At 46.9% G+C, this 115343-nt stretch carries 114 protein-coding genes and 1 riboswitch (2 of these 115 running past the window's edge); of the genes, 48 read left to right on the forward strand and 66 right to left on the reverse strand.

Features of this window, described 5'->3' with window-relative positions; genetic code table 11:
• A protein-coding gene (gene asnA, locus IL_RS03530; RefSeq protein WP_011233945.1) for an aspartate--ammonia ligase crosses the window boundary here: on the reverse strand, positions 1-287 show its 5' portion. 694 nt of this gene lie to the left of the window's left edge; the window shows 287 of its 981 coding nt (coding positions 1-287); the start codon lies at positions 285-287; its stop codon lies beyond the left edge, outside the window.
• A gap of 150 nt (positions 288-437) precedes the next feature.
• On the opposite strand from asnA, the gene asnC reads away from it, so the two are divergent.
• The 9 genes from asnC to IL_RS03575 all read left to right on the forward strand — a co-directional run bounded on the left by asnC (position 438) and on the right by IL_RS03575 (position 12587).
• On the forward strand, positions 438-908 hold the full coding sequence (asnC, locus tag IL_RS03535; protein ID WP_011233946.1) for a transcriptional regulator AsnC: 471 nt from the start codon (positions 438-440) through the stop codon (positions 906-908).
• Positions 909-1090: 182 nt separating this feature from the next.
• Positions 1091-3709, forward strand: a complete 2619-nt coding sequence (locus tag IL_RS03540; RefSeq protein WP_011233947.1) for a M14 metallopeptidase family protein — start codon at positions 1091-1093, stop codon at positions 3707-3709.
• A gap of 135 nt (positions 3710-3844) precedes the next feature.
• The gene (locus IL_RS13595; RefSeq protein ID WP_016341288.1) at positions 3845-4018 is read left to right on the forward strand and encodes a DUF1328 domain-containing protein; all 174 of its coding nucleotides are present in this window, start codon (positions 3845-3847) and stop codon (positions 4016-4018) included.
• 122 nt (positions 4019-4140) lie between these two features.
• The gene (locus IL_RS03550) at positions 4141-5820 is read left to right on the forward strand and encodes a carbon starvation CstA family protein (RefSeq protein WP_011233949.1); all 1680 of its coding nucleotides are present in this window, start codon (positions 4141-4143) and stop codon (positions 5818-5820) included.
• Between the two features lie 20 nt (positions 5821-5840).
• Positions 5841-6113, forward strand: a complete 273-nt coding sequence (locus IL_RS03555; protein WP_011233950.1) for a cory-CC-star protein — start codon at positions 5841-5843, stop codon at positions 6111-6113.
• Positions 6114-6148: 35 nt separating this feature from the next.
• Positions 6149-7159, forward strand: coding sequence for an ArsA family ATPase (locus IL_RS03560; RefSeq protein WP_011233951.1), 1011 nt, complete (start codon positions 6149-6151; stop codon positions 7157-7159).
• 73 nt (positions 7160-7232) lie between these two features.
• Positions 7233-8249 carry a zinc-binding alcohol dehydrogenase family protein gene (locus tag IL_RS03565; RefSeq protein ID WP_011233952.1) on the forward strand — a complete coding sequence of 339 codons (1017 nt, stop codon included), beginning with the start codon at positions 7233-7235 and terminating at the stop codon, positions 8247-8249.
• A 69-nt stretch (positions 8250-8318) separates the two neighbouring features.
• A complete protein-coding gene (locus tag IL_RS03570) occupies positions 8319-9473 on the forward strand; it encodes an efflux RND transporter periplasmic adaptor subunit (RefSeq protein WP_011233953.1) in 1155 nt (384 codons plus the stop codon).
• 12 nt (positions 9474-9485) lie between these two features.
• On the forward strand, positions 9486-12587 hold the full coding sequence (locus IL_RS03575; RefSeq protein ID WP_011233954.1) for an efflux RND transporter permease subunit: 3102 nt from the start codon (positions 9486-9488) through the stop codon (positions 12585-12587).
• A gap of 64 nt (positions 12588-12651) precedes the next feature.
• Here IL_RS03575 and IL_RS03580 read toward each other — a convergent pair whose 3' ends face one another.
• From IL_RS03580 to IL_RS03600, 5 genes are all read right to left on the reverse strand, one after another.
• The gene (locus tag IL_RS03580) at positions 12652-13695 is read right to left on the reverse strand and encodes a bifunctional glycosyltransferase family 2/GtrA family protein (protein WP_011233955.1); all 1044 of its coding nucleotides are present in this window, start codon (positions 13693-13695) and stop codon (positions 12652-12654) included.
• 21 nt (positions 13696-13716) lie between these two features.
• On the reverse strand, positions 13717-14085 hold the full coding sequence (locus tag IL_RS03585) for a hypothetical protein (RefSeq protein ID WP_011233956.1): 369 nt from the start codon (positions 14083-14085) through the stop codon (positions 13717-13719).
• A 75-nt stretch (positions 14086-14160) separates the two neighbouring features.
• Positions 14161-15834 (reverse strand): M28 family metallopeptidase, encoded by a 1674-nt coding sequence (locus IL_RS03590; RefSeq protein WP_011233957.1) that lies wholly within the window; start codon positions 15832-15834, stop codon positions 14161-14163.
• A 29-nt stretch (positions 15835-15863) separates the two neighbouring features.
• On the reverse strand, positions 15864-16370 hold the full coding sequence (locus IL_RS03595; RefSeq protein WP_011233958.1) for a DUF192 domain-containing protein: 507 nt from the start codon (positions 16368-16370) through the stop codon (positions 15864-15866).
• Between the two features lie 68 nt (positions 16371-16438).
• Positions 16439-17845 carry a protein adenylyltransferase SelO gene (locus IL_RS03600; RefSeq protein ID WP_011233959.1) on the reverse strand — a complete coding sequence of 469 codons (1407 nt, stop codon included), beginning with the start codon at positions 17843-17845 and terminating at the stop codon, positions 16439-16441.
• Between the two features lie 106 nt (positions 17846-17951).
• On the opposite strand from IL_RS03600, the gene IL_RS03605 reads away from it, so the two are divergent.
• Positions 17952-18848, forward strand: a complete 897-nt coding sequence (locus tag IL_RS03605) for a gluconeogenesis factor YvcK family protein (RefSeq protein ID WP_011233960.1) — start codon at positions 17952-17954, stop codon at positions 18846-18848.
• Here the strand turns inward: IL_RS03605 and dcd are convergent.
• Together dcd and apbC are read right to left on the reverse strand one after the other, a co-directional pair.
• Positions 18845-19432, reverse strand: coding sequence for a dCTP deaminase (gene dcd, locus IL_RS03610; protein WP_011233961.1), 588 nt, complete (start codon positions 19430-19432; stop codon positions 18845-18847). The two genes, IL_RS03605 and dcd, sit on opposite strands and share 4 nt — an antisense overlap.
• Before the next feature lie 45 nt (positions 19433-19477).
• Positions 19478-20464 carry an iron-sulfur cluster carrier protein ApbC gene (gene apbC / locus IL_RS03615; protein WP_231378626.1) on the reverse strand — a complete coding sequence of 329 codons (987 nt, stop codon included), beginning with the start codon at positions 20462-20464 and terminating at the stop codon, positions 19478-19480.
• A gap of 105 nt (positions 20465-20569) precedes the next feature.
• Here apbC and metG point away from each other — a divergent pair, with 105 nt between their 5' ends.
• A complete protein-coding gene (gene metG, locus IL_RS03620) occupies positions 20570-22603 on the forward strand; it encodes a methionine--tRNA ligase (RefSeq protein WP_011233963.1) in 2034 nt (677 codons plus the stop codon).
• A gap of 12 nt (positions 22604-22615) precedes the next feature.
• On the opposite strand, the gene IL_RS03625 is transcribed toward metG, so the two are convergent.
• A complete protein-coding gene (locus IL_RS03625) occupies positions 22616-22918 on the reverse strand; it encodes a PilZ domain-containing protein (RefSeq protein WP_011233964.1) in 303 nt (100 codons plus the stop codon).
• Between the two features lie 98 nt (positions 22919-23016).
• Here IL_RS03625 and hspQ point away from each other — a divergent pair, with 98 nt between their 5' ends.
• On the forward strand, positions 23017-23328 hold the full coding sequence (hspQ, locus tag IL_RS03630; protein WP_011233965.1) for a heat shock protein HspQ: 312 nt from the start codon (positions 23017-23019) through the stop codon (positions 23326-23328).
• A 61-nt stretch (positions 23329-23389) separates the two neighbouring features.
• Entirely contained in the window at positions 23390-23758 is a 369-nt protein-coding gene (locus tag IL_RS03635) for a histidine triad nucleotide-binding protein (protein WP_011233966.1), read from the forward strand.
• A 5-nt stretch (positions 23759-23763) separates the two neighbouring features.
• Here the strand turns inward: IL_RS03635 and IL_RS03640 are convergent, their stop codons facing one another.
• Together IL_RS03640 and ggt (IL_RS03645) are read right to left on the reverse strand one after the other, a co-directional pair.
• Positions 23764-24204: a hypothetical protein gene (locus IL_RS03640; RefSeq protein WP_011233967.1), complete on the reverse strand. Its 441-nt coding sequence runs from the start codon at positions 24202-24204 to the stop codon at positions 23764-23766.
• A gap of 6 nt (positions 24205-24210) precedes the next feature.
• Positions 24211-25950 (reverse strand): gamma-glutamyltransferase, encoded by a 1740-nt coding sequence (gene ggt, locus IL_RS03645; protein WP_011233968.1) that lies wholly within the window; start codon positions 25948-25950, stop codon positions 24211-24213.
• A 77-nt stretch (positions 25951-26027) separates the two neighbouring features.
• Here ggt (IL_RS03645) and rrtA point away from each other — a divergent pair, with 77 nt between their 5' ends.
• On the forward strand, positions 26028-26597 hold the full coding sequence (rrtA, locus tag IL_RS03650; RefSeq protein WP_011233969.1) for a rhombosortase: 570 nt from the start codon (positions 26028-26030) through the stop codon (positions 26595-26597).
• A gap of 8 nt (positions 26598-26605) precedes the next feature.
• Here rrtA and IL_RS03655 read toward each other — a convergent pair whose 3' ends face one another.
• The 14 genes from IL_RS03655 to pspA all read right to left on the reverse strand — a co-directional run bounded on the left by IL_RS03655 (position 26606) and on the right by pspA (position 41100).
• Complete coding sequence (locus IL_RS03655) at positions 26606-29089, reverse strand: S9 family peptidase (protein WP_011233970.1); 2484 nt, start codon at positions 29087-29089, stop codon at positions 26606-26608.
• Positions 29090-29119: 30 nt separating this feature from the next.
• Positions 29120-29758 carry a maleylacetoacetate isomerase gene (maiA, locus tag IL_RS03660; RefSeq protein ID WP_011233971.1) on the reverse strand — a complete coding sequence of 213 codons (639 nt, stop codon included), beginning with the start codon at positions 29756-29758 and terminating at the stop codon, positions 29120-29122.
• Positions 29758-30783, reverse strand: a complete 1026-nt coding sequence (locus IL_RS03665; protein WP_011233972.1) for a fumarylacetoacetate hydrolase family protein — start codon at positions 30781-30783, stop codon at positions 29758-29760. The genes maiA and IL_RS03665 overlap by 1 nt, the downstream gene beginning before the upstream one ends.
• Before the next feature lie 6 nt (positions 30784-30789).
• Positions 30790-31920, reverse strand: a complete 1131-nt coding sequence (locus IL_RS03670; RefSeq protein WP_011233973.1) for a homogentisate 1,2-dioxygenase — start codon at positions 31918-31920, stop codon at positions 30790-30792.
• Positions 31913-32986, reverse strand: a complete 1074-nt coding sequence (hppD, locus tag IL_RS03675) for a 4-hydroxyphenylpyruvate dioxygenase (RefSeq protein ID WP_011233974.1) — start codon at positions 32984-32986, stop codon at positions 31913-31915. Before hppD ends, IL_RS03670 begins: the two co-directional genes overlap by 8 nt.
• 190 nt (positions 32987-33176) lie before the next feature.
• Positions 33177-34757, reverse strand: coding sequence for a transcriptional regulator TyrR (gene tyrR / locus IL_RS03680; protein ID WP_011233975.1), 1581 nt, complete (start codon positions 34755-34757; stop codon positions 33177-33179).
• A gap of 115 nt (positions 34758-34872) precedes the next feature.
• A complete protein-coding gene (locus IL_RS03685; protein ID WP_011233976.1) occupies positions 34873-35214 on the reverse strand; it encodes a 4a-hydroxytetrahydrobiopterin dehydratase in 342 nt (113 codons plus the stop codon).
• 19 nt (positions 35215-35233) lie between these two features.
• Positions 35234-36028 (reverse strand): phenylalanine 4-monooxygenase, encoded by a 795-nt coding sequence (gene phhA, locus IL_RS03690; RefSeq protein ID WP_011233977.1) that lies wholly within the window; start codon positions 36026-36028, stop codon positions 35234-35236.
• Positions 36029-36097: 69 nt separating this feature from the next.
• Positions 36098-37324, reverse strand: a complete 1227-nt coding sequence (locus tag IL_RS03695; protein ID WP_011233978.1) for a trans-sulfuration enzyme family protein — start codon at positions 37322-37324, stop codon at positions 36098-36100.
• 107 nt (positions 37325-37431) lie between these two features.
• Positions 37432-38421 carry a YcjF family protein gene (locus tag IL_RS03700; protein ID WP_011233979.1) on the reverse strand — a complete coding sequence of 330 codons (990 nt, stop codon included), beginning with the start codon at positions 38419-38421 and terminating at the stop codon, positions 37432-37434.
• Complete coding sequence (locus IL_RS03705; RefSeq protein ID WP_011233980.1) at positions 38418-39791, reverse strand: YcjX family protein; 1374 nt, start codon at positions 39789-39791, stop codon at positions 38418-38420. The genes IL_RS03700 and IL_RS03705 overlap by 4 nt, the downstream gene beginning before the upstream one ends.
• Complete coding sequence (pspC, locus tag IL_RS03710; RefSeq protein WP_011233981.1) at positions 39788-40171, reverse strand: envelope stress response membrane protein PspC; 384 nt, start codon at positions 40169-40171, stop codon at positions 39788-39790. The genes IL_RS03705 and pspC overlap by 4 nt, the downstream gene beginning before the upstream one ends.
• Entirely contained in the window at positions 40168-40410 is a 243-nt protein-coding gene (pspB, locus tag IL_RS03715; protein ID WP_011233982.1) for an envelope stress response membrane protein PspB, read from the reverse strand. Before pspB ends, pspC begins: the two co-directional genes overlap by 4 nt.
• Positions 40411-40425: 15 nt before the next feature.
• Complete coding sequence (gene pspA, locus IL_RS03720) at positions 40426-41100, reverse strand: phage shock protein PspA (RefSeq protein ID WP_011233983.1); 675 nt, start codon at positions 41098-41100, stop codon at positions 40426-40428.
• 190 nt (positions 41101-41290) lie between these two features.
• Between pspA and pspF the strand changes: the two genes are divergently transcribed.
• The 8 genes from pspF (at position 41291) to ggt (IL_RS03760) (ending at position 51062) form a co-directional block, all read left to right on the forward strand.
• Positions 41291-42367, forward strand: a complete 1077-nt coding sequence (gene pspF / locus IL_RS03725) for a phage shock protein operon transcriptional activator (RefSeq protein ID WP_011233984.1) — start codon at positions 41291-41293, stop codon at positions 42365-42367.
• The gene (locus tag IL_RS03730) at positions 42360-43985 is read left to right on the forward strand and encodes an ABC transporter substrate-binding protein (protein ID WP_011233985.1); all 1626 of its coding nucleotides are present in this window, start codon (positions 42360-42362) and stop codon (positions 43983-43985) included. The genes pspF and IL_RS03730 overlap by 8 nt, the downstream gene beginning before the upstream one ends.
• The gene (locus IL_RS03735; protein ID WP_011233986.1) at positions 43982-45010 is read left to right on the forward strand and encodes an ABC transporter permease; all 1029 of its coding nucleotides are present in this window, start codon (positions 43982-43984) and stop codon (positions 45008-45010) included. Before IL_RS03730 ends, IL_RS03735 begins: the two co-directional genes overlap by 4 nt.
• The gene (locus tag IL_RS03740) at positions 44997-45890 is read left to right on the forward strand and encodes an ABC transporter permease subunit (protein WP_041291754.1); all 894 of its coding nucleotides are present in this window, start codon (positions 44997-44999) and stop codon (positions 45888-45890) included. The genes IL_RS03735 and IL_RS03740 overlap by 14 nt, the downstream gene beginning before the upstream one ends.
• Positions 45890-46882, forward strand: coding sequence for a peptide ABC transporter ATP-binding protein (locus IL_RS03745; RefSeq protein WP_011233988.1), 993 nt, complete (start codon positions 45890-45892; stop codon positions 46880-46882). Before IL_RS03740 ends, IL_RS03745 begins: the two co-directional genes overlap by 1 nt.
• Complete coding sequence (locus tag IL_RS03750) at positions 46879-47691, forward strand: peptide ABC transporter ATP-binding protein (RefSeq protein WP_011233989.1); 813 nt, start codon at positions 46879-46881, stop codon at positions 47689-47691. The genes IL_RS03745 and IL_RS03750 overlap by 4 nt, the downstream gene beginning before the upstream one ends.
• Before the next feature lie 23 nt (positions 47692-47714).
• Positions 47715-49247, forward strand: a complete 1533-nt coding sequence (putP, locus tag IL_RS03755; RefSeq protein ID WP_011233990.1) for a sodium/proline symporter PutP — start codon at positions 47715-47717, stop codon at positions 49245-49247.
• Positions 49248-49352: 105 nt separating this feature from the next.
• Positions 49353-51062: a gamma-glutamyltransferase gene (gene ggt, locus IL_RS03760; RefSeq protein ID WP_011233991.1), complete on the forward strand. Its 1710-nt coding sequence runs from the start codon at positions 49353-49355 to the stop codon at positions 51060-51062.
• A 67-nt stretch (positions 51063-51129) separates the two neighbouring features.
• Here the strand turns inward: ggt (IL_RS03760) and rssA are convergent, their stop codons facing one another.
• Positions 51130-52107, reverse strand: a complete 978-nt coding sequence (rssA, locus tag IL_RS03765) for a patatin-like phospholipase RssA (protein WP_011233992.1) — start codon at positions 52105-52107, stop codon at positions 51130-51132.
• Between the two features lie 80 nt (positions 52108-52187).
• On the opposite strand from rssA, the gene IL_RS03770 reads away from it, so the two are divergent.
• Positions 52188-53510 carry an anti-phage deoxyguanosine triphosphatase gene (locus IL_RS03770; protein WP_011233993.1) on the forward strand — a complete coding sequence of 441 codons (1323 nt, stop codon included), beginning with the start codon at positions 52188-52190 and terminating at the stop codon, positions 53508-53510.
• Between the two features lie 62 nt (positions 53511-53572).
• Here IL_RS03770 and recA read toward each other — a convergent pair whose 3' ends face one another.
• Positions 53573-54691, reverse strand: a complete 1119-nt coding sequence (gene recA / locus IL_RS03775) for a recombinase RecA (protein ID WP_011233994.1) — start codon at positions 54689-54691, stop codon at positions 53573-53575.
• Positions 54692-54790: 99 nt separating this feature from the next.
• Entirely contained in the window at positions 54791-55297 is a 507-nt protein-coding gene (locus IL_RS03780) for a CinA family protein (RefSeq protein ID WP_011233995.1), read from the reverse strand.
• A gap of 30 nt (positions 55298-55327) precedes the next feature.
• Here IL_RS03780 and mutS point away from each other — a divergent pair, with 30 nt between their 5' ends.
• Positions 55328-57943: a DNA mismatch repair protein MutS gene (gene mutS, locus IL_RS03785; protein ID WP_041291755.1), complete on the forward strand. Its 2616-nt coding sequence runs from the start codon at positions 55328-55330 to the stop codon at positions 57941-57943.
• A gap of 39 nt (positions 57944-57982) precedes the next feature.
• Here the strand turns inward: mutS and rpoS are convergent, their stop codons facing one another.
• From rpoS to ftsB, 9 genes are all read right to left on the reverse strand, one after another.
• Complete coding sequence (gene rpoS, locus IL_RS03790; protein ID WP_011233997.1) at positions 57983-58951, reverse strand: RNA polymerase sigma factor RpoS; 969 nt, start codon at positions 58949-58951, stop codon at positions 57983-57985.
• Between the two features lie 78 nt (positions 58952-59029).
• On the reverse strand, positions 59030-59947 hold the full coding sequence (locus tag IL_RS03795; protein ID WP_011233998.1) for a peptidoglycan DD-metalloendopeptidase family protein: 918 nt from the start codon (positions 59945-59947) through the stop codon (positions 59030-59032).
• Complete coding sequence (locus IL_RS03800; RefSeq protein ID WP_011233999.1) at positions 59948-60532, reverse strand: YqaA family protein; 585 nt, start codon at positions 60530-60532, stop codon at positions 59948-59950.
• Positions 60529-61170 carry a protein-L-isoaspartate(D-aspartate) O-methyltransferase gene (locus IL_RS03805; protein ID WP_011234000.1) on the reverse strand — a complete coding sequence of 214 codons (642 nt, stop codon included), beginning with the start codon at positions 61168-61170 and terminating at the stop codon, positions 60529-60531. The genes IL_RS03800 and IL_RS03805 overlap by 4 nt, the downstream gene beginning before the upstream one ends.
• Positions 61170-61922 carry a 5'/3'-nucleotidase SurE gene (gene surE / locus IL_RS03810; RefSeq protein WP_011234001.1) on the reverse strand — a complete coding sequence of 251 codons (753 nt, stop codon included), beginning with the start codon at positions 61920-61922 and terminating at the stop codon, positions 61170-61172. Before surE ends, IL_RS03805 begins: the two co-directional genes overlap by 1 nt.
• Positions 61919-62971, reverse strand: a complete 1053-nt coding sequence (gene truD, locus IL_RS03815; protein WP_011234002.1) for a tRNA pseudouridine(13) synthase TruD — start codon at positions 62969-62971, stop codon at positions 61919-61921. Before truD ends, surE begins: the two co-directional genes overlap by 4 nt.
• On the reverse strand, positions 62971-63450 hold the full coding sequence (ispF, locus tag IL_RS03820) for a 2-C-methyl-D-erythritol 2,4-cyclodiphosphate synthase (protein ID WP_011234003.1): 480 nt from the start codon (positions 63448-63450) through the stop codon (positions 62971-62973). The genes truD and ispF overlap by 1 nt, the downstream gene beginning before the upstream one ends.
• A gap of 14 nt (positions 63451-63464) precedes the next feature.
• The gene (ispD, locus tag IL_RS03825; RefSeq protein ID WP_011234004.1) at positions 63465-64226 is read right to left on the reverse strand and encodes a 2-C-methyl-D-erythritol 4-phosphate cytidylyltransferase; all 762 of its coding nucleotides are present in this window, start codon (positions 64224-64226) and stop codon (positions 63465-63467) included.
• Positions 64227-64244: 18 nt separating this feature from the next.
• Positions 64245-64526 carry a cell division protein FtsB gene (gene ftsB / locus IL_RS03830; RefSeq protein WP_011234005.1) on the reverse strand — a complete coding sequence of 94 codons (282 nt, stop codon included), beginning with the start codon at positions 64524-64526 and terminating at the stop codon, positions 64245-64247.
• Between the two features lie 92 nt (positions 64527-64618).
• On the opposite strand from ftsB, the gene IL_RS03835 reads away from it, so the two are divergent.
• On the forward strand, positions 64619-65341 hold the full coding sequence (locus IL_RS03835) for a sulfite exporter TauE/SafE family protein (RefSeq protein WP_011234006.1): 723 nt from the start codon (positions 64619-64621) through the stop codon (positions 65339-65341).
• A gap of 40 nt (positions 65342-65381) precedes the next feature.
• A complete protein-coding gene (locus tag IL_RS03840) occupies positions 65382-67871 on the forward strand; it encodes a bifunctional diguanylate cyclase/phosphodiesterase (protein ID WP_011234007.1) in 2490 nt (829 codons plus the stop codon).
• 1 nt (position 67872) lies between these two features.
• Here the strand turns inward: IL_RS03840 and IL_RS03845 are convergent, their stop codons facing one another.
• A complete protein-coding gene (locus IL_RS03845) occupies positions 67873-68139 on the reverse strand; it encodes a DksA/TraR family C4-type zinc finger protein (RefSeq protein ID WP_011234008.1) in 267 nt (88 codons plus the stop codon).
• Positions 68140-68246: 107 nt separating this feature from the next.
• On the opposite strand from IL_RS03845, the gene IL_RS03850 reads away from it, so the two are divergent.
• Complete coding sequence (locus IL_RS03850; RefSeq protein WP_011234009.1) at positions 68247-68549, forward strand: DUF2007 domain-containing protein; 303 nt, start codon at positions 68247-68249, stop codon at positions 68547-68549.
• 31 nt (positions 68550-68580) lie between these two features.
• Positions 68581-69003: an MAPEG family protein gene (locus tag IL_RS03855; protein ID WP_011234010.1), complete on the forward strand. Its 423-nt coding sequence runs from the start codon at positions 68581-68583 to the stop codon at positions 69001-69003.
• A 26-nt stretch (positions 69004-69029) separates the two neighbouring features.
• Here IL_RS03855 and IL_RS03860 read toward each other — a convergent pair whose 3' ends face one another.
• The gene (locus tag IL_RS03860) at positions 69030-69686 is read right to left on the reverse strand and encodes a Fe2+-dependent dioxygenase (protein WP_011234011.1); all 657 of its coding nucleotides are present in this window, start codon (positions 69684-69686) and stop codon (positions 69030-69032) included.
• Between the two features lie 88 nt (positions 69687-69774).
• On the opposite strand from IL_RS03860, the gene IL_RS03865 reads away from it, so the two are divergent.
• From IL_RS03865 to thiH, 11 genes are all read left to right on the forward strand, one after another.
• The gene (locus tag IL_RS03865; protein WP_011234012.1) at positions 69775-70569 is read left to right on the forward strand and encodes a hypothetical protein; all 795 of its coding nucleotides are present in this window, start codon (positions 69775-69777) and stop codon (positions 70567-70569) included.
• 135 nt (positions 70570-70704) lie between these two features.
• Complete coding sequence (locus IL_RS03870; protein ID WP_011234013.1) at positions 70705-71097, forward strand: c-type cytochrome; 393 nt, start codon at positions 70705-70707, stop codon at positions 71095-71097.
• A 33-nt stretch (positions 71098-71130) separates the two neighbouring features.
• Positions 71131-72282, forward strand: a complete 1152-nt coding sequence (locus IL_RS03875) for a multicopper oxidase domain-containing protein (protein ID WP_011234014.1) — start codon at positions 71131-71133, stop codon at positions 72280-72282.
• Between the two features lie 10 nt (positions 72283-72292).
• On the forward strand, positions 72293-73045 hold the full coding sequence (locus IL_RS03880) for a formylglycine-generating enzyme family protein (protein ID WP_011234015.1): 753 nt from the start codon (positions 72293-72295) through the stop codon (positions 73043-73045).
• Entirely contained in the window at positions 73038-73682 is a 645-nt protein-coding gene (locus IL_RS03885) for an SCO family protein (protein ID WP_011234016.1), read from the forward strand. Before IL_RS03880 ends, IL_RS03885 begins: the two co-directional genes overlap by 8 nt.
• Before the next feature lie 40 nt (positions 73683-73722).
• Positions 73723-73841, forward strand: a riboswitch (TPP riboswitch).
• 83 nt (positions 73842-73924) lie between these two features.
• Complete coding sequence (thiC, locus tag IL_RS03890; RefSeq protein ID WP_011234017.1) at positions 73925-75631, forward strand: phosphomethylpyrimidine synthase ThiC; 1707 nt, start codon at positions 73925-73927, stop codon at positions 75629-75631.
• Complete coding sequence (thiE, locus tag IL_RS03895; protein ID WP_231378627.1) at positions 75628-77145, forward strand: thiamine phosphate synthase; 1518 nt, start codon at positions 75628-75630, stop codon at positions 77143-77145. Before thiC ends, thiE begins: the two co-directional genes overlap by 4 nt.
• The gene (locus tag IL_RS03900; protein ID WP_011234019.1) at positions 77135-77893 is read left to right on the forward strand and encodes a HesA/MoeB/ThiF family protein; all 759 of its coding nucleotides are present in this window, start codon (positions 77135-77137) and stop codon (positions 77891-77893) included. The genes thiE and IL_RS03900 overlap by 11 nt, the downstream gene beginning before the upstream one ends.
• Entirely contained in the window at positions 77877-78077 is a 201-nt protein-coding gene (thiS, locus tag IL_RS03905; RefSeq protein WP_011234020.1) for a sulfur carrier protein ThiS, read from the forward strand. The genes IL_RS03900 and thiS overlap by 17 nt, the downstream gene beginning before the upstream one ends.
• A 3-nt stretch (positions 78078-78080) precedes the next feature.
• Positions 78081-78851, forward strand: a complete 771-nt coding sequence (locus IL_RS03910; protein WP_011234021.1) for a thiazole synthase — start codon at positions 78081-78083, stop codon at positions 78849-78851.
• Positions 78848-79990: a 2-iminoacetate synthase ThiH gene (gene thiH, locus IL_RS03915; protein WP_011234022.1), complete on the forward strand. Its 1143-nt coding sequence runs from the start codon at positions 78848-78850 to the stop codon at positions 79988-79990. The genes IL_RS03910 and thiH overlap by 4 nt, the downstream gene beginning before the upstream one ends.
• Here the strand turns inward: thiH and IL_RS03920 are convergent.
• From IL_RS03920 to IL_RS03930, 3 genes are read right to left on the reverse strand one after another with little or no spacing between them, the layout of a single operon-like run.
• Entirely contained in the window at positions 79941-80618 is a 678-nt protein-coding gene (locus tag IL_RS03920; protein ID WP_011234023.1) for a hypothetical protein, read from the reverse strand. The genes thiH and IL_RS03920 overlap by 50 nt on opposite strands.
• The gene (eno, locus tag IL_RS03925) at positions 80572-81864 is read right to left on the reverse strand and encodes a phosphopyruvate hydratase (protein WP_011234024.1); all 1293 of its coding nucleotides are present in this window, start codon (positions 81862-81864) and stop codon (positions 80572-80574) included. Before eno ends, IL_RS03920 begins: the two co-directional genes overlap by 47 nt.
• A gap of 39 nt (positions 81865-81903) precedes the next feature.
• A complete protein-coding gene (locus tag IL_RS03930; RefSeq protein WP_011234025.1) occupies positions 81904-83541 on the reverse strand; it encodes a CTP synthase in 1638 nt (545 codons plus the stop codon).
• A 159-nt stretch (positions 83542-83700) separates the two neighbouring features.
• On the opposite strand from IL_RS03930, the gene IL_RS03935 reads away from it, so the two are divergent.
• Positions 83701-84336 carry a cation transporter gene (locus IL_RS03935; RefSeq protein ID WP_011234026.1) on the forward strand — a complete coding sequence of 212 codons (636 nt, stop codon included), beginning with the start codon at positions 83701-83703 and terminating at the stop codon, positions 84334-84336.
• Positions 84337-84359: 23 nt separating this feature from the next.
• On the opposite strand, the gene IL_RS03940 is transcribed toward IL_RS03935, so the two are convergent.
• From IL_RS03940 to IL_RS04015, 15 genes are all read right to left on the reverse strand, one after another.
• Positions 84360-84821, reverse strand: a complete 462-nt coding sequence (locus tag IL_RS03940) for an RDD family protein (protein WP_011234027.1) — start codon at positions 84819-84821, stop codon at positions 84360-84362.
• Positions 84822-84858: 37 nt separating this feature from the next.
• Positions 84859-85095, reverse strand: coding sequence for a hypothetical protein (locus IL_RS03945; protein ID WP_011234028.1), 237 nt, complete (start codon positions 85093-85095; stop codon positions 84859-84861).
• A 137-nt stretch (positions 85096-85232) separates the two neighbouring features.
• The gene (locus IL_RS03950; protein ID WP_011234029.1) at positions 85233-88364 is read right to left on the reverse strand and encodes an efflux RND transporter permease subunit; all 3132 of its coding nucleotides are present in this window, start codon (positions 88362-88364) and stop codon (positions 85233-85235) included.
• Positions 88365-88374: 10 nt separating this feature from the next.
• A complete protein-coding gene (locus IL_RS03955; RefSeq protein WP_011234030.1) occupies positions 88375-89280 on the reverse strand; it encodes an efflux RND transporter periplasmic adaptor subunit in 906 nt (301 codons plus the stop codon).
• Positions 89277-90524 carry a TolC family protein gene (locus IL_RS03960; RefSeq protein ID WP_011234031.1) on the reverse strand — a complete coding sequence of 416 codons (1248 nt, stop codon included), beginning with the start codon at positions 90522-90524 and terminating at the stop codon, positions 89277-89279. The genes IL_RS03955 and IL_RS03960 overlap by 4 nt, the downstream gene beginning before the upstream one ends.
• Positions 90525-90573: 49 nt before the next feature.
• A complete protein-coding gene (locus tag IL_RS03965; RefSeq protein ID WP_011234032.1) occupies positions 90574-90825 on the reverse strand; it encodes a hypothetical protein in 252 nt (83 codons plus the stop codon).
• A 142-nt stretch (positions 90826-90967) separates the two neighbouring features.
• Entirely contained in the window at positions 90968-92938 is a 1971-nt protein-coding gene (locus IL_RS03970; protein WP_011234033.1) for a hypothetical protein, read from the reverse strand.
• Positions 92939-92975: 37 nt separating this feature from the next.
• Positions 92976-93686, reverse strand: a complete 711-nt coding sequence (locus IL_RS03975; protein WP_011234034.1) for a hypothetical protein — start codon at positions 93684-93686, stop codon at positions 92976-92978.
• 196 nt (positions 93687-93882) lie between these two features.
• Complete coding sequence (locus tag IL_RS03980) at positions 93883-94275, reverse strand: SecDF P1 head subdomain-containing protein (RefSeq protein WP_011234035.1); 393 nt, start codon at positions 94273-94275, stop codon at positions 93883-93885.
• A gap of 47 nt (positions 94276-94322) precedes the next feature.
• Positions 94323-94967 carry a class I SAM-dependent methyltransferase gene (locus IL_RS03985; RefSeq protein ID WP_011234036.1) on the reverse strand — a complete coding sequence of 215 codons (645 nt, stop codon included), beginning with the start codon at positions 94965-94967 and terminating at the stop codon, positions 94323-94325.
• Positions 94968-95001: 34 nt separating this feature from the next.
• Positions 95002-95622: an HAD-IB family hydrolase gene (locus tag IL_RS03990; RefSeq protein ID WP_011234037.1), complete on the reverse strand. Its 621-nt coding sequence runs from the start codon at positions 95620-95622 to the stop codon at positions 95002-95004.
• Between the two features lie 206 nt (positions 95623-95828).
• Positions 95829-96329, reverse strand: a complete 501-nt coding sequence (locus IL_RS04000; protein WP_011234038.1) for an arsinothricin resistance N-acetyltransferase ArsN1 family B — start codon at positions 96327-96329, stop codon at positions 95829-95831.
• Between the two features lie 66 nt (positions 96330-96395).
• Complete coding sequence (locus tag IL_RS04005; protein ID WP_016341293.1) at positions 96396-96848, reverse strand: energy transducer TonB; 453 nt, start codon at positions 96846-96848, stop codon at positions 96396-96398.
• Positions 96849-97007: 159 nt separating this feature from the next.
• Entirely contained in the window at positions 97008-97373 is a 366-nt protein-coding gene (locus IL_RS04010; protein WP_011234039.1) for a cupin domain-containing protein, read from the reverse strand.
• An 80-nt stretch (positions 97374-97453) separates the two neighbouring features.
• The gene (locus IL_RS04015) at positions 97454-98482 is read right to left on the reverse strand and encodes a hypothetical protein (RefSeq protein WP_011234040.1); all 1029 of its coding nucleotides are present in this window, start codon (positions 98480-98482) and stop codon (positions 97454-97456) included.
• Between the two features lie 91 nt (positions 98483-98573).
• On the opposite strand from IL_RS04015, the gene IL_RS04020 reads away from it, so the two are divergent.
• The 3 genes from IL_RS04020 to IL_RS04030 all read left to right on the forward strand — a co-directional run bounded on the left by IL_RS04020 (position 98574) and on the right by IL_RS04030 (position 102388).
• Positions 98574-100904: a glucose/quinate/shikimate family membrane-bound PQQ-dependent dehydrogenase gene (locus tag IL_RS04020; protein WP_011234041.1), complete on the forward strand. Its 2331-nt coding sequence runs from the start codon at positions 98574-98576 to the stop codon at positions 100902-100904.
• Positions 100905-101028: 124 nt separating this feature from the next.
• The gene (locus IL_RS04025; protein ID WP_011234042.1) at positions 101029-101517 is read left to right on the forward strand and encodes a hypothetical protein; all 489 of its coding nucleotides are present in this window, start codon (positions 101029-101031) and stop codon (positions 101515-101517) included.
• A gap of 91 nt (positions 101518-101608) precedes the next feature.
• Positions 101609-102388 carry an acetoin reductase gene (locus IL_RS04030; RefSeq protein ID WP_011234043.1) on the forward strand — a complete coding sequence of 260 codons (780 nt, stop codon included), beginning with the start codon at positions 101609-101611 and terminating at the stop codon, positions 102386-102388.
• A 58-nt stretch (positions 102389-102446) separates the two neighbouring features.
• Here the strand turns inward: IL_RS04030 and IL_RS13820 are convergent, their stop codons facing one another.
• Positions 102447-102791 (reverse strand): DUF3179 domain-containing (seleno)protein, encoded by a 345-nt coding sequence (locus tag IL_RS13820; RefSeq protein ID WP_196803385.1) that lies wholly within the window; start codon positions 102789-102791, stop codon positions 102447-102449.
• Between the two features lie 22 nt (positions 102792-102813).
• Positions 102814-103614, reverse strand: a complete 801-nt coding sequence (locus IL_RS13825) for a DUF3179 domain-containing (seleno)protein (RefSeq protein ID WP_011234045.1) — start codon at positions 103612-103614, stop codon at positions 102814-102816.
• Between the two features lie 168 nt (positions 103615-103782).
• Here IL_RS13825 and IL_RS04040 point away from each other — a divergent pair, with 168 nt between their 5' ends.
• Positions 103783-105954: a TonB-dependent siderophore receptor gene (locus IL_RS04040; protein WP_011234046.1), complete on the forward strand. Its 2172-nt coding sequence runs from the start codon at positions 103783-103785 to the stop codon at positions 105952-105954.
• Between the two features lie 190 nt (positions 105955-106144).
• Positions 106145-107293 (forward strand): L-threonine dehydrogenase, encoded by a 1149-nt coding sequence (gene yiaY, locus IL_RS04045; RefSeq protein ID WP_011234047.1) that lies wholly within the window; start codon positions 106145-106147, stop codon positions 107291-107293.
• 88 nt (positions 107294-107381) lie between these two features.
• Here the strand turns inward: yiaY and IL_RS04050 are convergent, their stop codons facing one another.
• On the reverse strand, positions 107382-107828 hold the full coding sequence (locus IL_RS04050) for a hypothetical protein (protein WP_011234048.1): 447 nt from the start codon (positions 107826-107828) through the stop codon (positions 107382-107384).
• A 96-nt stretch (positions 107829-107924) separates the two neighbouring features.
• Between IL_RS04050 and IL_RS04055 the strand changes: the two genes are divergently transcribed.
• Together IL_RS04055 and IL_RS04060 are read left to right on the forward strand one after the other, a co-directional pair.
• Positions 107925-108533 (forward strand): superoxide dismutase, encoded by a 609-nt coding sequence (locus IL_RS04055; RefSeq protein ID WP_011234049.1) that lies wholly within the window; start codon positions 107925-107927, stop codon positions 108531-108533.
• The gene (locus tag IL_RS04060) at positions 108530-109423 is read left to right on the forward strand and encodes a ZIP family metal transporter (RefSeq protein ID WP_011234050.1); all 894 of its coding nucleotides are present in this window, start codon (positions 108530-108532) and stop codon (positions 109421-109423) included. The genes IL_RS04055 and IL_RS04060 overlap by 4 nt, the downstream gene beginning before the upstream one ends.
• A gap of 510 nt (positions 109424-109933) precedes the next feature.
• Here IL_RS04060 and IL_RS04065 read toward each other — a convergent pair.
• The 3 genes from IL_RS04065 to IL_RS04080 all read right to left on the reverse strand — a co-directional run bounded on the left by IL_RS04065 (position 109934) and on the right by IL_RS04080 (position 111644).
• On the reverse strand, positions 109934-110170 hold the full coding sequence (locus IL_RS04065) for a hypothetical protein (RefSeq protein WP_016341294.1): 237 nt from the start codon (positions 110168-110170) through the stop codon (positions 109934-109936).
• A 288-nt stretch (positions 110171-110458) separates the two neighbouring features.
• Complete coding sequence (locus tag IL_RS04075) at positions 110459-111061, reverse strand: hypothetical protein (protein ID WP_016341296.1); 603 nt, start codon at positions 111059-111061, stop codon at positions 110459-110461.
• 187 nt (positions 111062-111248) lie between these two features.
• The gene (locus tag IL_RS04080) at positions 111249-111644 is read right to left on the reverse strand and encodes a helix-turn-helix domain-containing protein (protein WP_011234052.1); all 396 of its coding nucleotides are present in this window, start codon (positions 111642-111644) and stop codon (positions 111249-111251) included.
• 79 nt (positions 111645-111723) lie between these two features.
• On the opposite strand from IL_RS04080, the gene IL_RS04085 reads away from it, so the two are divergent.
• On the forward strand, positions 111724-112215 hold the full coding sequence (locus IL_RS04085; RefSeq protein WP_011234053.1) for a DUF2938 domain-containing protein: 492 nt from the start codon (positions 111724-111726) through the stop codon (positions 112213-112215).
• Between the two features lie 49 nt (positions 112216-112264).
• Here IL_RS04085 and mazG read toward each other — a convergent pair whose 3' ends face one another.
• The 3 genes in view from mazG to rlmD are tightly spaced (at most 31 nt apart) and all read right to left on the reverse strand, a layout consistent with a single transcriptional unit that may run on beyond the window.
• A complete protein-coding gene (mazG, locus tag IL_RS04090) occupies positions 112265-113029 on the reverse strand; it encodes a nucleoside triphosphate pyrophosphohydrolase (protein ID WP_041291773.1) in 765 nt (254 codons plus the stop codon).
• Between the two features lie 31 nt (positions 113030-113060).
• Positions 113061-115250, reverse strand: a complete 2190-nt coding sequence (relA, locus tag IL_RS04095) for a GTP diphosphokinase (RefSeq protein WP_011234055.1) — start codon at positions 115248-115250, stop codon at positions 113061-113063.
• 3 nt (positions 115251-115253) lie between these two features.
• Positions 115254-115343: the 3' portion of a 23S rRNA (uracil(1939)-C(5))-methyltransferase RlmD gene (rlmD, locus tag IL_RS04100; RefSeq protein ID WP_011234056.1), read on the reverse strand. 1263 nt of this gene lie beyond the right edge of the window; the window shows 90 of its 1353 coding nt (coding positions 1264-1353); its start codon lies off the right edge, out of view — the gene reads right to left on this strand; its stop codon occupies positions 115254-115256.

Raw genomic sequence — 115343 nt, forward strand, 5'->3', positions numbered from 1 at the left:
ATTTGGGTAACTATGCCCTCGCCTGCACCAAAGCCGTAACGCCCCAGGGTATAGCGCTTCCATTTCGCCAGAGAGTGAACCACCTCGTAGTCTTTGTCGGGCACGGCTTTTACTTTAACTGCAACCGCCTTTTCCCAGCCCGACAAATCGTCCTGAACACCACTGCCCAACTCACTTAGTAGTGGCGACTGCACTTCAATAAGCCCAAGCTGAAGCTGTAACTGCTGAGTAAAGCCGGCTTTTACGAATTGAATTTTCTGTTGCTGTAACATGTATTGTGACTTCATAAATACTCCGAATCGTTAATAAAAGAATATAAACACAATTCAATTAATACCTTTTAGAACTATTTATTCAATAATGTTTAACAAAAATAGCTTTACTTATTATTTTCCGTTAATTTATACCTAACTTAATTAACGAAGCTTTAATAAAACATGAAAAAATTACCTGAAAATTATCAAATCGATGATCTGGACCGTTCCATACTAAGAACTCTGATGGAAGACGCACGTATTCCTTACGCTGAGCTGGCCAAACGCTATAAGGTGAGTCCGGCCACTATTCACGTACGGGTTGAAAAAATGAAGCGTGCCGGGATTATTGAGGGTACGCGTTTACAGGTTAACGCCAAACGCTTAGGCTACGATGTCTGTTGTTTCATTGGCATTACGCTGAAAAGCGCGGGTGACTACCCGGCCGCAATTGAAAAACTGGAAAAGCTCGAAGAAGTTATTGAGGCTTACTACACTACCGGTCAGTACAACGTCTTTATTAAAATTATGACACCGTCAATAAACGAGCTACAACACACGCTAATCAATCGAATTCAGGCTATTGATGAAATACAATCGACGGAAACGCTCATTTCATTACAGCAGCCAATTAACCGGGACATACAGCCATGACAGCGCAGAACTGCATAAACAGTGGATAGAAGGCTTACTGGTTGACTACTACGACCCCATGTACGACTACCAAATGAAAAAGCGATAAGCATCGCTAAAAATCTGCGACCCGCCGAAAACAACAGTCAATGCGTTAAGCTTTTGTTATGGTATTGGCATAATTACACCAAGGGGATCTATCTATGTTGAAACGAATGTTAAGCCGTGTCACCGCGGCTGCATTGGTCATCGTTGCCCTGCCTTCTATGGCAGCAACAAAAGACCTTTCTTACTATCTGCCACAGGATGTCAGTTACAACCCGGAAATTACCAAACCCAAAGATGTGCTTGGTTATCAGGTTGGTGAATGGCATGCCCGCCCCGAACAAATTGTAAAGTATATGGAAGTTCTGGCCGAAGAGTCAGATCGCATCACGCTGGAAGTGACCGGTCGCACACATGAGCAGCGTCCTTTGTTACTTCTTACCGTCACCTCAGAAGACAACCACCGCAATATTGATGACGTTCGTGAGCGTCATTTGGCCGCAGCTGATCCAAACCGTGATGCCGACCCGGACAATACGCCGGTCGTCATGTACATGGGCTACAGTATTCACGGGGACGAATCGAGCGGCAGTAATGCAGCAATACTGTTTGCTTATTACCTTGCCGCGGCAGAAGGTGAAGCTGTGGATGAGCTTTTGAGCGATTCAGTTATTCTGCTTGATCCGGCGTTTAACCCTGATGGACTAGCTCGCTTTGCACAATGGGCAAACCAGCACCGCAGTCAAAATCTGGTTGCCGATCCACAGCATCGTGAGCACGTGCAACCTTTTATTCGTGGCCGGGTCAACCATTACTGGTTCGATATGAACCGCGACTGGCTGTTACTGCAACACCCTGAATCGCGCGCGCGTATCGCTAACTTTCAGAAATGGAAGCCAAACGTACTGACCGATTACCACGAAATGGGAACCAACAGCACGTATTTCTTCCAGCCGGGTATTCCGTCTCGTAAAAACCCATTAACGCCAGATGAAAACGTGCGCTTAACCGAAATTCTTGCGGCAGAACACGCTGACTCGCTGGATGATATTGGCAGCCTGTATTACACCGAAGAGTCATTTGATGACTTCTATTATGGCAAAGGCTCTACCTACCCTGACATTCAGGGCGCCGTAGGTATTTTATTTGAACAAGCCTCCAGCCGAGGACACTTGCAGGACTCGGTTAATGGTGAGGTCAGCTTTCCGTTCACTATTCGTAACCAGTTTGTCGCCTCACTAAGTACCATTTACGGCACACACAAAAACAAAAGTCGTTTTATTGAGTTTCAGGAGCGTGCTTACGACGAAGGCATGGAGGCCGCACAAAAAGCCAAGTTTGAAGGTTATCTAATTGGTGACTCAAGCGATCCGTCGCGTGTAGAAGGTCTACTGGAAATCTTTAAACAGCACGGTATTAAAGCTTATCGTGTAGAAAAAGATATTGAACAGAACGGCACTCAGTTTAAAGCCGGAAGCAGTTATTATATCCCTCTGGCTCAGGCTCAGTACGGTTTAATTCAGGGAATATTCAGTACGCGTAAGAACTTCCCGAACAATACCTTCTACGATGTTTCAGGCTGGACTCTGCCATTAGCCTTTAACGTGCCATTTGAGACTCATCGTGGTCGTATTCAAATTGCGGATAATGCCTGGGATGCGCCAAAACGCAAGACGTCGGCTCTCACTGATGCCTACGCTTACGCATTTAACTGGAACGATTACTTCGCTCCGGGTTTATTACAAGAGTTGCTGGAGCAGAACATTCACGTTCGTCAGACAACAAAACCCTTCACTGTAGAAGGTGAACAAGGCCGTCAGGAGTTTTCAGCCGGTTCTATTGTTGTACCTAAAGCCTATCAGGAACGGGAATGGCGCGATGTACAACGTCGTCTGGCTACCGCAGCAAAAGAAAAAGGTATTCAGGTAACCTCTATCGAGACCGGATTAACACCTGAAGGTGTTGACCTGGGTAGCCGCAATATTCAACCGGTAGAAAAGCCCAGCGTAATGATGCTGACCGGCGAAGGGGTTAACCTTTACGAAGCTGGGGAAACCTGGTACTACCTTGACCGCCACGTAGGTATTCCATTGTCGATGGTTGATACTGAACGTCTGCCCAGCGCTGACTTAACCCGTTATAGCCATATTATTATGGTAGACGGACATTACAGCAATTTAGATAAACAACTGCGTAAAAAAATCCAAAACTGGGTAAGCCACGGTGGAACAATAATTGGTCAGCGTGGTGGTGCTGAATGGTTAGCAGAAAACGGTCTTCTGCAAACTCGCTTTATTGATGATGCCGTCTTCCAGAGCGCTTTTACTAAAAAGCAGCTAAGTTACGAAGAGCGCGACGACTTCTACGCTGAACAGCGAATTGCCGGAGCGATATTCTCAATGGATGTCGATACTTCTCACCCACTATTCTTTGGATTCCCGCGTGACCAAATGCCAGTATTCAAGAATTCGGCTGCCGCCATGGAAGAACCCGAGTCGCCTTTCGTTTCAGTCGCTCGCTATTCGGAGCAGCCTTTAATGAGTGGTTACACTGATGAGCGCAATCGCGAAATACTAAAAGGTAAAACCAATATTGCCGCCCATCGTTTAGGCAACGGTCAGGTAATTGGTTTTGCCGACAACATTAATTTCCGCGCCTATTTTTGGGGGACATCCAAGTTACTCAGTAATGCTATTTATTTAGCTCCCCGTATTCAGGTTTACGCGAAAAAACTGGACGATAAAGCAGCAGCGGATGCCGCCGCTGAAGCCCATTAATTAATAAATTAATAGAGATAAAACCGCTAGGATTTTTTGTCTTAGCGGTTTTTTTACACTTGGATATATTGGTTGTTTTTCGAATAATGGTCTACCTTACTAATTGAATCTTCTAAATTAATCAGTGAGGTGTATATGTTACGTTGGGTTCTAATCTTTCTAGCCGTGGCTGTAGTTGCCGCTATTTTAGGTTTTGGCGGAATTGCCGGAACAGCTGCCGGAATAGCTAAAATTATCTTCTATATCTTTATTATCCTCTTTGCGATTTCTTTAGTCGTTCGCCTGCTTCAGGGGAATAAAAGGCTTTAAATGTTTTAGCCTTTGTTAGATATTAGACATTGGTCGTATGCCAACCGTTATTGAGTTTACGCTACAATAACGGTTGGCATTTTTCGTTATCTGTCTAACACTACAACAATGAGGCTCTTGCCATGAACGCAATCGTAATGATGGTTCTGGGTTTAGGCGCAATGTTTCTCGGTTATGTTTTTTACTCTAAATTTATTGCTGAGAAAATTTTTAAGCTTGATCCGAACTTCAGAACACCCGCTCACGAATTAGAAGACGGAGTCGACTTCGTCCCTACCAATAAATACGTTCTGTGGGGCCACCACTTTACTTCTGTAGCCGGTGCGGCACCTATTATTGGTCCTGCCATTGCGGTTATCTGGGGTTGGGTACCTGCTTTCTTATGGGTTATTTTCGGTACCATATTTTTTGCTGGCGTACACGACGCTGGCGCGATCTGGGCAAGTAACCGTAATAAAGCCAAATCTATTGGTAACTTGACTGGCGATGTTGTTGGCAAACGCTCTCAAACGCTGTTCATGATCGTTATCTTCCTTGTCTTACTAATGGTCAACGCGGTTTTCGCTACTGCTATTTCAGGTCTGTTGATTAAATTCTCCAGCTCAGTAGTGCCAGTTTGGGGTGCTATTTTTGTCGCACTTATTATCGGACAAATTATTTTCCGTAAATGGATGGGCTTAGGTGCAATATCCATTATCGGTGTACTGGCACTGTACGCACTTATCTGGGCAGGTCCCTCATTTCCAATAGAATTGCCAGAAACGGTAATGGGTATCAGTGACAACGCGCAATGGGTTCTTATCCTGTTTGGCTACGCCGCTATCGCTTCATTACTGCCTGTTTGGATGTTGCTTCAGCCACGTGACTACATCAACGGTCTGCAGCTCTTCATTGGTCTTATTTTGCTTTACGGTGCCACGTTATTACTGGCTCCGGAAATTTCAGCTCCGGCCTTCAATAGCAATACCCCAGAAGGCACCCCGTCAATGTTGCCGCTGTTATTCGTCACCATAGCCTGTGGGGCAATTTCGGGCTTCCACGGTCTGGTTGCATCGGGTACAACCTCGAAGCAACTTGATAAAGAAACCGACGCCCGTTTTGTCGGATACTTTGGTGCGGTTGGTGAAGGCTCATTGTCGCTGGCGACTATCATCGCCGCCACAGCCGGTTTTGCAACATTAGCCGACTGGGAAGCGGTCTACTCATCTTTCGGACAAGGCGGCGTATCAGCCTTTGTTGAAGGTGGCGCCAACATTATTAGTCAGGGGCTAGGCCTGGACATTGGCGTATCAGAAACCCTGCTGACGGTAATGGCTGTGCTTTTTGCCGGTACCACAATGGATACTGGATTACGTCTGCAACGCTATATTTTCCAGGAATGGGGAAACTTGTATAACATTAACTGGATGCAAAAAGCCTTTCCGGCAACGATGCTAGCTGTAGGAAGCTGCTTATTGTTAGCCTTCGGTGCTGGCGGCGCAGACGGTTCCGGCGGCTTAGTTATCTGGCCTCTGTTCGGTACCACAAACCAGTTATTAGCAGGGTTGACCTTGTTGGTTATTACGGTCATGTTGGTGCGCTTAGGCCGACCAATGTATTACACCTTAATACCGTTAATTTTCCTGTTGATAATGACAGTCTTCGCTCTTATTGTTCAGCTTAAAGATTTCTATAACAGCGGTGACTGGTTCTTAATGGGTCTGGATTTAGTGGTGCTGGTTGCCGCTATCTGGATTGCTCTTGAAGCTAGCGCAGGCTTAACTAAAATCCGTAAGGAACAAAAAGCCCAGAAGCAGCAATAAAAGTAACTGGAGTAAGTAGCATGAATATACAGTCAGTGCGCCGTTGGTTCAGCCGGGCAAGTGATTTGGCAAATGAGTTTTATAATGCGCCCTATCGCTCTGCTATTGCCCGGGCAAAGCGCGACGAAGACGATTTATTCATGCTACTGGTTTTTTCTGAAATGATGGGCGTGCCGAACCCGGCCGCCTATTATACTTTAGAGTTACAGCCATTAATGCTGGAACGTTTCCACGAATGGCATCAACGCATGGGGATGGAACACTCACCTCTTGATCACTTCCGTTGTTGCTAATTTTATAACCCGACCAAAAGCAGGGTTCATTTCTCATGTTGTTAAGCGATAAAAAAGTTTTATTAATTGGTGGCAAAGGCGGAGTTGGTAAAACAACCGTTTCTTCGGCTCTGGCAGTTCTTGCCGCCCGACAAGGCAAAAAAGTGCTGCTGGTTTCAACCGATCCGGCACACAGTCTAGCCGATGTATTCGATATGAAAATTGGCGATAAAAAAACTGTTATGCGCGAAAACTTAACCGCATTAGAAATTGATCCTGACCACGAAGTTAAGGCTCATATTGAACGCGTCAGTTCTCAAATGAAGCGTTTTACAAACCCCGATCTCTTTCCCGAAATTGAGCGCCAGATGCGTTTAACCCAGCAGTCTCCGGGAGCCCAGGAGGCTGCTTTGCTAGAGCGCATTTGCAACGTCATTGATGAAGCAGAGAAAGACTACGATTTGTTAATTTTTGACACAGCCCCGACCGGTCATACTTTGCGTTTACTGACATTACCCGAGGCTATGGCAGCCTGGACGCAGGGAATGCTGCGCTCGCAAAAGCGCTCTGAAGACTTTGATTCAGTCCTTGAGCATTTATCACCCAAAGCTGGTAAAGATATTAATAACCCAATGGCGGACCCTCAAGACAATGCCAGCGACGGTATGTCCGACCGCACTAAAGCAATTACAGAACAACTATTAACACGACAGAGGCTTTTTCAACGAACCCGACGCTTACTGCAGGATAGCAGTTACACATCCATTCTGTTTGTGCTAACACCAGAACGTCTCCCTATTCAGGAAACTGATCGGGCACTGCAGTCGTTAACCGCGGAGAAGTTACCCGTTGGTGGTGTTGTTATTAATAGAATATTGCCTGAACAGGCCGACGGCAGCTTTTTGGCCAAACGCAGGCTTCAGGAAAAAACTTACATAGAAGACATTCACAAACGTTTTAAAGCATGGCGAAATTACTCTCTTTATCTATTAGAAGAAGATGTCCAAGGTCTTGATGCATTAGAAGCCTTTGCAAATAATCTGGAGCAAGCAGGATTTTCTGCCTAACTGCCATTTTTTTGTCATCGCTTTCTCTAATAATACGTATACAGTGTGATTGTTGTTAATTAAGGAGAAGACTATGCGCGCTGTAGGATACAAAGAATCACTTCCGGCTGAAGATCCAAGTTCACTGCTGGATATTACTGTCGATGATCCGGTTCCCGGAGCCAACGATTTACTGGTTAAAGTTAAAGCCGTAGCTGTTAACCCGGTTGATACCAAAATCAGAATGCGCATGGCGCCTGAATCTGGCCACAAAATTATTGGCTGGGATGCAGTCGGGGAAGTTGTCTCTGCCGGAGATAAAGTAACAGGTTTTAAAACCGGAGACCGTGTTTGGTACGCGGGGGACTTGACCCGACCAGGTTGTAACGCGCAATTGCAAACCGTCGATTATCGCATTGTAGGCAAAGCACCGGAGAACCTCGATGACACTCAGGCAGCCGCCCTTCCACTGACCAGCATTACTGCCTGGGAAATTCTGTTTGATCGCTTACAGGTTGATAAACCTTCACCGCACAACAAAAGAACGTTATTAATCATTGGTGGAGCCGGTGGCGTTGGTTCGGTCTTAATTCAGCTTGCCGCGCAGCTAACCGATGTCACCGTTATCGCTACGGCCTCCCGCGCAGAGTCTCAACAATGGGTAAAAGCTCTGGGGGCTGACCACGTTATCAATCATTACGACGACTTAGCTGAGCAGATAGAGTCTGTTGGCGCCTCTCCGGTAACCGATGTGGCCTGTTTGACTCATAGCGAACAGTATTTCGCACAATGCATGAAATTAATGGCTCCTCAGGGTCGCTTTTGCCTTATAGATGATCCATCAGAAAGTATCGACATTACCCTGATGAAACAAAAAAGTATCAGCTTGCACTGGGAGTTTATGTTTACCCGTTCTATGTTTACTACAGCAGACATGATAAAGCAGCAGGAATTACTGAACCATATTGCGAAAATGGTCGAAAAAGGCCAAATTCGTTCGACTCTGGGTAAAAGCTTTGGCGAAATGAATGCGAATAATCTTCGGAAGGCGCATCAGGCATTAGAAAGTCAGAAAACCATCGGAAAAATAGCGCTAACTGTCGCTGAATAGTTTTACAAACATACATGAATGTATGTATAATTCCGGATTGATATAAATTAATAGGTCAGAGGTAATTTAATGAACACGCGTTTTAGGTTTGCCCCCATTTTTGCCGCGAGTCTTCTGTTAACGGGAGCACTAACCGCATGCAGCGACCAACAACAGCAGCAACAAGGCCAGCAGCAAGCAGCTCAGGTTGATGTGATTACCGTAACGCCTGAGTCAATCAGCCTTAGTACCGATTTACCTGGACGTACAGCTGCCTACCGAGTTGCTCAGGTGCGTCCACAAGTTAGTGGTGTATTGCTGAAACGGACTTTTGAAGAAGGAACTTTTGTAGAGAAAGGACAACAACTCTATCAAATTGATCCTGCCGTTTACGAAGCAGAATTAGCCAGCGCCAAAGCTGAAGTTGAAAGCGCCAAAGCTGTGCTGCGCAGCTCGGAACTTCGTTATAAACGCTTTCAGGAATTACTTGAAGAGAACGCTGTCAGTCAAGACGAATTTGATAGTGCAGAAGCCACTTTTTATCAAAACAAAGCGGCTGTTTCAGTCGCTGAAGCCCAGTTAAAAAATGCCCGTATTAATCTTGAATATACAAAAGTCAACGCCCCTATTAACGGTGTCATTGGCCGCTCTAATTTCACTGAAGGTGCATTATTAACGGCGTCGCAGACTGAGCCTTTGGTTACGATTAATCAACTGGATCCAATTTATGTTGATATCAACCAGTCCAGTAAGCAATTTATGGAATTACAGGCTGATATAAAATCTGGCCGTATTCAGGCGAACGAGAAAGGTAACGCACCCGTTCGTCTAAAATTAAATGGTCTGGATTACGATCAAAAAGGTGAGCTGCTTTTTTCTGAAGTCAGTGTCGATGAGGATACAGGAGCAATTCTATTACGTGCTGAATTCCCTAACCCGGATAAAACGTTGTATCCCGGCATGTTTGTGCGTGCTGAAGTGAGTGAAGGCACTATTAACTCAGCCATTAAAGTACCACAAACAGCCGTAACTCGAGACCCCAGAGGACGACCTTATGTCATGCTGGTAAATGATGACAAAAAAGTTGAACAACGGATGATAACGACAGAACGCGCTGTAGGCAGCAGTTGGTTAGTATCTGAAGGCCTTAAAGAAGGCGATACCGTTATCACTTCAGGTCTGCAAAAAATTCGTCCGGGCGCATCGGTGACTATCGATTCATCTAACTCTGAACAGCAGCAGTAAGGGAAGTCAGTAATGGCCAAGTTTTTTATAAATCGCCCGATATTTGCCTGGGTTATCGCGCTACTGACCATGATGGCCGGTGCTATCGCGATGCTGCAGCTACCTATAGCTCAGTATCCGACTATCGCTCCGCCTGCAGTCGAAATTCAGGTGAGTTACCCTGGCGCTAACGCCGAAACCGTTTCAAATACCGTAACCAAGGTTATTGAGCAGAATATGACAGGTATTGATAACCTGCTCTATTTCTCTTCTCAGAGTAACTTTGGTAACGGCACCGTTAGTCTGACTTTTGCTTCAGGAACGGATCCTGATATTGCTCAGGTGCAAGTTCAGAATAAGCTTTCTCAGGCAACCCCCCAGTTGCCTCAGGCAGTTCAGGCTCAGGGCATTACCGTTAGTAAAGCGAGTAGCTCATTCTTAATGGTAGCCGCGCTCGTGGCCTCAGACGACCGTTACTCTCAAACCGACTTAAGTGACTATATTGCGTCAAATATTCAGGATCCTATAGCCCGTACAACGGGGGTTGGTAACGTTCAACTCTTTGGCTCACCCTACTCTATGAGAATTTGGGTCGACCCGTCAGCGCTGGTTAACTACGGCATGACAATGGCTGACCTTAAAAGTGCTATTCAGGCACAAAATGCTCAGGTTGCTGCCGGTGAACTTGGTGGCACACCAGCCGTAGAGGGGCAACGTCTGAACGCAACCATTATTGCGCAAACTCGTATGTCTGATGTCTCTGAGTTTGAAAATATCACCTTAAAAGTGTTGTCTGATGGTTCTCAAGTCCGCCTTAAAGACGTTGCTGAGGTCGAAAAAGGCGCGGAAAACTATTCCATTCAGGCCAATTATAACGGTAAGCCGGCAACGGGTCTGGCAATTAACCTACAAACCGGCGCTAACGCTCTGGAAACAGCCGATGCGGTAAAAGCGCGAATGGCTGAACTGGAAGAGTTTTTCCCTGATGGAATGGAGTTGGTTACAGCGTACGATACGACTCCCTTTATCAAAATTTCAATTTCAGAAGTCGCGCAGGTTTTAATAGAGGCCATTATTCTGGTCTTCCTGCTGATGTTCGTTTTCCTGCAGAACCTACGCGCTACTTTAATACCCACCTTAGCAATACCGGTGGTTATTCTGGGAACCATGGGAGTCATGGCATTAGCCGGTTTCTCAATTAACACCCTGACCATGTTCGGTATGGTGTTGTCCATCGGCCTGTTGGTTGATGACGCCATCGTCGTTGTAGAGAACGTTGAGCGCTTAATGTCTGAAGAGGGCTTGTCACCCAAACAGGCAACGATTAAGTCGATGGGACAAATTACCGGGGCACTTGTTGCTATCGGTGTTGTTATGGCCGCGGTATTCGCACCTATGGCCTTCTTCCCGGGTTCCACCGGTGCCGTTTACCGACAGTTCTCACTGACCATCATTACCTCGATGGGTCTGTCTGTTCTGGTCGCTATCGTGTTCTCACCAGCATTGTGTGCCACCCTGCTGAAACCGGTTAAGCACGACAAAAGCAGTGGCTGGGGCCCGCTTGGTTGGTTCAACCGTACCTTAGAGAAATGGACCGATAAGTACACCAATACCATTCACTCAATTTTACGTCGTACCGTACGGTTTGGCGTACTTTACCTGGGTATTATTGGCATTCTGGTGTTCTTATTCATGAAATTGCCAGCGGCCTTCTTGCCCGACGAAGATCGCGGCGTATTCTTGACTCAGATGCAGTTACCGGTCGGTTCGACTATTGAGCAGTCGGTTAATACCATGGACAAAATAGAAAACTATTACCTTAACCAGGAAGATGCGGTTCAGTCAGTATTTTCTGTTGTTGGTTTCAGTTTCTCAGGACGAAGTCAGGCTAATGGTATCGCCTTCGTGCGTTTGAAAGACTGGAGCGAACGTGACGAAAGCCAGAGTGTTAATGCCGTTATAGGCAGAGCTTTTGGGTTCTTCGCTGGTATTAAAGAGGCGATGATATTTGCCTTTAACCTGCCACCTATTCCAGAACTTGGTGTTTCCAGTGGTTTCAACCTGTTCCTGCAGGATCGCGGTAACCTGGGTCATGCAGGTTTACTCGAAGCCCGTAACCAATTGCTGGGTATGGCAGGACAGAACGACAAGCTGGTACAGGTACGTCCAAATGGTCTTGAAGATGCGCCACAGTTGCGTATTGATATCGACTTTGAAAAAGCTCAGGCGCTGGGACTGACTATTACCAATATCAATGAAACCTTAAGCACAGCCTGGGGTTCATCCTACGTTAACGACTTTATCGATCGGGGCCGGGTTAAAAAGGTCTATCTGCAGGGCGAGACGGAATCGCGCATGTTGCCTGAAGATATCAACGAATGGTATGTCAAAAATAACCAGGGTGATATGGTGCCATTTAGCTCATTCTCGAGCTGGGAATGGACTTATGGTGCCCAGCGAGTTGAAAGCTACAACGGTGTTGCTGCAATGGAAATCCAGGGGCAGGCAGCTCCGGGAGTCAGTACCGGCGAAGCCATGATTGAAATGGAAAAGATGATTGCTAAGCTTCCTCCGGGTATTGGTTTCGAATGGACAGGTATTTCTTTACAAGAGCGTCAATCTGGTGATTTTGCGCCGATCCTTTATAGCGTATCGCTGATTGTCGTATTCCTGTTCCTGGCAGCCCTGTACGAAAGCTGGTCAATACCTTTCTCAGTCATGCTGGTTGTCCCTCTGGGTATTCTGGGTGCTGTCGTTGCTGTCATGCTTCGCGGTATCTCTAACGATGTTTACTTCCAGGTAGGTCTGCTGACAACCGTAGGGGTATCAGCAAGGAACGCCATACTGATTGTTGAGTTTGCGAAAGACTTACAGGCTCAGGGTAAAGAGCTACTGGATGCCACGCTGGAAGCCGTGCGCTTACGTCTGCGCCCTATCCTTATGACGTCCTTAGCCTTTATCTTTGGTGTTATGCCTCTGGCACTAAGCGATGGTGCAGGTGCTGCAAGCCGTAATGCCATCGGTACCAGTGTTATAGGCGGAATGATTGGCGGTACTGTACTGGCAATCTTCTTCGTACCATTATTCTTCTATGTTGTGCGGCGAATATTCCCGCCTAAACAATCGGAAGAATAACGAATAGCAGATACAAAAAACCCGGAGCTTAAACTCCGGGTTTTCTTTTTAAAACGGCAGCTTATCAAGTCGCTTTTTTAAAAACTAAGCGTTTTTGCCCACCGTAACTCAATAAAAATACTAGACCTTCAGCTAAAGGCTTACCAATAAAAGGTGTGACACCAAGATACCGGAAAGCCTCCGTAAGGCCGTAATTAGCAGCCACTAAAACAATCGCCAAACAACTGTACTTAGTTGCGTCCCAGGCGACATGAGCCCCCTGTTTGAATACCCATTGGCGATTCAAAGAAAAGTTGAACACCCCGGATATAATTCGCGCCAGAACAATAGACTCCAACACCTGGCCGGAGAAAAAGTAAGCTGTCGCAAAAATAGAGTAATCAAGGCCGGCAGACAGAATGCCAATACTCGCAAACTTTAAAAACTTTTGGTAAATTTTTATCGAGTCGATTACTGGTCGGTAATGACTTGTTTCATTACCCTCTTCATAAACCGTGGTTATTTCCTGAGAGTTTATGCGATAGCCGCAGCGCTTAGCCGAAAGCAGCATTTCCAACTCAAACTCATAACCTGAACTGTTAAAGTGAACTAACTGTTTAAGGAAACCTAACGGAATTCCACGTAGTCCGGTTTGGGTATCTTTAATATCCTGACCCGTTACCAGCCGAAAAATAACCCGGGTAAATTTATTACCGAGTCTGGAGCGGAAAGGAATGTCTTTTTCATCGAAAGTGCGGCTACCCAGCCATAGTTTATCCGGGTATCCTTTTAGGCAGGTGCAAATAGCGAGAATGTCTTTCGCCAAATGCTGACCGTCTGCGTCAGCAGTTACGGCACCGGAACAGCGTTCATCACTTTGCTTGATGATCCAGTTAAATGCCGTGCGCAACGCCGCGCCTTTTCCCTTATTTTGCTCATGCCTTAGAACATGAACACGATGACGATCAGCCAGTTGCTGAAAAACATCGGAGAGGCGACTACCGTCATCAACAACAATAATACCCAGATAGTGATTCCATTCTGGATCTCCAGTGGTAATACTATCAATAAGCTCCAGCAAGTGCTGGTCGGGATCCAGCGCCGGAATAACAATATAAGGTTTCTTCATTCCAGCACTGGGCCTTTGTTTCTATGTTTTTTTGTCCTGATCGTCTTTGACTTCGTACTCTCCATCAATAACCGAGCCACGGTCTTCCTTATTATTTTCATAATGTTCTTGTTGTTTTTGATACTGCCGTTGTTGCTCCTGATAATGCTGTTTCGCCTGCTTACGCATACGCCAAACCTGTTTAATAGCATGACGTTGACGCCACATAACCGGAATCATCAGCACAAATAAAACGGCGGCGATGACCATGCCAAAAGCCAATCCAAGGCCTATCAGAACCAATAACAAAAAAAGGCCCAGCAAACGGCTGAGCCAGTTACCGGAGGATGAACCTCCGGTACGCGAACCCTGGTTGAAACGGACATAAACTTTATCTCGTTTATGAGTCATAACTGCTCCTAAAAAATGACTACAAAGCTAAGACAACATAAGGCACAGACCGTTCCTACAAGGTTATCTTAACGTCTATTTACGCATATCTTCTGTTGCTTTACGTACCGCTTCAAATTCATTGCCCGGTGCCCATTGCGGCCAATCCCGTGAGTTTGCTAACTCATTGCCAATTGAATAAAAAACGGACATGTCCTGCTGTACACCACGTAAATCCCAGTTTTCATCAAATTCATCAGCCGGTTTATGATAAGCGTCGCGATTAAATATAGCACGCTGCTCTTCAGTCCACTCGCGGCCCTTTTCAAAGTGATCATTGCCACCTTCAGCGTAAAGCATCGGCACGCCTTTCTTCGCCAGGCTAAAATGATCCGAGCGGTAGAATGAACCCACTTCAGGAGTTGGCTCAGGTGCTACATAACGATCTTGGGCCTTTACGTAGCGTTTCAAGTAGTCTTCCATAGAAGAATTGCCATAACCAACGACAACCATGTCTTTCATCGGACCATAAACGTTCATAACGTCCATATTGATACCGCCAACAGCTTTGCCCAGCGGCAGCATTGGATGTGACGCGTACCAGCCAGAACCGAGCAGGCCACTCTCCTCTGCACCTACCGCAGCAAACACAATAGAGCGCTCTGGTTGTGGCCCTTTAGCAAACTGCTCAGCCATAGCCATTAATGCGGCCGTGCCGGAGGCATTATCCTGCGCACCATTATAGATAGGATCATCTTCACGCACCGGATCGGTTCCCAGATGGTCGTGGTGAGCCATATAAATAACGTGTTCTTCTGGATATTTAGAGCCCTCAATGTAACCAATCACGTTATTGGTATCTAAATATTCAAATTTGTTTTGCACCGTCAGTGAAGCTTCAATATTCAGCGGCTGAGGCTTAAACTCACCACTTAACGCCAGCTCCCGCATTTGTTCTAAATTCTTGCCTACAGTAGCAAAAAGCGCATTTGCACTCTCTTCGGTTATCCAACCTTCAATGGCTGAGCGATCCATATTCTTGTTTTCACGCTTTAAGTCAAAACGCACTGGAGAACCGCCAGCAACAACCCCCCAGCCATATCCGGCAGGTCCAGTCTCGTGTATCACAAAAGCGGCTTCAGCGCCCTGTCTGGCGGCTTCCTCAAATTTATAAGTCCAACGACCATAGTAAGTCATTGCATTGCCATTAAATAGCTCAGGATCACCTGTTGCGTAGCCCGGGTCATTTACTAGCATAACAACGGTTTTACCTTCAACATCCAGTCCTTCGTAGTCGTTCCAGTCGTATTCAGGAGCAACAATACCGTATCCGACAAAAACAACGTCGCTGTTCTCGACTTTAACTTCGTCAACCACTCGCGGTGTCCACGCCATCATTTCCGTACGGTACTTCATTGACTCTGGTGCTGACTCACCATCAAAGTTTAGAGAACTCACTTTATACGGCATCAATTTGACTAAGGGGACAGGTTGACGATAACTGTCATTTTCCTGGTCATACGGCTTTAAGCCCCACTCGCGGAAATTATTTTCAATAAAGCTAACCGTTTTTTCACCACCAGCTGATGCAGGTGCGCGCCCTTCAAACTCGTCAGAAGATAACGTTTTAAGATAATCCCGGTAATTGGGGTTAAAAGCTGAATCCTTTATATCGGCAACGGCTTTATCTGTTTCTTTGTTTGATTCGTTTGCCGGCCCGCAAGCAGCTAAGACACTTAAGCTCAGTGCTCCCAATATGACGTACTTCATGGTTTCTCCTTTTATATTACTTTTCATTATTACTCTTTACCGTATTTTTGCTCACAGCTCTCGCCCTCAGCTTTTCTTAATTGATCGCCCATGCGAATATCGTGCTCCGCAAAAAATCCGCCATTGACCTCAAGTACGCTCCAGTAATTTTTCCCCGGAGAATAGCTTCTGCATTGCGTTGGATCATCGCTGCCGCAAGGTCGCATCGTGAACGTTTTCACAATACGGCCTTGTCGATCAAGGTAAGCAATATCTAATGGAATTAATGTCTGGTACATCCAGAAACCACTGTAGCCGGGCCGCTCATTTCCATAACGGAACCACATTCCATTGTACTCACCCAGTGACTCACGCTGCATTAAACCCCGCGCTTGTTGCTGCTGATTATCCGCTAGCTCGACTGTCAAAGGTTGTTCAAGTTCGCCCAGACAGACTTCGGTTTTATCAAATTCTTGTGGTTCAGGAACATTCCATTGCTGCGCCAGACTGCAAAAAGGTAAGGCGCTGATTAATATAAAAAGCACTCGATAGTTCATTTGCTTGACCCTGTCATAATCAGTAACTCTGATTTTGTCCTATCCAGTGGGAGATCGCAATTCAAACCTCAACTTGAGCAGGACAGTTCAGAGACCTGCTCCTCAGCCGTTGGCGGCTTCGCCCAGGGGCTTTCGCGTAAACGTTCAGAAAAGGGGGTCATTAAAGCCTGCACATAGTCATGTAATAACGAGTCGTCACCGGTTTCTGCAGCCTCGATAACCCGCTGCGCATGGTGTGTCCTGACAATAACCCAGGGGTTAACTTGCTTCATCACGTCAATATCGCTCTCTCCGTTTACCACGTTATTGTATTCCTGCCACCAGCTGTCACCGCTTTGTGCCAGTAACCCTTTCGGCTCTTTCGCTTCAAGCGAGTCAATTAAGTCACGGAACGCCAATTGATAATCGGCCTGGTTCACTTCCAGCAGACTTAACCAGCCGCCAACTAACTGCATTCTCTCTTTGGCCGGCACTGACGACATCCCCAGACGCTTTGTCATTCGGTTTAAGTAAGCTTTTCGAAGTTCAGGTTCGTAGGTGTCCAGCGCCGCCCTTAGTTTATCTGCCTCAATTAAAGGACTAATTGCCTGAGCCAGTCGCTGTAAATTCCAGAGTCCAACTCCCGGTTGTTGCAAAAGCCCGTAACGCCCGCCCGCATCGGTATGATTAAAAATCTTTTCGGGCTGGTAATCATCCAGAAAGGCGTAGGGGCCAAAGTCGAACGTTTCACCCGCTAAACTCATATTGTCAGTATTCATTACACCATGAATAAAACCATAAGCCTGCCACGCAGCAATCATCTCAGCGGTACTTTTAACCACCTGCGAAAATTGTTCCTCGATATCCGCATCCGCTAAGTGTGGCCAGGTCACTTCTATGGTGTCCTGCCAGAGGTTGTGCATGGTATCTTCCAGTCCGCGGTGAAAACAGTGTTCAAAATGACCAAAACGGACATGCGTCGTCGCTGTGCGGGCCAGCATCGCGCCGGGTTCAACCCGCTCCCGTTGTATCTTCCCTTGTGTCGAGATTAAGGCCAAAGCACGCGTTGTCGGAATAGTTAGCGCGTGCAGCGCTTCGCTTGCCAGCAATTCCCGTATAGAAGAGCGCAACACCGCCCTGCCATCTGCGCCCCGGCTGTATGGAGTCGGTCCGGCGCCTTTTATATGGATATCCGTTATTTTATCTCCCACTACGGCCTGACCCAGCAGCAGGCCGCGACCATCGCCTAAATAAGGGTTAAAATGTCCGAACTGATGCCCTGCGTACTTTTGCGCAACCGGGTCACTTCCCGGGCAGTGCTCGAGCCCTCCCAGCCACTGAGACAATTCAGCCGGCGGCGTTTCTCCATTGGTTAATTCAGCCCATAAAGGGCTATTTAACCAACGTAAATTGACCTCGCCATCGGGCTTTATTGGCTGGCGAGTTGTAATTTCCGGGAACTTACGGGCAAAGCGGTTATCAAAAACTATTGGCATACATCCTCCTGCTAAATAGATTGTTACACAGTCAGCGAGGCTTGCATAACTCATAATAAATCAGCTAAGGTCGCAACGTTTGGCCATTGGCAGCAAAGGAAGCCACATGCAACTTCATTCTTTACGACGTATCACCGCAATAGGCGGTGGCCACGGTCTCGGTCGGGTACTGTCGACTCTGTCGTTTATGAAACATAAGTTAGTCGGTATTGTAGCAACCACAGATAACGGCGGCGCAACCGGTTTGTTACGTGAGTCACAACACTGCATTGCCTGGGGGGATATCCGCAACTGCCTGTCACAACTTGTTGAACAACCGCTAGCGGCCGAAGTACTGAATTATCGTTTTGATTGCACATCGTCACTGCATGGTCATAACTTCGGTAACCTGCTGCTTTATACACTGGACCAGCTCAGTGCCCGCCCGTTAGATGGTATACAGCTATTAAGTCGTTTGCTGAACGTCGATAATCGCATACTTCCTATGTCGGAATGCCCGACCGATCTCATTGCGACAACCAACGATGGCATTCAGTGTCATGGTGAAATACGCATTGATAAACTGCCGGTTATGCCACGCAAGCTCTCCTTATCCGGCAGCGTTACTGCAACCCCCGAAGCGATACGCCATATTCGAAGCAGTCAGTTAATCTTGCTGGGACCGGGAAGTTTCATGACCTCGGTTATGCCACCGTTACTCATTAATGGTGTCCGCGATGCCTTACGGACAACTCAGGCCAAAGTGGTGTTTATTGATAATCTGGTGGATGAAAACGGCCCTGCCGGGAAACTCAGCCTGGCTGAAAAAGTCGGCTTTATCGAGAAGCAATTGGGTAAGCAGGTTATCGACTTAGTTTTAAGCAACAAGCAAGAAAAAGACCTAAAATTACCGGTTATTGGCGGTTTGCAGAGTGATGAAGATGTCTACTACCGCCATAATACAAGCAATTTACTGGCTAAATTAGAAGAAGCCGCGAAACAACTCCTGGTGGAGAGTGCTTAGCCGCCGTCAGCTGAAATACGCGAAGCCACGGCGCTGTGCTGATCCCGATATTTAGCATCTTCACGCTTGTTGTAGGGCCTTGCACAAGGGCCACTGAGCTTCTCAAAACTAATAGCACCTATCTTCATACCCGCTCGTAATGCCAAAGGTAACTTACCGCTATTAAAGAACTCCAGAACAATTTGTCCTGACCAACCCGGGTCAATGCGGTGAGCCGTTACATGTACCATCAATCCTAAACGCGCTAATGACGAGCGACCGTCTAACCAACCCACCATATCGGCCGGCAAGGTAATAGACTCATGTGTTACCGCTAAAGCAAATTCGCCAGGGTGAATAAAAAAGGCCTGGTCATCTTTAAGCACAATTTCATCACTCATGACTTCCTGAATTGCCGCTTCAATAGCTTCGCGCGAGCCGCTAATATCTATAAAAGGTGCCGCATGATCCTGCAGCACACGAAAATCGTTGCCTAAATGAATATCTAGTGTAACGCCTGAGATATTATTGGCTTGGGGTGCAGGTTCGACACCTATAATTCCATCTTTCAAATGCTGTTCTATTTCAGTGTCGTTTAGGCGCATGGTTCATCGTTCTCCGTGTTGTCATTTAAGACCTTAAGGCCAGTACTATAACGAATTTTCTTGCTGATAATAGAGTTTTGCTGCAACTTGTTGCGCTGAATTTAAAATTAGCTGACTTAACGGGTGTTCCGGCTGTGCTAACAATAGTGGTGTATCGCCATCCAGACTCTCGCGCAGCTCACTGTTCAAAGGCCACTGTCCCAATAACGGTAAGTTGTGCTCAGTTGCCATAACCGCCCCCCCGTTTTTGCCAAAAACCGCATCTTCATGCCCACACGACGGACATTGGTAAAAACTCATGTTTTCCAATATGCCTATAAGCGGAATATTCAGCTTTTCAAACATAGCCACGCCTTTCTCCGCGTCTTTAAGTGCAACGGTTTGAGGTGTGGTTACTACCACCGCGCCAGTTACCGGTAATTTTTGTGCCATGGTCAACTGAATATCGCCAGTACCCGGCGGCATATCCACAATAAGATAATCAAGCGCTGGCCAGGCCGTGTCTTTGTAAAGCTGCTGCAGAGCGCCACTTGCCATAGGACCGCGCCAAATAGTCGCATCGTTGTCCTCAACCAGGTATCCCAGCGAATGTACATGCAATCCGTGGCGCTCTAAAGGCATCATTTTATTGTTCTTGGTCAGCTCCATCTCTGAGCCGCCACCGCCAAGCATGGTCGGAATTGATGGCCCGTAAATATCGGCATCCAGCAAGCCAACCTTGGCGCCTAGCTGTGATAAAGCTAGTGCCAGATTCACACTGACAGAGGATTTCCCCACTCCGCCTTTGCCTGAGGAGACAACAATGACATTACCCGTGGTAAGCGGTAATTCCGGCTGTGAGTTCTTCAATTTTTTGATCTGACAATTAAGCTGCCAGTCAAACTCGCCCAGTTCAGAATCCTCTTGTATGGCTTTCAGCAAGGACTCGCCAGCAACAAAAGGCAAATTCAATACCCGTTGCTTACCGGAGCCAGTTACCCAGTTATCGGGTATGCCATTAGGCAATAAGGGGTGAGTAAAATCTTTCATCATCAACCTCGGGGATCTGTGTATCAGCCAAGAGCTATGCTAACATGAGCGGCATAAAACTTTAGGGTTTACATTCGATTAATCAACAAAACGGAAGCAGATTTTCGCATGAGCCAATCCGCACGTAAAATACTGGTTACTAACGCACTGCCTTACGCAAACGGCCCTATCCATATCGGTCACATGTTGGGCTATATTCAGGCCGATATCTGGGTACGCTTTCAGAAGCTGCGCGGTAACGAATGCCACTTCGTCTGTGCTGACGATGCGCATGGCACACCGATTATGCTGAAAGCCCAGCAGCTTGGTATAACGCCTGAACAGATGATTGGCGACATGCAACGCTCGCATGAATCCGATTTTAGTGATTTTTTAGTCGGTTTTGACCACTACTACAGCACGCACAGTGACGAAAACCGTGAGTTGGCTGAGACTATCTACACGCGTCTTGATAAAGCCGGACATATTAAAACCAAAGTCATTGAACAGCTGTATGACCCGCAAAAAGAGATGTTCCTGCCCGATCGCTTCGTTAAAGGCGAGTGTCCGGATTGCGGCGCAGAAGACCAGTACGGCGACAACTGCGATGTTTGTGGTGCAACATACGCACCAACCGACCTGAAAAACCCCAAGTCGGTGGTTTCTGGCGCAGAACCCGAACTGCGTGAGTCTGAACATTACTTTTTCGACCTGCCGGCATTTGGTGACATGCTAAAAAGCTGGACGCGCTCTGGCTCATTGCAAAATGAAATGGCGAACAAGCTCAACGAATGGTTTGAACAAGGCTTGCAACGGTGGGACATTTCCCGCGACGCGCCCTACTTTGGCTTTAAAATTCCCGGCACCGAAAATAAATACTTCTACGTATGGCTGGATGCGCCTATAGGCTACATGAGCAGTTTTAAAAACTATTGCTCAACCACAGGCAAAGCAGACTGGGACACTTATTGGCAAGCTGACAGCGAAGCCGAGCTTTATCACTTTATTGGCAAGGACATTATCTACTTCCACAGCTTATTCTGGCCTGCCATGTTAAAAGGTGCCGATTTCCGTCAACCAACCAATGTCTGGGCACATGGTTTTATTACGGTTAACGGGACTAAAATGTCCAAATCGAAAGGGACATTCATTAAGGCTCGTACCTACCTTGAGCATCTTGACCCGGAATATCTGCGTTATTACTTTGCAGCCAAACTGACAAGCCGTATTGACGATTTAGACCTGAATCTGACCGACTTCGCACAACGGGTCAATTCAGACCTTGTTGGTAAGGTGATTAATATTGCCAGCCGCTGCGCCGGTTTTATTCAGAAAAAGTTCGATGGAAGACTTTCATCTAACGTAGCTGACTCAGCACTGTTAGAAGACTTTCAGCTGGCCGGTGACAACATCGCTGAGCTTTATGAAAAACGAGAGTTCTCACGTGCCATGCGCGACATTATGGCGTTGGCTGATCGTGCCAACCAGTACATTGCTGATAAAGAACCCTGGCAGTTAATTAAGCAGGAAGGCAGCGAGCAGGAAGTTCATGAAATTTGCTCGTTGGGTATCAATCTATTCCGAGTGTTAATGGTGTATTTAGCGCCAGTTGTACCAAAACTGACCGAAGAAGTGCAGAGCTTCTTAAACGACAACTTCACCTGGGACAGCCACAAAACGGCTTTAACAGACCACCCGATAGATAAATTCAAAGCGCTCATGCAGCGCGTTGAAATGGATGACGTAAACGCCATGATTGACGCATCAAAAGAAGAGCAAGCTTCACAAACTCCGGCTGTGGAAGCCAATGATGAATTGAAGAAAGAACCCATTGCCGATGAAATAAGTTTTGACGATTTTGCTAAAGTTGATTTACGCGTTGCCCGCATTGCAAATGCCGAGCACGTTGAAGGTGCAGATAAGTTATTGAAACTGACATTGGATCTTGGCGGTGAAACTCGTCAGGTATTTGCCGGCATAAAATCAGCTTATGATCCGGAAGCATTGAAAGGTCAATTAACCGTTATGGTTGCGAACTTGGCACCTCGAAAAATGCGCTTTGGTTTATCTGAAGGCATGGTGCTTGCAGCAGGCCCGGGTAAAGATGAAATCTACATTCTGAACCCGCACGATGGCGCCAAACCCGGTATGAGAATAATGTAATCAATCGGGCAACTAGTCCATTGATATAATACGACACCCCAGAATAAAGTCGCCGCTGTTGTCTTCCAGTCTCTGACTGCGAACAACTTCAGCGGTAACTTTCAACGGGGCTATGGAACCAGACGAGCCAATTTCCGCAAATAAGCTATCGCCAATTTCTGCGTTTTCAGGTAATTGCAAAGATAAACCAACCGCACTTAAATCAAGACAAATCCCCTGTAACTGCTGCTCTCCCTTTTCATTTTTAAGAGTAACCTTTACATCTGCATTGACTGCCATTCGCATGAAATTTCGATTTTCCGGGGATTCCAGCATGTTGTCCTCTTATTTGTATATTAAGTGTAAATCTTACTTAAGTTTTAGCACGCCTTAGCCGATAAAAAAACATTATCGGATAACATGGAACCGTCATCATGGTAGAAGCGAAGTTTTCAATTGGTCAACTTATCACACACAGCCTTTACGGTTACCGTGGCGTGATTATTGATGCTGACCCGTGCTTCACGCTATCTGACAGCTGGTACAATAAAATGGCAACCTCTAAACCGGCCAAAGATCAGCCGTGGTACCATATTTTAGTTAACAACTCGTCAATTCAGACTTATGTCAGTGAAAGCAGCTTAGAAGCCGACTTTTCAGAGCAGGCAATTCAACACCCAATGGTTGACCTTTTGTTTTCGGGAAAATCCGCCAGCCAATATAAGCTGTCCGAAAACCTCAACTGAATTTGCCGATGCCCAATGCTATAGTTACCATAGACTAAAATAGCGTAATAAGGGTAAGACAATGGCAGAAGAAACAATTTTCACAAAAATTATTAACCGTGATATCCCTGCGGACATTATCTACGAAGATGACAAAGCGCTTGCGTTTAAAGATATAAATCCACAAGCCCCGTTCCACTGTTTGATCATTCCCAAACAACCTATTGCGACAGCAAACGACATTAATGAAGACAACGCCGGTTTGGTTGGCCACTTGTATGTGGTTGCAGCTAAATTAGCAGCGGAACATAATTTTTCACAAGACGGTTACCGGTTAGTCATGAACTGTAATGAGTATGGTGGCCAGACGGTGTATCACATTCATCTACACATGCTGGCTGGAAAACAAATGGGCTGGCCACCTTATACTGATAAGAAAAAAGAAGCGTAAAGCAATTAAGGGCGATACCGAGTATCAAGAATTTTATCAACGACCCAGGCATCGTCCCTTTTAATCAGTACCACATCACGGCTGTCCTTCGCTCTCTCACCGTTGTGATAGCCGTCAAAAATGACCGTTACTCGTAAATCTTCCGAATTATTTAAGTAATCGGTAAAAGAGTTGGTTTCCACTTCAATTTCAACGGTTTCAAAATAGCGGCCAAGAACGTACCTCTGAACCGCACTAACCGCACCATAATGATCAATTAAGTCAGCCATACGCTCTGAAGACAGCTGTTTCGCCTGCTCTAAGTCTCCGTCTTTATAAATTGAGTCATAAAAACCCTGGATAACTTCTTCCGGCTGGGCTTGTGCATAATTTATCGGTTCGTCGTCTCCACACGCAGATAACGTCACTATAGTGAAAGCCACTACCAATAAGTTTATAATTTTCATCACCTGCTATTCTCCTTTTGCCACACCTTCGCGACGTGGGTCAGCACCGCCAATAAGAGTGCCGTCTGAATCAATGCTAACTCCGTGTAAGCCACTGTTTAAATCAATAACTTTAACGTCATGTCCGCGCTTCTCTAAATCTGCTTTGAGTTCACTTATGTCCCGACCTTTTTCCAGCGAGGTATAATCATTACGGTTAGTTACGTGACCAAGATTGATAGCTTGCTGGACGTTTAGGTTCCAGTCCAGCATGCCAACTAATGTCTGGCTGACATAATTAATAATTCGGCTGCCGCCGGGGGAACCTAACGCGTGTAAAACCTGTTCACCCTTCTCGTCCAGTACAATAATGGGATCCATTGAACTACGGGGGCGTTTCCCCGCCTCAACTCTGTTCGCATACTTTTCTTTACCATCGCCCGGCGCCAGAGAAAAGTCCGTTAATTGGTTGTTTAACAAGAAACCGCCGGCCATGACCGTTGAGCCGAAACCCATTTCAATACTGGTGGTCATAGACAATACATTGCCTTCGGCGTCGACTATTGAGACATGGCTGGTATTTGGCAGTTCATAAGCAATATCCTGCTCATACTCGGGCTGTAACTGAACTCCCGGTTTTGCCTTGCCCATGTCATTTTCGGTAATTTTATCTGCCCGGCTCGACAAGTAAGTTTTGTCCAGCATGGCTTCAACTGGCATCTCTACAAAGTCAGGATCCGCAATCCATTGGTTCCTGTCGGCATAAGCCATGCGTGACGCCTGAGTAAACAAATGAACGAATTGTTCTGAATTAGGTTCAAGCTCACCTAACTCAAAGTTTTCCAGCACGCCTAGTGTTTGCAGTGTTGTAATCCCCCCAGAACTTGGAGGTCCCATGCCACAGACCTGATATTGTCTATATGCGCTGCATACTGGTTCGCGCAGTTTGGCTTTGTATTGGCTTAAATCTTTAAGACTTAATGCGCCTGGCTCGATAGGGCTGTTTTGTACCGCATCCACAATCTTTGCTGCCAGCTCCCCCTGATAAAATGCATCAGCCCCCTGCTCAGCAATAAGACTTAAGCTCTTTGCATAGTCAGGGTTCTTGAGAATGGACTCCGCTTTCAATGGCTCTCCGTTAGGGAAAAAGTAGTCGCTGGCTTCAGGCATTTTTTTCACACCAGGGTTAATCTCCATCTCAACCAGCTTGGCCAGTCGCGGAGATACTTCAAAACCCTCTTTTGAAAGCTCAATAGTTTGACTAAAAAGTGACGACCAATCCGCTTTGCCCCAACGTTTATGAGCTAATTCCAGGCCGCGAATGACTCCCGGTGTCCCGACTGAACGGCCACCGACGACGGCGTCAATCCACTTAGGCGCATTACCTTCTTCATCCAGAAACAAAGACTCAGTAGCGTCCATAGGAGCAGTCTCACGCGCATCTATGCTGTACAGCTTGTTCTCTTCGTTATCCCAATACAGAATAAACGCACCGCCCCCCGGCCCCGATGACTGAGGTTCAACCAGCCCGAGCATAGCCTGTACAGCAATAGCGGCATCAACTGCAGAACCACCACGCTTTAAAACCTGATAGCCAGCGTCAACCGCGTGCGGGTTCGCTGCAGCCACCATAAAGTTATCGGCAGTTACCGCACTCTTCTCAACAAAGCCAGTTGCGGCTTCCGGTTCACGGGTTTCTTGTTCGGATGCAGGCGTACAGGCAGTTAATACGCTTGCAGCAATTATTGTCGGTAGCCAGAACTTCATAAGGCCTCATTCATATTGGGAGGAATTTCCCCTATCATACGAATCAGAAACCAATGACGCAACGAAAAGGAAAACGAATGGAGAGGTTTAATCAATACTGGGCAGGGCTTGCCCTTGTTCTGATTTTATCCATTTTTTTACAACTGATGCCTCAGTGGCACTCGTTACTGACTTTTAACTCAGAAACAGTTATGGCTGAAGGCTGGCCATTGATTAGCGCCCACTTTATTCATTTAGACTGGTGGCATGCGTTGTTTAACTTCATTGGGCTGGCGCTCATTGTTCTCATTTGGCGTGAATACTGGAGCACTCGGTGGCTAATAAACGCTCTGCTGATAAGCGGTGTTGCAACCTCTCTAATGCTCTGGATTATGCCGGTTAATTTAAGCTTTGTCGGTTTATCTGGTGTGTTACACGGACTGCTTGCTTATTGCTTAATTAAGGACATTCGTGCGGGTAAAAAATGGATGTGGCTTATTCTAATTGCACTTGTGGCAAAGGTCGTTGCCGAGTTACTTGGCTGGCAGCCGGATCACTTTGTTGGCGAGCATGTCAGCTACATTCACGCGGCAGGTTTAGTGAGCTCATTATTGCTTTATAAATTAGAACGGCGCCGCATTAGTGACGCCGTTCCCTTCGATAAGTAAAGTTCGCTTTACTTCAGGTTTTCTTCAAACAACTTAAAAATCCGACGGTATTCGTTCAGCCAACTTTCAGGCTGACGGAAACCGTGCGGTTCCACCGGATAAATTGCCGTTTCCCAGTCTTCTTTCTTCAGCTCAATTAAACGCTGCACAAGGCGAACACTGTCCTGAAAAAACACATTGTCATCAACCATCGGAGAGTTGATAAGCAGCGCATCTTCTAAACCTTCAGCAAAGTAGATAGGGGAACTGCGACGATACGCAATAGCATCGTCCTGCGGTAAATTCAGAATGTTTGAGGTATAGCTGGTGTTATAATGAGCCCAGTCAGTCACCGGACGCAAAGCAGAACCAGCCTCAAATAAACCTGGCTCTTTAAACAAAGCCATAAAAGTCAAAAAGCCACCATAAGAACCGCCATAGGTTCCTAACTTGTCGCCATCAACGTTCAAGTCATTTTCTAAGTAAGTAGCAACGTCGACCAGGTCTTCAACTTCCGGCGTTCCCATTTGACGATAAATAGCGGTACGCCAGTCGCGTCCGTAACCTTTTGAACCGCGATAGTCGAGGTCTGCAACCACATAGCCATTTTTATTCAGTAAGCTGTGGAACATGAACTCGCGGAAATAGCCTGACCAACCCATATGCGCGTTCTGCAAATAACCGGCACCGTGAATGAACACAACCGCAGGATATTCTTCGGCTCTGTGTTCATCAAAACCTTCAGGCTTATAGATGCGGGTATAAATAGGCTCATCAACATGAGAAGACTCAACCCCGACCAGTTCCGGCGCAGTCCAGTCAATACTCAGGAACTTTTCCGAAACCGTATGTGTCAGGCGCTTCGGTGTTTGAGATGAGTCTACAGCTTTATGATAAAGCTCAGGTGGCATTAACGGTGTTGAATGAGTCAGCAACAGCTCGTCACTTTCAGGGCTGAGCTCAAATGCGGTCATACCATCAAGGTCAGTCAAAGCTTCCGGTTCGCCGCTACCATCGGTTTTCACCCGGTACACTTCGTAGATACCAGGATGTTCAATGTTCGCCTGAAAATACAGATAGTCTCCGCTACGATTTAAGTCGGCAGACTCGACAACATAATGACCTTTAGTTAACTGGCGCGTACTGCCATCAATGCTCGTCGCATACAACTGTGAATAACCATCAGCCTCGGACATGAACCACAACTCACTGCTGTTTAACCAACCAAACTCGTTGTGAGTGTAATTGATCCATGCATCGTCGTGTAAGCGGTCTTGAGAAACCAGTTTTTTACCGGCAGTATCAACAGTAGCAAGCCAGCGATCTTTGTTATCCCAGGCTTCCAGCATCACCGCAACTTCAGTTCCTTCAGCGTTCCACTGAATAGCACCGTTATCCCAACCCCAGTCGGACATCAGAGTTATTGGGCGCGGCTTCTCTTCAGAGGTGTAGCTTTCGCCTTCTGCCTCAAGATTTTCGCGCTTCACTTCTGCCAAAACATCTTCATTCCAGCCTGGTAACGTGTTGTAGGTTAGCGTCGACTGGCTGCCGTCGCTTAAATTGAGTAAAACCAATTGGTGTTCAACAGGCTTGGCATCAGCAACACGGCGACGCACGTTCTCACTTTTTACGCGGCCGTCTTCACTGATGTAGTTTGGCATAATATCGCCTTCATCACGCCAGCTTTGCGGCTCAGTAATAGCCACCAGCAAAAAGTCGCCTTTTGGTGACAAACTGGCCGACACCAACTCTTTATTTTCAGGTAAGTAGAAAGGCTTAGGCGCTAAGGTTGAGTTTTGCGCATGTAAGTTGGAACGCTGAGCAAAACGTTCTTCCGATGCCTTACGCTCTTTTTGCACAAACTGAATTAACTCTTGTTCTTCACGAGCAAGGTAATCCTTCGGTTCTTCGTTTGCCTTAGGCTTTTCTTTAAAAGCTAATGAAGCAACCTGGCGGCTTAACCCCGAGTTCACATCAATAACAAAAAAGTTATTATCTTGTTGGTAGCTCAACTGCCCATTGGTCATAGGCTGTAGATTATGCTGGCGAGCATCGTCACGGGTTAATTGACGGAGACTGCCGTCATTAAAACGAACAAAAATATTGCCTTCAAAGGTATAAGCTAAAAAGCTGTCATCCGCTGCATGCACTTTTTCATCGGCAACGTACTGATGCAGGTTTTCTATAGCCACTTTCTGTGGTTCACCGGCACCATTTTCCAGCATCATTAAGTCACGAATGTCGCTGCCTTCGCGCTTTTGATAAAAAAGAATGTCCTCACCATCCATACTCCAGAAAGCCTGCTCCGGGAAACGTCCCATCCAGTCCGGATCAGCCATAATTTGTTCCATGGTGAGAGCGGCGGTTCCCTGCGCACTGGCAAGAGAGTTAGCTTGTAAGGTCGGGGTGTTTTTCTGCGTGTCAGCAGTATTCGTATTCTGAGGAGAGGTTGATGCGCAAGAGGCGACAAACAATGCCGCCCCAATGGCCATCACCAGACGTGACTTCACCATATTATTATTTTCCTTTTTAGGATCCCTGGATTACTGTGCATCCGCTTGATTTTCAGGCCGAGCCTGTTGCACTGCGTCAAGCGCCTGCAAACGTTCATGCACCGCCATTAAAGTTGGATATGCCGTTAAGTCCAAATTAAAGCGTTGTGCATTGTATACCTGAGGTATCAAACAGATATCAGCCAATGTTACCGAATTACCATAGCAATAATCACCTGCATACTCGGTAAGCCGCTGTTCAAATGCGGTAAAACTTCGTTCTACCCAGTTAGCTATCCAGGCTGAACGTTGTTCGTCACTGCAATTCAGCTCACCGGTTAAGTACTGTAGCACTCGTAAGTTTGTAACAGGTTGCAGTTCGCAGGCTAAATCATAAGCCAAGGCTCTGACTCTGGCTTTGTCAGCTGGAGCGGAGGGCAATAAAGGTTTCTTTGGATAGCACTCTTCCAGATACTCAATAATGGCTAAAGACTGATTTAACCTAACGTCACCATCTATAAAAGTAGGAACCAAGCGCGCAGGATTAAGCTTTCGATAAGCCTCACTGTGCTGTTGTCCGCCGTCTTTAACTAAATGCACCGGTTCGTACTCGTACGCCAGCCCTTTGAGGTTTAACGCAATACGAACCCGGTAACTGGCGCTTGAGCGCCAGTAGCCGTATAGTTTCATCACTTTTCAGGACCTTCGTATTGAACAACTTTTTGGTTAATGGTGCCGAATATTGACTGGCCACCATCATCTTTCATTTCCATTTTAATGGTGTCACCAAACTGCATAAACTGTGTCGCCGGCTTGCCATCACGAATGGTTTCAATCATACGCACTTCAGCGATACAGCTGTAACCAACACCACCTTCTTCAATAGAGGTTCCGTGGTCAGTTCCCTGCTTATTGGAAACTGTACCCGAGCCAATAATGGCACCGGCCCCTAAGTGACGAGTCTTCGCTGCATGAGCGACCAACTGGCCAAAGTCAAAGGTCATGTCTTCGCCGGCGTTAGGTTTACCAAAGGCTTTACCGTTGTACTCTGACAATAGTGGTAAATGTACCTTGTTAGCTTTCCATGCGTCGCCCAGTTCGTCTGGTGTTACTGCGACCGGCGAAAAAGCTGAGGATGGTTTACTCTGGAAAAAGCCAAAACCTTTGCCCAGCTCGCCCGGAATAAGTCCGCGTAACGAAACGTCATTAACCAACATCAATAATTTAATATGCTGCCCGGCGGTCTTAGCATCAACACCCATTGGTACATCATCGGTAATAATGGCAATTTCGCCTTCAAAATCGATGCCCCATTCAGTGCTGCCCATTTCAATATCATCGTAAGGTGCTAAGAAGTCATCAGAACCGCCCTGATACATTAAAGGATCTTCCCAGAAGCTCGGTGGCATCTCGGCACCGCGTGCACGACGTACTAATTCAACGTGGTTTACATAGGCGCTGCCATCGGCCCACTGATACGCACGAGGCAGAGGCGACTCACATAAAGCTTCATCGAACTGGATACTGCCATCCACGTCGCTGTCGTTAAGCTGCTGATAGATTTTTTCGAGCTTAGGTGCAATACCGTCCCAGTTGTCGAGCAACTCTTGCATGCAAGACGCAATAGCAGGAACCGCTACTGCTGCATTTAAATTCCTGCTGACAACCATTAACTGGCCGTCACGAGTACCATTTCTGTATGTGGCGAGTTTCATAAGTTGTTATTTCTCCTGCCAACTGTAGACGTAGTCCGGGTTTTCAACCGCTAAAGCCTCATCACTTGCTTGCAAGGCATCGCGGGTATCAAGCATAACCGCAACTTCGTCTGTGAATTTCTTTTTGTGCTCACGCCCGGCTTTAAATGCTTTCGGGTGTGGGCCATGAGTAAAGCCTGCCGGATGGAAGGTTACCATACCGCGGTCGATATTATCACGACTGAAAAAGTCACCTTCGTGATAGAACAGCACTTCGTCGTAATCATCATTATTATGGTAGAAAGGCACTTTTAATGCGCCCGGATCTGACTCGATAGGACGCGGCACAAAAGTACAGACCACGAAACGGTCAGCCACAAAAGTCGTGTGCGCCGACGGCGGCAAATGATAACGATGACTCATTAACGGCCGGATATCGCGCCAGTTCAAACGAACCGGAGCTAATTCTCCGTGCCAGCCTATCGCATCCAGTGGGTTATAAGGGTAAGTAATAACCGACACCTGCTGATGACGTTTTACATACACCTGCCACTGTTCTTCACTGTATTGTGCCTGAAATGCCTCATCGATATCCGGCGTATCCAGAACTGCCGGGTCAAAAATAGCATGATTACCCACCAGACCTTTCTCCGGCAGGCTATAAGAGCCATTAGTTGCCTCAATCATCAACAACTGCATGGTCTCATCAGGCTCAAGACGCCAGTTAGTAGAACGGGGAATTAAGAAGTAGTCCCCTTTCACCAGGTGAATATGCCCGTAGTCACAATGCAGATGACCACTACCTTCGTGCACAAAGAGCAAATCATCGCCGTCGGCATTACGCACTAAATAATCCATTTTGCTATGGCAATGCCATAAACGAAAACGGCAGTTATTATTGTGCAATAAGTCAGGCGTTAACCAGGGGTTTTCCGGAGCTATGGCTTCTAGCTTGTTAAAATCAAAAGCCCGTGGACGCAGAGGCCCACGCCACTCCGACCAACCGGTCGGAGCATGCTGATGGTGAAAATGCGTGGCCGGACCGAAAAAGCCACTACGACCAGCTTCACGTTCATAAATGGCTTGCTCCGGAAAATCAGCGTGGGCCTGTCGAGATGACTTGCCCACCTGTTTCGGAAAGCTGATCCATTTACGCATCGCTTAACACTCCCCGGCGGATCTGATCTTCTTCAATGCTTTCGAATAATGCTTTGAAGTTACCTTCGCCAAAACCTTCGTTGCCTTTACGCTGAATGATTTCAAAGAACACCGGACCAATGACGGTTTGAGTAAAGATTTGCAGTAAAATGCCATCTTTCATTGGCGCACCGTCAATTAGAATGCGCTGCTCGCGTAACGCTTCTAAATCTTCCTGATGCCCTTCAACGCGCTCATTCACTTTCTCGTAGTAAGTTTCCGGCGTATCCATGAAGTCCATGCCAATAGAACGCAGGTCTTTTACGGTTTTGTAGATATTGTCACTGGTTAAAGCAATGTGCTGAATACCTTCGCCTTTGTACTCTTTTAAGTACTCTTCAATTTGCGATTTGTCATCGTGAGATTCATTAATTGGAATACGGATCTTACCGCAAGGTGCTGTCATCGCTCGGCTTAACAGGCCTGTCAGTTTGCCTTCAATATCAAAGTAACGAATTTCACGGAAGTTACCAATGCGCTCATAGAAGCCAGCCCAGGTATCCATGTTGCCGCGGAATACGTTGTGCGTCAGGTGGTCAATTTCAAACAGACCAGCGGCGTGCCCGCTCATTTTCGCTTCCCAGTTTTCATAGAAGTCGAAATGCTGCTTATAAATTTCATGGTTTTCGTAGTTGTCGACAAAATACAACGCACTTTCGCCAATACCGAACACTGCCGGAACACCTTCAACAACGCCTTTATCAGCAGGGAATGCTTTAGCACCGTTATCAAGTGAATGCTTTAACGCATGCTCAGCGTCTTCCACACGCCATGCCATACCACAGACACTCGGACCATGGTCTTTCGCAAACTCTTCAGCCTGCCCACCCGGTTCAGCGTTAATAATGAAATTAATGTCGTTCTGCTTGTACAACCAGGCCTGCTTGCTCTTGTGCTTAGCCACTTCAGTGAAACCCAGTTTATCGAACAAATCTTTTAACGCATCAATGCCTTTCTCGTCCGGAGCGGTATACTCAACGAACTCAAAACCGTCTGTATTTAACGGATTAATCATTTTATCTGTCATGGTTACTTCCTCTTATTATTCGGTTGTTAACACCATGACTGTAGCGGTAGTTGTGGGGAAAAGGCGAATAAGAGGAGAAGATAGCAAATTGCTGAAGTTAAGGTTAAAACGTAAAGTTTAATGTACAGGCTGAACACTTGCTCTGGATCAAGGTACAGCCTGTTTAACTTGTAAAGCTTTTGTTACAAGACTACTTTTTTGTCTGTTCTGCTTTACGGGCGCGACCACTGCGTTGCTTACCAATGCCATAATCGCGTAATTTATTAGCCACTGCGGTATGGGAAAGCCCTAAACGTTTTGCCAGTTGCCTTGTACTGGGGAAACTCGGATACAAACGGCGTAGTACGTGGCTTTCAAAACGGCGAACTGCATCGTCCAGGCTCATATCGTCAATATCCAGTGCTAGCTGGTCATCTTCCTGATTCAACTCAGGCAAACGGATATCCGCGGGCTCCAGCGTATAACCTTCTATCATTGAAACCGAACGAAACATAGTGTTCTCCAGCTGGCGCACGTTGCCCGGCCACTGGTAACGCTTGAGCCGCTCTTTCGCCGCCCGGCTTAAACTTACCTGACTGCGCCCGAGCTTCTTACAAGCCTGAGTCACAAAATGCTCTGCCAACAATAAAATATCGCTTTTGCGTTCACGCAGCGGCGGAACATTCAGTGCCAGGACGTTTAGCCGATAATACAAGTCTTCGCGAAATTCGCCGTTTTCAACGAGTTCGTATAGGTTACCCTGGGCTGTGCAAATAACTCGCACGTCTACGCTCACTTCCTGCTCTTCGCCAATGCGGCGAAACACACCGTCTTCTAAAAAGCGTAGTAATTTTGCCTGCAGGCCAATAGACATTTCACTGACTGAGTCCAGTAATACTGTGCCCCCGGCAGATTGTTCCAGGACCCCGGTTTTACGAGTGCTCTGGCTACTTATGCTGCCTTCGCCATGACCAAACAGTTCGCTCTCAGCAACATTGTCCGGTAGTGCCGCACAATTTATGGCTAAAAAGGGTTTATCCTGACGCTGGCTGGCTAAATGACAGGCTTTTGCCAACAGCTCTTTACCAACACCCGTTTCACCTTCGATTAACAGCGGCGCGTCAAGCTCTGCCATACGCTGAGCATCTTTAATCACGCGCTTCATAGTGCTGTTATCGGTCAACAGACGTTCAAAGGCTTTCTCATTAGTCTGACTCTGCCAGGTTGCTGTTACGGGCTCTGACTTACAAGTCATTACCGCACCGGCAAACGCCGTACTGCCTTCTTCGTCGTTAACCCAGATAGGAAGTAATTGAGCGTAGTACTCTGAATTGCCTATGGTCACGGCCTCGTAAATAGGGTCACGGGGCTTTTTATCCAGCCAGCGTTGTAGCGAGATACCATGCACATACTGCATCAGCGGCTCACCTTTAAGGCTGTCTTCCTGACCCGCTAATAAACGTAAACCGGCGTCATTGATAATGTCGATATGACCTTTACTATCAATAGAAAGAACCGGATCCGGCAAGGTACTTAACAGCAAACTAAATTCATAATGCTCGCGTTCAAACGGCATGTAAGGAATGGTTTTTACGTCAATAATATTGGGAATGCGACGAATCTGAGGCATCAAATGCCGAAAATCATCGAAGGCTAATTCAGGAAAATTTAGGAAGATTTTTCCTTTAGGATCGACTTCAATGCCACGTAAATCAATTTCGTGGTCTCGCAAAATTTGCAGAACATCCTGACAGATACCCAGACGGTCATCACAAGTTATCTCAAGTCGCATAAACCCTACTGCATTGAACTAAATGTAAAGCAAATAATACACTATTGTTCCCGCTTAAAAAACAAAAACCCCGGCCAATAGACCGGGGTTCCATGCAGTTCATCGACAAAGCTGGCTAAGCGTCAACTACACTGTCGGTTTTTGCCGCCATAATAAAGTCATTTTTATGCAAACCGTTAATAGCGTGGGTCCACCAGGTAACCGTTACTTTGCCCCATTCAGTCACCAGCTCAGGGTGATGTTTTTCTTCCTCAGCAAGGTCACCTACTCGGTTAGTAAAAGCCAGCGCCTGCTTAAAGTTTTTAAACTTAAATTCGCGCTGCAACATCATAACGTTGTCGTTTGTTACCGGCGTCCAGTCAGGTATCTCACGCATCAGCTCTTTCAGCTCTTCATCGCTGACTTGTGGCGCGTCTGCATGACACGCTTCGCAACGTGCATTTTCCAAGTTTGACATTCTTTAATACTCCTTTGCCTTAAGCTGCATCTTTTGGTGGAAATTTTGGTTCAAACAACCCTAGCTCCATAGCTTCATGAACCAGCGACATGATATCCATATCGGATATCTTAAACAGCTCGTCCACACTCTCTATGGTGTAGTAGATAGGTTGAATAATATCAATTCGGTACGGTGTACGTAGCGCATCTAACGCTTTCAGTGGTTTGCGCTCTGGCGTATCGCTGTTAACGGCGTATTCCGTTTCAGCCGGAGACGATAAAATACCGCCACCATAAATTCGGATACCCTCTTCGGTTTTCAATAACCCGAACTCTACGGTAAACCAGTACAGGCGAGCCAGATAGACCCGTTCTTTGGGTGTGGCTGCATAACCCAATTTACCGTATTGGTGAGTAAAATGCGCAAACGCCGGGTTGGTTAATAGTGGGCAGTGTCCGAATATTTCGTGAAAAATATCAGGTTCCTGCAAGTAATCAAACTCTTCCCGTGTGCGAATAAAGGTTGCTACCGGAAACTGCTTGTTTGCCAGTAGGCGAAAAAACTCGTCAAATGGAATTAACGCTGGAACTGCTGCAACTTGCCAGCCTGTCTCTCTCTCCAGCACATTATTAATTTCATGCATTTGTGGCAAGCGATCCTTCGGCAAGTCGAGTAACTCCAGTCCCTTCATATACTCATCGCAAGCTTTACCCGGTATGCATTCCAACTGACGTTCGACCAAATCCTTCCAGACCTGATTTTCTTCGTCACTCCACTGAATAATACCGTTTTCATCCGGTTGCCTTGATACGTATTGACTTTGTTTACCCATAATTCAGCCTTGTTGCTTCCTCATTAATGTTTGATCGTTTTTGTTATTATTAGTTCATCTTTCGCAGAATTACGCGGACTTCTGCCACTGCACACGGCAGGCCTCCAGCGCCTGTTCAAGATCCGCAATAATATCGTCTGCTGCTTCTAAGCCTACCGCAATTCGGATCAATGTATCCGAAATCCCCGCCTTAAGACGAGCCTCCGGCGTATACGGGGAATGCGTCATTGACGCCGGGTGCTGAATGAGAGTTTCAGCATCGCCCAGACTCACTGCCAGAGCTATCATCCGCAATTGATTCAGAAAGTAACGTGCTTTCGCTTCATCGCCTTCCAGTTCAAAAGCAATAACCGCCCCGTTACGGCTCATCTGTTTACCCATTAAAGCTTGTGCCTCGTGGTCAGGAGCTCCGGGGTAGTAAATCTTTTTTATATCCTGCCGCGCGGCCAGAAAATCGTAAACCGCATCGGCGTTTTCACAGTGGCGCTGCATGCGCACATCCAGGGTTTTCAGACCACGCAGTATAAGCCAGGCGTCATGTGGACTGATGGTGGCGCCCATATCCTTTAAGGTTGTACTTTTAATGGTGTTAATATCGTCGTCACTGCCACAAATAATGCCGGCGACCACGTCACCATGACCATTGAGGAACTTAGTTGCACTGTGCACAACAATATCGGCACCATGTCGTTTGGGCTGCTGCATCAGTGGCGTCATAAAGGTATTATCCACCACCAGACGAATATCTGAGTCAGCAATTACCGCATGAACTTTTTCGATATCAACCACTTTCAGGTGCGGGTTAGCCGGGGTTTCCAGAAAAACTAAGCGGGTATTCTCACGCAGGGTTTCTTTCAACAGGCCTTCGTTGTTTAAATCAATAAAGTCAGCTTCGACGCCGAAGCGCTCAAACAACTCACTGAACAATGCAAAACTGCAACCGTAAATGGCATCTGATACCACAATATGATCACCGCTGCGCACAAAAGCCATAGTAGCAGCCGCAATAGCACCCATCCCGGTCGCTGCCGCAGCAGCAGCTTCATAACCTTCAAGCGACGCCATCCGGCGCTCCAGTTCTGCTGTTGTCGGGTTACCTAAACGGCTGTAAATATAGCCTTCTTCCTCGCCGGCAAAGCGGCGAGTGCCCTGCTCCGCAGAAGAAAACCGAAAAGTCGAGGTCTGATAAAGTGGCGCGGTTAACGCGCCATGAGGGTCATCATGCGCGGCTCCGGCATGAATTACCTGAGTCGCTGGCTGCCATTTATTATTATGTGGTTTTAAATCAGAAGACATGCGTTTTGGCTCGTTTGTCAGAAATTTGTTAACGAGCAACAGAGTGCAACGAGCTTACCTTAGTTGGCAATCTTTGCGCTGTGTCAAACCTATAAACAACTGTAACGCTAGTTTTCCACTTTCTGCTCAGATGTGGCTGTAGCCTTTGCCTGACGCGATTTATAAATAAAAGGTAAAACGCTCTTTAGCTGGCTTAGTAAGTCTTTTTGCAGTTTTAAATAGCCCGGCTTTTTAACCTTTTCGAACGGCATAGGTCGGCATAATTCAATCACTTGGTAGCCCAGTCTGGCGGTGAGCAAACCGGCTCCTAAACCTTGTCCGGCCCGGGTTGATAAACGCGTTAATAGTTCAGCGCTAACCCACTGAGCACCTAAATCAACCGCAACTTCGCTTAGCCCTGCGTAAACAATATTGGCAAACACCTGACGCCATAAGCGAACTCTGGCCCAATACCCCAGTTTTACGCCGTACAACTCGGCAATACGCGATATCATGCGCTGGTTACGCCACATAACGATAAGCATATCCAACAAGGCGAAGGGGCTCACTGCCACCATGGCGGCGGCTTCTGCCGACCAGCGACTTGTAATACGGGTAGCCTGCTGGTCTATACGGCTTAAGACATCCACTTCAAAACGTTCACGTTCTTCATCCACGGACCAATACGGTTGTTTGATTTGCTGCCAGCGGTGTTCTAAATCCGGATGCTGCAGAAGCTGCAACTGTTGCTCCGGTTTGGGATCGTCAGACTGTTTTTTCCAGCGCCGTTTCAACTTTTGCAGCAACCAGATTTCGCGCACCATAAAGCTCAATAATGCCAACGCTATAACGCCAAAACCAACCGCCCACAAACTGCCTAAAAATATGTTTTGTTGAAAACGCTCAATAACCATCAATACCGATTCAATAACGGCGGCAGTTAAAGCAACCACTAAACCCAGTGCCAGCCACTTACCCCAGCGACCAGGCTTGGCGTTCGCAGCTGCTTGTGCGGCTCCCGATTCATATCCGGCTTGTTCAGGAGTATTATCGATATCAGAAACTTCAACTGCCGGTTCATCCACCGAATAGTAAGTTAACTTGCGCGGATCACTCATTTGAGTTTATCTCCCAGAACGTATTCAAGTAGCTGATCCAGCCGGATATGCGGCAGAGGTGAATTCTGCGCAGTGAAGCCGGGATAAAACTGCGGATAAATATAGCCTTGTTGCCAGTCTGCAGCCGTTGGTATGGCTTTAGGTACCTCTGGTGCACCCACCCGCACAAACTCACGGCTCTCATTAATACCGTCCAGAACTGTCGTGCCGTTACTTAATTTCTTAATTTGACTGGTGGCAATACCCGCAACGCTAAATACCTGGTGCGGTATTTGATCAAACTGCAGCTCCTGACGCTGCTTCTGCGTCATAACACGCAGTAAATCCGTCAGTTTTTGATGGTCTTGCGGAGCAATGCTGTCGGCTTTTGTTGCAACCAGCGCAACTTTATCAATAACCGGCGACATCAACCGCTTAAGCAAACTGTTACTGCCATATGAAAAGCTCTTCATCAGTTCATTTATTGCCAACTGTAATTCAGCAAAATGATGCTCACCATTCTGCAACGCCTGCAGGACATCAACTAACACAACCTGCCGATTAAAGTGCTTAAAGTATTTTTGATAAAACGGAGTCACCACATGCTGCTGATAGTAACGGTATTTCTCCCGCAAGCGTTTCGCCCAGGCATCGGGTATTGGCTGTGACAACGGCCAGGGGAAAAACTCCAGCGCCGGAGCTCCCTCAAGCTCTCCAGGTAATACCATTCTTCCGGGTTGCAACAATAATAATTTTTGCTCCCGGCACTGGCGTAAAAAAGAGCGATACCCCGATGCCAGTTCACGTATCTGCTGCTCAGGTTTATCCTCTGACGCGGCGTTTGCAGCTGTCTGCACCTTAATCAACCAGCTCTCTGCCAGTTTATGTCGTAACTCAGCTTTCAGTAAGCGCTGCTGTTGCTGGCTCCACTCGTCATAGCTCAGTTTTAGTAGCGGCAAATCCAGCAGCCATTCGCCCGGATAGTCAATTAAATCCAGGGTTAACCGACGAGTGTCGAGCACTCGCCCGGCTAAGCCTCGATGCGGCTTATACTTTATTTCGACACGTATTTCACTCACATCGCGTGTCGACTGTGGCCACCGGGGCACATCTGTGGTTAAACAGTCTATTGCCCCTTCGTAGTCAAAACGCGAGACTTGCCAGTTACTACTGGTGTGCAAACGACAGCCATTAAGACGCTGTTGTTGCTTCACCTTAAAATAAGGCAATTGCTGCGTTTCATTCGCATATAATAGCTGCTCAAGTAAACCGGTGATTAACGCGGTTTTTCCCGCTCCGCTTAACCCCGTTACAGCCAGACGTATATGACGATCAAACCCGCGATGAATAACGTCGCGGGTTTGGTGTTGTAGCTTTTGAAAACGGCTCACAGACGATTAAATTCTCGTTGAAGATTATAGTGACTTGAGGTTACGTACTTTTCCATTGATTGCAACTGTTGCTCCAGTTCATCAAACTCTCGCTTTATATCGCGAAAAGCTTCACGCGGCGGTTCTCCGCCCTGCCAGACCTTAGTCTTTACATCAACATTATGACGCTCAGTATTCGGTAGCTTTTTATCCAGAATTAACCAACCGGCGATATAAAGTACAAAGAAAGAGCCGTTAGTAAAAATCACTCCAGTAACAAAGGCCACTCGTATTAGCCAGGGTTCCAGGTTCAGGTAATCTGCAATACCAGCACAAACACCTGCAATTTTTCCTCGCTCTGAGTCACGACGCAGTTCTCGTTTGGGTCTTCTCTCGCTCATTGTCTGTCCCTCCAGCCCGGAGCGTCAGCATCCAGAATACGTTCCAGTGTCTGTACACGCTCACGGATGCGTTTTGCCTGATTCGCCAGTAACGCTAAAGATTCCCTTTCTTCCTCGTTCAATCCCTGATTCATTTGTCGTTTACTGCGGTAATGAAGGATGATCCAGATAGGCGCGACTATAATGACAAACAAAATAATCGGCGCCATCAACATCCCTAGTATTGCTTCAATATCCATTTTTTTAAGCCTGTTTTAAGAGTCTTGTTTGGTTTTTGAGCTCATACGAGCACGCAATGCTTCCAGCTCGTCATTCACTTTACTCTCGTTTTCCAGCTCTGCAAATTCGTCACGTAATGTCCGTTTACCCATATCATAAGATTCAACCTGGGCTTCCAAATCATCGATTTTGGCTTCGTAGCGGTCAAACCGCTGCATTGCGTCATCTACTTTGCCACTATCGACCTGTTGCTTAACCTGCAAGCGACTGCTGGCCGCCTTCTGACGCATCAGAATCGCTTTTTGGCGAGACTTCGCATCGGCCAGTTTTTCCTGAAGTTGGCCAATTTCATCATTTAGCTTGTCCAGGTTTTCATTAACGCGATCCATTTCCTGCTGCAACGAGTCAACGCCCTGCTGTGCTTTTTGCTTTTCAATTAATGCCTGACGAGCTAAATCATCACGCTCTTTGGTTAACGCCAGCTCAGCTTTGTTTTCCCAGTCCTGAACTTCGTTTTCCATCCGTTGCTGCTGACGCTGAATGTCTTTCTTTTCAGCTAACAGGCGCGCTGACGTAGAGCGTACTTCAACTAACGTATCTTCCATCTCCTGAATAATCAGGCGTACCATTTTTTGCGGATCTTCGGCTTTATCCAATAAAGAATTGATATTGGAGTTCACGATATCGCTAAAACGTGAAAAAATACCCATAATAATGACCTCATACTGGTTTAATAAACAACTCGATGATTTATTATTCAAATATCAGGCCAACTTTTATTTATGCCATAACAACTTGTTTTATAAATACTTTTTATAGTTTATGTGAATTACACCCTTGCGGGAGTTCGTAAAATAAACTAATAATTAGCAAAAATAACTATAATATAAGGCATTCGACATGCGCCCTGAGCGAAAACCCGACAACCTCATCGGACAATCCAACAGCTTTTCCGATGTGCTGGAACAAGTGTCGCAGATTGCTCCTCTCGATAAGCCCGTATTAATTATTGGTGAACGTGGTACTGGTAAAGAGCTTATTGCGGCGCGTTGTCATTACCTGTCCAGACGCTGGCAACAGCAATACGTTACCCTCAACTGTGCCGCACTGAATGAAAACTTACTCGACAGTGAACTCTTTGGACATGAAGCTGGTGCTTTCACCGGAGCCGCAAAGAAGCACGAAGGTCGTTTTGAACGCGCTGACAGTGGTTCGCTATTTCTTGATGAATTAGCCAATACGTCTTTGCGAGTTCAGGAAAAGCTGCTGCGGGTTATTGAGTACGGAGAATTTGAGCGAGTGGGTGGCCGTCATTCAGTTAAAGTCGACACTCGCCTCATTGCCGCTACCAATGAAGACCTCCCATCACTTGCTGCCAAAGGCCAATTTCGTTCAGATTTGCTGGATCGCCTGGCATTTGATGTCATTACGCTGCCGCCATTACGCGAGCGCCGTGACGATATTATGTTACTTGCTGAGCACTTTGCTATTTCTATGGCACGCGAAATGGAACTGGAGTTATTCAGTGGTTTTTCCGAGAAAGCCCGTAAAACCTTGCTTGAATATCATTGGCCCGGTAATGTACGCGAGCTTAAAAACACAGTAGAGCGAAGCTTATATCGGCTGGGAAATGGGCATGTGCCTATTCACGATATTATTATTGACCCGTTTAACAGTCCGTTCCGGCCAAAAACTCCGGTTACCGAAAAAGCTGTACCGCAAGAGCCTGTAGCTAATGAACAAAGCAATGCTGAAAGTAATGAATTAATTGATATGCCGAAACTCAACGCCGAACAGCCAATAGACTTTAAGCAAAAGTCGCAAGAGTATGAAATTGATGTCTTGTCGCAAGCCTTGCGTTTATGTCAGTTTAACCAAAAGAAAACAGCTAATTTTCTTGGACTGACTTATCATCAGTTACGGGGTTACTTAAAAAAGTATCAGTTATTGGAAGGGGCTTCTGCAGCTAATGATTAAAGCGTACGCCAATGTAGCTGTTATAGCAGCAGCGTTTCTCTCAGGCTGCCAGTCCGATGAACCTGAGCCGGCTCCTCTGGCCAACGGTATTATTTATTGTTCGGAAGGCAACCCCGCTTCTTTTAATCCTCAGCTTGTTACCTCCGGCACCACCGTTGATGCCACCGCTGCTCAACTCTATGACAGGTTAATTGATTACGATGCTGAGCAACAAAAATTTGTACCGGCGCTTGCGAAGCGCTGGGAAACTTTGGATAACGGCACTCGTTATCGATTTCATTTGCGCGAAGGCGTAAAATTTCATACCACCAACTACTTTCAGCCTAGCCGCGAACTAACAGCTGAAGACGTTCAGTTCAGCTTTAACCGGTGGCTGGATGAAACCAGTCTTTATCATCAAGTTGGAGGGAGTTATCCGTTTTTCAGAGCCACAGGGCTGGACCAGTTAATAAATAAAGTTGTCAAAATTGATAAAATGACGGTCGATATTGTGCTGAATAATGCCGATAGTTCGTTTTTAGCGAACCTGGCAACAGACTTTGCCGTTATTTTATCCGCAGAGTACGCACAACAACTATTAATTGAAGAGCGACCCGGACAAATAGATGCTCTACCGATAGGAACCGGCCCCTACCGTTTCGAAAGTTATCGCAAAGACGTGTTAATACGTTACTCCCGACATCCTGGGTACTGGCGGGAAGGCCCCGGAATTGAACATTTGGTGTACTCTATTACCCCAAATGCAAACAAGCGTATGCTTAAGCTAGTTACCGGCGAATGTGACATCATTCCTTACCCGCTGGTGAGTGAATTACAAGCTCTCAACCGAGATCAGTTAATTGTCACTGATGAGGTAAGTCCAAATGTGTCTTTCTGGGCATTTAATACTGAGAAAAAACCTTTTGATGACCCTCTGGTTCGTCAGGCACTGAGCCACGCTATTAATCGCGAAGCGATTATTCAGACCATATACTACGGTAATGCTGAACTGGCACAGTCAATATTACCTCCAACGTCCTGGGCTTATGATGACCGCGGTATCCAGTATCAATATGACCCGGAAAAGGCTAAACGCTTATTAAAAGAAGCCGGTCATTCAAATTTAAATATAAATATCTGGGCTATGCCAGTACAGCGGGTTTACAACCCGAACGCTCGCAGAATGGCGGAACTAATGCAGTCAGACTTAGCCCAAATTGGTGTTTCCGCGAGCATTGTTTCTTATGAATGGAACACCTTTCGTCGCCGCCTTTCTCGTGGTGAACACGACACTGTTCTAATTGGCTGGTACGCCGACAATGCTGACCCTGATAACTTTTTCAGGCCATTGTTGAGCTGTGCTGCCGTAGCAACGGGAGGTAACCGGGCTAACTGGTGCCACCCTGGCTTTGACCAATTGCTTTACAGCGCCATTGCAACCACGGTACCAGAGGAGCGTAAAGCTCTGTATCAATCAGCTCAGCACTTACTGAATCAGCAACAACCTTTGCTGCCTATTGCCCATTCCAAACGCTTTCAGGCACAGCAGAAAAATATCAGCGGCGTAGAGCTTCCCCCTTATGGTGGTATTAACTTTCGCCTGGCCACTAAAGATACGGTGGAGGAAGAATCACAATGACCCGCTATCTTTTAGGCCGTTTAAGCGTTTTTATTATTGCTGTGTTTTTACTAACGCTGTTTAGCTTTAGCCTTAATTACTTGTTTCCAGGCGACCCAATAACCAATATGAGCGGCATCCGGTCGTTCCAGAGCAGTTACCCATTAATGGCTGAACTGCGTGGCGGCGACCAGAACCTGGCCATTCAATACCTAAGTTACTTGCAACACCTGTTCGCCGGAGACTGGGGATTATCTCTGAGTAATGGTACACCGGTATTTGCCGATGGTATTCAACACTTTATGGCGTCAATCGAACTTATCCTTATGGCTTTACTGGTTGCCGTTCTTTTTGGACTACCGTTGGGCGTATTTGCTGCCTCCCGCTTTCGGCAGCGTTCAGACCAAACCGTAATAAGTCTGGCGATGGTTGGGTACTCCATTCCGGTTTTCTGGTTAGCCCAGTTACTGATACTGCTGTTTGCCATAAAGCTAGGCTGGTTCCCCATTACCGGTCAGATAAACCCTTTATATGGCGTCGAACCAAAGACCGGTTCAATTCTCATCGATGTCTTTTTAAGCGACTCCGACTACAAAGCCGCGGCGCTTCAGGACGCTTTGAATCATATTGTTCTACCGGTAATCATACTGGCTATCATGCCAATGATGCTGTTACTTCGCTTAATGCGAAACGCTACTCAGGAAATGCTGCAAAAGCCTTTCGTAAAAGCCGCCCGAGCCCGTGGATTAAATGAGTTCCGAGTATTAGTAAAACACGCTATTCCAAATGCGGTGCAATCGGTGCTGCAACAAACCACTCTCATCTTCAGTTTACTGTTAACTAACAGTATTGTGGTTGAGTCCATTTTTAACTGGCCGGGAATGGGCAACTGGCTTATCCGTAGTATTTTTGAGCGTGACTACCCTATTATCCAGGCAGCTGTATTAATGTTTGCTTTCGTTATTTTGTTCTTTAACCTACTGGTCGAGCTTTACCATGGCTGGCGATTTCCGATAGTGAGGCACGAACAATATGCCACACGTTAATCTTTACCATCACGATGAAACCCCGTCGCCACTCAAGCTAGTATGGAAAAGCTTCCAGTCAAGGTTTCTCTCCATGGCTGCCTTATATGTTCTGCTGGCAATGATATTGGTTGTGTTGCTGTCCCCGTTGCTGACGCCCTTCAATACATCAACCCAGTTCTCTGACGCCATTGCGCTTCCCCCTTCATGGGTTGAAAGCGGTAATATGAATTATTTATTTGGCACCGACGATCTAGGTCGGGATATGTTATCGCGACTATTAATTGGCGGACTGTACAGTTTGGGCCTACCGATACTCATGGTCGCAGTATCCTCACTAATTGGCATGAGCATAGGGGCTCTTGCCGGTATTGACCGAACCATAAAATACCAAAGCTTGTCACGGCTCTTTGATACCTTGCTGTCTATTCCGTCTTTTTTAATGGCACTTATCATTATTGCGATTCTCGGTACTGGTTTTAACAACGTAGCCTTTGCCATAACACTTTCATTAATTCCGCAGTTTATCTTCGTTACCCGCAACGCGGTACACGAAGAGTGGCATAAGGACTACGTTACCGCCTCACGACTCAATGGTTGTTCCAAGGCCTACTTGCTTTACCGCGTTATATTACCTAATGTGACCCCCACATTGGTCATGCAGCTTACAGTATCCCTTTCCGTCGCTATTATGGATATTGCGGCTCTTAGCTTCCTTGGTCTGGGTATTCAGGCACCAACTCCTGAATGGGGTAGTATGCTGGCGCGCAGCCTGGACGAGGTTTACTTGTCTCCCTGGTCAATGGTGCTACCGGGCATAACGTTGTTTATTACCATTATGGCCATTAACATTGTCGGAGACAGCCTGCGCCGTGCATTAAAAGAAAGGGTTAACAGCTAATGCAGTTACTCGATATACGCAATCTGACAGTAGAGATGCAAACAGCGCACGGCATCGTTCGAGTATTGGATAAAGTCAATCTGCAGCTTACCGAGGGAGAAATTCACAGTATTGTGGGCGAATCCGGGTCGGGGAAAAGCTTGCTGGCAAAAGCCATTATGGGTTTTATCAACCCTAACTGGCAAGTTACCGCCGACAGACTTTGGTGGAACGGACAGGATTTACTGGCAATGACGCCAAAGCAGCGCCGGCAAATTACCGGCCGCGATATGGCTATGATTTTTCAGGACCCTAATGCCTACCTCGATCCTAACAGCACAGTAGAGCAACAAATTGTGGAAGCTATTCCACAAGGGGATGTTCGGGGTACATTCATGCGTCGCCGGGTTGATCGTAAAACCCGGGTCAAAAGACTGCTTCACCGAGTGGGCATTCGCGACCACGAATCTATAATGGAAAGCTACCCTTTTGAATTGTCTCAGGGCATAGCGCAAAAAGTGAGTATTGCTATAGCCATTGCTCACCGTCCCAGACTCCTTATTGCCGACGAACCCACCACCGCGATGGAACCTTCAACCCGTTTACAGATCCATCGTTTGCTGGCACGACTGGCGGTTAGCCAAAAAATGTCCGTGGTGCTAATTTCTCAGGATGTCGGCTCCATTTTGCCTGAGACCAAACGCTTAACCTTGCTTTATTGTGGGCAGCTAATGGAGACCGGTCCTGCTCAGGACATTTTGTCGGAACCGGCGCACCCTTATACCGACTCGATGCTTCGCATGTCATTGCAAACGCAACAGGAGTTGCCTCACAAAGCGCGTTTACCGACCCTGCCCGGCTCCATACCAACCTTGCGGCATATGCCAATTGGGTGTCGTCTGGGGCCCCGGTGCCCATACGCTCAAAAAACTTGCGTTAAAGCACCACGGGCCACTCACGACCGACAACGTGTGTATCATTGCCATTTCCCGCTACTGGATAGCAGCTCATGAGTCACTTACTGGAAGTTCGAAATCTCGGCAAAACGTACCGCTCCCGAAAAGGCTGGCCATGGACTCCTAAGTCGGTAGCGATAGAGCCTTTGTCTTTCACCCTTGAAGCTGGCGAAATACTGGCAGTAATGGGCGAGACCGGATCGGGAAAATCGACCCTGGCACAAATTATTGGTGGTGTAGACACCGCAACCAGTGGCGAAATTCTGCTTAATGGCCAGAAGCTTCATAGCAATAACTACCCTCAGCTATGTAACAACATTCGAATGATATTTCAGGACAGTGAAAACTCTCTGAATGCGCACCTCAACATAGGTAAACAGCTGGAAGAGCCTCTGTTATTTAATACCCAGTTAACAGCCGCCGAGCGCCAGGAACGGGTCAATTTAACCTTGCAACGCGTTGGTATGCTGCGGGAGCACTGGGAGTTTTATCCTCATATGCTGTCCAGTGGGCAAAAACAAAGAGTCTGTATTGCGCGGGCCATTATTCTGGAACCGCAGATTGTTGTCGCCGACGAAGCCCTGGTTGCACTTGACCCATCAATTAGAGCTCAAATCATTAATCTTATGCTCGATCTTCAGAAAGATATGGGTATTTCTTACATTTTAGTGACACATTCGCCGCAAATCGTGAAACACATTGCGGATAAGATCTTAATTTTATATCGTGGTAAAATGATCGCGTTTGATAAAACAGACATAGTACTAGAGGACACGCAGCAAACTTACGTTCAACAATTGCTGCACGAACATTTAAAACAGAACATTCAATATAACAGCGACAGAAGCGCTAAGATCGCTGACTAAAAACTAAAAAACGGGAGTTTAATGTGGAAACAGGTACTCTGATATCACTAGCGCTGTACTTTATTGTCATGCTAGGTATTGGGCTTTACGCCTATAAAAAGTCTACCGACTCAGTTTCAGGCTATATGCTTGGAGGACGAGGCTTAGGCCCTGCAGTTACGGCATTATCAGCAGGTGCATCCGATATGAGTGGTTGGATGTTGATGGGCTTACCCGGTGCAATTTACGTCTCTGGCGTATCGCAGTTGTGGATTGCAGTGGGTCTGGTCATTGGTGCATTCTTAAACTATGTCATAGTGGCGCCCCGCCTCAGAACCTACACCGAAGTTGCTAACGACTCAATTACGATACCAGGCTATTTCTCTAATCGTTTTAACGATAAAGGTCGACGTCTACGTATCTTTTCTTCAGTTGTTATTATCATCTTTTTCACCTTGTACACGTCTGCCAGCTTAGTTGCGGGAGGAAAGCTGTTCGACAGCTCCTTCGGCATGGACTACACCACAGGGCTCTGGGTAACGGCCGGTGTTGTCTGTGCTTACACCCTGTTCGGGGGCTTTTTGGCGGTGAGTATGACCGATTTTGTGCAAGGCTGTATTATGTTTGTCGCTTTGGTACTGGTGCCTATCGTGGCTTTTGTCGACCTCGGTGGATACAGCAGTGTAGTTGGACAGGTTAACGACATTGATACTAACTTCCTCGACTTTTTCTACAACGTAGACAAAGGCGAAGCGATTGGCTTTCTGGGTATCGTCTCACTGCTGGCATGGGGTCTTGGCTACTTTGGCCAACCACACATTATCGTACGCTTTATGGCAATACGTTCAGTTAGCGATGTCAAAGCTGCTCGTCGTATTGGCGTGTCGTGGATGGTGGTATCCATCATCGGCGCTATGGCAACCGGTTTTGTTGGTATCGCTTATGTGGCAACTCAGCCAATGGGAATAGCTGATGCTGAGACCATCTTTATTGAGTTCTCTCAGGTACTGTTCCACCCACTTATTGGTGGTTTCCTGCTTGCCGCTATTCTTGCCGCAATTATGAGTACAATTTCTTCTCAGTTACTGGTTAGTTCCAGTTCATTAACTGAGGACTTTTATAAAGCCTTCCTGCGTAAAGACGCAAGTGAAAGAGAGCTTGTAATGGTCGGTCGATTGTCAGTTTTAGTAGTGACCCTGGTCGCTATTTATCTAGCGTACGGTGAGACAGAAACGGTACTCGCTCTGGTATCTAAAGCCTGGGCAGGATTCGGGGCTGCCTTCGGTCCGGTCGTTATTCTCAGTCTATTTTGGAAGCGTATGAACCGTAACGGCGCACTAGCGGGCATGCTTACCGGAGCAATTACCGTTCTACTCTGGATTTTCAGTCCAATACTGTTCGGTATCGACCTTAGTGACGAAGTTGTCTATGAAATGGTGCCTGGCTTTATTCTGTCGACTCTGGCGATTATCATCTTCAGTAAGCTGACAGATGAACCGGCTCAGGAGCTTCAGGACAAGTTTGTTGAAATGGAGAGCGTCATTGACGGTTACTACCATGGTGACAAAAAAGGCTAAACTATTTACGACTTGTAACTGATAAAAAGACCAGCCCATCGTGGCTGGTCTTTTTTGTTTTAGAAGTCCGGCCTATAGTGGTAGAAAAACAAAAAGGTAACCACTATGGCTAAATTAAATATTATTGCATCCGCGGCGCTCGCATTTTCCTGCGCGGCAACAACCTTACCCAGTAATGCCAGTGACCGTATTACCGGACACCACTTTGCTACCCGCTCAGAAGCGATGGCACCAACGGCAATGGCCGCAACAAGTCAGCCATTAGCCACGCAAGTTGCATTAGATATTATGCAGGATGGCGGCAATGCAATAGATGCCGCTATTGCAGCTAATGCGGTATTAGGTCTGGTTGAGCCAACCGGAAACGGCATTGGTGGTGACCTCTACGCCATTGTCTGGGATGCTGAAACTAAGAAACTTCATGGTCTCAATGCCTCTGGCCGTTCCCCGCAAAGCTTAACGCTCGACTATTTTAAAGAAAACGGATACGAGTCAATTCCGGCTCGCGGTGTACTTCCCTTATCCGTACCTGGGGCGGTAGATGGCTGGTTTGAGTTGCACGACCGCTTCGGTGAGTTAAGCATGGAGAAAATATTGCAGCCAGCTATTAACTATGCTGAATCCGGTTTTCCGGTTACTGAAGTTATCGCTTATTACATGAAGCGTAACGCCGAAGTACTAAAAGATATCCCCGGCTTTGCCGACGTCTTTATGCGTGACGGCAATGTTCCGGAGAAAGGCGAACGTTTTAAAAACCCCGACCTTGCCAATACATACAAAATATTGGCAAATGAGGGTCGCGACAGCTTTTACAAAGGGAAGATAGCCCGTACTATCAGCGACTTTGTCGAAAAGCACGACGGTTTTCTCTCATATGATGATTTAGCGCAACATAGCTCTACCTGGGTTGATCCCGTATCCACTAACTATCGCGGCTACGACTTATGGGAATTACCACCCAATACACAGGGCATAGCAGCACTGCAGATTCTGAATATACTTGAGCAATTTGATATCAAAGCCATGGGTCACGATAGCCCCGAGTACATTCATCATTTTGTAGAGGCCAAAAAGCTGGCGTTTGAAGACCGTGCTAAATACTATTCGGATCCGGCGTTCAATGACGTACCGGTTCAGGGTCTTATCGACAAAGAGTACGGCAAAAAACGGGCGCAGCTAATTAACTCTGAACGCGCCGGACGCTCCTTTGAGCCGGGTAACCCGCCAACAGAGGGCGACACTATTTATCTGACCACTGCCGATAAAGATGGCAATATGGTGTCACTAATTCAAAGTAACTATCGCGGTATGGGTTCAGGCGTTACTCCAACCGGTTTAGGTTTCGTTCTGCAAAACCGGGGCGAGCTCTTTGCGTTAGACCCAAACCACCGTAACGTATTTGAACCAGGTAAACGCCCTTTCCACACCATTATCCCTGCTTTCGTCACTAAGGACGGTAAGCCGCTTATGAGCTACGGAGTTATGGGAGGAGCTACGCAGCCACAAATGCACGCACAAATTCTTATCAACCTCATTGATTTTGATATGAACTTGCAAGAAGCCGGTGACGCGCCGCGTATTCTGCATACAGGCTCAAGTCAGCCAACAGGATCGATAATGGAAGATGGTGGCGTTGTTAGTCTGGAAAATGGTTTCTCAAAAAACACTCGCCGTGAATTAATAAAAATGGGGCACACACTACAGGAAGCCCTGGGACCCTACGGTGGCTATCAGGCTATCTGGAAAGACCATGAACAAGATGTCTATATTGGTGCTTCTGAAAGCCGTAAGGATGGGCACGCCGCTGGTTATTAAGAATAATAGCCGTCTCGTCTCAGCGCAGGCGAGACGGCTTTATCTTTTCAACTCAGAGAAAATCTGACTAACCTCTGCGCTCACGATAAAGTTCAATTTCTTCCATAATCAAGTCACGCATTCTGGTGGTTGTATCGTAACCCAGATCAATGGCTTCCTGACCCCGATAAAACTCCATAATACCGATATGGCCAAGCTTAGGCTGCACTAAAATATCCGGCGGATCACCCGCCATACGGGCCTTAGTAATACGCTCCTGCATAATGTCTATGGAGCTTGCCATAACACTGAACATCCCCGGCGCTTTTTCACCATTATTTCTAAAGCGTTCTTTAAAACTGTCCAGATACTCTTTACTGCCTGACCAAAGGCTGTCAAAAAAGCCGTTATCATCCTCTCCGTGCTCTTCCATATCAGCTTTTTCTTTTTCAACCTGCTCGGTTTCCGTCTGAGGTGGGATGCTTCGCCCTCTGCGTTTCAACGCTTTTGAATTTAATTGCGAATTAAGATGCACAGCAATAACAATATCTGCCCCCAAAGCTCGGCACAACGACACCGGCACTGGGTTCACCAAGCCTCCGTCTATTAGCCAGCGTCCGTCAAGAGACTTCGGTGACAACACGCCCGGCATGGCACAAGATGCTCTGGAAACATCATAAAGGTCGCCCTTACGTAACCAAATTTCGCGACCGCTGTATAAATCGGTCGCAACGGCACCATAAGTAACAGGCAAATCTTCTATATTGCGTTGACCAAATTCTTCCCGCGCGCGGTTAAAGACTTTTTCTCCACCAATAATGCCGCCATGGTTAAAACCAAAATCCAGCAAATTAAACACTTCCCAACGGTTCATGCCCTGAACCCATTGCTCTACTTCGGCCAATCGTCCGGACGCATAGCCGGCTCCTACTAACGAGCCAATTGATGTACCGGCCACCATATTGATGCGCACGCCCATCTCTTCCAATGCCTTAATGACACCAATGTGCGCCCATCCTCTTGCCGCTCCAGAGCCCAGAGCTAAAGCGACTTTCACTTCAGACATGTGCTGTTTCCTACTTTTCTTAATAATGTATCTATCGTACTATGATTACTCATTCGTCAACAACATCACTGAGCAGTTAGATGATTTGGACAGAACGTCAGTCAGGTACATCAGAACAGCGCCCTAACGATACCCGCACAAACTTTCAACGGGACAAAGCCCGAATTCTTCACAGTGCGGCATTCAGACGGCTGCAGGCAAAAACTCAGGTTATGTATGTTGGTATGCACGACTTCCCCCGTACACGATTGACCCATTCGCTGGAAGCCAGTCAAATTGGTGCCAGCCTGGTAGTTCATTTAAGTAACCGGCATCCGGCACTGGCTGAGCAACTGGAGCTGTCAGAGCCTTTGCTCGAGTCTTTATGTCTGGCTCACGACATAGGCCATCCGCCATTTGGCCACGGTGGCGAAATTGCTCTTAATTATATGATGCGCAATAACGGCGGGTTTGAAGGTAACGGCCAAACATTTCGTATTGTCACCCAGCTTGAAGCTTACACGCCTGAGCATGGCATGAGCTTAACCAGAAGAACTCTGCTGGGGCTGTTAAAGTACCCGGTATTAGCGAGCGCAATCCGAAGGCAAGAACTTCCCCCTGAGGTAACAAACTTTCGTCATTTGCCCACCCGCGAATGGCTACCACCAAAAGCCTTGTATGACGACGACTCAGAGCAGCTAGACTGGGTACTTCAGCCGCTAAGCACTAACGATAAGAAAAATTTTCAGGCATTAGTGCACGAAGCGACACAAAGTACCCACGGAAAAAGCGCCCTTAAAAGTATTGATGCGTCCATTATGGAAGCCGCAGACGATATCGCATACGGCGTTCACGATCTTGAGGACGCCATTGTTGTCGGCCTGATCCAGCGGCATCACTGGGAAGAACACATGTTCTTCGATTTACAGCAGCTTGAAGCAGAGCTTTCCGACTTTAACGCCCGAAAGTTAACCGAAGATCTTTTTTCTGGCAGCCATCACCTCCGCAAGCAGGCAATAGGAGGGTTAGTTAACCGACTGCTTACCTCAGCAAGACTGAACTCTACTGAATACAATTTTGACTGCCCTTTGCTGCAATATGAAGTTCAGTTAGGAGCTGCCGAAAAAATTCTGCTGAACTCGTTAAAGCAATTTATTTTTAAATGGGTGATTCGAAAGCCTGAAATGCAGGCACAGGAGTTTAAAGGCCAACAGATTGTTATGGAACTGTTTGAGGTTTTAGCCGTAGAGCCGGAACGTTTATTGCCTGAAAATACCCGTTTGCGTTATCTGCAACAGCAACAAAAAGGAGGGAATGCTCTGCGCGTAATTTCTGATTACCTTTCCGGCATGACTGACGGGTATGCCGCTAAACTTTATCAGGAGCTGTTCTCAGTCAGCTCACCCAAAAGTGCGTTTCAGTAATTTTTACTTATAAAAAAACCGGAGCAATAAGCTCCGGCTTGTTATTCCGAAAAACAAATCAGTTATGACAAACTGATATCATCTTTCTCATTACCTTTCTTTTCTGTTTTCTTATCTGCTTTAGCTTCGCTTTTCGCGTCTTCTTTCGCAGCAGCGCGCTCAGCTTCACGAATTTCTTTTGTTCTCTTTTCTGGTTTTGACAACAACAGTTCGCGAATACGACCTTCTAATTCATCGGCAATTTTAGGGTTGTCCTGCAAAAACTTCATTGAGTTAGCTTTACCCTGACCAATTTTGTCGCCGTTATAACTGTACCAGGCACCGGCTTTATCAACCATTTTGTGCTTAACACCCAGGTCAATAAGCTCACCTTCTTTAGAAATACCTTTGCCGTATAAAATTTGGAAGTGCGCTTCTTTAAACGGAGGAGCCACCTTGTTTTTAACCACTTTCACGCGGGTTTCGTTACCCACAACTTCGTCACCTTCTTTCAATGCACCGGTACGGCGAATATCCAGACGAACAGAAGAGTAAAACTTCAGGGCGTTACCACCCGTGGTAGTTTCAGGGTTACCAAACATCACACCAATTTTCATCCGAATTTGGTTGATGAAAATACACATGGTGTTGGACTTCTTAATGTTCGACGTTAATTTACGCAGGGCTTGTGACATTAAACGAGCCTGCAAGCCAACATGGCTATCGCCCATTTCGCCTTCAATTTCCGCTTTTGGTGTCAGCGCTGCTACCGAGTCAACAATCACAATATCGACTGCGCCGGAACGAACCAGCATGTCACAAATTTCTAAAGCCTGCTCACCGGTATCTGGTTGCGATATTAATAAGTCATCAACGTTAACACCTAAAGCTTCGGCATAAATAGGGTCTAACGCGTGCTCAGCATCTACGAAGGCACAGGTCTTACCCATTTTTTGCGCTTCGGCAATCACTTCCAGAGTCATAGTCGTTTTACCACTGGACTCAGGACCGTAAATTTCTACAACCCGCCCAAAAGGCAAGCCACCAATACCAAGAGCAATATCCAGCCCTAACGAACCGGTTGAAACAGAATCGATATCCAGAGTCTGGTTATCACCCAGACGCATGATAGAACCTTTACCAAATTGACGTTCGATTTGTCCGAGCGCTGCATCTAACGCCTTTTGACGATCATTGCTCATTATAAGCTCCGTTATTAATCACTGGTTTTATAAACAGTATACTGTACACATTTACAGTATCAAGCGTTGTTCTTATTTTTTCATTAAAACAAAAGTAAGTTATTGTAATTCAATTAGATTTATAAGTTTATCCAGAACTGCATCTAAGGTTTGTAAACGCACCTGAGTGCGGTCACCTGCAAATTGTTCAGACCAGCACCAACAGCTTTCACTATTTGCTATTGCCATCCACACCAAACCCACTGGTTTATCCGCTGTACCGCCTGCGGGGCCTGCAACACCACTCACAGCGATACCCCAATCGGCATCACATGCCGCTATGGCTCCAACGGCCATTTGCCGAACACAGGCTTCAGAAACTGCACCATGCTTTTCCAGTACGTCAGACTCAACCAGCAGCAACTTTTGCTTAAGGGCATTAGTATAGGTGATTAATCCACCATTAAACCAAGCAGAACTTCCCGCAACTTCGGTAATAGCGTATCCTATCCCTCCTCCGGTACAAGATTCTGCGGTGCATAATGTCTGCTGCTTCTGCTGTAGGCTTCCGCCCACTTGTTCCGCGAGTTTAAAGGTTTGCGGCGCGATTGCCGTGGTTGCTAACATAACACTGGCTCCAGATAAGAATAATCAATTATGCCTGAATTCTCTGATAAACAGATCCAATCACATACCCCAATGATGCAGCAATACCTACGGATAAAAGCGGAGCATGCTGACATGCTTTTATTCTATCGTATGGGGGACTTTTACGAACTGTTTTTTGAAGACGCGAAACGCTCAGCCCAACTGTTAGATATCTCCCTCACAGCGCGGGGTCAGAGTAATGGTGAACCTATTCCAATGGCAGGTGTTCCCTATCACGCAGTAGAAAACTATCTGGCGCGCCTGGTCAATATGGGCGAATCCGTTGCCATCTGCGAACAAATTGGCGATCCGGCAACCAGCAAAGGTCCGGTTGAAAGAAAAGTCGTGCGTATTGTCACGCCGGGAACCGTCACTGACGAGTCGCTGTTAGCGGAAAAAAGGCAAAATCTGTTAGTTGCGATTTGTCCGCTGAATCCAAAACAGCCGGAAGCGGAATACGCAATATCCAGTCTGGAGCTAAGTAGCGGCCGTTTCTGGCTAACCAAAGCTCATTCCAGTGAACAACTGGCTGCAGAAATGCAGCGTTTAGAGCCAGCCGAATTGCTCTATCCTGAGTCTATTTCCTTGGCCGGACTACCTTTAGCAAAAGCGAAATGCAAACGCCGACCGGCCTGGGAGTTTGAACAACAAACCGCTTTTATGCTGCTTACTCGCCAGTTTGGCACTCAGCATTTAGAAGGCTTCGGTATCAAAAATAATGAGCCTACCCTGGCAGCCGCCGGTGCTATTCTGCATTATGTAAAAGAAACTCAACGCGCCGCCCTGCCTCACATTCAGGCGCTAATAACGGAACATCCGCAAGACGCTATTATTCTCGACGCAGCAACACGCAGAAACCTTGAGCTGCAGCAAAGCATGGGCGAAGGCGATACACACCTTTCAGCTGTACTGGACAAAACCGTTTCAGCTATGGGAAGCCGCCAGTTCCAGCGTTGGCTGCAGCGCCCTATTCGGAACCATCAGGAACTTAACCAGCGTTATGATGCTGTCGACGCATTAAAAGAAAATCTGAATTTTGAAAATATACAGCTAACATTAAAACAGTTAGCCGATATTGAACGTATTGTTGCCCGTGTGGGCTTACGAAGCGCGCGTCCGAAAGACTTTGCACGCTTGCGCGACAGCCTGGCTAAAATACCGGAAGTCAGAGCGTCTTTATCTCACCGTTCGCTGAGTTATCTGCACGACATTATTGAACCCTTTCCAGAAGTGGTCGACTTGCTGACTAAAGCCGTTATTGAGCAGCCACCTTTATTGATTCGCGACGGCGGTGTTATTGCCGAAGGATACGACAAGGAACTCGATGAATTGCGCGATCTTGCAACGGGTGCTACCGACTACCTGAAACAACTGGAGCAGCGTGAACGTGAGAGAAGTGGTATCGCCACATTAAAAGTTGGCTATAACAGAGTTCACGGCTACTTTATTGAGGTCAGCCGGCAGTCGTCAGAAGCGGTACCCGATGACTATCAGCGTCGCCAGACACTAAAAAATACAGAGCGCTATATTATTCCAGAGTTAAAGGAGCACGAAGACAAAGTTCTGAATGCTCAGGCGCGTTCTCTGGCCAGAGAAAAATGGCTTTACGACCAACTCTTTGAGCACTTACTGCCGCAGGTGACTGCATTGCAAAAAAGTGCTTCGGGTCTGGCTCAACTCGATACCTTGTGCTGTTTTGCACGGCTGGCTGACAATTATCGTTATTGCCGCCCGCAACTGCAAAAGGAAACCAGCTTAATTGAACTGGAAGCTGCCCGTCATCCGGTTATTGAACAACTGAGCGATGAGCCTTTTATTGCTAACCCCATGTCGCTGACGCCGCAGCAGCGCATGCTGATGATAACCGGCCCTAACATGGGTGGTAAATCGACTTACATGCGACAAGCCGCGTTAATCGTTATTTTGGCGCACATGGGCTGCTACGTACCGGCTGATAAGGCAATTATTGGCGACATCGACCGTATCTTTACTCGTATTGGTGCCTCTGACGATTTAGCCTCAGGCCGTTCGACTTTTATGGTAGAAATGACAGAAACCGCGAACATTCTGCATAACGCCACGGCAAAAAGCCTGGTGCTTATGGATGAAATTGGTCGTGGCACTTCAACTTATGACGGTTTGTCACTGGCTTGGTCTTGTGCCGATTACCTGTCCCGACAACTCCAGTGCCTGACCTTATTCGCCACTCATTACTTTGAGTTAACGGAATTGGCAGAAGAGTTACCAGCCACGGTAAACGTGCATGTTGATGCGAAAGAGCATGGCGATACCATTGCTTTTTTACATAAAGTCAGCCCTGGAGCAGCCAGCCAGAGCTTTGGCTTGCAAGTGGCTAAACTGGCCGGGGTTCCGGAGCATGTCATTCATAAAGCAAAACAAAAGTTGTCCGAACTGGAGCATACTCACCATGGTGGTTTAAACGAACCCAAACAAGCCACTATGGAGCTCACTCCTCCACCTGAAGCTATCCCGTCTCATACAGAAAAACGCAACCCACTGCTTGATGAGCTGGAACAACTGGACATTAATGATCTGACTCCGAAGCAGGCGCTGGATATTCTTTACCAATGGCAACAGAAACAAAAAGGCTCAACACAAAGTTGAGCCTTTTAAAGCTTTAAATACTTTTAGTAACTGCTATTTTTACTGAGCAGTAAATAGTGAGTCTAACGTTAGGCCTTGCTGTTTTAACGAATCGCGTAATTTACGCAGAGCTTCCACTTGTATCTGCCGGACTCGCTCACGCGTAAGGCCTATTTCACGACCAACATCCTCCAGAGTCGAAGGCTCATAGCCCATCAGCCCAAAGCGGCGAGCCAGCACCTCACGTTGTTTCTGATTTAACGACTGCAGCCATTCAGTGATATTCCCTTTCAGGTTTTCATCCTGCAAGACACCTTCCGGTCCGGTATCAGCATCATCGGTGAGGATATCCAACAAGGCTTTGTCGTTATCACCGCCTATAGGCGTATCTACCGAACCAATGCGTTCATTCAGACGCAACATTTTAGTGATATCACCCACGGGCTTATTGAGGCTTTTAGCAATGTCTTCGGCGGTTGGTTCGTGATCCAGTTTATGCGCAAGTTCACGGGCAGCACGAAGATACACGTTAAGCTCTTTAACGACGTGAATCGGCAGTCTAATGGTGCGCGTCTGGTTCATAATTGCGCGCTCAATAGTTTGTCGTATCCACCAGGTAGCGTAAGTTGAGAAGCGGAACCCGCGTTCAGGGTCGAATTTTTCAACCGCCCGGATAAGGCCGAGGTTACCTTCTTCAACTAAATCTAATAAAGGCAGTCCCCGATTAGAATAGCGACGGGCAATTTTAACAACCAGCCTCAGGTTACTCTCAATCATACGACGGCGGGCTGCCTTGTCGCCTTTTAACGCACGACGGGAATAAAAGACTTCCTCTTCAGCAGTCAGTAATGGAGAGAAACCGATTTCTCCCAGATATAGCTGCGTCGCGTCCATCTTCTTTTGATATTGAGTTGAAGACGAGGATAGCGCCTCTTCTAACTCTTCTGCTGCACTGTCCGTGCTATCTACAATAGACTCATCTTCATTAGCTTCGACGTTTTCAACTGCTTCTTCCTTTATGCGGCTCATAACAAGCTCCTGTTATACTGAACACCGTGTTACAACACACGTCGACTTCCTTATCTTGTTATTATTATTCCCACATGACTAGCGAGATTTGGGTAAGTAATGCCTCGGATTGACCGACTTACCACGGAAACGAACTTCAAAATGCAATTTCACCCGAGAACTACCGGAGTCTCCCATACGTCCGATAGTCTCACCTACGTCCACCCATTCTTTTTCCTTCACCAGAATGTCTTCGTTGTGAGCATAGGCAGTAATAAAATCATCGTTATGTTTCAAAATGATTAAATTACCAAACCCGTGTAATGCGCTTCCGACATAAACCACTTTCCCTGCCGCCGCAGCGTTAACTGAATCTCCCCTGCTACCGGCAAAGTCTATTCCTTTATTGCCTTGTTCACGCAACGAGAAATCGGCTATTACTTTCCCCGATGAAGGCCAACGCCAAACAATATTATTATTGCTCGGTAGCACCACTTCAGGCCGCTCAATTCGCTGTCTCGGTTGGCTATTGCTACCCTTATCGGTTTGTTTTGCAACCATTTTTCTTGTGCTTGTTTTTTGACCATACCCTTTCTGTTTCTTATTAGCAACGGGCGTTTTTATATTATTTTGTGCGTTATCAGAGGCTTTTTTATTCTGTTTAGCACTAGCTGTTCGCTGCGCCTTTCTGGCTGTGGTGGCGCCCCGTTGCGGCGCGCTTTCCAGACTCAATTTTTGTCCCGGATAAATAGTGTAAGGTTTTTGTAAATTATTGATTTGGGCAATATCCTGGACATCCAGGTTAGCCCGAAAAGCTATTGAATAGAGTGTTTCTCCGGGCTGAACTTCATACTCTTTTTCGTTAATGGAGTTGGCTTCAAAATCGAGGTAAGTTTTACCAGTATAAAGCTCTTCGACTGGAGCAGGTGCCGACCGACCACTACAAGCCTGCAGTAGAGTTATGGCAAACACCAATAATACAGATTGCTTAATTGCCCCGGACGATACCAACATCATTTATACCAACTGCGCTATTACGTACCCAATAATAACCAGTATTACCAGTGTCCAGCCAATGCGGTCAACATATTCACGGAGTTTTACGCCCATTTCCGGACCACCAGTACGTAATAACCAGGCCACCAGATAAAAGCGCATGCCGCGACTAATAGCCGATGCAATAACAAAAGGAAAAAACGCTATCTGCATAACACCGGCAGTTACCGTAAATAATTTATAAGGAATGGGAGAAAAGCCTGCAATAAACACTATCCAGACGCCCCAGTCCGCAAACCAACCCTGAACAGTAACTAGCTTCGACTCGTAGCCAAGTGCCTCAACCGCTGGCAGAACTAATGATTCATAAGCCCAATAGCCCAGAAAGTAGCCTAAAATTCCGCCTGCTACTGAGGCAACTGTCGTCAGAAACGCTAATCGCCAAGCTCTTTTAGGCTGAGTCATTGCCATTGGCGCCAGCATGACATCGGGTGGAATAGGAAATATCACCGATTCCGCAAAACTCAACAGACCAAGAATAATGTCTGCTCTGGGATGCTGAGTCCAGGATAATACTTTATCGTACAGTGCGGAGAACAGCTTCAAACGACATCTCCCTTAACTAAAGGCACGAAACGCACATCACCAATACGCTGTTGCTCCAGCGAATCACCAAAGCGACGCATAACGACAAGGCTCTGCGATTGGTGCTGCTCGCCGACCGGAATAATCATCACGCCGCCGTCGGCAAGCTGATCGACTAAATCCTGAGGTATGTCGCTGGCCGCGGCGGTAACAATAATGCCGTCGAACGGACCTTTGCTGCGCCAGCCCTTCCAGCCATCACCATGACGCATAGCAACATTATGTAAATCCAGCTGACGCATGCGGCGCTTGGCCTGATACTGCAACGTAGCAATGCGCTCAACACTAAAGACTTTATCAACCAACTGAGCCAGAACCGCCGTCTGATAGCCTGAGCCGGTGCCTATCTCCAGCACATTTTTACAATGATGCTGCATTAATAACTGCGTCATTGTTGCCACCATTAATGGCTGCGAAATTGTCTGCCCATTACCAATGGGCAGCGCCGTATTTTCATAGGCTTTGTGAGCTAACGACTCGGGCATAAACAGATGTCTTGGGGTTTCAGATATCACCCGTAAAACCTCTTTGTTGGTAATACCGAGAGCCTCTAATTGTTGAATCAGTCGCTTAACCCGCGACTGCCCATTACTAATCATCATTTTTGTTGTTCTAACCAGTCTGTCAGTGTATCGGTGTGGCGTTGAGCCGTCATATCCAGGCTTAACGGTGTAATTGAGATATAACCTTCATGAATCGCGGTAAAGTCGGTATTAGGCTCATCACTTGCATGATGCCCAATGGGTCCATACCAAAAGATTTCGCTGCCAAAAGGGTCACGGTCGTGAACCATAGTCTCTGCGCGATGCCGACGTCCCAATTTAGTCACCCGGGTACCTTTTAACTTATCGTAGGTCGTGTAAGGCACATTGATATTCAGTACAGTATCAAGCCGCAGCGGATCGTTTTCCATATTTGCGACAATTTCTGCCACGACCCGCCCGGCGGTATCATAGTAGTCGTGTCCACGACCACCCATCGATACTGCAATGGCAGGCAGTCCCATAAAGCGCCCTTCCATCGCGGCCGCCACCGTGCCTGAGTACAACACATCGTCACCCATATTAGGGCTGTCATTAATACCCGACACGACTAAATCTACGTCTTCAGCCATCGGCGAGTTAGTGCCTAAATGAACACAGTCTGTGGGCGTACCATTAACAGAATAGAAACCATTATCCAGCCGACGCACCCGCAAAGGATTATGTAAGGTTAACGAATTACTGGCACCACTGCAGTTACGGTCCGGAGCTATCACTCGTACATCTGCCACTTCTTTTAAAGCCTGGTACAACGCGAGAATACCCGGCGCATGCACGCCGTCATCATTACTTAATAAAATTTTCATCATCTGGATTCACCACTTAAGTCGACAATTTCATTCAATACGGTTGTTGCATAAGCACCGGACGGAAGCGTAAAGCGAAGCTCTGCGTCCTTGCCCTGCCAACTAATTTCGGGGTTTTCTACGCGCAACAGAATAGTCCGGCGAGCCGCCTCTACGCGCAGCTTTCTGAGCGCCTGTAACCAACTATCGAACGGTTGTAATAAACTTTGTTCAAAGGCGTCGGCTTCCCCTTTCACTAAGGGTTTATTTGTGCTTCCTGCTAGAGGTGCCGTTAAGTAAATATTGTTATTTGCCAGCCGCTGTTTAAGTTCGTCGTCCCATTGCTCTACGGTAAAAACCGACTGCGAGCCTTCCAGCATGACACAATCACCAGTCAAAGTTCCTTCTATACCAAACTGACGTATTCGCTCAGCTACTATCTCGTTGAATAAATAGCTGCGCAGTGCAGACAAATAGAGGCTTCGCTTGCTGCGGCTGATACGCGGGGGGCGGCTCGCCATAAGCCAGCGCTCAGCTTGTGCAACGTTATCTCCGCTGCGGCCAAAGCGCTGTTCGCCAAAATAATTTATTACGCCCTGCTCACTCACACCTTGCCAGAGGTTTTCAAGTGCCTCGCGGGAGCTGACATTAGCTAACCTGATAACGAAGCGGTTCGCACGGTGAAACCCCGTCTTTAATTTCTTGGTTCTGCGTATTATTCGCTCAACCGACATTTCTTCATCGTTTAACTCATTCCAGTTAAGCGTTTCTTTGCCGGGTAGTTGAATGGAAAACCATTGCCAGGTCACTGCCTGGCGATCTTTTAATCCGGAATAACTGACATTTCTTTCTGATACTCCGGCAAACCGGGCTATTTTTTCTGCACAAAAATTTGTATTAGCCCCGGTTTTTCTAACCCAAAGCCACTGGTGCTCACCTTCACCGTCATCAATAACATCCAACTGCTCAATAACCTGAAAATCTTCCGGCGTCTGTTTAAATTCGGCCTGCGGTCTGTCGCCTTTATGTAAACGCGGTAAATCAGCCAAAGACACTTGTGAGGGTGCCAACATTAAAATGACTCCATCAGAACCACAGCATGACAGGCAATACCCTCTTCACGCCCCACAAAGCCTAATTTTTCTGTCGTTGTCGCTTTAACATTCACATTGTCGATGCAGGTTTTTAAACACTGGGCAATGCTGGACCGCATATCGTCAATATGTGGTGCCATTTTCGGAGCCTGAGCTACAATGGTTACGTCAATGTTACCCGTCTTAAACTCTTTTTCCTGACATAGACTTACGGCATGACTCAGCAATTCGGCACTATCCGCCCCGGCATAGCGTTCATCGGTATCAGGAAAGTGCTGGCCAATATCACCTAACGCTAAAGCGCCTAATACCGCGTCGGTGACAGCATGCAGAACAACATCTCCGTCGGAATGAGCGACAAGTCCCTGATGATGCTCAATTTCAACACCACCTAAAATCAAAGGCTTATCAGAGCCCCAACGATGAACGTCATAACCATGACCAACACGGATTTTCATGAACGATGCCCTCTTTAATTTTTATGATCATTATTGTCCGCTAATAACCAGTCGCGAACACATTCAAAATCTTCCGGGTGAGTCACTTTTAAGTTGCGGATAGAGCCAGGAATAAGCGCCGGCTGGAAACCACACCACTGCATAGCAGAAGCTTCATCAGTTAACTGAGGGTTTAATGCCCCCATATGCTCTATGGCTTGTTGTAAACGCTCTGCATTAAAAACTTGTGGTGTCTGCGCCTGCCACAAGGCCTCCCGATCAACACTGGATTCTATATGGGTAACACCGGTTTCATCATTGACAGAGATAACAGCGCGTTTTAAGGAATCTCTTACCGGAATGGCAAGAATTGCGCCTTGAGGGTCCTTTAATCCGGTATTAATGACCGCTGTTAATGCCTTTTTTGGTAGGCATGGACGTGCTGCGTCATGTACCAGCACATGGGTAGCCCCTTGCGAAACAGCAACTTTAACTCCAGCCAATACGGATTCAGCGCGGCTGTTGCCGCCTGTCACAAAATGAACCTTTGTTGGCAGGCTCTTTTTAAGTTCAATAAGGTATTCAGCATTAGAGTCAGAAACCGCAACGAAAACCTGTTCAACCCGCGCATCCTTTAATACGGCTTCGATGCTGTACTCCAGCAAAGTCCGGTTAGCGACCATCAGAAACTGCTTAGGGATGTTAGCCTGCATCCGGCTTCCGCTGCCAGCCGCAGGGATCACAGCCATTAACGAATCAATCTGGCTTTGTGCGTGGCTTTCAGACTCACTCTTCATCTCGCTCACCCGCTCAGGCTATGGATTACGATCAGGTACAAGACGGAAGAAAACTTCATCCTTTTTTACCATCCCTAGTTCGTTACGGGCACGCTCCTCCAGCGCATCTTCCCCTTCGCGCAAATCTTCAATATCTGCGTAAATGAGTTGATTACGTCTTTCCAGATTTTCATTCGTATTTTTCTGATTGCTGACTTCTTGCTGCAACCGCCAATAATCCGGTAGGCTATTTTTGCCAAACCACAGACGGTATTGTAACGCAAGGAACAAGGCCAACAACACGACCAGAGTCACCCGCATGCTCAGCTCCGTTGTTTTTCCTGTTATCATTATGAAGACTATTGACGTGACTGAAAAGCCGTTTTCAGCATTATAAGACAAAAGAGGTTCATTTGGAGTATTTCGCTGCCGCAATAGTATTTTTCTTCGCAGCTTTGGTTCAGGGGGTAAGCGGTTTTGGCTCCGGTTTGTTAGCCGTCCCAATTCTGGCGCTGTGGTTCCCTATTAGCGTACTTACGCCTGCACTGTCTGTCATTAATATCGTGATTGGCGGCTGGATCTACTGGAAAAACAGAGAGGCGGCTCGCCCATCTCAGTGGAAATGGTTAATTTTTTCAGGCGTCATTGCTTCTCTGGTATCGGGATCTTTGCTGTTAAGCGTAAACGAACAGTTTATTAAACTGATTCTTGGTTTTGTCATACTGGCTGTTGCGCTCGCTTTGGCTAGCGGTAAACAACTCTCTACTGCTGAACATGCGCCCGGACATATTGCGGTAGGTACAGGCTCTGGCTTGCTCAACGGGTTAATGACATTAGGCGGGCCTCCTATTGTTTTATTTCTGGCCAATGCCCGTATCCCAAAACAACAGTTTCGCGCTACACTCAGTCTGTTTTTCTGCTGCATTGCCATGGCAAACGTCGCTAACTTCTCACGCCAGTCTATTTACGCAGAGCCCCATCTCTATCTGGTACTCGCTTTACTACCTTGTGCGCTTATAGGCGCCAGCGTGGGACAAAGACTTCAACAGCATGTATCAGAACAACGTTTTAGACAATTTACTCTGGCACTAATGATACTTTCGGGACTCAGTGTCGTATTGCAAAGTATTAAATAGTTTTAGTACTCCCGCCAACGGCTCTGGTAAAATTAAATTTATGCTTGAAACCCTGTACGCATTTTTCGATTTGGGTCAATTTTCCCAGTCCCCTATAAATGGCTCCCATAACCCGGGGTTAGTCATACTCTCCTATTGCGTCGCGCTGCTAGCTTCTTATACCGCGATACTCACACTGGAACGTGTACAAATATATCAGGCTAAGGTTGCTCGCTACAGTTGGTTAATTGTCAGCGCAGTTATCTCTGGCGTTGGTGTCTGGAGTATGCATTTTATTGGCATGCTGGCTTTTGAGCTTCACCTGCCCATGAGTCATAGCGTGTTGTTAACGCTTATTTCAGTTGTTCCTGCCATTGTCGGCAGCTTTATAGCAATGAAAATTCAAATGTCTTTGTCATCGGTGCGTGCAACACTCATCGCCGGAACTGTTTTGGGCGCCGGTATTGGCCTGATGCACTATACCGGAATGGCTGCAATGGAAATGTCAGCTCACCTTCGTTATGACCCTCTCTGGTTTGTACTTTCGGTATTTGTCGCCGTATCGTTGGGCATCATAGCTTTATTGGCATATCGCCATTATAAAAAATCGGAAAGAACCAGCTGGTTCAGGCGCAGAAGCGCACAAATTGTTGTTGCCGCCATTATTGCTCTGGCTATTTCTGGTATGCACTATACCGCCATGATAGCAGCCAATTTTTACCCTACCCGGGCACCCGATGCGGTATTCAGCGGCCATGGCAACTGGCTGGCTTACGTTGTCGGAATTGGCTCGTGCTTAACCGCTATAATGGCCATTATAGCCTCTCAGATAGACAGACGCTTGCAACAACAGCAAAAGTTAGCCCAAATGTCTGCAGAGCAACTTTATGAAGTTATTAGTGCCATAGATGACGGCTTGCTGCTATTCGACGAACACAACCGTGTTTTGTTAGCGAATCAGGCATTTACGCGACTTACCGGAGATGACCTGGAACGAATAAAAGGCAGTAAACTCAATATTGAAGACTATATTGAGCGCTCAGATAAGTTACTGGAGAATATTAAGAACTCACTAGCCCGCAGAGTTGCCTGGCAAGGTAAAGTTAATGTAAGAAAACGTTCTGGTACGACTTTCCCTGTTCGCTTAAGTATTTCAAAAGTACGCTATAACCAACAGAAAGAACGACATTTTGTAGCAACGGTCACAGACATTAGTGCAGAAGTTGAATCCAGTGAACGTATTCGTTATCTGGCTTACAACGATGCGTTAACCGGGTTAGCGAACCGCCGCTCTTTGTTGGATCATTTGCAAGATCAGCTCGCAACTTATAAAGAAGCAGGCCAAAACGGCGCGTTAATTCTCTGTGATATCGATAAATTTAAAATACTGAATAACACCCTGGGTTCGGATATGGGTGATTTACTGTTAAAACGCGTGGCAGAAAGGCTGCAAAGTTCGACGAAAGCCAACTCATTCCTGGCGCGTTTGAGCGCGAACGAATTCGCGGTCGTGCTAACCGGACTTGAGCGTGGTAATTCAGTCAATATAAAACAGCAATTGCTGACCCGAATTTATCAATTGCTGGATCAACTGCAACAGCCCTATCAGCTCAACAGCTACACGCACCTTTGCTCCTTTAGCGCAGGCGCTTCCTTGTTTGACGACAGCGAATCAAATGCTGAAACCTTAATGACCCAGTCAGGCCTGGCATTATCTCACTCAAAACGCAAAGGTACGGGAGAAGTCTCACTGTTTCGTCAGGAGTTTGCTGATGCAGTAAGTAAGCGAGTCAAACTGGAAGAGCAACTGCGTAATGCAATAAAACAGAACGAATTCGAACTTTATCTGCAACCTCAGGTAAATATTGAGTCAAAGCCCACCGGAGCTGAGGCGCTCATCCGCTGGAAACAAAGTGATGGCCGCTTTGTTTCTCCTGCTGACTTCATTCCTTTAGCCGAGGAAACCGGCTTAATTGTTCCTTTAGGGTACTGGATTACTGAGCGTGCCTGCCAAATTCTCCAGCAATGGCAACAGAGCCCTGAAAAAGCAAAGATGCAACTGTCGATTAACGTCAGTGCCAAACAGTTTCAGCAGCCCGAGTTTGTTGAGCAGGTTCAACTTCTGGTAGAGAAGTACGAGATACGGCCTCATCGGTTAAAGCTAGAGCTCACTGAGAGTTTGCTGATGGATGACATTTCCAGCGTAACCAATAAAATAAAGCAATTAAAGCGCCTTGGGATTGAGTTCGCACTGGATGACTTCGGTACGGGTTACTCGTCGCTTTCTTATCTTATGCAAATTCCGTTCGACACCCTGAAAATTGACGTATCTTTCGTACGTAACATGCTGGATAGTATGGAAAAGGCTCAAATTGTTTACACTATTATTCAGCTAGGAGAAAGCCTTAAACTGAATATTGTTGCTGAGGGAGTAGAAACCGAAGAACAGTTTAATTATTTGGCGCGACTAAATTGCGATACCTTTCAAGGTTACCTGTTCAGCAAACCCGTACCTGAGTCTGAATTTCTGGCAGATAAGACAGCCCCATAGCTTAACGTAACTGGCTGTCTTTACTTCCACGCCGGTTAAAACCCGCTTTGTTTGAGTCCTGCTTGTCGAGTTCCGCCTGACATTCCACACACAGACGAACACCAGGAATCGCTTTGCGCCTGGCCTCCGGAATAGGCTCGCCACATTCTTCGCAAAACTCCAGACTTTCCCCGCCGGTAAGTTTGCTGCGTACACGTTTTACTTCATCTTCGGTACTGGCATCAATTTGTTCCTGTACGGCACCATCGTGCGACCAGCCACCCGCCATATACAACTCCTTAGAAAAATGGAGAACACAAACAGACGCTGAGTCTGATACATTAACTATAACGTAAAAATACATTGCTATTCAGGTTTTACCTATAAGAAACGCCTATGAAACTTATTTATACCCATGAAAACAAACTATTAGTGGAAAACGCCCGTAACCTATTACAAATGGAAGGCATTGAAACAGTTATGAAAAATGAGTTTTCCAGTGGCGCCGCTGGTGATTTAGCGCCATTGGATACCTGGCCTGAATTATGGCTTGTTGATGATACTCAACTCGCTGTCGCAAAAACACTGATTGAAAATATGGAAGAACAAGCGAACGGCCCGGACTGGCGTTGCAATAATTGTCAGGAAATTAACGGAGCCGCTTTTGAAGTATGCTGGAGTTGCGGAAACCCGGCTTAACCAAATCATACGGAACAAAAGGAGACATAAAATGAACGGAAGTGAAACTTATACAATGGCTTATTGGGGCGTACTCATTGCTCTGGTCATTTTGCTGGTTCAATGGGTTATTGCCAGCGGTCAAAAAGCGAAACAACCCGGTGCCGTTCCGGGTAAAATCGACGACTCACTGAGTCATTCATCTTTTGTGTTTCGTGCTCACCGCACGCTAATGAACTCGTTAGAAAACTATCCGCTGATGCTGGGCACAGTATTTCTGGCCTTCTTCATAGGTGTCAGCGCTTTCTGGACAGGGATATTTATCTGGATTTTCGCTATTGCTCGCTTAATTCACATGGTTCTTTACTACGCCATAGCAACGGAGAAAAACCCCAGCCCCCGCAGCTATTTCTTTATGATTGGGCTAGCAGCTAACGTTGCTTTGCTTATTTTGTGCGGTGTCACTCTGGTTTAAAAGCCGTTAAATTTTTTCTGGGCTGATCACACATCAGACCATTCTCTTAACAGGTTATGAAACACCTTAGTCAGGCGATCAAAGTTTTCAGACTTACCGTTTGCATCAAACTCAGCTTTCAACGATTGTTCTATATCAAAGAGTAGCTCCCTGTAATTCGGCTGTTTAACCAAGCTTTGCACCCAGCCTATCATTGCCAGCCGGGAACCTTTAGTCACCGGATTAACCCGATGCAGGTAATGGCTCGGATACATAAGAATATCCCCCTGCCCAAGCCGCCAGCTCCGCTCACCACTGGCATCCTCAATAACCAGCTCTCCGCCTTCAAAATCCGATAAGGGTGACAAACCCAGCGTAAAAGAAATATCGGTTCTTACCCCGTTCATTAAGGAGTCGTCCATGTGGGTACCGTAGTACTCTCCCTGCTGATATCGGTTTATAGTCACCCGCGCCACCTGCTTTGGCCGCATAACCGATTGCACCAGAGCGTTTTGCTGAAGCCTGTCCAGCAGCACTTGTGTAGCTGCCTCAGACTTTTTACCCGACAGTTGCTGGTTATTTTTTACATCTTTCGCTGCCCAGCCTGCGGTTTTCTTACCATCACTAAACTGCCCGGCATCAAGGCCTGCAACAATACTCTTTACCGTATCTGTATCTACGGCATTGCTAATTTGTAATATCATTATTCCACACTTCTAACTTGCGAATAGTTATCATTTCTGCAAATATACATTAGTTAACTCTCGCAAAAAAGCATACTAAGGTCTTTATATGTTTGAAAAGAAAAAAGTTTGGCTTGGCGTTGGCAGTGTTCTGGCCACCACCGTAGCAGCATCACAGGTAACAGCAGCGCCACTGACTCAACCGGGCGCGGCACCTTCCATGTTCATGGCTGCCCCTATGGCAGAAGGCGAAATGGCCGCTCCTGAAATTGATTTAAACACCAATGACACGGCTTTTCTGGCTCAACTCGGTTTTATTCGCGGCCATTTATGGGTGGGAATGAAACTGTACGAGCAAGGCCACATTGAAATGGCTAAAACTCACATGAAACACCCGGGTGACGAGCTCTATAGTGGTCTCACTGAAGCATTTGAAGCACGCGGCTTACCCGGATTTGCCGAACCGTTAAATACCCTGGCGGAAAGTGTCATTAATGATAAAAATGAAGGCACGGTCATGAGCAACTACAAGGCTCTGCTGGACTCTATCAGCGCTAATGAACCTATAGCTGACATGTCAGCTAAAGACGTCATATTGAGTGTTTCATCAATGCTAATGGTAGCCGCCGACGAGTACGCTATAGGCATTCAAAATGGCGAAGTCACTAATGTTCACGAATATCAAGACGCCATGGGCTTTAAAGAAATTGCGCTTGAACGCTTAAACCGTATTAATTATAAAGAAGCAGAAAAAGCTGAAGAAGCCATTAGCGAAACCCGCAAGGTCATCAGTAACCTTGAAAACCTCTGGCCTACTACTACCCCAGAAGGTGAATTTGAGGGAGATCCTAGTAAAATTTACGGTGCTGCCTCTCGTATTGAACTGGAAGCACGCAGCATTTAATACCTACCAACCTGCATTCGGCTTACTTCTTTTACACATAAAGGAGTAGGCCTGAGTTACCCCTTCATTTCACTCGCAAAAGCTCATTAAAGCAGTATTCTAAAGGCATCTTAAGTCAATTACGAAGGTGTCGTTATGAGCATTCAGTCTCTTTGCAAAATTTCAGTCATTGCCGTGTCATTAGCTGGCTTGTTTATGAGCCAGTCAGCCAACGCAGGCGAAGGCGAAAACGTTTACAAAAAATATTGTCAGGCATGTCATCAACCAAATGGCAAAGGCATGCAGGGCGTATTTCCTCCGCTGGCAGGAAATACAAATATCAAAGATAACCCCGACTACATAGCTAAGACAATTATCAATGGTAAGTCCGGCGCGCTAACCGTTAACGGAACAAATTACAACGGAGCTATGCCGCCCATGGGTTATCTGAAAGACGCCGATATAGCGACCTTAGCTAACTACATCAATACCGATCTTGCAGGCGGCAGTGAGACTATCACAGCCGAAGCCGTTGCCAGTTTGCGTTAAACCTATTTGTTATCAGTTAAAGGAAAAATAATTATGAAAACTCTAAGCTTATCAATTATCAGTGCCTCTCTTCTGGCTGCTATGGCGTCAGCTCCGGTTAATGCGGAAGAGCTCAGCCTTAAGCACGACAGCGAATATGTCATTGATGGTAAAATCTTTGGATTACCAGAAGCTAAAGTCTACCGCGAAGACTACAACGGCCCGGCGGTTGTTGGCGACTATCTGACTCAGGTTCCAAACATAGCGAAACTTGACTACGAAGGTAACAAAACTCATGACATACGCATGGATGTTTTCTCTCAGAAAATAGAAGTAGCACCGGGAGTAACCTATTCGGCCTGGACATTCGGTGGCTCAGTACCCGGACCGGTATTGCACGTACGTGAAGGTGACCGTGTTATCTTCAAAATGAAAAACCGCTCTGACGAAGAAGTGACTATTACTAAGCCAGTTAAAAATGGTGCTCCGTTCATTCAGCAACTGCAGGCCAACGGTTATCAGAATAACCAGCCAGTCGTTAACCCAATGCCCCACTCTATGGACTTTCATAGTGGCACAGTAGCAGCGGAAGACAAATGGCGTACCATTTCTCCGGGTGAAACTATTGAGTTCGAATGGATAGCCAACTACGCGGGTACTTATATGTATCACTGTGGTACTTCCAGCGTACTCATGCACACAGCTATGGGCCAATACGGCGCCGTTGTGGTATCTCCTAAAGATGGCTACCCAACTGACAAAGACGTTGATAAAGAATTCGTTCTGGTTCAGTCAGAGCACTATTTGGAAGAAGCCTCAGAAGGTAACTACATCTATAACCACGGTGCAGCTTTAGACCGCCAGCCAAGTCATGTGACCTTTAACGGACATGTTGCAGCACTTAGCGACAACCCTTTACGAGCGAACGAAGGTGACCGTGTGCGCTTACATGTTTTAAACGCAGGTCCTTCAGGCACTTCCAGCTTCCACGTAATTGGTGCGATTTTCGACCGCGTCTGGTACGAAGGTGATCCGCGTAACGAATGGTATGGCATGCAAACCGTGCTGCTGGGTGCCAGTAACAGCGCAACCATTGAATTTATTGTTCCGGAAGAAGGCATCTATAAGTTGGTCGATCACGAATTTGCTGATGCAGAGCGTGGCGCAGCTGGTGCATTAATTGCCGGTCCGCGTAAAGAGAAATAAGGGGAAACTTATGGTTAAGTGGCTTGGAGTTGCAGGTGTTTTATTGTCACCCTTAGTGCTCGCTGATCCAGTTCTGATCAATGGTGGTACTTTCGAACCTCCGGTCTTACTGGACAAAGAGCGCCTCAGTATAGAAATGGAAAGTTTCATGCTGGACGCAACCCCTGTCACTAACCAAGAGTTTCTGGAATTTGTCATTGAACAACCTCAGTGGCAGCGAGACAACATCGCTGCCCTATTCCATGATGGAAATTACCTGAAGCATTGGGATGATAATACTGAATTTGCTAAAGGCAAAGACAACGAACCAGTCACTTATGTGTCTTGGTTTGCCGCACGCGAATACTGCTCCGCACAAGGTGGCCGTTTGCCTGGTCTTAACGAGTGGGAGTATGCGTCGGTCAAATATCGGCAACAGCAGAACATCAGCGACGATGATTATGCCCGTAACCTGTTTGCCTGGTACAGCCAGCCACACAGTGCGAAACAACAAACCGTCGACCCAAATGCTGAGCAATTGATGCACATGCACGACCGTGTCAACGAATGGGTAGACGACTATCAATTATTATTAACCAACGGCGATGACGTCGATTTGCTCTCCGGCTCATGTGGCGACGGAGCGCGCTTTATGTCGAGTTTTAGTAACGCCAATTACGCCACATTTTTCCGTTATCAGTCACGCAGTGATTACGCCCCGCAAAGTGCGACCAGCACTATGGGTTTTCGTTGCGCATACGACCTGGAGAACGACCATGAATAAATTGCTAAAATTGACCGCCCTGGCCTCTTTGATCTTTGCTGTCCAGTCTTTTGCGCAGGATCACTCGCATCACAATATGCACAAGAATCAGACAGCTAACGACCACAGCAATCATACGGCAATGAACGCAGCAGAGGTCTCTCACTCCGAGTCGGTATACCAGATAGATGCTACCTGGAACACGCATAAGAATAGCCAACTCAAGCTTTCAGAACTTGAAGGTCATCCCGTTATTCTTTCCATGATTTATGGCAGTTGCACCACCGCCTGCCCAGTGTTGGTTCATGACGTAAAACGCTTATACAGCAAGCTGGACGAAGACACTAAACAGCAAGTTAAGCTCGTTATGGTGAGTTTTGACACCGATCGCGATACACCCGAGGCACTCGCTGACTATGTTAAGCAGTATCAACTTAACAACGACAACTGGCTGTTTCTGAACGGTTCGGAGCAGGATATCAGAACCTTAGCTACAGTACTTGGCGTGAGGTATCGACAGCGTCCGGACGGTGATTTTGATCACAGCAATTTGATCACTATTCTCGATAAACAAGGGCTTATTGTTGAACGCATAGAAGGCCTAAGCCAGCCAATGGAGAAGCCAGCTAACGTTGTCGCTAAACTGGTTAACGATTAACAGCGGTTGCATTCGCTCTAAGATTTTGTTCCACTAAAAAGGAATCTTGTCGGAGTGCCGGTAGCTTTCTTAATGAAGTTACCGGCTGAGACCGCAATTGCGGGATCCGTTGAACCTGATCAGGCTAATACCTGCGAAGGGAACAAGAGAGCATCAGCATGACACGACCGTTGTTTCTGCGCTGATGTTCCTTTCAACACTCCTGACAAGCATCTCTAACATCAACAAAATGAGAGAATGCTATGTCAACTGCACCATCGAATAACCGTTTAAACCGCCAACAGGCTGAATCCTTCTTATCATCACTATCCGGGCATTATTACCCTAATTCCAGCCGTGAATTTATTTCAGGCAGCAACAAAGACATCCAGGTCCCCTTTCGTCGCATTCACCTTAGCGAAACCCTGCACCAGCCCACACCGGGCGTGAAGTTACCACCGAACGAACCGGTAGATGTGTATGATACATCCAGTGTCTACGGTGACCCGGATGCCACAATTGACGTAAAAGCGGGTCTGAAAAAGGTTCGTGAAAACTGGATTCAGGAGCGCCATAGCGAGAACCAGCAATATAATCACGGCATTACGCAGTTAGCTTACGCAAGGCGCGGCGTGATCACCCCTGAGATGGAGTTCATTGCACTGCGCGAGAATATGGGTCGGGGGCACCTTAAGAACCCCATAACACCGGAATTTGTACGCGACGAAGTCGCCAGTGGACGCGCGATTATTCCCGTTAATACCCACCACCCCGAATCAGAACCAATGATTATTGGCCGCAACTTTTTGGTTAAAGTGAATGCCAACATTGGTAACTCATCGGTTAGTTCGTCTATTGAAGAAGAAGTCGAAAAGCTGGTATGGGCGACTCGCTGGGGCGCTGATACCGTAATGGACTTATCTACCGGCCGTAATATTCACCAAACCCGTGAGTGGATCTTACGCAACAGTCCAGTGCCTATTGGTACTGTGCCTATTTATCAGGCTTTAGAACGGGTCAATGGCGTTGCTGAGGATCTGAGCTGGCCAGTATTTAAAGACGTACTGCTGGAACAGGCTGAGCAAGGTGTGGACTATTTTACGATTCACGCCGGCGTACTGCACGACTTCATTAAACTGACTGCAAAGCGAGTTACCGGCATAGTCTCCCGTGGCGGTTCGATAATGGCGAAATGGTGCATGGCGCACCAGCAAGAAAGTTTTCTTTATCAGCACTTCCGCGATATCTGCAAAATTTGTGCGAAATATGATGTGTCGCTGTCTTTAGGTGACGGCCTACGCCCCGGTTCCATTGCCGACGCCAACGATGAAGCTCAGTTTGCTGAACTGAGAGTACTAGGCGAGCTGACTCAAATTGCCTGGGAGTACGATGTGCAGGTGATGATAGAAGGCCCCGGCCATGTGCCCATGCATAAAATTCAGGAAAATATGGATGAGCAGTTAAAGCACTGTCACGGCGCGCCGTTCTACACCTTAGGGCCGCTAACCACCGATATCGCACCCGGTTACGACCACATTACCTCATGTATTGGTGCTGCCATGATTGGCGCGTTTGGCTGCGCCATGCTCTGCTATGTTACCCCGAAGGAACACTTAGGCTTGCCTAACAAGGAAGATGTAAAACAGGGGATGATCGCTTACAAAATAGCGGCTCATGCGGCCGATTTAGCCAAAGGTCACCCAGGCGCTCAGGCGAGGGATGACGCTATGTCAAAAGCCCGCTTTGAATTCCGCTGGGAGGATCAATTTAATCTGGCGTTGGATCCGGTTACCGCTCGCAGCTATCACGATGAGACACTGCCTCAGGATTCGAACAAAACCGCGCAGTTTTGCTCCATGTGCGGGCCAAAGTTCTGCTCCATGAAAATTTCACACGAGGTACGTCAGTACAACCCGGACACTCGAATTGATGTAAAAGTGAAAGACGCGGCGACCGAAGGAGCAGAATGATGTCGATACCTGTCGTATGGACCATCGCAGGTTCTGACAGCGGCGGTGGCGCAGGCATTCAGGCGGACTTGCACACGTTCCGTAGTCTGAACGTGCATGGCTGCAGTGTCATAAGCACAATTACCGCCCAAAACTCTGTTGCAACCACCGGGTTATTCCCGTTAGCTGCTGACGCCGTTCGTCAGCAGTTGGAATGCCTGCAACAGGACATGCCGCCTGCTGCGATAAAAATTGGGTTGCTTAGTAATGTGCAACAGCTTCAGTGTGTGGCTGACTTTTTAAAGCAATGGTCTGATCCCCTTCCCCAGCCTTTCGTGGTCTGGGATCCGGTGGTTGTCAGCACTCAGCAGGATCGCCTGTCGGAGCTCAAGCCTCAACATTGCGCGGAGTTATTCCCGCTGGTTGATATTATGACACCGAATTTGGATGAACTCAGTTGGTTGAGCGGATTAGAGGTTACTGATGAGGACTCAATGTATCGCGCTGCAGAACAACTCTTTCAGGCCGGACTGTCCCGAATTCTGGTAACAGGCACCGATTTTGGTCGCGCCGATGAAATCTCTGACTATTACCTTAGCTCCGATGGACATACCCAGTACATTCAGCAGAAGTTGAGAACAAAACACAGCCACGGAACAGGCTGCACCTTGTCTTCAGCCATTGCCGCGGCGTTAGCACATGACTATCCACTTGAGGATGCCATAACAGTCGCTAATGCCTACGTGCATCAGGGCCTGATTGAGGCGAAAGGTATAGGCAGAGGACCAGGCCCTGTTGCTCATACACACTGGCCACAGCAAATTGACCATTTTCCAAAGATTAATACGCCGGAGTTGCCCTGTGTTGACCTCCAGTTTCCCAGTCTAGACCAGGAACCCGGATTGTATCCGGTAGTGGATTCTTACGAGTGGATAGAAAAGCTCTTAAAACTGGGCATTAAGACACTGCAACTGCGTATTAAAGATCCTGATGCTCCTCAGTTGGAAACCGCTATTAAAAAAAGCATTCAGCTGGCAGAGAAATATTCAGCGCAGTTGTTTATTAATGACCACTGGCAACTGGCTATTAAGCACAACGCTTATGGCGTGCATTTAGGTCAGGAAGACTTAACCGAGGCTAACCTTCACGCTATTCAGCAAGCAGGGTTGAGGTTGGGCATTTCCACTCACAGCTACACCGAGTTATTAATTGCTCAAGCGTACAAGCCATCTTACATCGCGTTAGGTCATATTTTCCCAACTCAAACCAAGACTATGCCATCCAAACCGCAAGGGCTGCAGCGACTACGCCGCTATGCCGCGTTATTAGCGCCAAAGAACATACCGACAGTCGCTATTGGGGGCATTTCTTTAGAGCGCGTAGCTCCCGTAACAGCTACTGGCGTAAACGGAATAGCGGTTGTTAGCGCGATTACTGCTGCCAGAAACGTAGAGCAGGCTGTTCATCAGCTACTAACGGAGATGGAAGCTGAACTCGAGGTTAAAGAAAAGAACGAGGTTGCTCATGCTGAGTAACGAACAACTTCTGCGTTACAGCAGCAACATACTGATGAAAGAAATTGGCGAAACCGGACAACAGCGTTTGCTCAAAAGTCATGTGCTGATTATTGGCTTGGGTGGTCTCGGTTGTCCTGCCAGCCAATATCTGGCGTCATCGGGCGTTGGGCAAATCACACTGGTCGATCACGACACAATAAGTCTCAGCAACTTACAGCGCCAAACACTCTATTCCAGCGACGGTATTGGTTTGTCCAAGGCGTGGCAAGCTGGTCATTCTTTGTCGCGGTTAAACCCGGACATTCGTATCACCGCTATTGAAGAAAAGGCCTATGAAGGCAATCTGGACGCGCTCGCCGAACAAGCCGATTTAGTCCTCGACTGCACCGACAATCGCGAGACCCGGTACCTGATCAACCAAAGCTGCTACCGCCTGAACACCCCGCTCATTTCTGCTGCGGCGCGCGGCTTTAACGGGCAACTCATCGCGTTAAATCCGGGGCAATCGCACGGCTGTTATCAGTGCCTTTATCCCGACGCTGTTACCGAGCCACTGAACTGCAGTAACGCGGGTATAGCCGCTCCTGTTGTGGGCATTATGGGATCCAGTCAGGCGCTACTGGCAATTAATTATTTTACCGGACATAAGCTTGCCTGGGGTTACCTGCAAACCTTCAATGGCTTATCGCAAAACTGGCAACAACTCTATTTACCGCGGGCCGCTTCATGCCCTGTATGCGGAGGTCAAAATGCGCATTCAAATTAATGACAAAGATTTTGAGATCACTGAAAAAACCAACTTATCGCAGCTACTGTCTGCTCAGAACGTCGATACCTCGGCCGTTGCCGTCGCCTTAAACGGACAGATTATACACCGCGAGCAATGGCAACAGACTGAGCTTAAAGACAACGATACCATTACACTTGTTCAAGCCGTGGCCGGAGGTTAAACCATGCTGAGAATAGCCGATCGAGATTTTCATTCCCGTTTATTCATAGGCTCTGGCAAATACAGTAGCGCGGATATTATGCAGAAGTCCCTTGCGGCTTCCGGTAGCGAGTTAGTAACGCTGGCATTAAAGCGCGTTGAACTTGAGCGCCCCACTGACGACATTGTCACGCCTATACAAAACTTAGGTTTACAGCTTTTGCCAAATACCTCTGGTGCCAAAACTGCACAAGACGCTATTTTTGCTGCACGCCTTGCCCGTGAAGCTTTAGGTACCCATTGGCTTAAACTGGAAATACACCCCGACCCCAACTATTTGCTGCCGGACCCGATAGAAACCCTAAAAGCCGCTGAAACTTTGGTAAAAGAAGGCTTTACCGTACTGCCCTACTGCGGTGCTGATCCCGTATTGTGTAAACGCTTAGAGGAAGTTGGCTGTGCGGCAGTTATGCCGTTAGGCGCTCCCATAGGCTCAAACCAGGGCCTGCTTACTCGAGACTTCCTACGGATTATTATCGAGCAGGCATCGCTACCCGTCATTGTCGATGCGGGCATTGGCGCGCCAAGCCACGCTGTTGAAGCTATGGAAATGGGCGCAGACGCTGTGCTGGTGAATACCGCCATAGCCACTGCAAACGACCCCGTCGCTATGTCAAAAACCTTTCGCGATGCGGTTATTGTTGGGCGTCAGGCCTTTGAAGCAGGCTTAAGTCAAAACGCTTCGCTAAAAGCGTCCGCATCCAGCCCGTTAACGGAGTTTCTGGAGTCGCTATGAGCTTTTATACTACCTGGGAGCAGACCAGCTGGGATGATACCCGCCTGCAGCTTTACAGTAAAAACGCGGCTGACGTTGAAACCGCTTTAAGCAAACAACATCTGAATACGGGCGATTTTATGGCGTTACTGTCGCCGGCGGCGGAGTCCTATCTGCCCCTTATGGCAGAGCGCTCACAACAACTGACCCGGCAACGCTTTGGTAACACACTGCACTTGTTTATTCCGCTGTATTTATCGAATCTGTGTGCTAACGATTGCAGCTACTGCGGCTTTTCCATGAGTAACCGCTTAAAGCGCAAAACCTTGTCACCAACTGAAATCGAGCAGGAATGTCAGGCCATAAAAGCCAAAGGTTTTGACACCCTGCTGATAGTGACTGGCGAGCATGAAACCAAGGTAGGTATTGATTATTTTCGTCACGCGCTACCTATTATCAAACGCTATTTCAGCTATGTCATGTTTGAGGTGCAGCCATTGGCTACCCATGAATACGCTGAATTACGCACGCTGGGTCTGGACGCCGTTATGGTGTATCAGGAAACTTATCAGGCCGCTACCTATGCTAAACATCACTTAAAAGGCAAAAAACGCGATTTCCGCTGGCGGCTTGAAACGCCCGACCGCCTGGGCGAATGCGGTATCGATAAAATTGGCCTGGGCTCGCTGATTGGACTGGAGGACTGGCGTATCGACAGCACCTTTACCGCCATGCATCTGGATTATTTACGGCGACGCTACTGGCGCAGTCGTTATTCGCTGTCGTTTCCCCGGCTACGGCCCTGTGCCGGTGGTGTCGATAACGCAAGGACAATTTCTGATAAACAACTGGTTCAGTTAATTTGCGCCTATCGGTTGCGGTTCCCCGATGTAGAACTCAGCCTTTCCACCCGCGAACAGCAGGCGCTTCGTGATGGGTTGTTTCGGCTAGGTGTGACCTCGGTCAGTGCCGAATCGAAAACTCAGCCCGGCGGTTACGCCAACGAGCAACAAGAGCTGGAACAGTTTTCCATAGATGACGACAGGCCAGTAAGTGAAGTGGCGCAGGCAATAAAAGCGAAAGGATTACAACCGGTATGGCAGGACTGGCTTAACGAGCTATCCGCAATGCCACCTGAAACTTTTTCCAGTCCAGAGTAGCCACCAGTAACAACTCACGCAGCGTTAAGGTGCGTGGGTTAACGCGCCCTTTATGATTCCACTGATGTCCACAGCTGGCTGCGGTCATAACACGCTTATTAGGCTTGAGTAAGGTATCCTGACTATGTTCACCCTGCCCGGTAAAATCAAACCAGCCACGGTAATTCAGATGCAGACGCTTTTTATCAGGATCCACACGGTCGATGCTGTCGAGCATTATGGTCGTAAATTCAGGAGTTTGATAACGAACAGGAACCACCAGACCCAAAGCTGCATGTTTAGCAAACCATTGGCTCTGCCCTTCGGCAGATATACCGGCTGAAGGAGATTTTGTTGGCTGAGGAGCCTGCCAGCTGGCGTTCTGAACATCCAACTTTAACGGCGAATACTGCACTGCATTGAGGCAACCATGAGCGGCGTGACGAATATAGTGCGGGAGACTGGCTAAACGACGTTGCAGAGCCGCAACAGGCATATCATTAACCTGTGCCAGTTGCGGTAATTCACGTTCATACAGCGCTGAGCACAGCTCGGCAAAATCGCCCTGCTGTGCCAGCGGCTGAAATATGTCCGCCTGTTGATTAGCCAGCGTTGACTTCCTGTCGTCCGCGGTAAGGCGCTTGGCCATTCAAATCGCCCTCTATACGCAATAATTGGTTGTACTTAGCAACCCGGTCAGAGCGACACAGCGAGCCGGTTTTAATTTGACCCGCTGCGGTGCCTACTGCCAAATCGGCAATAGTGGCGTCTTCGGTTTCACCCGAACGGTGAGAAATAACCGCCGAGTAACCTGCTTCACGCGCCATCGCAATGGCTGCTAAGGTTTCTGTCAGGCTACCAATCTGATTAAATTTAATCAAAATTGAATTGGCAATCGACTTGTCGATACCTTCTTTCAGAATACGCGTATTGGTCACAAACAGGTCATCACCGACCAACTGAACTTTGCTGCCCAGTTTTTCGGTTAAGACTTTCCAGCCGTCCCAGTCGCTTTCGTCCAGGCCGTCTTCAATAGAAATAATTGGGTAACGGTCGCAAAGCTCTGCCAGGTAGTCGGCAAACTCTTCTGCCGTAAAGGACTTACCTTCGCCAGACAATTCGTATTTACCGTCACGGTAGAATTCAGATGCAGCGCAATCCAAAGCCAGGGTAATGTCGCTGCCCATTTTATAGCCCGCGTTTTCAACCGCTTCGACAATCACCTGCAAGGCTTCTTCGTTAGATGCCAAGTTAGGCGCAAACCCGCCCTCGTCACCAACCGCTGTGCTTAAACCGCGCTTCTGCAGAACCTTTTTCAGAGCATGGAACACTTCAGCGCCCATACGCAGGCCTTCTTTGAAGCTTTCAGCGCCAACCGGCTGGATCATGAACTCCTGAATATCCACGTTATTATCTGCATGTTCACCGCCGTTTAATATGTTCATCATTGGCAGTGGCATGCTGTATTTACCGCTGGTGTTATTCAGGTTGGCAATGTGTTCGTAAAGCTCAATGCCTTTGCTCAAAGCCGCTGCTTTCGCCACAGCAAGAGACACAGCTAAAATAGCGTTAGCACCCAACTTTTCTTTATTGTCGGTACCGTCCAGCCTCAACATAATGTTATCGACAGCTTCCTGGTTAATCGCATCAATACCGCTTAAGGCTTCAGCGATAGCGCCATTAATATTGGCGACTGCCGTTTCAACACCCTTACCTAAGTAACGAGAAGTGTCGCCGTCACGTAACTCCAGAGCTTCACGTGAACCGGTTGATGCACCACTTGGTGCTGCCGCACGGCCCATGTGGCCAGACTCCAGGTAAACGTCGGCTTCAACCGTCGGGTTACCACGGGAGTCCATAATTTCACGACCAACAACTTTAACAATCTTACTCATGCTTAAATCCTGTTTAATGCTTAATCATTAGCCGGGTTATTAACCCAAACGCTCTTTATGAAATTCGCCAGCAGCTTCTATAAAGCCTTTAAATAACGGGTGCCCGTCACGCGGCGTTGAAGTGAATTCCGGGTGGAACTGTACTGCCACAAACCAGCGGTGTTTCGGGTTTTCCAGAATTTCAACCAACTGCTTATCGTGCGAGTAACCGGTAATTTTTAAGCCAGCTTTTTCCAGCGGCTCAATGTAATGGTTGTTTACTTCGTAGCGATGGCGGTGACGCTCTTCAATGGTTTCTTTGCCATACATTTTAAGCGCTTTAGAACCTTTTTCTAAATGACATTCCTGTGAACCAAGACGCATCGTGCCGCCTAAGTCGGAATGCTTGTCGCGCAGTTCTTTTTGACCACTGGCGTCCATCCATTCCGTGATAAGACCAACTACCGGGTCACTGCAATTTTCATCAAACTCAGTGCTGTTAGCGCCGGTTAAACCAGCAACATTACGGGCAAATTCAATCATTGCCACTTGCATGCCTAAGCAAATGCCTAAGTAAGGAATGTTATTCTCGCGTGCGTATTTTGCCGCAATAAGCTTGCCCTCTATGCCACGATCACCAAAACCGCCTGGCACCAAAATAGCGTCCACATCTTCAAGCTTAGACGTACCTTTGGTTTCTAAGTCTTGAGAGTCGATGTAACGAATGTTTACCGTTAAACGATTTTTAAGGCCGGCATGAGCCAGCGCTTCGTTCACCGACTTATAGGCATCCGGCAGTTCAACGTACTTACCGACAAAACCGACGGTCACTTCACCATTCGGATTAGATTCTTGATACAGAACCTCTTCCCATTCATGCAAGTCGGCTTCGGGGCAATCTAAATTAAAGCGCTTGGTGACTATGTCATCCAAACTCTGGGCCTTTAACATAGAAGGAATTTTGTAAATGCTGTCTACGTCGCGCAAGCCAATAACCGCTCGCTCTTCTACATTGGTAAACAAAGCAATTTTCGAACGCTCTGTTGCCGGTAAGGAGCGATCCGAACGACACACCAATACATCTGGTTGAATACCAATAGAACGCAGTTCTTTCACTGAGTGCTGAGTCGGTTTGGTTTTCACCTCACCCGCAGCGCCTAAGAATGGCACCAGGGTCAGATGCATAAATAAGGTGTGGTCACGACCAATTTCCGTGCCCAACTGACGAATGGCTTCAAGGAAAGGTTGTGACTCAATGTCACCCACCGTGCCGCCAATTTCAATAATGGCAATGTCGAAGCCTTTACTGCCTTCAATAACACGACGCTTAATTTCGTTGGTAATGTGAGGAATGACCTGAATGGTCGCTCCTAAAAACTCACCTTTACGCTCACGGCGAATAATGTCTTCATAGACACGGCCGGTGGTAAAGTTGTTGCTGCTGGTCATACGGGTGCGGATAAAACGCTCGTAGTGACCAAGGTCAAGATCGGTTTCAGCTCCGTCTACGGTGACAAAAACTTCACCGTGCTGAATTGGACTCATGGTACCCGGATCTACGTTAATGTAGGGATCCAGCTTCATGATAGTAACGTTAAGGCCCCGTGCTTCTAGAATTGCCGCCAGGGAGGCTGCAGCAATGCCTTTACCCAGCGAGGATACAACTCCGCCGGTTACGAAAATATAGTTTGTCGCCATGTGATACCTAGTTGGTCAGGTCAAATTTGGGATTGCATTCAGACGGGAAAGTAGTATACCGAAAGACGACCTTAACAACAAATAAAAAGCACGCCACCTGTCTCCAACCAAGCACTTTTGCTAGTATAGCGCCAGCTAAAACCTATTCGGAGTTACTTTATGTCGTCCTGCTGTGGCACCACCGCACAACAACACATCGACAAAGCACAAAGGACATTATTATGGACCGTGCTGGTTCTTAACGGAGTGATGTTTTTCGTTGAATTTATTGCGGGTTGGTTAGCAGAGTCCAGTGGGCTTTTTGCCGACTCATTAGATATGCTGGCGGATACTCTGGTTTATGCAGTTAGTTTGTATGCTGTTGGTAAAGCCATAAAATACAAAGCCAACGCCGCCATTCTTAACGGCACACTGCAAACCGTGCTGGCACTTGTGGTTTTGGCAGATGTGTTACAACGTTTAATTTTTGGCAGCCAGCCTAACGCCAACATGATGCTCTGGGTTGCCCTGCTCGCTCTTGCCGTTAATATCGCTTGTTTCGCTTTGCTGTACAGCTCGCGCAATGGCGATATTAACATTCGTGCCAGCTGGATATGCTCGCGCAACGACATGATAATGAACGGCGGGGTAATTCTCTCAGCTCTGCTGGTTGCTAAGCTTAATATGGCCTGGCCGGACTTAGTCATAGCCACAGTCATTGCTTTAATTGTGCTGCGCTCTGCAATACGCATTATTCGCGATGCACGAGCAGTAAAAGCGGGTGAGAAAACTGACCTTTCGGGGTGCTGCGGCTAGGCTCCAGAATATAGCAAAAAACGCTAAGATCTAAACTCAAAAGGCCCTTTAGATTCGCTGCGGATCACTACGGTACCAGCTAATATATCGTGCCAGCCCTGCTTTTTGTCGCTAAAACCTATCCAGAAGAAGCCTAGAAAAACCGGAAGGATAGAGAGAATATAAGCAAAATAACGGCCGATGGCTTTCCCTATACTCAGGGTCCCCCCAGTATGCTCATCCACTACCCGTAATTTCAATATCATTTTACCGGGTGTTCCTAAGAACTTAATCCAGAAAAAGATAGTCAGTATGGCCGGTATAACGTAGTTAATCAGTACGTCCCAGAAGCCGTATATCAGCTTTTCACCTTGCCAGTACTCCTGACCGTAGATAAATCCAACGGGTATTGAAAACAAAATCACCAAGATAACAACGTCAATTAACATCGCTGCAAAGCGAATTCGAAACCCGGCGTACTTAGCGTATTCTTTTTTATCTTCCATTATTGTCCCTTTCCAATCCGTTTTTAATGATCGAGGCTTAATCATCAAACCGTTTTAGATAATGAAAAAGAACATATGTCCAAATAACAGCTGCGGGTATCAGACTAAAAGCAAGTTGAGCGTACATTTCAGAATTGCCGGTTAGTTCTACCGTGCTTATTGCTACTCCAATTCCCACACCGAAAAGTAAACTTAGAACGGAAAATAAAATGGTAAAGGCTTTGCGGTCGAATTTAGTTTCGCTAGCAGCTAATGCCTTCGCGCCTGAGTTCATGGTGTTTCCTTAATAGTCGCTTATAATCGGAACTTGATGTTTCAAGCATGTTAATAAAGTTAAACTTGCTTGTTAAGGGTAAATCAATAAAAAAGCGCGTTCGAGGTGAACGCGCTTATTCGGAAGCATTAATAAAATTACGTTTTCGCCTGTTTAAATCGATTTACCAAATAAAACAACGCGGGTAGAACAACCAGCGTCAGAAGCGTTGACGAAATAATACCGCCAATAACAACGGTGGCCAGAGGCCGTTGAACCTCTGCTCCTGTACCAGTATTAAATGCCATAGGAACAAAGCCTAAGCTCGCGACAAGAGCGGTCATTAATACCGGTCGCAGACGTTGTTGCGCTCCCTCAAATACAGCGTCTTTCAGCTGTAAGCCATCACGGAGTAACTGCCGGATAAAAGACAGCATAACAACCCCGTTTAACACCGCGACGCCGGACAAAGCAATAAAACCGACCGCCGCAGAAATAGACAGAGGCATCCCTCGCAATGACAAAGCGAAAATTCCGCCAGTTAATGCAAGCGGCACTCCGGTAAAGATAATCAATGCGCTGCTTAAAGAACCGAAGGCGCTATACAGCAGACCTAAAATCAGCAACAGCGTTAACGGAACCACCAGGCTTAAGCGCTGTGACGCTGACTGCAACTGCTCAAAAGTGCCGCCATAATCAATCCAATAACCAGTCGGAATATCCAGGTTTATGTTTAAACTCTCCTGAACCGCATTAACGAATGAGCCCAAATCGCGGTCAGTAACGTTGGCACTGACAATGACATTCCGTTTACCACTTTCGCGGTTAATTTGATTAGGCCCATTAGCTAAAGTCAGTTTAGCCACTTCACCTAACGGCACGTACTGTAGCTCTGGGTTATTTGCCGCAGGTACATCTACCGGCAGTTGTTTCAATTTTTCAATGTTCTGCCGCCAGTCATTGTCCAGCCGAACCAATAATTTGAAACGTTTGTCACCTTCATAAATAACCCCGGCCTGAATACCGCCTACAGCACTCTTCAGTGTACTTTGTACATCAGCAACCGTAAGCCCCAGCAACGCCAAATGATCTCGCTTAGGCTCAACAGACAAGATAGGTAAGCCGGTCATTTGCTCAACGCGCACGCCGGAAGCCCCCGGAACCTCTCTGATAATAGCCGCCGCTGAGTCACCCAGTTGTTTGAGTTGTTCAAGGTCATCGCCGTATATACGTACACCAAGATCGGCCCGCACTCCCGCAATCAGCTCGTTAAACCGCATTTCTATCGGCTGGGTAAATTCGTACTTGTTACCGGGTAACTCTTGTACCGCCATACGAATTTCACTGACCAGTTGCTCTTTCGTTTTATCCGGATTGGGCCAGTCTTTGCGTTCCTTCAGCATAATGAAGGTATCGGCCACGCTCGGTGGCATCGGATCCGTTGCCACGTCCGGTGTACCAATTTTAGAAAAGACGCGCTTTACTTCGGCAAATTCAGCAACCACGGCTTCTACATCTTTTTGCATATCGACCGACTGCTGTAAGCCTGTGCCCGGAATTCGCAGCGCATGCATGGCAATATCGCCTTCGTCCAGTTGCGGCAAAAACTCCGTTCCCATACGGCTTGCCTGAAACAAAGAAACCGCAAATAGACCGAAACCGATAGCAATAACAAACACCGGAAGTTTTAACGCACCTCGTAACACCGGTTGATAGGCTTTACGAGCGCCGCGCATGACTTTGTTCTCGCCGTGCTTAATATTGCCACGGACAAAGATAGCCACAGAGGCAGGAACAAAAGTGACCGAGAAAATCAAGGCACCCAGCAGCGCTGCAACTACGGTGAAAGCCATAGGATGGAACATTTTTCCTTCCACGCCGCTTAATGCAAATATAGGCAGATACACCAACATAATAATGAGAACGCCAAATACTGCCGGGTTAAATACCTCACGCGTGCTTTTCATGACCTCAATCAGGCGTTCCTGAGTTCTTAACACCCTTCCTAACCGCTGTTGCGCATTACCCAGTCGTCGCAGAGCATTTTCCACTACAATAACGGCCCCATCGACAATAATGCCAAAGTCTATCGCGCCCAGACTCATCAAGTTGCCGGACACCTTATTCGTGACCATTCCGGTAATAGCAAACAGCATACTAAGCGGGATAACGCATGCGGTGATCAAGGCCGCTCGTATATTCCCGAGCAGAATAAACAGAACCACAACAACCAGAACCGCGCCTTCAAAAAGGTTCTTCTCAACCGTGGCAATGGTTTTATCCACCAGGGTAGTACGGTTATAAATGGGCTCGGCGACCACGCCATCCGGCAAGCTTTGCTGAACTTGTTCCAGTTTTTCTGAAACGGCTTGTGCCACTATGCGACTGTTCTCGCCAATCAGCATCATGGCGGTGCCCAGAACCACTTCTTCCTGATTAGATGTAGCCGCACCGGTACGCAGTTGTTTACCCAGTTTGACTTCTGCGACATGGCGAACCCGAACCGGCGCATCGTCCCGCTTGGATACCACCACATTGCCAATTTCTTCCAGAGATTTTAACTGGCCCGGCGAGCGTACCAGCCATTGTTCCCCGTTCTTTTCTATGTAACCGGCACCAGCGTTTCGGTTGTTCAAATCCAAAGCTCTGAGTAAGTCCTTCATGGTCACTTTGTAAGCCAGCATACGACCCGGGTCAGGTGCCACCTGGTACTGTTTCTCATAACCACCGACACTGTTTATTTCGGTAACCCCAGGTACTTTTACCAACTGCGGTTTAATGATCCAGTCCTGTATGGTGCGCAGGCTTTCCGCAGTGTAAGGGTTACCCTCTGCGCCGGTTGCCCCGGGCTTTGATCTGACAACGTAGTTAAAGATTTCTCCCAAACCGGAGGCTATGGGTCCCATTGCGGGTTCAACGCCTTGCGGCAGCTCACCCCTAACTTGCTGCAACCGCTCGCTGATTTGTTGCCGGGCCCAGTAAATGTCAGTGCCTTCTTCAAATACCACGGTTACCTGAGACAAGCCATAACGAGAAATTGAGCGGGTATAATCCAGCTTCGGAATACCCGCCATAGCCGTTTCTACCGGGTAAGTGATACGTTGTTCTGTTTCCAGCGGTGAGTAACCTGGTGCTTCGGTATTTACCTGTACCTGCACATTAGTAATGTCCGGCACCGCATCAATTGGCAGTTTCATGGTGCTGTACACACCAACAGCCGCAATCAAAAAGGTAGCGGCCACCACTAACCAGCGGCGTTCAACCGCAAAGCGAATGAGTGCATCAATCATGATAGTCCCCTTAGTGGCTGTGCCCTGCACCTTGTTTGAGAATGTCGGCTTTAATCAAATAACTGTTGCCAATGACATACTCAGCGCCTGGCTCAAGCCCCGAAAGAACCTCCACGTAGTCACCCGATTTGCGACCGGTTTTAATTTCACTGGCTTCAAACCGATTGCCTTCGCGGATAAAAACCACGGTCTCTCCGTTCAAGTTCTGAATCGCATCGGACTCAACCGCGACATTGGCAGTAAAGGTGTCAGTTGTGACATCCGCTTTAACATGCATACCCGGCCGCCAATGTCCTGACTTATTGGGCAACACGACGCGTGCCCGGGCTATGTGACCGCCGGTCATCTGAGGTGCAATGTAAGATACTGTACCGCTTACCGTTTTATGGTGGTGTAAGTCATATACCTCGGCAGTCTGACCTTCCTGCATTGCTTCCACGTTTTCGGGAAAAGCTGACAACTCTACCCAAACTGAAGCGGTATTAATTACCTGAAATAAAGGTTGCTGATCCACTAACTCACCAACATTAGTAAATCGTTCAGAAACCTCGCCACTAATGGGACTGACTACACTGAACCTGGTACCTGTACTGACGTTTTCGACTACGGCAAGTACCTCGCCCTTTTCAACTGAGTCGCCGATATTGGCATTAAGCGAACTCACAATGCCTTTATAGCGGGCGCTAATATGCGCAATATTGTTATTCTCCGGGGCAATTACACCGAATACGGTTTGAGTCACAGCCATGCGTTGAGAGCTAACTTGCCCCATGCTCAGGTCGGCGTTTTCAATGGCTTTATCACTCAGTTCGGTATGCGACTTTTCATGGTGGTCATCTTCCGACGCCCAGATTTGGTGGGTGTAACTACAGACAGCCAACAAAGCAGCTGCTAAAAAGTAAGTTGATAATTTCACTGCTGTTCTCCTAAAAATGCTTGTCCGGTCATACGTTCCAGCTGAATGACATCGCTGTATATGGCGTGCTCCCGCGAAATTCTTTGATACTCGAGCTGAGCTAGCTCATTTTGCGCATCCAGCACCTGCAATAGCGAATGCGTACCGCGCACATAGCCCTGGTTCGTTTGTTCGACCAGTTGCTGTGCCAATGGCAATAGCGTGTCTTTCACTTTTTGTCGGTAGTTTTGGTGGGTTTGCAGGCTGTTTATTAGCGCCAGTGCCAGCGAGCGCAACTGAGTTCGCACCAGTTTCTGCTGCTGCAGGTTCGATTGATGCAAAACCCGACGCTGCTGAATACGCCCAATATTAGGATCTTGCAGTTGCAATGGCATCGAAGCTTCAACCACAAAACCGGTATCATCCGACTGATTGTTGTAACGCAAGCCAAATCCGAGACTTAAGTCAGAGGTAGAGTCTGCTTCCAACGCCTTTGCCTGAGCCTGCAATAAGTGTTCGGAATCTAACAGGCGTAAATATTCAGGCGCTTTATTTACTGCATTTAGAACGTCGGATTGCTTCGGCAACTTTAAGGGGAAATAAAAAGTCCCCGAAACTTGGTTAAAGTTTGGCTGCTCAGCCCACATTGCGCTGAGCTTTGCCTGCGCTTTAGCCAACTGGCCTTTCAGTTCCTCTATATCAGCCCGTTGGCTCTCGCGCTGAAGTTGGATACGGGTTACCTCAGAGTTTGGAACCGCGCCGGCATTTGCCCGCTCCTGTGCTGTTTCTAACAGACTCTCCGTACGATGGAGTTGCTGCTTGCTAAGGCTAATAAACTCCTGCAACTTGAGTACCTGGTAAAAGCGTTGTGTTGTTTGTGCCAGCACCTCAATGCGCTGGTATTCAAACTCGGCCCGTTGCACTTTTTCTTCGGCTGTTGCCGCATTAATGCGCTGCTGGCGTTTCTCTCCTAACTCAATGACCTGAGAGAACGATAACGTCATTTGCGCATTATCCAGACCGGAGCTTTCACCAGAGCCAGCAAAGTTTTCAACTTCCAGTCCAACTCTCGGGTTAGGTGAAAACTCAGCCTGCAGAGTCAGTGCCTCGGCGGCCTGCTGTTGGTAATCGTACTTTTGTAAATCGGGGTTACTCTTCAGCGTGCGGTTTAATGCATCACTTAAAGTTAAATCTGACGCGGCAGCACTAACCGGAAACACCAATATGGCACCCAGAAAGACCACCACGAAGCTCAAACGCTTCATGTTTTTTCTCCAATTGTTCGCTATTTAAAAATGACGGTAGAAATGGAGATTAAGCGTTTGGTGGGGGAACCGCCGGTTGATGGGCTAAACCCTTATCAAAAATCACAGCGGTAGGTTGAGCTTCGGTAATAACGGGACAAGCAGAGACACTAATGCCATAACCAGTAATGCAACTAACGTGCGCATGAAACTGGTGGTCGTGCCCCTGCTCAAGATCTAAAGATGAAGAATTCGGGCTATGTTCCAAACCATGGTTTACATCAAAAACAACATCCACACTGCTGTGGCTTGCGTCTTCCATATGGCCAACCACAGACGCACAGGTAAAAAAGCTGTGTATCAGGATGACTGTAATGAGTAACCATGAGATTTTCGTGCCCGCTACTTTATCGAACTTAAGCCGCGAACGCTAGCGCAGAGCAATAAAGCTATAAGCCTATAAACTACTTTGCGTTCTGCGTGCCAGTAGAATTCAAGTCAATATCTACGTCATAGTCGATAAATTTAGCCTCCCCCATATACCAAATTTCAAAGGTTTCGGGCTCGCCATAAAAATAGTAAACATCTACCGGTGGCTTGTTCCGACCATGAGCATACACAAAAGACTGCCTCGTTATTTCCTTGAGGTATCCCTTGCTATCCTTAACAAAAACCTCATTCCGACGACGTTCTTGTTCGTACGCTTTTCTTTTTATCGTTTCACGCGGCTCAAACTCCGCGTAGTCAATAATGAGTCGGTTACCTTTTAGACTTACGCCTTGCGGCAATTCGTCTTTAGCATAGCTTTCTTTCGTCAGATTAGGTGCGATAAGCACCGGAAGCGCAGCTTTAAAGCGAGCAGGTTTAGTTGTGAACCTTTTTGGATAATAATCAATACTGTGCGCTTTAAAGTCATAAGCAAATTCAATGCTCTCTAAGTCCGTGTTTTCGAGGCTCCCACTTTTCTTTAACTCAACTTCAGCGGCATCCTGCACTGGCTCATTATTTTCATCAAAGAACTTATGACCGGCCATTGCAGATGCCGCGACCCGGTTGCCACTTTCAATAAACACATCGCTTTGTACATTGGGGTAAAACCACCTTATAACTCCAGGAGTTTCAACATCCTGTCTTTTCGGATCGTCGAACTCATATCCTCGGAAATGTAGTAGTGTCATTAAGTCTGAAATTTCTTGTGCATTTAATTCGGTACGGGATGCTGTAACAGGCAGACGATCATTGTAAACAGGAGCCGTTAGCTCAATCTCTGGTATATCACCCGAGCTAATCTCATAAGTCCGGGAATATGGCATATCAAGCACAGGAAGCTCCAACTCACGTTCCACTTTTTTGCTTTCTTCACCGTACACTAATAGCGTTAACAACCCTTTTTCTACTTGTCCGTTAAAGGCTCTGCCTAAATATATTTTACCAGCGCGCGCCTCTTTACTGTCTTTTTGCCAGGCCTCAAAATCCTTTTTTACAGCTTCTAAATCGATATTTCCCTGTTTAGCCTTTGCTATTACCTCTTCCAGCAGGTCGTTTTCCTGATAAACCTCAGACGTAGGCCGACGTCGTGTTGACCGCCAAGCGAGATAATCCCCATTGGCTGTAACGGCCTCAGCAAGAACATCTTCATTTCCGAACAATTTAGAAGGGTCGGTGCCGTCTTCAATACTAATTTCAACTACGTAATAGTCTTCTCCAAACTCCAGCACGTTAATTAAAAAGCCGTCTCGCTCCAAAGTTCCGCCTACATCTTCAGCGCTGAGTTCAAATGTAATTATCTGTTCTGGCAACTCTGCATAAAACTCTCCTTTTACAGCAACTGGTCTGGGGGACTTCTCATCGCGTGCCTCGGTGAAACAAAATTCTTCACGCGTATCGACAATATCGCCCAATGCCTGCTTATTATTTGCCATATCAGGAAAGCTCGCATATTCAGGGAAGCCCAGGGTATCACCGTTGCCGAAAACCATATTGGTGTATGTCAGACTGTAACGAAACGGAAACTCAAAGCCAGGCTTCAGAGTAAAACCCTGTTCGTTTGAATATTGCATGCAAGAGAGGTGTTTCCAACTGTTTACCGCTACCAGGCTCTGCAAGTACGCGTCAGTCATTGCATCTCTGTCACTGTATTGGTTTAAATGGAAAAACTCCGGCTGAGTGTATTCAACTTTTTCTATCCCGGCATAAAAGACAAAAACGTCCATCATCCATTGGAAGTTAGACATTTCCTGACCGTACAGTGCACGTCCGAGCTCTTCGTCCTCAAGCCCTTTTAATATTTCAAAACGGGCATCGTGAAGTTCATCGCGTTGCTGAATTTGCTCATACACAGTTCGACCCTCCTGCTTAGCTTCCTTGCTGTCTGCACAACCAGCACTCAGCATTGCGCTGACAAAGGCAACACCCAAAACTTTGTATATATTCACTGTTTCCCTACCTATTTTTTTGGTACATCTTTGTGTGCTACTCGTTTATTTGAAACCACCAGAACAAGTACGGATATTCTTCTAAAGCTTCCGGCGGCGGTTGCTGTAAAAAGCCATGACCCGGATCAAGATCAAGCGCTCCGGTTTCCTGAACAATACCTCTAATTGCCTTAATGGATGCATCCGACTTAGCCTCTTCCAGCTGCGCTTCCTCGTGAAAAGACCATAAATATAAGCCTAATGCGGAATACCACAGGCTGACTAATTCAGGGTTACTCTGCTCTTTTGCCTCAACAATGACTTCTTTTGCCGTATCCTGAATAGCCATTTCCACCGGCGGCAATGCATCGTCGCCCGTAAGCAAGCCTGCTTCGACGAATTTCTGCCAGAGCGGTGAGCCAGCATCGCAATATAGGTAAGGTGGTTCAATGTAACCCACGGTGGGGTTTGTCTCGCCGTTCCACTTTTCTTCTGGGTGCAGTCCAATAAAAGTAAACTCGCGTACGCTATCGAAAAAGGCTTTATGCGCGGCGTAGTCAGGGTGTTGGGTGAGTTTAAATTGGTAAACAAAGTTGTGTTTCAACAAAGTGTCAATAACACGAAGATGAGTAAAACCAGTATCCCAACATTCCTGAAATTGATAGAGGTTCCAGAATAGCGAGCGCAGTTCCTGGCTCGTCTTTGTTTTCGACTGAGCCAGACAGTTAACCGACGACTCAACCAGGTCTTCAAACTCGTGCATAGACATAAGACATTCCCTTATTAGTAATAGCGCGGCTCTTCATAATACAGCTAACGGAAGAAAACTTACTATGCACCTTCCATTGGCACCGTGTTGTCATTTTGTAAACTGAGTTTACCCAACTTAATACCCAGCTCCAATACAGTTGTGGACACCTTTACAGAAACTTAACCCTAAGTTTCTGCATAACGGCCTGGAGGAACTAACGTATGCGACGAGCGCCCTCGTCCATTCCGGTCACTCTAAACTTCTTTCCAAGTGGTGCCCTGATAACGGGGCTTGATATCAATTCATCACCACAATAAATTCGCATGGGTAAACCAATATGCTCTTTACTCGCGGCTTTCCATTTACTCAGCGCATGGTCGGCCACTTCTATTGTCCATTGAACCGTATTATTGTCGGTAGTTGTATTTAACGAACTAAGGTCAGAACGCTCTAACAGTAAGGTATCCGGGGCTCCCTCACTCTTTGCTGGTAAATATAAGTTAAAATCACAGTACTTTTCTTTGTCCTCTGCGATCGCAGTATCGTCCGCATACGTGAAAGCACTTACCAATAAAGTAAGAACCAGAATGTATTTAAAATTGGTCAAGTTTTGTCCCTGTAACTGAGTCGGTAAAAAGTTTTCCAGCTTTCTAATTAAGCTTTGCAGATAATAATATTTATTATTTTATCAACGACTTCACCTGTATTACTCACGCCCTGCTCTGCATAATATTCCGCATTGAGTAATCTGAACCCCGCGTCTTGCAACAAGTTACAGGCGAGTTCCCTATCGTAGAGCTCAAAGCCATAAGGCACGAAGGGCAAATCTTTCATAAATGAACTCTCGCCAAAAGCGAGACAGAATAGCCCCTGAGGTTTAAGAACACGTCGAATTTCCACTAAGTGCTCAAGTGGATTGTCCCAGAAATAGAGAGTATGAACGGTCAGAACTTTATCGAATACATTGTTATCAAAATTGAGTTGAGAGGAATTGCCCTGCTGAAATGTTGCCTGCCCCGAAGTCACTATATCTTCGTTCATGCGTTTCGCTTCGGCAACCATATCTGCTGACCAATCAACGCCAGTATAGGAGAGGTTATCAGCCCGTTTGATTATGTCAGCAGCAAAAACTCCATTGCCGGGACCAATTTCCAGCAGTGACTCCGAATTTTGTAGGTTTAAAAGATCTATGCACTTTACGTTCAACTGACCGTTTGCACTGTTCATGTTTAAAGCGACTTCAGAGGCGTGCTCTCCACTAGGATGACGTAGCTGTGAAGCCAGAATTTGTGGATCCATTTGAGGTTACCCGTTAACAAATAATATTTTTATTTTACAAAGCATCGGAAGGCTCTGCTAATTCAGACATACGCTGCCACCTAAAATACTTTTCATCCGCTAATGCCAACATGGGCATGTCTTCTTCGGTATCACCATAGGCAAATATGGTTTCAAACGCGGACAAATCGAGGGTACGTTTAATCCCTTTCACTTTATTATCCAGACTGCAGTCGCCGGAGACATAACGGCCTGTCAATTTATTGTTTTTAAGCTCCAGTTCACTGCATATGAACTTAATACCCTGGGCATTACACCAAAACGATAAATATGAATTTAACGATGCTGACACCACATAAATTTCGTCGCCGCGCTGTTTATGCCATTCAATTTTTGCAAGCGCTTCTTCCCTTGTAACACTGGGTAAATAGTGTTCAGCAAACTCTTTTGCCGATTCTAAAACTTCAGGTGCCCGGCGGTTCCAGAATACAATTCTGGATAACGCAGGCCTCGTTCGTGAGGCTTTTAAAAGCCCCAATTTATACAGAATAATAATTGGTGAGGCTAAAATCAGAGCAGCTATAACGCGGTGCTTAGGGGTTGCGTAAAGCAGGAACTTTGTGTAAGTGTCTTGGTTAGTTATTGTGCCGTCAAAGTCAAAGAGGGCTAAGTTCATAGTAACTTTATACAATTATTTTAGGTTTAAAAAATAATACAGAAAGCCAAAAGCTGCGGCAAAGCCAATCAGTACCATAGTTAATAAGAGTTTTGACTTCATAACTGATTTAAAGAAGGCAGCAAAAGTGGCAAGACTACTTGCTCCAAGTGTATAGTTCACAAACTCGTCTTTTTCTCTCCGCTTCATCGTATACATAATGTCAGTTAAACCGTGATGATAGGTTTTATAAGCTGCCAGTACCCTACATCCCGCCATTCATTAAACTTAAAACCAACTTTTTCAAAATGAGCCACTTTTTTCATTCCCATTTTCTCATGTAGCGCGACACTTGACGGATTTGGAAGTGCTATACCGCCAATTACCGTATGAATTCCGTGTTCTTTGAGTCTGAGAAAAAGGGCTTCATAGAGCTTTTTACCAAGCCCTCGACCTCGCATCTGGTTTGCAAGATAAACAGTTACTTCTACTGAAAACCGATAGGCGCTTCGATCTTTCCATTTTGTCGCATAGGCATAACCAACGATAATCTCGTTGTCCAACACAACGAGCCAGGGCAAGCTGCACTCCTGAACGTCTTCAATTCTCTGCTGCATCTGGGAGCCTAAAACCGGTGTTTCTTCAAATGTAATCGATGTATTTTCGATATAATAATTATAAATATCGGCAATAGCATCTGAGTCACCTTTATTAGCATCTCTAATCATGTCTAGCGTCTATTCACTGGTAATTAATCCAACTTAATTAGTCGGTATTTTTCTAACTTCAATTTACTATTTAGCCTGCTTTTTCGGTTGGCAATTTTCTATATACTCGGAATCATCAGGCGCGACCTCTGTAGTAAAATCGAGCTGAATCGAAGTTACTACGGGAGTGCGTTCTATATTTTCCTCAGATGCTTTCCATTCCCATTGAGAAAGGGCTGCCGCTGCGTAATCATCAAAAACCCCTTTGGGATAAGACGATCGAATTTTATACCCCTCGGCACGGCCGTCAGAGCCTATGCCCACGATTAGATCAACACAGCCGGACACTCCATCTCTGGCCGCTGAAGCTGGATATTGGGGATTAACGCGCTTAGCTACAGTCCAATAGTTACCAACGAGCTCGCTGTGTTCAGCGCTGGATAAATCTAAAAACTGAGTATCTATCTTGTCTTCTTCAGTATTTGATGAACAAGAAATGACAAATAATGCAGATATAAAAACAATGGCAATTCTTTTCAATGTCCTCTCCCTAGGCTCAACTAACTTTCTCTGTTGCAGAACAGACTAAAATATACATAATTTATACAATATACTATACCTAAATAAAAGGAAGTTGACGTCATTCACCTATCATTCAGGTTGTTTATCGTGGTTCGGTGAAATAATTAAAAAAAATGCCTAAACCCAAACATCGTTCTTCGCCTTAAGCTCACCACCGGCCTCCCCTGTATTGATAACGCCACTTGGTTCAATCAGGAGTACCTGGCATTCACTCTCAGCAAAGGGTTTATGCTCTACACCTTTAGGTACCACATACATTTCGCCTTCCGCTAGCTGCACCACACTATCTCTGAACTCAATACCCATTTGTCCCTTGAGTACCAGAAAAACTTCATCGGTGTCTTTATGATCGTGCCAGACAAACTCACCCTGAATTTTAACGACCTTAATTTGATAATCGTTCATTTCGGCAACCACCCGCGGCGACCAGTGTTCAGAAAACTTACTCAGTTTTTCGGCAAAATTAACGACGTTTGATGACATTGGTATCCCCCTTAACCTTCTTTGTTTTACCGCAAACTGTTAATAGTGAATCACTCGATGGCTATTTCAACTGCCAATCATTAAGACCTTGCCTCCAACAGCTCCCGTAACGCCTCAGGAAGCAACTCACGCGACTTTTTGGTAATAGCTTTCTCATGCTTTTGCCAGAGGATGCCTAAGTAAATAATCCCCAGACCAATAGCAGTTAAAGCGGCTGGAAATAGCCAACTGTCCTGGAAAACATCCTGAGCTAAATAGCCAAGATAAAAACAACCGCCAAGGGCTCCAAGCACCACAAATACCCGACGAACCAGTAATACACCAACACCTATCATCAGAAGGTTTACGCAGAAATAGACAAATTTTGACAGTTCACTGTCTGATTCCATAAAAGATAGACCGCCCCAAAAAGCCAAAGCACCGAAGAGATAAATCCAGAAAGCGTAGTCAGCGGTATCGCGCGAACGAATGTCCACCCAGAATGCAAGACCTATCATTAATAACCCGGTGTACAGCGATACGAGTTTTCTTAGTTCCCAACTGATGTCACCGCCAGCAATCATGACGGTAATATCCATAGTCATATACCAAAGCGTCACAGCTATAGGCATAACTAAGAACGGATATTTGTATCTCCACGCCATAATGACACCCACAGCCAGGGTGCCCAGCTCCATGTATATCCAGTGCCACTTTATATATCGGTGATACTCACGATAGACAGTTTCGTCGGGCCAGACACCTAACCATTGCTGAAGGCCGTAAATAGCCAACGGCGTTAAGCAGACCACAAAGGTGGCACAGATTCCTGCGGGAATAGATAAGCTTTTAGCAGAAAAAACATGAGTAAGCTTTAAGCCAATAGCGGCATAAAGAACGGATATCAGAACAATGCCGGCCCCCCCGAAAGATTCCCACCCCAGGTTCATGAACAGCGTCATTGCGCCAATAGCAATCAGCCCGCCCAGATAATACAGCACATGATTGAACGTAAACTGAGGTTTGTCCTGATGTCGCTCTTTAAAGAATTCAAAAAGAGCGTCAGCTTGCGAAGTAGAGATAATGTTTTTATCCGCCGCTTCGCTTAAGTTCTTCCTTGTAATGTTCATACTGTTCCTTCAAATTCAGCGGTGACTTGGTATTTCATCTGCTAGAATATCGCTCACATCTGTATGCATTTCAACATATGGAATCATTGCTATGATTTTATTCGCTATTCTAATTGCACTTCTTGGCCTTGCCTTAACGGCCGGTGGCGTCTACCTGCTCACACTTGGCGGCAGCCCCTACTACCTTCTGGCGGGCCTGGTCTTACTATTAAACGCCTGGCTTGGTTACAAACGTCATCCGTTAACACGCACTTTGTTCGCTGTATTTCTGATCCTCACCATGCTGTGGTCATCGTGGGAATCCGGTTATGACTGGTGGGCATTAGCGCCGCGCATAGGTTTATTTTTGGTGCTGGCCATACCTTTGCTGTTTTCCAAAGAGGCAGACAACGGCGGGCGCAAAGTATTGCTCCCGGTCTGGGCCGTTCTTGCACTAATGACACTGGGCAGCGTTCTGGCAAACCCACATGACTTATCCGGAAAGCTCGATACGCAAGTAGACAGCGAATCTCCTAAACTGGGCAACTCTCCGGAAGACAGTTGGTACGCTTATGGCCGGACTAATATGGGTCAGCGTTATTCGCCACTGGATAAAATTACCACCGAAAATGTGGGGCAGTTGGAAGAAGCCTGGCGTTACAGCACTGGTGACATGAAGGGCCCTAAAGACGTGGGTGAAACCACCTATGAAGCAACACCATTGAAAATTGGCGATACGCTTTATTTGTGTACGCCGCACAACTGGTTAGTCGCACTGGATGCCAACAACGGCTCTAAACGCTGGGTATTTGACGCCAAAGTGCCACCTGAAAGTCAGCGCCAGCATCAAACCTGTCGCGGTGTGTCCTATTTGCCACCCAGCTCCGGTGAAGCGCCGTCTGCTGAAAAGCTGGATATAGCAGCCGAAACTCAGGCTCCGGTGCAGTGTGACGCAGAGCTCTTTTTGCCAACTTCCGATGCCCGTTTAATTGCAATTGACCCGACCACAGGCGCACGCTGTGCAAACTTTGCCGATAACGGTGAACTGGATTTAACCCACAATATGCCGTTCAAACAAGCCGGTTACTATTACTCTACGTCGCCGCCAGTTGTAGCGAATGGCGTAGTGGTAGTTGCAGGCTCGGTAAATGACAACTACGACAAAAACTCACCTTCCGGCGTTATTCGTGCCTATGACGTAAAAACTGGCGAGCTGGTATGGAACTGGGATTCCGGTAACCCGGATGAAACCGCTCCTATTGCCGAAGACGAAGTTTACACTACCAGTTCTCCTAACAGCTGGTCGGTAGCCAGTGCTGATGAAGAGCTGGGTCTTATTTACTTTCCTATGGGGAACCGCACTCCCGATCAGTTGGGTTGGTATCGCTCTGAAAATGAAGAGAAATATTCCAGCTCTGTGGTTGCGCTAAGCCTTAAAACCGGACAGGTAGAGTGGGTACAACAATTTGTTCATCATGACCTGTGGGACATGGATACCCCTGCTCAGCCGGTACTACTCGACTTAGATACCGTAAGCGGAAAACAGCCGGCTCTTGTGGTACCCACTAAGCAAGGCGATGTGTACGTGCTGAATCGTGAAACCGGCGAACCTATATTTCCGATTACCGAAAAATCAGCACCTCAGGGAACGGTGGCTCTGGATAATGCCTCGCCAACACAGCCAATTTCAGCGCTAACCTTCCGTCCACCCACCATGACTGAAAAAGACATGTGGGGAGCGACACCGCTGGATCAGATGATGTGCCGTATTCAGTTTAAGTCACTGCGCTATGAAGGTCAGTACACGCCGCCATCAGAACAAGGCACACTGGTATATCCGGGTAACTTTGGGGTCTTCAACTGGGGCAGTGTTGCAGTAGACCCAAAACGTCAGGTTATGTTCGGTATGCCTTTATACCTGGCCTTCACACAAAGGCTGGTTAAAAAAGACGGCTCCGACATGGGTCCGGCCAACCAGGGAGAACAAGGCCTGAACTCAAACGACGGCGCGCCTTATGCAGTGGATATGAAGCCTTTACTTTCTCCGCTAGGTGTTCCCTGTCAGCAGCCACCATGGGGCTACGTGGCCGGTGTTGACCTGAAAACCGGCGAAACCGTATACAAGCATAAAAACGGTACTGTCCGTGACCTGACACCGCTTCCGCTGCCAATTAAAATGGGCGTCCCCGGTATTGGTGGCCCTGTCATCACCGAAGGTGGTCTGGTCTTTATGGCAGCCGCTGTCGATAACTACCTGCGCGCTTATGACTTATCCACCGGTGAAGAACTTTGGCGTGCACGTTTGCCAGCTGGAGGACAGGCCACACCAATGACCTATTTGAACAGCCAGGGTGAACAAATGGTGGTTCAGGTAGCCGGTGGTCACGGCTCTATAGGCACCACCATTGGCGATTATGTGATTGCCTATAAACTCAAACGCTAAGCATTATATAGCAGCGAGTTTTAAGCTAAAGGCTATTTCCAAGGACGAACTAAAGTATTGGCAAACGTTGCCGATACTAAGGCAAACCTACGGAAATAGCCTTTAACCTTCTGGAGAGAGTGCCATGCCTATATCTTTATACACGAAGACCGCCTCTTCCAGTGTGCCTTCGGTCAGTACTAAGCCGCTCAACACAACAACGAATAGCCAACCTGCGAGCGACAAAACCAGTAGCAGCGCCAGTTTTTATGTTGACCTGTCACCTTTGGTTAAAGAACTTACCTCTGCCTCTGAAAAAGGGGAAAGCTCGCTTCTTTCTAAGAAGGAAAAAATTGACGAAAGTAGCCTTCCCACAGGGCTAAAAGACTTACTAAAACGGATAGCGGAGTACAGAGAAAAGCTTAAGGAGAAACAGCAGGAACTGCGGGACGTTATGAACGATAGTGCCCTGAGCGATGAAGAACGCAAGGCTCGAATAGACGCTCTGCAAAAGGAAATCAGTAGCTATAATACCGCACTTAGCCAGGCCATGCTCCAACTCGGCGAAACGGTTGATCAAATGGACTTAGATGACAAAGCAGTTGCGGAAGTGATGTCCTTGGTTATGTCGTAATGAAAATCCCCACTTTTTGATCTGCATTTGCGAAACTTAACCGCCGCGTATGTACTCTAATTGAAGTGCAATCTTCAAATAGGAGTACGTTATGTCTATACAAAATAAAGTAGCTTTAGTAACTGGAGCTGGTCAGGGCATTGGGCGCGCTATAGCTTTGCGATTGGCAAAAGATGGTGCCGACATTGCCATTGTGGATCTAAACGAAGACAAGATGAATGAGGTCTCCCGCGAAGTAGAAGCATTAAACCGGAAAGCAACAACATTCAAAGCTGATGTAAGTGACCGGGAGCAGGTTTACGCTGCCATTGATCACGCTGAAAAAACGCTTGGTGGTTTCGACATCATGGTGAACAACGCGGGTATTGCCCAAGTTCAGGCAATTGCGGATGTCACTCAAGAAGAATTAGATAAAATTCAGAAAATTAATGTTGATGGTACTCTTTGGGGCATTCAGGCAGCAGCGAAGAAGTTTATTGAGCGCAAACAAAAAGGCAAAATTATCAATGCCTCCTCTATCGCGGGTCATAACGGTTTTGCATTATTGGGTGTTTACTCATCAACTAAGTTCGCCGTGCGCGCGTTAACTCAAGCCGCAGCCCTGGAATATGCAAGCCAGGGTATTACGGTAAACGCCTACTGCCCCGGAGTCGTTGGCACCGATATGTGGGTTGAAATTGACAAACGCTTTGCTGAACTTACTGATGCGCCCGTAGGCGAGACGTACAAAAAGTATGTTGATGGCATTGCTCTTGGCCGCGCGCAAACACCAGAGGATGTCGCAAGTTTTGTATCTTATCTGGCTGGCCCCGATTCTGACTACATGACGGGTCAGGCTCCGTTAATTGATGGCGGTATCGTTTTTCGTTAAGAGAGTCATCGTATTCCACATACCGATGAATCGCTAAATTTCCGGTATTTGCTGGTGCTTATTTGCAATGCACCAGCTTACTGCCGGGATGAAACAGCTTCCAGGAGAACCAATATTCATCGGAAATAGCTACAGGAACCAGGTTCGATTCTATTTCGCCTTTTATAAACTTACCGCGAACATCCCACACCGTTCCGCTTTTAGTGTCGCAAAGCGTGCTGTTAGCACCGGGTTCAATGCTCACCGGCTTTTCCTCGACTGAGCTTTTAAAACCAAGAACTGAGCCGTTCACAGCGACAAGCACAACACCTAACTCTTCGTTGTTAACCACGCCCTGCTTTAGTAACTCGTCTTTAAGGTACACAACCTGCGGGTTAGCGACTTTATCGGTAATGCCCACCACATGCGTTCGGGGCGAAAAGGTATTATCCCGGTTTTTTTGATGACAGTCCTGGGGTCAAACCATTCGCTATAACCTTTTTCCAAAGGCCCTTAACGGGAAGCTCAAACGCTTTAAAGTCCTGCTTTGTTACTCTCACGACCTTAGGACAGGGGTTCAGCTTTTTCACCTCACTCCAGGTTAAAACCTGAAACGGGATCATTGTTAGTGTATACGGGTGTAACTTGCCAATAACCGATTCACAACTGGCTTGCTGAAAAAAGGTTTTAGTTTTCTTGTCAGCCACAATCATATTCGCGTTTTTAAACGAGCCGACAAATAAAGGGCCAATATCGGTGACATCGAAAGGAATAATACTGTGGCACATAGCGCAATAAGTTAATGCTACCAGTCTGTCATCGAAACGATCATTAATAATATGGTGATGTATTACATAGTCTAGCGGGTAAGCCTTAGTAACACCATCGCACTCAATAACAGCCAGCTCCATGTTGTCCTGAAGAGAAAGCTTCAGCGGCTCATCTGCCATGGCGGGGAAATCAACCGCTTTAAACGCATTCTCCTGATGCATTCGATGCGCTAATACAACGGCCAACGCCATTAGGATAAGAGGAGGAAACGTCCATAAAGGCAGCTCGTCAATTTGCCAGCTCATTAGCAAAGTACCGATAACACCAGCAACCAGCACAGCCCAGGTAAAAGGCTTTCGAATAAAGTAATGGTAATACGACCACTGAACAGGAAACGACTGGATAAGCGTCATATATACGGCAGCAGCGCTCACTGCCAGAGACAAAATTGCGAATGCATAAAAGATAAATACCATAACGGTCTCTCAGTTAAAGCAAAAAAGCGGCGCATGCGATTACCGAAGTAAACATCATCTCATTAAATAAAGCCATAGCGGCAATAGCTCACCTTAAATACAATTGATAATAGTTATCATTAACATTATAGTAACCTCTCTACACTTTACACAGGCGAGGATATAAAGGTGATAACTCAGCATTTAAAAAAATCCCCTCTTCACTTAGCGGTATTACTGGGCATAGGCGCAGCCTCAGCTGCTTTGCCGTCTTACGCTCAGGACGAAAGCAGCAAAAGCGAAGAAATGGAAAGAATTGAAATTAAAAACTCTTACACAACACGTGTTATGAATTATTCCACCGGGCTTAACCTCTCACTTAGAGAAACCCCGCAGTCAATGACCGTAATTACCCAACAGCAGATTGACGATTTAGCAATAACAGAAATTGCTCAGGCACTCCGATACACCACCGGCATTAACGTCAACCGAGCCGAAACAGATCGCATTTTTCCGACCGCACGCGGGTTCTCTATTGATAACGTGCAATTTGACGGTGCTAATGTGCGCGGTGCTTACGGTGGTGTTGAAGGCGACTTTCTCTCTGACATGGCCGTTTATGAGCGTGTAGAAGTGATTCGGGGCGCTGCAGGTTTACTCCAGGGGGCGGGCAATCCATCAGCCGCTATCAATTTAATTCGTAAAAAACCAACGGAAGACCTCCGCTCTTCTATTAACATTAAAGCCGGTCGATGGGATTTAACCCGAGCGGAAGCCGATGTCTCGTCAAGTCTTGGTTTTGACGACAAGTTAAGGGGACGCTTTGTTGCGGCTTATCAGGATGCCGGTTCTTACATGGACAGTGTAGAGCGTGATAAAACGATTCTTTACGGTATTCTGGAAGCTGACATAACGCCCTATACCGAAGTCAATTTCGGTGTCGACTACCAGAAACATCATGTTGATGGAATAAGTTACGGTGAGCCCGTACCTTTATATTACAACGACGGTACACGTACTGATCTCCCCCGCTCCAGCAATACCGGAAGTGACTGGACCTACCGGGATCGTGATCGCAACATTACTTTTGCCTCACTGGAGCACCGTTTTGCCAACTTTTGGCAATTTGATTTCTACGCCAGCCATATTGACGGGCATTATGATGACAAAAGAATGTATGTAACCGGATTTCTTGATCGGGACACCGGCCTCGGACTTGGAGCCAGCCCCAGCTCGACCAGAGGTGACTGGAACCAATATACTCTGGACTTTAGACTAAGCGGTCCGTTTGAGCTTTTAGGACGCCAACATCAAATGGTTGTCGGCTGGAACAGTAACCTTGAAGAAAATGACCGAAGCAGACGACCTGCACTGTCAGCAATTGAGCCATGGAGCTTTTACCAATGGGATTCTGTCTCTGAACAAGAATTTGCATCGGCATCTGACTATATCTGGGGCTGGGAAACTAAGCAAAGCGGATTTTACAGTGGTGCGCAATTTGACCTAGCGGAGCCTTTGTCCCTAATTGTAGGACTTCGCACCAGTTCATGGTCGCATGAAGAGTACAACTACACTCCCGAGGCTATGAGCTCCCCTGTCACCGCGGTGGATGAATCTGACTCCGGTGTTATTACCCCATACGCAGGCATTGTTTACGACATTAATGATCATTTCTCCAGCTACGCCAGCCTGACCGATATCTACAACATTCAAACTCAAAAAGATCGGTATGGTAATTTGCTTGACCCTGTGCACGGCGAAAACTATGAAATAGGTCTGAAAGGCGAATTCTTTAACCAACGACTGAACTTCTCTACTGCAGTATTCCAGGTTAAGCAGCGAAATGTTGCGGTTCCGGATATTGAAGTGATTGTCGCTGGCCAACCAGAGCAACGCTATAAAGCAGAAGACGGTGTTGAAACCAAAGGTTATGAAGCTGAGCTTTCTGGCGAGCTAATGACCGGCCTTCAAATTTACGCAGGTTACACACACCGGGTAGCCCGCAACAATGACGGCGAAAAAGTCAGCCGACAAGCGCCTGAAGACATGGTAAGAATAACCAGTTCTTATAGCTTTGCAGAGAATTTGCCGGAGCTTACTCTCGGTGGTGGGCTTCGCTGGCAAAGTGAAGTATTCCCTTCAAGAAACCAAGGTGTGGGCCCCAATGGTGAAATCCCCCGCCAGGAAAGTTATACGGTTGCCGACCTGTTTGCCCGCTATCAGATCTCTGACAGCCTTACTGCGTCATTAAATATTAACAACCTTTTTGATAAGAATTACTTTGAAAGTGTCGGCGTGTACAACTACGGCTCTTATGGCGAACCACGTAATATCAGTGCCAGTGTGCGCTGGGACTTCTAAGGTATTGCCCTTTCATGATCTAAAAAATCGATATAGCCCTGCTACTACGTATGATAGCGGGGCTATATGCAGACTCTCTGGTGTGCTGATTTTATCTTTACGCCAAATTATTGATTCAGATCAAGCTATTCGGCGAAACAAAGGAACACAATAATAGAATATAAATTCACTGACAGAAAAGGCTAATGCCATGAGCAGTACTTTTTATATTCCAGCGGTCAATATTATTGGCGAGAACGCCCTTAAAGATGCGGCCACGCAAATGGACAACTATGGCTTTAAACAAGCCTTGATAGTCACCGACCCCGGCATGACCAAACTGGGCGTTACTGCCGAAATCGAAGCCCTGCTCAAAGAGCATGGAATAGACAGCCTAATTTACGATGGCGTACAACCCAACCCGACAGTAACGAACGTGAAAGCCGGGTTAGATGTTCTGCAGAAACATCAATGCGATTGTGTTATTTCACTAGGTGGAGGTTCAGCTCACGACTGCGCCAAAGGTATAGCCCTGGTTGCCACTAATGGCGGGCATATTAGTGACTATGAAGGCGTTGATGTCTCGAAAAAGCCACAACTGCCACTCATTAGTATTAATACCACCGCAGGCACAGCGTCCGAAATGACCCGCTTTTGCATCATTACCGATCCGGAACGCCATATTAAAATGGCAATTGTCGACCAAAATGTGACACCAATTCTGTCGGTTAACGACCCAAGGTTAATGGTCGGTATGCCTGCCAGCTTGACTGCAGCAACAGGCATGGATGCGCTGACCCATGCCGTTGAAGCCTATGTATCTACCGACGCTACGCCGATTACCGATGCCTGTGCCATAAAAGCCATAGAGATTATCCGGGACAATCTGCACGAAGCGGTTCATAACGGAGCGAATATGGAAGCTCGTGAGCAAATGGCTTACGCACAGTTTCTGGCGGGTATGGCGTTTAACAATGCGTCCCTGGGTTATGTACATGCCATGGCGCACCAACTCGGCGGATTCTACGACTTGCCGCACGGCGTCTGCAACGCGGTTTTATTGCCTCATGTGCAACGCTACAACAGTCAGGTTGTCGCACCGCGCCTGAAAGACATTGGTAAAGCACTGGGCGCAGAAGTACAGGGATTAACAGAAAAAGAAGGGGCTGACGCTGCTATTGCCGCCATTGTAAAACTATCTCAAAGCGTCAATATTCCGGCTGGTTTGGAAGAATTAGGGGCAAAAGAAGAGGACTTTAATACATTGGCAGACAATGCCATGAAAGACGCTTGTGGCCTGACTAATCCAATTCAACCCAGTCACGAAGACATTGTTACTATTTTTAAAGCGGCTTTTTAACCGGAGTCTTTTAAGCTTGTCCGTCCGACATCGGACATAGCTAAAGTTTATTGTACTGTGCTAACAAAATCCTATACCTGCGGCTACATTAATGTAGCCGCGAATACGCTGATGTATCATATCCAGCAACGGTAGTCCCATTCATAGGCATAGTTTGTTCCTCTGTTTCCTTGTACGTAAACATGAGTTGTCGCAACTTGCAGCCTTCGCGAAGCAGAGCTATAGCGGCCGGATGATCTGACGAAAGCGTATTCTGTAACTGCTGAAAATTGTGTAATGCCCGACTTAACAGAGAAACGCAGCAATTCACGCGATTTTGACGATTATATGTCTCAGACAGATTCTGCACCGCAATTGACAAGCAAATAATAACCTCGCCAGCCTGCTCATGCTGGTTTTTCAGGATATCACTCAAATGTCCTCGTAACAGAAGAATACTATTCATGTAGTAATGATTGGCATTTTGCCATTGTCCCTGCTCAAACTCATAATTCCCCATACGCTGTAACATTTTCCAATTCTGTATCAGTTCCATAATAACCTCCTGCGTTACTCATCAGCATGCCTTGCAATTTAATTAAATGCAAATGATAATGATTACCGTTAACTTTAAATTAATCAGGAGTAAACTATGTGCTTTAAATTACCTGCGTTACCCTACAACTACGATGCACTTGAGCCTCATGTCGATGCCATGACAATGGAAATTCACCATCAGCGACATCACCAGACCTATGTCAACGGTCTGAACCAGGCACTGGCCGAAACCCGTTACGAAAAATGGGACTTATCTGAACTGTTACGACAAATTGAGAGTATACCTAGTAATATGCAGTCTGCTGTGCGTAATCATGGTGGTGGCCATGCTAACCACTCATTGTTCTGGCAAGTTATGTCACCTCAGGGCGGTGGCGAACCCACGGGCAATCTGGCTAAAGCCATAGAGACCGACATTGGCGGCTTTAAGGCCTTTCAGGAACAATTCACTCAGGCTGCGGTCAGTCGGTTTGGTAGCGGCTGGGCCTGGTTAGTGATTAATGCCAACGGACAACTTGAAATAACCAGTACAGCGAATCAAGATAGTCCATTAATGGATGGACTGACTCCCATACTCGAGCTGGATGTTTGGGAACACGCTTACTATTTAAAATATCAGAACAAACGTGCAGACTATATTGCAGCATTTTATGAAGTGATTCACTGGCCGGAAGTTGCCAGGCGTTTTGAGGAACATGAATGAAGGTAATGGAATTATTTCAACCGGGTTGGCGTCTTGGAAGCAAGCTACTCGGTTGGTTCGTCCTGGTTTTGGGCGCAGGCTATGGTTTATATCAGCTCATTCTGTTAATGCAGAATCAGGACCATGTACGCTACGCGTTTTATGCCGGAATGGTAGCGGCTGGAGCCACGGCTGCGGGTACCCTTCCCGCTCTTTTCTCTCGTGGATTATCAACTCGTTTACATGCTGCAATATTGGGGTTTGGCGGCGGAGTTATGCTGGCAGCCAGCATTTTTTCTCTCATTGTACCGGCGTTAGATCTATTCGAAATAGCAGCACAAACCGCTTGGCATGCGCCGCTAAAAGTGTCTGCGGCTATACTTTTGGGCTCTTTTTTAATGATGGCTCTGGAGCGCAGTGTCCCACATGAGCACTTTATTAAAGGCACTGAAGGACGCCAGGCACTGATATTGAAACGCAGTTGGTTGTTTGTTTTTGCAATTATTCTGCACAATATTCCTGAAGGGTTGGCAATAGGCGTAGCTTACGCCGGCGATGACACAGTCGGAGCGTCCACTCTGGCAACCGGTATTTCTGTGCAAGACATACCTGAGGGCTTTGTCGTAGCCATGGCTCTATTGGCCGCAGGTTATAGCCGTAAGATAGCAATTGGTGTCGGGATGTTATCCGGTTTGGTGGAGCCATTAATGGCTGTTATTGGCGCCATTGCATTAAGCAACTCAGCTGTGCTGCCCTGGGGGCTGGCTATGGCCGCGGGTGCTATGTTATTCGTCATCAGTCATGAAATGATTCCCGAGTCACACAAACAAGGCCACGAAATGTCTGCAACGAATGGTCTGATGCTGGGTTTCGTGCTGATGTTTGTGCTGGATACAGCCTTGGGTAGTTAGCGCTCAGCTTAACTACCTGAAGCGAATTCGCATTTTCTTTTAAATAAGTAACAGTTTCCGTTTTCATAGCATTTTTCACAAAGCTTATTTATCAAGTAACCACATGACAAAGGCGTACAAGTTGGTAAAAAGGTAAAAAGCACACAGACACAGTGTCACAAAATAAACTGAAAACAGCACCACTTTGGGTACTACTTCCCTGACTAGCCACAGGAAGCCTGATGCGGCTAGCCAACAAGGCAATGCCGCGGTCAATGCTAAAATCACAACTTGCATATACTCGTGGCGATACTCCGCAGCGGAGTTAGCGTAATACCCGAATGTGTATTTTCGTTAAATCGACTACTTTCGAACAAAGCGACACATACCTTTCCCGAGGTTTTCGCCGTCTCGCGCAATAAACTCGTAATGCTGATAAAAAGCCTCTTTTCATTTTGTGACTCTGGTCACCCATTCAGCAAGGAACTGTCTAACGACATTCCCTCTTACTGACAGGGTCATTATATTCAACTACTGGGACTCAGTATTTTCAGACAAGCTCTCTTTAACAAATAGCTCTACGAGTACTTTCTGAAAAGTGTACAAACAAGCACCTATAGAGAAAAACGCTATCAATATCGGTGAAACAGGAGCACCTTCAAAAAGATAGCCGTTTAGAATTTGGCTTGCAACTACTAGTAAAATAACGGCAATGGCTGGTTTTACGCTATGTTTATTTATCAATTTTGAGATATCTCTTTTTGTCATTCTGTTTTCTCCATAAATCCAACTAAGTAAACCATTTCATTTTCTTGATGGACTCACGAACTGATAATTCTTAAACAAAATATAGCCAGCGAAAAGTATCATCAATAAAATAAAACTCGAAAACATCAAAGAAAAATCACGTTTCGCCAAGCTTATAAAGGTAAAAACTCCTAACGGAAAACAGCAAACCAGAATCTCAATAAAAGCTATTTTAAACCATGGCTTTTTAACCATACTGTTCATTAACCCTCCCCATTAACTCATAACTCTTGAACACATCCAGATCACCTACTCGGCCTCCCCACAATTAGGAATAGCATTAATATTGCGCTGAATATCGCCGTCTAATTTAGTGATATCCATGTCCTCAAGGAACAAGAAAAAATCTTCATCGTCTTGAGTCTTTAAATAAACATCCAACTCTGAATTACTCCATGAGAAGTTATCGCCACGGCAGGCAGAGACTAGTCTCACGTTCATACTGCCAGCTCCTCCGGCCTCATTCTTACTACGATACTCTTTTACAGCTTTCTGCCCTTCATACATTGTCTGTGCGTCTTGTTTTGATAACTGCATGATCGTTATTTTCTCGTTGTCCTCAATATCTTCTTTTAAGTTATCAGGAACGAGGTAGTCATCATTAATTATTACCGGAAAATTATGACTAAAACTGTATTCAGGATCGTCAGTTCGAAAATCAAAATCAATAACCACGTCGCCATCGCGCACGTCAACGCCTTCCGGGGCCTTTACCGCAACAACCAACTGCTTCGGATCAGTCTCTAAAGGATTTAGATCCATCAGTTTTATCATGGTGCTAAGTGGAATGTTACTGCATGCCGTTGCCAGAGTTAGAATGCTGGCTAGTAAAATTATTTTTATTTTATTCACAATGAATCCTAATTGTAAAAACCAAATGTAGAATTACATCTTATATTGTTGAAAAAATGTAACTCCTGCAAATAACTGACTATGGTTATGCAGTAAAGTTTCAATCTTGGTTTAGGAAATTAATTTTCAGTGAACACCGATAAGATAGGCAAGAACCGGAAAGTTGGTTGTTATTTTGGCGAAACGGTTATTTAGACCATGCCCCATCTGCCGCTAATCCAAGCAGACGACGAAATTTCGGGCACTCCATATGGCTTGGCGCGGAACAAGCGGCAGCATGTCGAAGGCCGTCGCGCATTCCTGTTAACTTTTGAATCGTTCTATCCAGTTCATCGGCCTTATTCGCTAATAACTCTCTATCTATATTGGGTTTTCCCTTTGAGCCGATCATGCGTGCAATTTCATCAAGTGAAAAACCTGCCGCCCGCCCAAGAGCGATCAATGCCAATTGATCGAGTATGTTCGCGTTAAAAACCCTACGCAACCCTTGCCGCCCGACAGAAGTGATCAGTCCTTTCTCCTCATAGAAGCGCAAAGTAGAAGCTGGAACTCCAGAAAGTTTGGCAACCTTAGCAATATCCATAAATTCCTCTTGACCTAAAGTTAACTTTAAGTTGTACGCTGTCATTGGTTCAAAATCAAGACGAACAAAGGAGATAATTATGAGCAATTTTCTAGTTATAGTATTAATCGGGTTTGGAGCAACTGCAGTGATGGATTTGTGGAGTATCGTGCGTAAATCGCTGCTTGGTATCCCTCTTCCAAACTATGGAATGGTTGGGCGCTGGATTACCCACATGACTCACGGTCAATTCAGACATAACGCCATTGCGAAGTCCCGTAAGGTAACCGGGGAGCATTTTATAGGATGGACGGCGCACTATATAATAGGCGCTATTTTTGCTGCGTTACTCATTACTATTTGGGGAGAGTCGTGGCTTCACAATCCGACAATTACCCCGGCACTACTAGTCGGTATAGCTACCGTTTTAGCCCCTTTTCTCATTATGCAGCCAGGTATGGGAGCAGGTATTGCAGCGTCCAAAACACAACACCCAGCCTCTGCCCGACTACAGAGCTTAATAACACATACAATTTTTGGTCTCGGCTTATATGTATCCGGCTGGGTAGTAAGACTTTTTTACTCAATATAGAAATACCCGAACCGCTGGTTCAGCCGCATTTCCGATCGCAGGCTTGCCCTTACGCCTTCTTAGCTTGCAGCCAGAGCGCTTCGAGTTCCTCGAGGTTGCAGTCAGTTGGGTGTTTACCCTGCTCGCTCAGGCTTCGCTCTATATGCTGAAAACGGCTTTTGAATTTGTCGTTGGCGCGTTGCAGCGCGGCTTCGGGGTTTACTTGTTTGTGGCGGGCTAAATTAACTACGGCAAACAATAAATCGCCAATTTCTTCTTCAATATGGTCCTGGTCGGTAGCTTCTTTTACTTCCTGAATTTCTTCGTCAACTTTGGCGTAAACGGGCTCGGCATCGATCCAGTCAAAACCTACTGACGCGGCACGCTTTTGCAGTTTGGCGGCTTTTAGAATACTGGGCAGTTGGCTGGGTATGTCGTCAAACACAGAGCCTTTGGCGTCTTTCTTTGTACGTTCCTGCTGCTTTATCTGTTCCCACTGGGCTTTAATTTCGGCGTCAGACAGATTGCGCTGCGCATCGGTGCCGAACACATGCGGGTGGCGACTTATCAATTTTTCAGCGGTATGTGCAGCTATGTCGTCCAGCTCAAACTGCTGCTCTTCACGCGCTAACTGAGCATAAAACACCACCTGAAACAGCAAATCGCCCAGCTCATCTTTTATCGACTGCCAGTTACCCGACTGAATGGCATCTACCACTTCGTAGGTTTCCTCTATGGTGTAAGGAATTAACGAGGTCATGTTCTGCTTTAAATCCCAGGGGCAGCCGCTTTCTGGGTTGCGTAGCTGAGTCATAACCTGTTGCAGTTGTTGCATGCCTTTCACTGAGGTACCTCTATTGTTTCAACTAAAGCTTTAAAGTAATGCGCTGAACCTGCTCAACACCATGAACCTGGCGCAGTCTGTCTGTAATACGGCTGAGCGCGTCGCTATCTTTTACGGTCAGAGTTAACACCACTGTCGCCGACTGTGACTTCGCATCGCTCTCGCTGTCCATTTGAGCCACTGCCGCCTTTTCATTCGACAGCACGCTGGTAATGTCATGTAACAAACCGTTACGATCTAAAGCCGACACACGCAGGCTTGCCCGGTATTCCTGTTTGGAATGCCCCGACCAGGACACTTCAATACCGCGCTCGGGGTGCTGATGCAATAAATGCTTCAATTGATCGCAGTCGCTGTGGTGTACGGATACGCCACGCCCCTGAGTAATAAACCCAGTAATGGGCTCACCCGGCAGCGGCTCGCAGCAGTTAGCAAAGTGCATCATCAGGTTACCGATGCCTTCTACCGTTACGTCCGACTTCGGCGTTTTTGGTGACTGCTTGGCTTTACGACGTTTAGTTAAGCGCTCTACTTTGTCGGCTTCGGTTTCCTGCGGTTTCAGGAAGTTCACCACCTGGTGCAAGCGAACGTCGCCAGCGCCAATAGCGGCTAACAAATCGTCCAACGTCGGCACGTTAAAGCGCTCGACCGCTTTGTTGGCATCCTGCACATGCAGTTGATACTTCTGCAGTTCGTTTTCCAGTAACTCTTTACCGGCCTGCAGGTTCTTTTCCCGGTCTTCTTTTTTGAAGTAGGTGTGAACCTTGGCTCGTGCCCGTGACGAATGCAGGTAACCCAGTTGCGGATTTAACCAGTCGCGCCGTGGTTGGGCGTTTTTCTGAGTCAGAATTTCAACCCGGTCACCGTTTTGCAACTGGTAAGTAAAAGGCACAATGCGGCTGTCGATTTTAGCGCCAATGCACTTATGCCCTACCTGACTGTGAATGTAGTAAGCAAAATCGAGCGGGGTTGAGCCCATGGGCAAATCGACCACCTCGCCCTTCGGGGTAAACACGTACACACGGTCTTCAAACACCTGCGAGCGAATTTCATCTACCAGCGTTTCGCTGCCGGCCATGTCTTCGTGCCAGGCCAGTAGCTTACGCAGCCAGGCTATTTTGTCTTCAAAACCGTGGCGTTTACCGGCGGCTGCGCCCTCTTTGTACATCCAGTGCGCGGCCACGCCCAACTCGGCGTCGTCGTGCATGTCGTGCGAGCGTATCTGAATTTCAACGTTCTTGTGTTCAGGACCAATAACCACGGTATGTATGGACTGGTAGCCGTTCGGTTTAGGCGTTGCCACGTAGTCGTCAAACTCGGACGCAATATGGCGCCAACTGGAATGCACAACGCCTAGTGCGGCGTAACAGTCTTTCAGGTTATGCGTCAGAATACGTACGGCGCGAATGTCGAACAGCTGGTCAAACTGCAGATGCTTTTTCTGCATTTTGCGCCAAATAGAATAAATATGTTTGGGGCGACCATAGACATCGGCATCAATACCCTGCTGCTGCAGTGACTCCTGCAAACCTGACACAAAGTTATCTATGTAGAGTTCGCGGTCGGTACGGCGCTCATCTAAACGCTGAGCAATGGTTTTGTAGGTTTTAGGATGCAGGTAACGGAAAGAAATGTCCTCCAGTTCCCACTTCAGCTGCCCTATGCCTAACCGGTTAGCCAGCGGCGCGTATATTTCCGCGCACTCTTTAGCGGCCAGTACCCGGGTTTCTTCGTCGGCTTTCTTCACTTCGCGCAGGTAGCAAATGCGTTCGGCCAGTTTTATCAGCACCGCGCGCACATCTTCCACCATAGACAGTAACATGCGTCTCACATTGTCTATCTGGCTGCCGTCTGGCTGACCGTGTTGGAAGTGTTGTAAGTCACCTATACTTTGCATTTGCTGTACGTTACGCAGCAGCACAATCAGGGTTTTCGACTGTTTACCGGTGATTTTGTCTAAATCGAGCTTGCCTGCCTCCAGCAATGGCACGTATAACGCCGCCAGCAAGGATTCTGCATCCAGCTTTAGCGGTGCCAGTATTTCGACCATTTCCTGGCCTTTCAGCAAGGCTTCAGCTTCCTCAGGAAACTGCTGCTTCAGTTGCTGAAAAGTACTTTCTAACGGCTCAGGATCACTCACAGCGTTCAGCCAGTGCTGTTCACTGTCTTTGTATTTGGGGTCATCCACGTGGGTACTGCGTACATGGACCATGATTTACGACGCTCTCTCCAGACAAACCATAGTTTCAATGTGATGCGTTTGCGGAAACATGTCAACTGTACTCAGGCCAATTATGCGGTAATT

Origin of the sequence: Idiomarina loihiensis L2TR, from assembly GCF_000008465.1 — a bacterium.
GTDB classification, from domain to species: Bacteria; Pseudomonadota; Gammaproteobacteria; order Enterobacterales; family Alteromonadaceae; genus Idiomarina; species Idiomarina loihiensis.

Bases quoted from the DNA above. Each gene is read 5' to 3' on its own strand.
- asnC (WP_011233946.1), top strand. From the start codon at position 438: ATGAAAAAATTACCTGAAAATTATCAAATCGATGATCTGGACCGTTCC.
- IL_RS03540 (WP_011233947.1), top strand. From the start codon at position 1,091: ATGTTGAAACGAATGTTAAGCCGTGTCACCGCGGCTGCATTGGTCATC.
- IL_RS13595 (WP_016341288.1), top strand. From the start codon at position 3,845: ATGTTACGTTGGGTTCTAATCTTTCTAGCCGTGGCTGTAGTTGCCGCT.
- IL_RS03550 (WP_011233949.1), top strand. From the start codon at position 4,141: ATGAACGCAATCGTAATGATGGTTCTGGGTTTAGGCGCAATGTTTCTC.
- IL_RS03555 (WP_011233950.1), top strand. From the start codon at position 5,841: ATGAATATACAGTCAGTGCGCCGTTGGTTCAGCCGGGCAAGTGATTTG.
- IL_RS03560 (WP_011233951.1), top strand. From the start codon at position 6,149: ATGTTGTTAAGCGATAAAAAAGTTTTATTAATTGGTGGCAAAGGCGGA.
- IL_RS03565 (WP_011233952.1), top strand. From the start codon at position 7,233: ATGCGCGCTGTAGGATACAAAGAATCACTTCCGGCTGAAGATCCAAGT.
- IL_RS03570 (WP_011233953.1), top strand. From the start codon at position 8,319: ATGAACACGCGTTTTAGGTTTGCCCCCATTTTTGCCGCGAGTCTTCTG.
- IL_RS03575 (WP_011233954.1), top strand. From the start codon at position 9,486: ATGGCCAAGTTTTTTATAAATCGCCCGATATTTGCCTGGGTTATCGCG.
- IL_RS03580 (WP_011233955.1), bottom strand. From the start codon at position 13,695: ATGAAGAAACCTTATATTGTTATTCCGGCGCTGGATCCCGACCAGCAC.
- IL_RS03585 (WP_011233956.1), bottom strand. From the start codon at position 14,085: ATGACTCATAAACGAGATAAAGTTTATGTCCGTTTCAACCAGGGTTCG.
- IL_RS03590 (WP_011233957.1), bottom strand. From the start codon at position 15,834: ATGAAGTACGTCATATTGGGAGCACTGAGCTTAAGTGTCTTAGCTGCT.
- IL_RS03595 (WP_011233958.1), bottom strand. From the start codon at position 16,370: ATGAACTATCGAGTGCTTTTTATATTAATCAGCGCCTTACCTTTTTGC.
- IL_RS03600 (WP_011233959.1), bottom strand. From the start codon at position 17,845: ATGCCAATAGTTTTTGATAACCGCTTTGCCCGTAAGTTCCCGGAAATT.
- IL_RS03605 (WP_011233960.1), top strand. From the start codon at position 17,952: ATGCAACTTCATTCTTTACGACGTATCACCGCAATAGGCGGTGGCCAC.
- dcd (WP_011233961.1), bottom strand. From the start codon at position 19,432: ATGCGCCTAAACGACACTGAAATAGAACAGCATTTGAAAGATGGAATT.
- apbC (WP_231378626.1), bottom strand. From the start codon at position 20,464: ATGATGAAAGATTTTACTCACCCCTTATTGCCTAATGGCATACCCGAT.
- metG (WP_011233963.1), top strand. From the start codon at position 20,570: ATGAGCCAATCCGCACGTAAAATACTGGTTACTAACGCACTGCCTTAC.
- IL_RS03625 (WP_011233964.1), bottom strand. From the start codon at position 22,918: ATGCTGGAATCCCCGGAAAATCGAAATTTCATGCGAATGGCAGTCAAT.
- hspQ (WP_011233965.1), top strand. From the start codon at position 23,017: ATGGTAGAAGCGAAGTTTTCAATTGGTCAACTTATCACACACAGCCTT.
- IL_RS03635 (WP_011233966.1), top strand. From the start codon at position 23,390: ATGGCAGAAGAAACAATTTTCACAAAAATTATTAACCGTGATATCCCT.
- IL_RS03640 (WP_011233967.1), bottom strand. From the start codon at position 24,204: ATGAAAATTATAAACTTATTGGTAGTGGCTTTCACTATAGTGACGTTA.
- ggt (WP_011233968.1), bottom strand. From the start codon at position 25,950: ATGAAGTTCTGGCTACCGACAATAATTGCTGCAAGCGTATTAACTGCC.
- rrtA (WP_011233969.1), top strand. From the start codon at position 26,028: ATGGAGAGGTTTAATCAATACTGGGCAGGGCTTGCCCTTGTTCTGATT.
- IL_RS03655 (WP_011233970.1), bottom strand. From the start codon at position 29,089: ATGGTGAAGTCACGTCTGGTGATGGCCATTGGGGCGGCATTGTTTGTC.
- maiA (WP_011233971.1), bottom strand. From the start codon at position 29,758: ATGAAACTATACGGCTACTGGCGCTCAAGCGCCAGTTACCGGGTTCGT.
- IL_RS03665 (WP_011233972.1), bottom strand. From the start codon at position 30,783: ATGAAACTCGCCACATACAGAAATGGTACTCGTGACGGCCAGTTAATG.
- IL_RS03670 (WP_011233973.1), bottom strand. From the start codon at position 31,920: ATGCGTAAATGGATCAGCTTTCCGAAACAGGTGGGCAAGTCATCTCGA.
- hppD (WP_011233974.1), bottom strand. From the start codon at position 32,986: ATGACAGATAAAATGATTAATCCGTTAAATACAGACGGTTTTGAGTTC.
- tyrR (WP_011233975.1), bottom strand. From the start codon at position 34,757: ATGCGACTTGAGATAACTTGTGATGACCGTCTGGGTATCTGTCAGGAT.
- IL_RS03685 (WP_011233976.1), bottom strand. From the start codon at position 35,214: ATGTCAAACTTGGAAAATGCACGTTGCGAAGCGTGTCATGCAGACGCG.
- phhA (WP_011233977.1), bottom strand. From the start codon at position 36,028: ATGGGTAAACAAAGTCAATACGTATCAAGGCAACCGGATGAAAACGGT.
- IL_RS03695 (WP_011233978.1), bottom strand. From the start codon at position 37,324: ATGTCTTCTGATTTAAAACCACATAATAATAAATGGCAGCCAGCGACT.
- IL_RS03700 (WP_011233979.1), bottom strand. From the start codon at position 38,421: ATGAGTGATCCGCGCAAGTTAACTTACTATTCGGTGGATGAACCGGCA.
- pspC (WP_011233981.1), bottom strand. From the start codon at position 40,171: ATGAGCGAGAGAAGACCCAAACGAGAACTGCGTCGTGACTCAGAGCGA.
- pspB (WP_011233982.1), bottom strand. From the start codon at position 40,410: ATGGATATTGAAGCAATACTAGGGATGTTGATGGCGCCGATTATTTTG.
- pspA (WP_011233983.1), bottom strand. From the start codon at position 41,100: ATGGGTATTTTTTCACGTTTTAGCGATATCGTGAACTCCAATATCAAT.
- pspF (WP_011233984.1), top strand. From the start codon at position 41,291: ATGCGCCCTGAGCGAAAACCCGACAACCTCATCGGACAATCCAACAGC.
- IL_RS03730 (WP_011233985.1), top strand. From the start codon at position 42,360: ATGATTAAAGCGTACGCCAATGTAGCTGTTATAGCAGCAGCGTTTCTC.
- IL_RS03735 (WP_011233986.1), top strand. From the start codon at position 43,982: ATGACCCGCTATCTTTTAGGCCGTTTAAGCGTTTTTATTATTGCTGTG.
- IL_RS03740 (WP_041291754.1), top strand. From the start codon at position 44,997: ATGCCACACGTTAATCTTTACCATCACGATGAAACCCCGTCGCCACTC.
- IL_RS03745 (WP_011233988.1), top strand. From the start codon at position 45,890: ATGCAGTTACTCGATATACGCAATCTGACAGTAGAGATGCAAACAGCG.
- IL_RS03750 (WP_011233989.1), top strand. From the start codon at position 46,879: ATGAGTCACTTACTGGAAGTTCGAAATCTCGGCAAAACGTACCGCTCC.
- ggt (WP_011233991.1), top strand. From the start codon at position 49,353: ATGGCTAAATTAAATATTATTGCATCCGCGGCGCTCGCATTTTCCTGC.
- rssA (WP_011233992.1), bottom strand. From the start codon at position 52,107: ATGTCTGAAGTGAAAGTCGCTTTAGCTCTGGGCTCTGGAGCGGCAAGA.
- IL_RS03770 (WP_011233993.1), top strand. From the start codon at position 52,188: ATGATTTGGACAGAACGTCAGTCAGGTACATCAGAACAGCGCCCTAAC.
- recA (WP_011233994.1), bottom strand. From the start codon at position 54,691: ATGAGCAATGATCGTCAAAAGGCGTTAGATGCAGCGCTCGGACAAATC.
- IL_RS03780 (WP_011233995.1), bottom strand. From the start codon at position 55,297: ATGTTAGCAACCACGGCAATCGCGCCGCAAACCTTTAAACTCGCGGAA.
- mutS (WP_041291755.1), top strand. From the start codon at position 55,328: ATGCCTGAATTCTCTGATAAACAGATCCAATCACATACCCCAATGATG.
- rpoS (WP_011233997.1), bottom strand. From the start codon at position 58,951: ATGAGCCGCATAAAGGAAGAAGCAGTTGAAAACGTCGAAGCTAATGAA.
- IL_RS03795 (WP_011233998.1), bottom strand. From the start codon at position 59,947: ATGATGTTGGTATCGTCCGGGGCAATTAAGCAATCTGTATTATTGGTG.
- IL_RS03805 (WP_011234000.1), bottom strand. From the start codon at position 61,170: ATGATTAGTAATGGGCAGTCGCGGGTTAAGCGACTGATTCAACAATTA.
- surE (WP_011234001.1), bottom strand. From the start codon at position 61,922: ATGATGAAAATTTTATTAAGTAATGATGACGGCGTGCATGCGCCGGGT.
- truD (WP_011234002.1), bottom strand. From the start codon at position 62,971: ATGTTGGCACCCTCACAAGTGTCTTTGGCTGATTTACCGCGTTTACAT.
- ispF (WP_011234003.1), bottom strand. From the start codon at position 63,450: ATGAAAATCCGTGTTGGTCATGGTTATGACGTTCATCGTTGGGGCTCT.
- ispD (WP_011234004.1), bottom strand. From the start codon at position 64,226: ATGAAGAGTGAGTCTGAAAGCCACGCACAAAGCCAGATTGATTCGTTA.
- ftsB (WP_011234005.1), bottom strand. From the start codon at position 64,526: ATGCGGGTGACTCTGGTCGTGTTGTTGGCCTTGTTCCTTGCGTTACAA.
- IL_RS03840 (WP_011234007.1), top strand. From the start codon at position 65,382: ATGCTTGAAACCCTGTACGCATTTTTCGATTTGGGTCAATTTTCCCAG.
- IL_RS03845 (WP_011234008.1), bottom strand. From the start codon at position 68,139: ATGGCGGGTGGCTGGTCGCACGATGGTGCCGTACAGGAACAAATTGAT.
- IL_RS03850 (WP_011234009.1), top strand. From the start codon at position 68,247: ATGAAACTTATTTATACCCATGAAAACAAACTATTAGTGGAAAACGCC.
- IL_RS03855 (WP_011234010.1), top strand. From the start codon at position 68,581: ATGAACGGAAGTGAAACTTATACAATGGCTTATTGGGGCGTACTCATT.
- IL_RS03860 (WP_011234011.1), bottom strand. From the start codon at position 69,686: ATGATATTACAAATTAGCAATGCCGTAGATACAGATACGGTAAAGAGT.
- IL_RS03865 (WP_011234012.1), top strand. From the start codon at position 69,775: ATGTTTGAAAAGAAAAAAGTTTGGCTTGGCGTTGGCAGTGTTCTGGCC.
- IL_RS03870 (WP_011234013.1), top strand. From the start codon at position 70,705: ATGAGCATTCAGTCTCTTTGCAAAATTTCAGTCATTGCCGTGTCATTA.
- IL_RS03875 (WP_011234014.1), top strand. From the start codon at position 71,131: ATGAAAACTCTAAGCTTATCAATTATCAGTGCCTCTCTTCTGGCTGCT.
- IL_RS03880 (WP_011234015.1), top strand. From the start codon at position 72,293: ATGGTTAAGTGGCTTGGAGTTGCAGGTGTTTTATTGTCACCCTTAGTG.
- IL_RS03885 (WP_011234016.1), top strand. From the start codon at position 73,038: ATGAATAAATTGCTAAAATTGACCGCCCTGGCCTCTTTGATCTTTGCT.
- thiC (WP_011234017.1), top strand. From the start codon at position 73,925: ATGTCAACTGCACCATCGAATAACCGTTTAAACCGCCAACAGGCTGAA.
- thiE (WP_231378627.1), top strand. From the start codon at position 75,628: ATGATGTCGATACCTGTCGTATGGACCATCGCAGGTTCTGACAGCGGC.
- IL_RS03900 (WP_011234019.1), top strand. From the start codon at position 77,135: ATGCTGAGTAACGAACAACTTCTGCGTTACAGCAGCAACATACTGATG.
- thiS (WP_011234020.1), top strand. From the start codon at position 77,877: ATGCGCATTCAAATTAATGACAAAGATTTTGAGATCACTGAAAAAACC.
- IL_RS03910 (WP_011234021.1), top strand. From the start codon at position 78,081: ATGCTGAGAATAGCCGATCGAGATTTTCATTCCCGTTTATTCATAGGC.
- thiH (WP_011234022.1), top strand. From the start codon at position 78,848: ATGAGCTTTTATACTACCTGGGAGCAGACCAGCTGGGATGATACCCGC.
- IL_RS03920 (WP_011234023.1), bottom strand. From the start codon at position 80,618: ATGGCCAAGCGCCTTACCGCGGACGACAGGAAGTCAACGCTGGCTAAT.
- eno (WP_011234024.1), bottom strand. From the start codon at position 81,864: ATGAGTAAGATTGTTAAAGTTGTTGGTCGTGAAATTATGGACTCCCGT.
- IL_RS03930 (WP_011234025.1), bottom strand. From the start codon at position 83,541: ATGGCGACAAACTATATTTTCGTAACCGGCGGAGTTGTATCCTCGCTG.
- IL_RS03935 (WP_011234026.1), top strand. From the start codon at position 83,701: ATGTCGTCCTGCTGTGGCACCACCGCACAACAACACATCGACAAAGCA.
- IL_RS03940 (WP_011234027.1), bottom strand. From the start codon at position 84,821: ATGGAAGATAAAAAAGAATACGCTAAGTACGCCGGGTTTCGAATTCGC.
- IL_RS03945 (WP_011234028.1), bottom strand. From the start codon at position 85,095: ATGAACTCAGGCGCGAAGGCATTAGCTGCTAGCGAAACTAAATTCGAC.
- IL_RS03950 (WP_011234029.1), bottom strand. From the start codon at position 88,364: ATGATTGATGCACTCATTCGCTTTGCGGTTGAACGCCGCTGGTTAGTG.
- IL_RS03960 (WP_011234031.1), bottom strand. From the start codon at position 90,524: ATGAAGCGTTTGAGCTTCGTGGTGGTCTTTCTGGGTGCCATATTGGTG.
- IL_RS03965 (WP_011234032.1), bottom strand. From the start codon at position 90,825: ATGGAAGACGCAAGCCACAGCAGTGTGGATGTTGTTTTTGATGTAAAC.
- IL_RS03975 (WP_011234034.1), bottom strand. From the start codon at position 93,686: ATGTCTATGCACGAGTTTGAAGACCTGGTTGAGTCGTCGGTTAACTGT.
- IL_RS03985 (WP_011234036.1), bottom strand. From the start codon at position 94,967: ATGGATCCACAAATTCTGGCTTCACAGCTACGTCATCCTAGTGGAGAG.
- IL_RS03990 (WP_011234037.1), bottom strand. From the start codon at position 95,622: ATGAACTTAGCCCTCTTTGACTTTGACGGCACAATAACTAACCAAGAC.
- IL_RS04000 (WP_011234038.1), bottom strand. From the start codon at position 96,329: ATGATTAGAGATGCTAATAAAGGTGACTCAGATGCTATTGCCGATATT.
- IL_RS04010 (WP_011234039.1), bottom strand. From the start codon at position 97,373: ATGTCATCAAACGTCGTTAATTTTGCCGAAAAACTGAGTAAGTTTTCT.
- IL_RS04015 (WP_011234040.1), bottom strand. From the start codon at position 98,482: ATGAACATTACAAGGAAGAACTTAAGCGAAGCGGCGGATAAAAACATT.
- IL_RS04020 (WP_011234041.1), top strand. From the start codon at position 98,574: ATGATTTTATTCGCTATTCTAATTGCACTTCTTGGCCTTGCCTTAACG.
- IL_RS04025 (WP_011234042.1), top strand. From the start codon at position 101,029: ATGCCTATATCTTTATACACGAAGACCGCCTCTTCCAGTGTGCCTTCG.
- IL_RS04030 (WP_011234043.1), top strand. From the start codon at position 101,609: ATGTCTATACAAAATAAAGTAGCTTTAGTAACTGGAGCTGGTCAGGGC.
- IL_RS13825 (WP_011234045.1), bottom strand. From the start codon at position 103,614: ATGGTATTTATCTTTTATGCATTCGCAATTTTGTCTCTGGCAGTGAGC.
- yiaY (WP_011234047.1), top strand. From the start codon at position 106,145: ATGAGCAGTACTTTTTATATTCCAGCGGTCAATATTATTGGCGAGAAC.
- IL_RS04050 (WP_011234048.1), bottom strand. From the start codon at position 107,828: ATGGAACTGATACAGAATTGGAAAATGTTACAGCGTATGGGGAATTAT.
- IL_RS04055 (WP_011234049.1), top strand. From the start codon at position 107,925: ATGTGCTTTAAATTACCTGCGTTACCCTACAACTACGATGCACTTGAG.
- IL_RS04060 (WP_011234050.1), top strand. From the start codon at position 108,530: ATGAAGGTAATGGAATTATTTCAACCGGGTTGGCGTCTTGGAAGCAAG.
- IL_RS04065 (WP_016341294.1), bottom strand. From the start codon at position 110,170: ATGACAAAAAGAGATATCTCAAAATTGATAAATAAACATAGCGTAAAA.
- IL_RS04080 (WP_011234052.1), bottom strand. From the start codon at position 111,644: ATGGATATTGCTAAGGTTGCCAAACTTTCTGGAGTTCCAGCTTCTACT.
- IL_RS04085 (WP_011234053.1), top strand. From the start codon at position 111,724: ATGAGCAATTTTCTAGTTATAGTATTAATCGGGTTTGGAGCAACTGCA.
- mazG (WP_041291773.1), bottom strand. From the start codon at position 113,029: ATGCAACAACTGCAACAGGTTATGACTCAGCTACGCAACCCAGAAAGC.
- relA (WP_011234055.1), bottom strand. From the start codon at position 115,250: ATGGTCCATGTACGCAGTACCCACGTGGATGACCCCAAATACAAAGAC.